Origin of the sequence: Nitratireductor aquibiodomus, from assembly GCF_900105565.1 — a bacterium.
Lineage (GTDB): Bacteria > Pseudomonadota > Alphaproteobacteria > Rhizobiales > Rhizobiaceae > Nitratireductor > Nitratireductor aquibiodomus.
The window spans coordinates 2,690,001-2,805,343 of record NZ_FNSL01000001.1 but is presented as its reverse complement, the minus strand read 5'-3'; the positions used below and the strand labels follow the sequence as shown (position 1 = coordinate 2,805,343).

The following is a 115,343-nucleotide window of genomic DNA, read 5'->3' as shown; positions in this document are numbered from 1 at the left end:
GGACTTCATCGTCCATGCGATCGGCTTTTCCGACCGCAACGAGCTGAAGGGCCTTTACGCCAACACCACGCGCGAGAATTTCGTGCGCACCATGGTGATCTCCTGCTACTCCTTCACGGAAGTCGCCCGCAAGGCGGCGGAGATGATGGACAATGGCGGGCAGATGCTGACGCTGACCTATGCCGGCTCCACACGCGTGATGCCCAATTACAACGTGATGGGCGTGGCCAAGGCCGGCCTTGAGGCGAGCGTGCGGTATCTGGCAAGCGATTACGGCCCGCGCAACATCCGCGTCAACGCGATCTCCGCCGGTCCCGTGCGCACGCTGGCCGGCGCCGGCATCTCGGACGCGCGCTATATGTTCTCCTACCAGCAGCGCAACGCGCCGCTCAGGCGGACCGTGGTGATCGACGAGATCGGCGGCTCGGCGCTCTATCTGCTTTCCGATCTTTCGTCCGGCGTGACGGGCGAAATCCACTATGTGGATTCCGGCTACAACACCGTTTCCATGCCCACCATGGAAGAGCTGAAGCGCATCAGCGCCGCCACCGGCGACGACTGAACCGGATCAGATCGGCCCGCTACTTGCGGGCCCACAAAACCTTGAACACCGTATCGCGGCGCAGCTCACCCTGTGCCGCGAAATGCTTTTGGAGGCTCTCTTCATAGGGTAGCTGCCTGTTGGCGACGAGGAAAAGCCGCCCGCGCGGCTTGAGCGCCTTTGCCGCCGCCGCGATCATCGCGTGGCCCATATCGGGCTCCGCAGCCCGGCTGCGATGGAATGGCGGGTTCATCAGGATCACGTCATAGCGCTCGTTCACCGGCTCTCCCAGAAGGTCCTGCCAGAAGAAGCGCGCCGGCATCTGCGGCGCTCTTGCCGCCATGTTGCGCCGGGCCGCCTCCAGCGAGGCGTGATGCGCCTCGTAAAGATCGATACTCTTCACGCCCGGTGCACGCTCGGAAGCTGCTACAGAAAGATAGCCCCAGCCGGCCGCGAAATCGGCAACTGCGCCTGACAGATTGTCCGGCAGGCACTCCACGAGAAGCGCCGAGCCCGGATCGATGCCGTCATCGGAGAAGCCACCGGCTGCAGTGATATAGCCGTCTGCCACACTTTCCGGTGCATCCAGCGCAGCCAAAACCGTTTCGATCGCATCCGGGCGACGCAGCCAGAAAACGACGCCGTGATGCTTGGAGGCATGATCTTCGAGGTCGAGAAGCTCGACCATGCGCCTGCGCACACTGCCACCGCCGTCCTTTTTGGCGCAGGCTGCTGCAATCCGGGCACCGGGCCGGGTTCGTTTCAACGCCTCAACGAGACGCTGCTCGTTCTCACGCCGGTGTCGGCCAAGCAGGACGAGCGCAAGGTCATAGCCCTCGCCTTCCGGTTCGGGGGTGACGGACAAGCCCGCCCGCTGGAGCGCAAGATAATCAGGCCGATAACCCTGCACGGCAGCCATGTCTCCGGCGAAGTCGGCTGGAAGATGAAGCGCTCCCGGTGCGCCAAGGAAAAGCACACGCTCCCCCCCGCCCGGCGGATCGATCAGCCCGCGCTCGAATGGAAACAGAAGGGTGGCAAGCGGCGTGTCGTTCATCTTGGGTTCCGGATGCGAAAACGGGCGCGGCCATGAAGGCGCGCGCCCGCTTGTCAGTCAGAAGGGAAGCGGGATCAGCCTTCGGCGTCCTCGGCCTCTTCCTTCTTCTTCTTTTCCTGCACGATCTCCTTGCCCGTCTCCTGGTCGACGACCTTCATGGAGAGGCGCACCTTGCCGCGCTCATCGAAGCCCATCAGCTTCACGAACACCTTGTCGCCTTCCTTGACGACGTCGGTGGTCTTGCCAACGCGCTCCTGCGCGAGCTGCGAGATGTGCACCAGACCGTCGCGCGGACCGAAGAAGTTCACGAATGCGCCGAAGTCGGCGGTCTTGACGACCGTGCCTTCGTAGATCTCGCCCACTTCCGGCTCTGCCGTGATGGAGTGGATCCACTTCTTCGCTGCCTCGATTTCCTTGGCGTTGGAAGAAGCGATTTTCACCGTGCCGTCGTCCTCGATGTTGATCTTAGCGCCGGTCTTCTCGACGATCTCGCGGATCACCTTGCCGCCGGAACCGATCACGTCGCGGATCTTGTCGGTCGGGATCTGCATGACCTCGATGCGCGGAGCGAACTCGCCCAGCTCACCACGGCTCTCGGAAAGGGCCTTGGCCATCTCGCCGAGAATGTGCAGACGGCCGTCCTTTGCCTGGTCGAGGGCAATCTGCATGATCTCCTCGGTGATGCCGTCGATCTTGATGTCCATCTGGAGCGAGGTGATGCCCTCATCCGTGCCGGCGACCTTGAAGTCCATGTCGCCGAGGTGATCTTCGTCACCCAGGATGTCGGAGAGAACGGCGAAGCGCTCGTCTTCCTTGATCAGGCCCATGGCGATGCCTGCAACCGGCTTTGCCAGCGGTACGCCGGCGTCCATGAGGGCCAGAGAGGTGCCGCAAACGGTCGCCATGGAGGACGAACCGTTGGACTCGGTGACTTCGGAGACAACGCGCAGCGTGTAGGGGAACTGGTCGGCGCCCGGCAGCATCGGGTGGATGGCGCGCCATGCGAGCTTGCCATGGCCGATTTCACGACGGCCGGGCGAACCCATGCGGCCCGTCTCGCCCACGGAGTAGGGCGGGAAGTTGTAGTGCAGAAGGAAGGCCTCCTTGTAGGTACCGGTGAGCGAGTCAATGAACTGCTCGTCCTCGCCGGTGCCCAGCGTGGCGACCACGAGAGCCTGCGTCTCACCACGGGTGAAGAGCGCGGAACCGTGCGTGCGGGGCAGAAGGCCTGCCTCGGCCACGATCGGGCGGACCGTCTTGAGGTCGCGTCCGTCGATGCGACCGCCGGTGTCGAGGATGTTCCAGCGAACGATCTTGCCCTGCAGGCTCTTGAAGACCGTGTTGACCTGCTCGGCCGACCACTTGGTCTCTTCTTCGCCTTCCGGCAGGAGCGTCTCTTTCACCTTCGCCTTGGCGGCGTCAACGGCGTCGTAACGCTTCTGCTTGTCGGTGATCTTGTAAGCTTCGCGCAGATCGTTCTCGACGATCTTGAGCATCTCGCCTTCGAGCTCGGAGAGGTCCGGCGGCGTGAAGTCGCGGGGTTCCTTGGCCGCAACTTCAGCGAGCTTGATGATCGCGTCGATGACCGGCTGGAAGCCCTTGTGGCCGAACATGACGGCGCCGAGCATGACGTCCTCGGGGAGCTGCTGGGCTTCCGATTCAACCATCAGGACGGCATCGCCTGTACCGGCGACGACGAGGTCGAGCTTTGTCTCTTCCATCTCGTCGACATGCGGGTTGAGGATGTACTCACCGCCGACATAGCCAACGCGTGCGGCACCGATGGGGCCCATGAAGGGAACACCGGAGAGGGTGAGCGCGGCGGAAACGGCAACCATGGCGACGATGTCCGGATCGTTCTCCAGATCGTGCTGCAGCACGGTGGCGATGACCTGGGTGTCGTTCTTGTAGCCATCGACGAAGAGCGGGCGGATCGGACGGTCGATCAGACGGGAGACCAGCGTCTCCTTCTCGCTCGGACGGCCTTCGCGCTTGAAGTAGCCGCCCGGGATTTTGCCGGCGGCAAAGGTCTTTTCCTGGTAGTTGACGGTCAGCGGGAAGAAGTCGAAGCCCGCCTTCGGCTCTTTCGCGGAAACGACGGTTGCGAGAACAACGGTCTCGCCATAGGTGGCGAGCACTGCGCCGTCTGCCTGACGGGCAATCTTGCCGGTTTCAAGGGTAAGCGGACGCCCACCCCATTCGATCTCAACTTTGTGGTCTTTAAACATATCTTGTCCTTTTGTGCCGAAGGGCGCGCCAGCATCTGGCGGCGTTTTCCCTTCGGGCTCGCTTCGTTTCTCGGACGAGCCACGGGCAAGACAACGGGAGGCTCGTTTCCCGGCCGTCGCGGCCGCAAGCATCCTGCAATCCTGCCCCATGACCTGTCCATTGGGGCCCCGGCTATCCGGCTTTTCAGACGCGGGACGGCGGCAAGACCGCTGTCGCAATCACTCCTGGCCGGAGCCGTCGGGCACACAGATATACCGCATACCCAAATAAGACCGGCGGACACCCGTTGGTATCCGCCGGCCAAATCAGCTTAGCGCCGCAGTCCGAGCTTCTCGATCAGCGTCTTGTAGCGGCCTTCGTCCTTCTTTTTCAGATAGTCCAGAAGACGGCGACGCTGGGAGACGAGCTTCAGGAGACCACGACGGGAGTGGTTGTCCTTCTTGTGGTCCTTGAAGTGCTCGGTGAGGTTCTTGATCCGCTCGGTCAGAATAGCGACCTGGACTTCCGGAGAACCGGTATCGCCCTGGGCGGTGGCAAATTCTTTCAGCAAATCCTGTTTACGCTCTGCAGTAACCGACATCGGTTTCCTTTCTCAAATTTAGGGAAAAGGGACGCCCTCAGCCGGGATGTCGTCCAGCCGGGGCCATGTAACAATGCGCATTCAAGGCGCAATGATGGCTGGCATATATGCGAAATCGCATAGGATTACCAGCCCAAACATTGACAGTGCCATTGTCCTCAATCGACTTCATCTGTCGGGGAAGGATTTTTCAGCGAGTCCGGCACCAGCCTGTCGACCGGAATCCTGAACACGCATTCCAGCCCGTCACGATGAAAAACACGCGATATCTCGGCATCAAGCGTGCCGCCGACCATCCGCTCGATGATCTCCGTTCCGAACCCGCGGCGGCGCACATTGCGGCGCCGCCCTTTCGAAACATGCTCCCGCCAGGTCAAGGTGAGAATGTCATCCTTGACCTTCCAGGAAATCTCGAGCCTGCCGGTGCTGGTGGAAAACGCGCCGTACTTGGAAGCATTGGTTGCAAGTTCATGGACCGCGAGGCCAACCGTCTGCGCAGGCTGGTTGGCGAGCCGGAATTTCGGACCGGTCATTTTAAGGCGTTCGGCGCTATCGGGCCGGAAAGGGTCGACCTGTGCCGCCAGCAATTCACGCAGCTCCACACCGGCAGCGCCACCCGCAATCAAAAGGTCGGTCGAGCGCGCCAGCCCGTGCAGGCGTTTCTGGAAAGCATCCTGAAATCCGGCGAATGTGCGGGAACTACGCGCGGTCTGCTTGGCCATGGAGGACACCACGGTCAACTGGTTCTTGGAACGGTGCGCAACCTCACGCATGAGAAGGCGGATTTCGTTTTCCGCCTGCTCCCGATCAAGCGCAGCCTCTGCCAAGGCCGAGGATACTGTGGCCACTTCCGCAATCGGATACTCAATCGCATGAACGGGTTCGCCGGCGCCGAGCCGCCGCGCATCGCGCGCCAGCCGGCGCACGGGGCCAGCGATCTGTCGCCCAAGCAACCAGGCCGCGAACGCCCCGATGGCGATGACGAGCAGTCCTCCGGCCAGCAGCATACGCAACGAATGGCGCATCGGCTCTTCTATGGTTTTGGTCGAAGCCCACACCACCGCCTTCCACCCGCTGACGCCGGATTCACCGATGATTGCCGTGTAGGTGCCTCCCTCACGCCCTTCCGCCGGTTCGGCTTCATGTTGAATGCCCGTTCCGTCCAAATTCAGAAAAAACATCTTTCCGACATCGGAGGACATGAAAGACGAGGCCACCACGATGTTGTTCTTGTCGACCACCGAGGCATTCCAGCCACCGCGAAGCATCTGCTGAGACAGCACATCCACAAGCGTGTCCGCGTTTCGTGTCATCACCAGGATGCGTGGGGGGCCGTTCTCGGGGAAGTACGGCTTCACAACCTTGAAGCTCCACTTGCCGTGCAGTTTTCCAAAGAACACACCCGAGGTGATGGTTACCCCTCCCTTCAACGCCGCCCGGGCCGTCTCCGGTTCATTTAGGGGCGTCAGGGGTTCACCAAAGGGCACGCCGGTATTGATCAGCAGCCTGTAGTTTTCATCCAGCACGCGCAGATACGAGCCGCTGCCGGCAAGAGCCAGCCTCGCACGGTCGTAAAAGTCCTTCAGGTCGCCACTGGCAAGGGAGGGGGTTGTCGAAAGCACGCGCAGCGTGGTCGACATGCCGCTCAGTTCGCGGTCGACGGCCTCGGCGATCGAGCCGGCCATAGCCTCGGCGAGCGTGCTTACGACCTCGCGCTGCGCCTCGTTGTTGCGCTGAAGCAGAACGACCGAAACGCCGATGGCGGGGATGATGGTCACCGCGATCAGCAGAAACAGAAAAAAGCCGATGGGTTTCGGGCCTGATGCGAAAGCCCTTATGCGCTCTGACCACGTTTCCGAAGGCGCACTGTCTTTCGCCTGCATTCAATGCCCGTCCCAATGATCGTTTCGGTACATAATGCACGAAACGCCCAAGGGTTGCCTCGTTGATCACATGAAATCAACCGGCAACGTATTTTACATGGCGAAAACACGCTTGGGCTTGAACATGCCCGCCTCAACCGCGCCAAGCGCCACCAGGCGGCCACGCGCGCTGGCCCAGGCCTCCGGCGCCTCGACCGGGGCGTCACGGCCGCGCACGATCACCGGGTTGCCCAGTCGAATCCGCGCCGCCGCATCGTCGGTAACGGCGACTTCCGGCAGACCCTCGAGAGCCGTGGCGATATCGAGAAGATATTCGTCGAGCGTAGCGAAGTCGCCGGCCTCGCGGTCCCCTTCCGTCGCCGCCTCCTCAAGCGCCGGCAGCTCCACGAGCTGATCGGGAAGGAAAGGATAGACCTCGGTGCGGCGCAGCTCTGCAATGTGGCCGTAGCACCCCAGGTCGCGGCCCAGGTCGCGGGCGATGCTGCGCACATAGGTGCCCTTGCCGCACTCGATCTCGAACACCGCATTATCGGGCGTGAAGGACACCAGATCGAGCCGGCCCACCTCAATCTCACGCGCCGCGATCTCGACCGTCTCGCCCTCGCGGGCAAGGTCATAAGCGCGCTCACCGTCAATCTTGACGGCGGAAAACTGCGGCGGGGTCTGCATAATGATGCCCGTGTAGTTCGGCAGCAGGGCGCGGACGGCTTCCTCGGTCGGGCGCTCGTCGGAGCTTTCCGTGACCGGCCCTTCCAGGTCGTCGGTGGCCCGCTCCTCACCCCAGGCGACCTTGAAGCGGTAGACCTTGGCGCCATCCATGACGAAGGGCACCGTCTTCGTCGCATCACCAAGCGCGATCGGCAGCATGCCGGATGCGAGCGGGTCGAGTGTGCCGGCATGACCGGCCTTCTCCGCGTTGAAAAGCCATTTGATCTTGGAAACGGCGCTGGTGGATCCCATGCCCGCCGGCTTGTCGAGGATCAGCCAGCCGTTGATACGGCGTCCCTTCCGCTTACCGCGCCGCGCCATCAAAGATCATCCTCATTCGCGTCGTCGTCCTTCAGGTCGCGGGCCACTTCCGGCGACTTCAAGAGGCGATCGATCTTGTTGAAATTCTCGAAACTGTCGTCCACGCGGAACCGCAGTTCCGGCATGTATTTCATCTGCCGCAACGCCGGTGTGATGCGTCCGCGGAGGAAGCGCGCATGGCGGTTCAGAGCTGCCGCGACCGCATCCTTGTCGGCCGCGCCGAGCGGCGAGACATAGGCGGTGGCGATTTTCAGGTCCGGTGACATACGCACTTCAGACACGGAAACCACGGTGTTTGCGAGCGCATCGTCGCTTACATCGCCGCGCTGGAGAGCCTGCGCGATTGCGTGACGCACCTGCTCGCCGACGCGAAGCTGGCGTTGAGAGGGAGCGGAAGACGGCATGGAGCACCTTCTTGCGGGGAAAGCCCTATTGTATCCGCATCGCGGATATCGGCAAATTATGAAAGCGGAAGCGTCTGACGCCGGAAAGCGAGATGGGGCATCAAGTGCCCCATCCTGGCTGTTCCAAACGTACGCGCATTAGAGCATCGGACCGAAAAGATGAAACCGGTTTTCGGGTCATTCCGATGCTCCATCAAAAACCTAGATCGTCCTTTGTGCGTCCGAATGGACGCACGGCGATCTAGAGCGTGCGCGTGACCATCTCGACGCGATAGGCCTCGATGACATCGCCGGGGCGAATGTCCTCGTAGTTCTCGAACGCCATGCCGCATTCCTGACCGGCAGGCACTTCGGAGACTTCGTCCTTGAAGCGCTTGAGCGTCTTCAGCTTGCCTTCGTGGATCACCACGCTGTCGCGGATGAGGCGCACGCCGGCACCACGCTCCACCTTGCCTTCGGTGACCCGGCAGCCGGCGACCTTGCCGACCTTGGACACGTTGAAGACCTCGAGGATCTCGGCATTGCCGAGGAAGGTCTCGCGGCGCTCCGGAGAAAGGAGGCCCGACATGGCCGCTTTGATGTCATCCACGAGATCGTAGATGATGTTGTAGTAGCGGATCTCGATCCCGGCAGCTTCAGCCGCATCGCGCGCCTGCTTGTTGGCGCGGACGTTGAAGCCGATGATCGCAGCCTCGGAAGTCTCGGCGAGCGACACGTCGCTCTCCGTGATCGCGCCGGCACCCGAATGGACGATGCGTGCGCGGACTTCGTCGGTGCCCAGCTTGTCGAGCGCACCGGCAATGGCCTCGATCGAGCCCTGTACGTCGCCCTTGACGATGAGCGGGAACTCTTTCAGGCCCGTGTCCTGAAGCTGCGACATCATCTGCTCGAGCGAGCCGCGCTGCCCCGCCTGGCGGGCAACGGACTTCTCGCGGGCCAGACGCTGGCGATACTCGGAAATCTCGCGGGCGCGTGCCTCGCTCTCGACAACCGCGATGCGGTCGCCGGCCAGCGGGGTTCCCTGCAGGCCGAGGATCTCGACCGGCATGGAGGGCGGAGCTTCTTTCAGCTGCTCGCCACGATCGTTGACGAGCGCGCGGACACGGCCCCACTCGTTACCGGCCACGATGATGTCGCCGGTGTGAAGCGTACCTGCCTGGACCAGGACCGTGGCAACCGAGCCGCGACCACGGTCGAGCTTGGCCTCGATGACCACGCCTTCGGCGGAGCGATCCGGGTTGGCCTTGAGCTCAAGAACCTCGGACTGGAGGAGAACCGCTTCCAGCAGCCTGTCGAGATTGGTGCCCTTGACGGCAGAAACCTCGACGTCGAGCACCTCGCCGCCCATGGACTCCACGAAGACCTCGTGCTGGAGGAGCTCCGTGCGCACCTTGTTGGCGTCGGCTTCCGGCTTGTCAATCTTGTTGATCGCAACAATGATCGGCACGCCCGCAGCCTTGGCGTGGTTGATGGACTCGATCGTCTGCGGCATCACGCTGTCGTCAGCCGCCACCACGAGAATGGCAATGTCGGTCGCTTCCGCACCGCGCGCGCGCATGGCCGTAAAGGCGGCGTGGCCGGGCGTATCGATGAAGGTGATCGTCTGACCACCCTGCTCAACCTGATAGGCGCCGATATGCTGGGTGATGCCGCCGGCCTCGCCGGACACCACATTCGCATGGCGGATTGCATCGAGCAGCGAGGTCTTACCGTGATCGACGTGGCCCATGATCGTAACGACGGGCGGACGCGGCTTCAGATCCTCGGCCTTGTCTTCAACATTGAAGAGGCCTTCTTCGACGTCGGACTCGGCAACGCGCTTCACGGTATGACCGAACTCTTCAGCCACCAGTTCGGCGGTATCCGCATCGATCACGTCGCCGGGCTTCAACATCTGGCCCTGCTTCATGAAGAACTTGATAACATCCACGGCGCGCTCGGCCATACGCTGGGCGAGCTCCTGAATGGTGATCGTCTCGGGAAGAACCACCTCGCGGGAAATCTTCTCACGCGGCTCCTGATGCTGGGCGCGCTTGAATTTTTCCTGGCGGCGGCGCATCGAAGAGAGCGAACGCCCGCGCGTCTCGCCATCGTCCGACAGCGCGCGATTGAGCGTCAGCTTGCCACGGCGGCGCTGGTCGTCGCCACGCGGCTTCGCCGCCGGGCGCGGCACTTCCGGTTTCGGCGCGGCGCGCTTGACCGGAGCGCCCTTGCTCTTCGAGCGGGCCTCGTCGTCAGAATCCACCTCGGGCTCGGGTTTCGCCTCGGCAGGCGGCGGCGCGCGGCGGCGCGCTTCTTCCTCAGCCTCGCGCCGGGCCTCGGCTTCCGCCTTCAGGCGAGCTTCTTCCTCAGCCTGGCGGCGTGCGGATTCCTCACGCTCGCGCTCGCGGCGTGCGTCTTCTTCCGCGCGGCGCTTGGCCTCCTCGGCGGCACGCTGGCGCTCTTCGGCCTCGCGCACCTTCGAATCCTGCAGGGCGCGACGGCGCGCCTCGATCTCATCCTTGGAGAGTTCATTGAGAACCACGCCGGAGCGGTTGCCGCCAGGAGCCGGGCGCGGACGTTCGCGCTGACGCTGCGGCGCAGGCTGGGGTGCCGCCGGCTTCGGTTTGGCCGCTGCGGGTGCCGGCGCAGGCGCGGGCGTTGTCTCGGGACGCTCGTCTGGCCGAGAGAACTTGCGCTTCTTCGTCTCGACAACGACAGACTTCGAGCGTCCATGCGAGAAGTTCTGGCGCACCGTGCCCTGCTCAACAGAGGGCCGCTTCAGCGTCAGCGTCTTCTTCTTTTCGACGCTCAGCGTCTTGTCGTCACCGGTTTTCGTATCCGTCATTCCACATCCTCTGCGGTGCCCATTGCAACCGCTGCCGGTTTGTCCGCGCATTCGCCTCGAAAAGTCTCGAGCGCACTAACGCGTTTCAGCGCCGCCTTGCCCGCGTCCCGCCCGAACACGGCAGCATGTATCACATTTGTAGCCCCCAATGCCAAACTCATTTCTTCTTCGGAAAAGAGTTTGTAAGCCGGGATAGCCGGTCCGCCCAGATGGGCCACTGCGTGACGAGCGGCCGTGATCTTGCGCACTCCGTCCTGCGAGGCTTCACGAGCATGCAGCACGCCATAGGCCTTGCCGCTGCGCACCGACGCCTCGACCTTCGCAGCACCCAATGCCACGGCTCCGGCCTTCCGCGCAAGCCCAAGAGCGCCCAGAGCGGCTTTTGAAAGCAATTCATCGACCAGCGCGCCCAGATTTTCGGGCGGGGTGACCGACGTTTTCAGAGCGCGGGCGAAAAGGTTTCTCTGGGCCGCCCTGTCAACATGCACCCGGTCAGCCGTGACCCAGCATCCGCGCCCGGGGAGCTTGCGCTTCAGATCGGGAACGACCATGCCGTCCGGCCCCGCGACGAACCGGATCAGGTCCTCCGCGGGCCGCGCCTTGCGCGAGACAATGCATGTGCGATCGTTCATATCGTCCACAACAACTCCAGAGCATCCTGCTGCCGCGTGCCATCACGCGGCTCCGCAGGAATGCGGCGAAACAAGGTCGGCGAAGCGCACCACAGGCGTCACGAGGACAGCCATGCGCTCCACAAGACCCATATCAGGCTTCAGCGCCTTCGGCGGCCTCAGGCGCCTGCGCACCCTCGGCAGCTTCCGCACCTTCCTCACCCTCATCTGCCTCGGCTTCAGCCTCGGCAGCGAGGTCTTCCTCGGTGATCCAGCCCATCCTGAGACGCGCGGCCACAACCATCTGCTCGGCTTCGGCGCGCGACACGTCGAACTTGGAGAAGACACCCGGCTCGAACGTCGTCTCGCCGTCCTTGCGCTCTTTCCAGCCGACCAGATCGTCGACGGCATAGCCGGCGAAATCCTCTATGGTCTTCACATCATCCTCACCGACCGCCACCATCATCGCGGTGGTAATGCCCGGAATCTCGCGCAGTTCGTCCTGAACGCCGAGTTCCTGACGCTTTGCATCGAATTCGGCCTCGATCCGCTCGAGATATTCGCGTGCGCGCATCTGGATCTCTTCGGCGGTTTCCTCGTCGAAGCCGTCGATGGATGCGATTTCGCCCGATTCCACATAGGCGACTTCCTCGACGCTGGTGAAACCCTCGGAGGCGAGCACCTGGCCGACCATCTCGTCAACGTTGAGCGCTTCCATGAACAGGGCGGAGCGTTCGGTGAACTCCTTCTGGCGGCGGCTCGACTCTTCTTCCTCGGTCAGGATGTCGATGTCCCAGCCCGTAAGCTGCGAGGCAAGGCGGACGTTCTGACCGCGGCGGCCGATGGCCAGTGAAAGCTGGTCGTCCGGCACCACAACCTCGATGCGCTCCGCATCTTCATCGAGCACCACCTTGGCAACTTCGGCCGGCTGCAATGCGTTGACGATGAAGGAAGCCGCGTTCTCGTTCCACGGAATGATGTCGATCTTCTCGCCCTGAAGCTCGCCGACAACCGCCTGAACGCGGCTGCCGCGCATACCGACACAGGCGCCGACCGGATCGATCGAGGAATCGTGGCTGATGACCGCGATCTTTGCGCGCGAGCCCGGATCGCGGGCCACCGAACGGATCTCGATGATGCCGTCGTAGATTTCCGGCACTTCCATGGTGAAGAGTTTCGCCATGAACTGCGGATGCGTGCGCGACAGGAAGATCTGCGGGCCGCGCTGCTCGCGCCGCACATCATAGACATAGGCGCGGACACGATCACCATACTTGAAGATTTCGCGGGGGATCAGTTCGTCGCGGCGGATGATCGCTTCGCCACGGCCGAGATCGACAATGACATTGCCGTATTCGACGCGCTTGACCGTGCCGTTGACAATCTCGCCGATGCGATCCTTGTACTCGTCATACTGACGGTCGCGCTCGGCCTCGCGCACCTTCTGCACGATGACCTGCTTGGCCGACTGGGCGGCGATGCGGCCGAAATCCATGGGCGGAAGCTGCTCGGCAAGGAAGTCGCCGGGCTGGGCGTCCGGATTGCGCGTGCGCGCATCCTTGACGGAGATTTCACGCGCCGGCTCCTCGACATTGTCGACGACTTCCATCAGGCGCTGCAGCTTCATCTCACCCGTCTGCGGGTTGATGTCGGCGCGAATATTGGTCTCCTGACCATAACGCGAACGCGCGGCCTTCTGAATTGCGTCGGCCATGGCGGCGATGACGATCTGCTTGTCGATGGACTTCTCGCGGGCCACCGCGTCGGCGATCTGGAGAAGCTCCAGCCTGTTCGCACTGACTGCCATGTCACTCTCCTTCGGCGTGGGATCCGGGGGGTTCGTCCCCGGCCGGCTCAGTTGCGTTTTGTTTGGCGGACCGCTGGGCGGCCCTTTCCGATGCGGAAGGGCGGCGATTACGCTTGCGTTCGCGGCGCTCTTCCTTGTCCTGCTTCAGGGCGTCGCGCACCAGCTCGTCCGTCAGGACCAGCCGTGCTTCGGCGATTGCCTCGAAGGGAATTCCAAAGAGGACATCCTCGTCCCCTTCTTCCTCGGCCGTTTCCGGCTCGATCGTCACGGTTTCTCCGTCGCTCTCGACGACAAAACCGCGGAAGCGTTTGCGCCCATCAAGCAACACGGCCGTTTCGATCTTGACCAGATGCCCCTCGGCGGCAGCGAAATCCGTGGTGCGCACCAGCGGTCGGTCGATGCCCGGCGAGGAAATTTCAAGCTGATAGGCCGTGTCGATCGGGTCTTCGACGTCGAGCACAGGCGAAAGCGCGCGACTGACTTCCTCGCAGTCTTCAACGGTCATGCTGCCGTCGGGCCGTTCAGCCATGATCTGCAGGGTGGCGCCTTCCTGCGCAGTCATGCGCACGCGAACCAGGCGATATCCGATCGCACCCAGAACAGGAATGATGATCGCAGCGACACGCGCCTCGATGCCGCTTTCGCGGATCAGGCGATCATCGCCATTCCTGTCTTCTGAAACTGCCGTCATCCAACCTCCGGACGGCCGCATCTAACAAAAAAGAGCGGGACCGGTGGGACCCACTCTCCGTCATAGCGACCAAGAATTTGAGCTGGATATAGCCGAGATGGCAGTTCTTTTCAAGAGCGGTGCATCAAAAGCCTGCAGTGATCCAGACCCAGAAAATTATCATGATGCACCGCACAAACGCATGGCTGCCCTGCCAGATCATCGCTTCTCGACGGTCCGGGGTCGCCTTAAGTTATGCTGCATCGCACAATGAAAGGAAAAACCATGTCTGCACGTAAATTCGTGACGGAAATCGGTGAGTTTTTTGGGGTGATCGAGAGTGCCGTGGCGGTTTCCGCCGCAGTGCGCAATCGCCGTCGCGCACAGGATGCGGATCTTCGCCGCCTCGGCATCGATCCTGAGCAGTTTTATGGAATGCGCGGCAGGTAAGACCGCCGCTTAGACCCGCAGGAAGGTCAGATAGGCGGGTGTCCGCCCCTCGCGGATCGCCTTTGCTTCATACCTTGTGCCCGGCCACCCGGCATAGGGCGTGTGCCAGTCGTCGGCGCTTTCCGCCTCCCAGCGAAATGCGGGATGTGCCTCACAGTGCAGGAGCGTCCAGTCGATATAGGTATCGATGTCCGACGCGAAGCGGAAACGCCCCCCCGGTTTTAGCACGCGGGAAAAGCGGTCGAGATTCGCCCGGTTCACGAACCGGCGTTTCCAGTGCTTTTTCTTGGGCCAGGGGTCCGGATAGAGCAGGTCTACCTCGGCGATCGACGCTTCTGGCAGCCAGTCCAGCAGTGCGGTCGCATCATCATTGTAGACCCGCAGGTTCGCCGGTGCGCCGCCCTGTTCATCGACAGCGGAGGCGAGCTTCGCCATACCGTTGACGAACGGTTCCACGCCGATGAAACCCGTGTGCGGATAGCGTGCCAGTTCGCTAAGCAGATGCTCGCCGCCACCGAAGCCGATCTCAAGTCTGATCCGCTCCACGGGTGATGGGAACAGCGCCGCCACATCGTGTGACGCCACATCTAGCTTTATCAGCGCCCTGTCGAGAAGCGCGGCAAGCGCCGCGTCCTGCCTGGGACGCAGACGCTTTCCATGACGACGGCCGAAGAAGGCTTCGGTAGCCCGTTTGCGCCGTTCTTCAGCCATCAGGTCTTTCCGCTACTGGCAAAGCCGCTCAGGCAGCTTTTGCGACTGCCTGTTTGAGAGTTTTCACCAGATCAGTCCGCTCCCAGGAGAACGAGCCGTCGCGGCTGGCCTTGCGACCAAAGTGACCGTAGGCGGCTGTCTTGGCATAGATCGGACGATTGAGGTCCAGATGACGGCGGATGCCGCTGGGCGACAGGTCCATCACCTCGCGGATAGCGATCTCGACCTCTTCCTCCGAAACGCGGCCCGTGCCGTGCAGGTTCACGTAGACCGACAACGGCTGCGCAACGCCAATGGCGTAAGAAAGCTGGATCGTGCAGCGCTCGGCGAGATTGGCCGCGACCACGTTCTTGGCGAGGTAGCGCGCGGCGTAGGCCGCAGACCGGTCGACCTTGGTCGTATCCTTGCCCGAGAAAGCACCGCCGCCGTGAGGGGCCGCGCCGCCATAAGTATCGACGATGATCTTGCGGCCGGTGAGACCTGCATCGCCATCGGGACCGCCAATGACGAATTTCCCGGTCGGGTTGATGTACCAGTTGCAGTTTGCTGCAACCGTAATGCCGCCGGAAGACAGCGCCTCGTGAATATAGGGCTCGACGACCTGCCGCACCTTCCCGCTGTCCCACGACGTGTCCAGATGCTGGGTCGACAGGACGATCTCGGTTACCTCGGACGGCTTTCCGTCAACGTAACGCACGGTGACCTGCGCCTTGGCGTCGGGGCCGAGCTTTGCGGCATCGCCTTCACCGGATTTACGGGCGTCGGCGAGAAGCTGCAGGATCTTGTGAGAATAATAGATCGGTGCGGGCATGAGGTCAGGCGTCTCACGGCAGGCATAGCCAAACATAATGCCCTGGTCGCCGGCACCTTCTTCACCCTGTCGGTCGGCTGCATTGTCGACGCCCTGGCCGATATCCGGCGACTGACCGTGCAGGAGAACGTCGATCTTCGCGGTCTTCCAGTGAAAACCGTCCTGTTCGTAGCCAATGGCACGGATGGCGCGGCGCGCAGCCGAGCGGAAGCGTGACGGGTTGATGAGCGGGTTGCCCTTCGAATCCGTGGCCACCTCACCGGTTTTCTTGTCCCGCTTGAGCAGCGTCTCGGGAACGCGCACTTCACCGGCGATCACGACGCGATTGGTCGTGGCCAGCGTTTCACACGCCACACGGACCTTCCACGGGTCCATGCCGGATTTCTTGGCTTCCCGATAGACCAGATCGACAATCTCATCGGAGATGCGATCACAGACCTTGTCCGGATGGCCTTCGGAAACGGATTCACTTGTAAAGAGATAGTTCTTGCGCGCCACGGGTATCCCCTCTGAGAAGAAGCCGATCGATCTGTCGGCAACAGGCGTTCCCCTGTTAGCCAAGCTGAACCTCTCAGGTCAAGCACAACGGTTGCGGCGCAAAACAAAACGGGGAATGGATTTTCCATTCCCCGCTATTCGACTGCGCCCTGAGAGCGCTTTCATCGCTGAACGAAGAGAATAATCCTCAATCCTGATTCTCGGTGGCCAGCACCTTGACCAGGTCGATGATCCGACGGCGCACCTTCGGATCGGAAATCTTTGCAAAGGCCCTGTTCAGTTGAACGCCTTCGCTGCTGTTGAGAAAATCGACGACAAAGTCCGCCCCGTCCTCCGCCATGCCCCTACCGGCTTCATTTTCCTCGCCCGGCGCGCCTTCAAAAAAGAACGACACCGGAGCGCTGAGAACCGAAGCGATTGCCTGCAGCCGGCTGGCGCCGACGCGATTCGTACCCTTCTCGTATTTCTGGATTTGCTGGAAAGTTATACCCAGGCTTTCGCCAAGCTTTTCCTGGCTCATGCCAAGCATGTTTCTTCTTAGCCTGATCCGACCTCCGACATGAATATCGATCGGATTCGGTTTTTTCTTATTCTTGTTCATATATTCCCTCGCCATCCGGCACGGGGTTGCCATTGACCGAACTACGTCCTCGACCTCCCAGAGCCCCAAGCCTGTCAAATCGAATTCCGATGTAGTCGGCTTACACACTATGCGTAGCCGAAAGGGGCGATGTCAATTCGCCCTCAGGCGCCGAGTAATACTTGAACCAAGAAGCACGGCCCCAAAACCAAACGCAATAAACGTTCCATTGGTTCCAGGATTCTCAAAATAAAATTTCCGTGCGCTGTGAACAGGCAATCGAACATCAAGATTGCCCACCGCATTGAGGTCGAAAGCGTCCAGAATGCGCCCCGAAGAGTCGATGACGGCGGAGATGCCCGAGTTTGCCGCACGCAGGAGGGGGAGGCCATTCTCCACGGCACGCAGCCGCGCCTGACGAAAGTGCTGATACGGTCCGGGGGACACACCGAACCATGCATCATTCGTGACGTTGAGAAGGAAATCCGAGCGGTCAGCAGCCCCGAAAACCAGCCGAGGGAAAATGATCTCATAGCACACGAACGGCAGGGCTTGCAGGCCAGGCGCCACTTCGATGGGGCGTCGTCCACTGCCTGCCGTGAACGGACCGGCAGACTGCACGATCTCTTCTATCCCAAAACTATTCAACAGGTTAGCGAATGGTACGTATTCACCGAAAGGGACCAGGTGAACCTTGTCCACGGCATCGACAATCGTGCCGTCCTGCGCAATTGCAACGACTGAATTGTAGTAGCGCGTCGCCCCGAGACCGTCGCCGGCTTCGGCCCGAACGGCGCCTGCCAGCAGCGTCTGACCTTCACCCAGCGCCTCGCCAAGCTCGACAAGGGCTTCCGGGCGGTCTGTGAACAAAAAGGGGACAGACGTCTCGGGCCAGACGATCAGCTCGGGCCTGTCTGCACCGTCGACGGGCGGTCGACGGGTAAGATCCAGCAGAATGTTGAAGATGCGCGTCTGCTCCGAAGCATCCCATTTCTCGGTCTGCTTGATCGACGGTTGGACGATGCGGACCGGCAGAAAGCGCTCCGGCGCGGCTTCAATCGAAAGACTTAGGTAACCATAAACAAACTGCGTTGTGACCAAACCAATCGCAATAATACTACCGACAATAAGATGCCGGCGTGTACCCAACAATGCCGGCATTGAAAACACCAGAACCGCCAGGAAATTCATACCCGTTAGGCCAAATATCTTAGCCGACTGCATGCTAAGTAAAGTGGGCATGGCGGCATAGCCGATTGCATTCCAGGGAAATCCCGTAAAGATTATGCTTCTAATCAATTCAGCAATGCCGAAAGCAAACGCAAGAGAAACGATCCTCAGCACACCGCCCGACCAAAGAAGACGCGCGAGAAGCGCCGCAGCGCCGTAGAATACGGCCAGGAATGCGGGCAGTCCGACAACCGCAAGAGGCACAGCCCAAGCAAAATTGTCAGCATCGATCAGCAATGCATTGCCGATCCACCACAACCCAAGCAGAAAATACCCGAAACCGAACCACCAGCCTGTCTTGAAGGCTGGTATGGCGCGTGCCCGAAGGCCGCGCCCTTCCCCCACCGCTCCGTCAAGAAGCCAGACGAGGATTGGAAATGCCACAAAACAGGCCGCAAAAAAGTCGAATGGAGGCTGCGCCAGCGCAGCCAGGCTACCCGCGAAAAAAGCAACGAGCGCCCGCCGCCACCCACTCAGCAATATAACCCGTCCGGCAAGGCTTTCCATTCACCCATCCGCAAAGCCCGAATCACACAACAAGCAGTATCAGCAGTTTGCCGAGCTTTGAAACCATCTCGCGGATTTGGGATGGGGGCGCTACAAATTGTCGCCGATGCGCGCCGACCTTCTGCGGCGTTCCGATGCCCGGTTGTGCACGATGCGCACGCGCTTCACACGGCGCGGATCGGCATCCAGCACCTGAAATTCGAAGCCCGGTATGGCCTGCACCACTTCGCCCCGCGCGGGAACACGCCCCAGGACGTTGAAGATCACGCCGCCAATCGTATCGACATCCTCGGAATGCTCTTCGGCGTGAAAATCCTCACCGATCACCTCGGCCACGTCCTCGATTTCCGCCTTGGCGTCCACCACGAAAGCATCCTCGCCGATCTGCTCTATGAGCGGCGCGTCGTCGTCGTGTTCGTCCTCAATGTCACCGACAACCATCTCGACGATGTCTTCCAGCGACACCAGCCCGTCCGTGCCGCCATACTCGTCGATGACGAGGGCCATCTGGGTGCGGGAGGCCTGCATTCGCGCCATCAGGTCCGATGCCAGCATGGATGGAGGCACGAACAGGATTGAGCGTGGAAGGTTGAGATCGCCGATTGTGCGGTCGAGTTCGACCTTGCCGAGATCGAAAGCGGGCGCTTCCGGCACTTTGCGTGCCCGGCCCTTCTTCGCCTTTGCCGTTTTGGTGATATGGCTCACAATGTCGCGGATGTGCACCATGCCGCGCGGATCATCCAGCGTTTCCCCGTAAACAGGCATACGCGAGTGACCGCATCTCTCGAAGGCATTCAGAAGATCGCCCAGCGTGGTGTTCAGGTCTACCGCCTCGATATCGGCGCGCGGGACCATCACATCCTCGACGCGCAGCTCGCGCAGCCGGAGAATGTTTTTCAGCATGGCCCGCTCGCCGGGGGAGAAGGCCGCCGTGTCGTGCGTGTGTTCGTCCAGCGCGTCCGCGAGATCGTCGCGCAGCGAGGAACCGTTTCGAATGCCAAGCGCTGCCATCATTCTCTCCCAGAGGGACAGGCGGCTGCCGGAGCTTCGTTGGGGAGGTCTACTAGACCCCTCTTCCCCCTCCTCGGAGGAGTTCGTCTCGCTTGCGGGCACATCTCCCGCCGCGATTATCGTGTTCTCTGTCATGGCCGTTTGTTCAATTGAGCCCTTCAGTTAGGCATACGGATCGCGAATGGCAAGTGTTTGCAGCGTTTTGCGCTCCAATTCTTCCATCTCTTCCGCCTCCTCCTCGGTTTCATGGTCATATCCCATGATATGCAAAAATCCGTGAACGATCAGATGCGTCAGATGATGATCGAATTGCTTGCCCTCTTCTGCCGCTTCCCGCGCAACCGTCTCATAGGCAACGATAACATCACCGAGAGGCTGCATCTCACCTCCCGGAGCGAGCATATCGGGTGCCGGGAAGGAAAGCACATTGGTGGGCTTGTCCTTGCCGCGCCATTCGCGATTCAGCACCTGGATTTCTGCATCGCCCGTAAAAAGCAGGCTGACTGCACCACCCTCGTCCGGCTCAAGCCCAATCACGGATGCGGCAGCGCCGATAGCGCGGTTGGCCAGAGCCTGAAGCGCGGCTTCAGACGCCCAGTCGCCCGCCTCGACGGCGACTTCGATCAGGATCTCCGGCATTTCACCGGCAGGGGGAGTATCGTCCATCAGCCTGCGCGGGTCAGCCCCGCGCCTTTTTGTCATAGGCCCGGACAATCGCAGCCACCAGCGGATGACGCACCACGTCCTTCTCGTCGAAGCGGACGGTGACGATGCCGGGCACATCGCCCAGAACCTCAAGCGCTTCGACCAGGCCCGACTTGGTATTGGGTGGCAAGTCGATCTGGCTCGGGTCACCGGTGACGATCATGCGCGCATTCTCGCCAAGCCGCGTCAAAAACATTTTCATCTGCATGGGCGTGGTGTTCTGCGCCTCATCGAGAATCACCACCGAATTGGCCAGCGTGCGGCCGCGCATGAAAGCGAGCGGCGCAATCTCGATCACGTCGGCTGCCAGAGCGCGCTCGACCTTCTCCGCCGGGATCATGTCGTAGAGTGCGTCATAGAGCGGGCGCAGATAGGGATCGACCTTCTCGCGCATGTCACCCGGCAGAAAGCCCAGCCGCTCGCCGGCCTCGACCGCCGGCCGCGACAAAATGATGCGGTCCACCGCGCCGCGCTCCAGAAGCATGGCTGCGTAGGCCACCGCGAGGAAGGTCTTGCCCGTGCCGGCGGGACCGATGCCAAACACCAGCTCCGAGCGCTCAAGCGCCCGCATATAGGCGTCCTGATTGGCCGAGCGCGCATGCACGGTGCGCTTGCGCGTGGAAATCTGCGCGGCGGCGAGCTTTCCCTTGCTTTCCATGGTCGGAAAGGTCAATTGCTCATCGGCGGCGATGGCCAGCCGCACCGCACCGTCTACATCCGATGGCGCAAGCTCCGTGCCCTTCTGCAGAAGGTCGTAGAGGTAATCCAGCGCCCTGCGCGCCTGTGCGGCGGCCACGCTCTCTCCCTTTACGGTAAGCTGGTTGCCTTTGGAGCGGATGTCGACACCGAGCCGCTGCTCGATCTGGGCCAGGTTCTCGTCGAAAGGCCCGTAGAGGGCACTGGCCAGCTTGTTGTCATCGAAGGTCAGCACGATGTGTGCCATGTCCGACGCCCCTGAGGGCAGGTTCTTCAACTCAGTGCTGGCGGTCAAGCGCCTCTCCTTTACGACACCGGCTCGGCAAACAGGCTGTTTGGACCTGATTCCGCGATTCGAACACGGATAATGTCGCCGATTTCGCCAGCTTTTTCATCAACAATCACAGGCTGGAGCCACGGCGAACGGCCAACACGCTGGCCCGGCTGGCGACCGGGCTTTTCGAGCAGAACGTCCATCTCACTGCCGACAAGGCTTTTCACGAAGCCGCGCTGCTGTTCCATAAGGAGCGCCTGAAGTGCCTGAAGCCGCTCGTTCTTGACCGCCTCCGGCACCTGATCGCCAAGATCCGCACCCGGCGTTCCCGGCCGCGGCGAATATTTGAACGAAAAGGCCTGCGCATAGGTCACGTCGCGCACGAGCTGCATCGTGTCCTCAAAATCCTGATCCGTCTCGCCGGGGAAGCCGACGATGAAATCGCCCGACATGGCGATGTCTGGTCGCGCCTCGCGTATGCGGTCGATCAGCCGACGGTAATCGTCGCCCGTATGCTTGCGGTTCATCGCCTTGAGGATGCGGTCAGAACCGGACTGCACCGGCAGGTGCAGATAGGGCATCAGCTTCGGCAGGTCGCGATGGGCCGCGATCAGCGCATCATCCATGTCCCGTGGATGGCTGGTCGTGTAACGCAGCCGGTCAAGACCGGGAATTTCGGCCAGCCGGAACAGGAGTTCGCCAAGGCCCCATTCGCGTCCGTCCGCGCCTTCACCATGCCAGGCGTTGACGTTCTGGCCGAGCAGCGTCACCTCGCGCACACCGCCTTCGGCCAGGCGCTCCGCCTCGGCGACGATCTGCGCCACGGGCCGCGACACCTCGGAACCGCGCGTATAGGGCACGACGCAGAAGGTGCAGAACTTGTCGCAGCCTTCCTGCACGGTCAGAAACGCCGTCACGCCGCGATTGCGCACCACACGCTTCTGCGGCTGCGGCAGATGCTCGAACTTGTCCTCGATGGCGTAATCGGTCTCGACGATTTTTTCGCCGCCGCGCGCGCGCTGCACCACCTTGGGCAGGCGATGATAGGTCTGCGGTCCGATCACCAGATCGACGGCAGGCGCACGGCGCAGGATTTCCTGCCCCTCGGCCTGTGCAACGCAACCGGCAACGCCGATCACCGTTTCACGACCGGCCTGGCTGCGCTCTTCCTTGAGTACGCGCAGACGACCAAGCTCCGAATACACCTTTTCCGCCGCCTTTTCGCGGATGTGGCAGGTGTTGAGGAGAACGAGGTCGGCCTCTTCGATCTGGTCCGTCGGCGCATAGCCATCTGCCGCCAGCGCATCGGACATGCGCTGCGAATCGTAGACATTCATCTGGCAGCCATAGGTTTTGACGAAAACCTTCTTGCCGGCGGGGCGCATCACGGATGCGCCGTCGGTGTTTTCGGAGCTGCCGGTTTCCGGCGGGATATTCTGTTCCATGCCGGTTTCCTAACGTTTTTGCGTGTCAAAAAACAGACGATTCTTCGCAGTGTGATGAATCCGTCAAATTTCGGTGCCGCGTAAGCCTGCTGTGAGCATGGCGCGCACCTGCGCCTCGGCTTCCCGCGTGACGGTCTTGCGGTCGCCTTTTGCCAGAAACGGGATCGGATCGCCATAGCGCACAACGATGTCGACAGGCCGCGCCTGAAGAACCGTTACGAGATTGGGCAGAAGGTCGGTATCGCCGATCCACGACAGCGCGGCGCGCTCGCGCCGATCGAGCCGGAGACCGCCCTTGCTGAGATACGTGATCGCCACGGGCTGCACCGTGACGCTTTCGGCCCGATCGCTCGCCAGCGCAAGCTGTGCCGCGCTGAACAGCGTGCTCTTGAATGGCAGAAGCCGGTTTCCATCGCCTGTCGTGCCTTCGGCGAAAAGCACCATCGGATCGCCATCGGCCAGCCGCTCGGCGATCTCGCGCGCCTGTTCCGGCGAAGTGCGGCGGCGTTCGCGTTCAACGAAAACGGACCGCTGCTGCCGGGCGAATGTGCCGAGGATCGGCCAACCCCGCATTTCCGACTTGGCGATGAAATGAACACCGTCGAGCGAACCGAGAACCAGAATGTCGAGCCATGAAACGTGATTGGCGACGATCATCTGCGGGCGCTGTGTCGAGGGGCGTCCTTCCATGCGCACCCGCACGCCGAGCACGCCAAGCGTGAGCCGATGCCAGAGCCGCGGCACGATGCGGTCGCTCAAAAGCCGCGTGCGCAACGCCAGCTCCTGCACCAGCATGAGCGGCAGTGTGTAAAACGCGACAATCAGTATTGCGATGACGAAACGTAACGTGCTGGACATCAGCCCTGGATCAGCCTTGAGGCCCGTTGCGAGGAGTGGACGCTTACAGCATTTTTTGCTGGCGGGAAACAGCTTCAGCGCAGGTCGCGGCGCATGACAATGGCGCTGGTACGCCTGCCGCTGGCGTCGCGGTAGTAATCCGGCCGACCACCGACCTGCCGGAATCCGAGCCTTCGGTAGAGCGCAATGGCAGCGGCGTTGGTCTCGTCCACTTCCAGGAACAGGGCGTCAGCACGGTCGCTGTGCATCCTGAAAAGCACCGCATCCATCAACTGGCGGCCAAGACCGTGGCGTCGCTGGCTTCGCGCCACCAGAATGGTGAGGATTTCGCCTTCATCCGCGGCCTGTCGCGCAAGCACGAACCCGGCAAGCTGCGGCGGCTTTCTGCCGATTTCAGAAACGGCGAAACCAAACACCCCATCCTGGGTGAGCAAAGCTTCAAACTCCGCATCGCTCCATGGGCGGGCAAAATCCTCTGCATGCAGATCAGCCAGAACGAGACTGTCTGCCACCTCCAGCGGTCGCACCACGAACTCGCGTTTTTTCGGAAAGAGGGCCATCAGCCTTCCTTTCGCGGGAGCGCGAAATTCTGCTGCGGGGCAGCGTCGGGTGCCCGCAGATAGAGCGGCTTCGGCGGCTCGCTACCCGCCCCCTTTGCAGCGGCAAGCCGGGCGAAGGTCAAAATGTCGGCCGTGGCGCCGGCTGGCTGGATGTCGAGCGCGCCGGAGCCCGCAGCGGCCACAAGCTCTGCGGCAACGCCATAGACGACTGCATTCTCGGCAAAGGCCCATTCCGCCAGCCGCTCCGCTGACTGGCTCTGAGGTTCGAGGAGAATGCGCCCTTCACTGTCGAAGCCCGCGGCGAAGAGATTTGGCGCGCGCTGCCCGAGCGCCACGAGAATGGTGCGCCCGGGAAAGGCCTCACGCGCCTCCGCGCCAAGTGCTTCCAACGTGGAAACGCCAATCGCCGGTACATTGAGCGCAAGCGCCAGACCGCGTGCGGCGGACACGCCGACCCGCACGCCGGTGAACGATCCCGGCCCCACCGAAACGGCCACGGCGCCGAGCGCGTCATAGCCGAGACCGGCAGTCTTCAGCGCACCTTCGGTGACCGACATGACATGCTCGGCATGTCCCTTGCCCAGATCGAGCACGTGCCGACTGAGCTCTTCATCCGTATCGGTTTCAAGAACGCAGGCGGCGCAGAGCGCCGCCGCGGTATCGATTGCAAGAATCTTCATTCAGGCACAGTCCGGCGACCTGTTGTTGTTCCGCCGGCGAATCCGATGCGCCATCAGCGGGTCATGATGCTCTACTTGCACTGTCTTGCGCCTTCAGTTCAAGGCGGCGTGCATGCAGAACCGGTTCAGTGTACCCATTAGGCTGTTCCCGCCCCTTGAACACGAGGTCACAGGCCGCCTGAAAGGCAATGGATTTGTCGAAATCCGGCGCCATCGGGCGATAGAGCGGATCGCCGGCGTTCTGCCGGTCCACCACCGCCGCCATGCGCTTCATCGTTTCCATCACCTGCTCTTTGCTTGCAACGCCATGATGCAGCCAGTTTGCCATGTGCTGAGCGGAAATGCGCAGTGTCGCGCGGTCTTCCATGAGCCCGACATCGTTGATGTCCGGCACCTTGGAGCAGCCGACGCCCTGATCGATCCAGCGCACCACATAGCCCAGAATGCCCTGCGCGTTGTTGTCGAGCTCCTTCTGTATTTCTTCCGGCGTCCAGTTGGGCCGCGTGGCGACCGGCACCGAGAGAATATCGGAGAGGGCTGCGCGCTTGCGGTTCTTCAGCTCGGCCTGCACCGCATGCACATCAACCGTGTGGTAATGCGTCGCGTGGAGCGTCGCTGCCGTTGGTGAGGGCACCCAGGCGGTGTTGGCACCGGCCTTGGGATGGCCGATCTTCTGCTCCAGCATTGCCTCCATCAGATCCGGCATGGCCCACATGCCCTTGCCGATCTGGGCGTGACCGGAAAGACCACACTCAAGGCCGATATCGACATTCCAGTTCTCATAGGCCGCAATCCAGGCTGCCTGTTTCATGTCGCCCTTGCGGATCATCGGGCCGGCTTCCATGGAGGTGTGTATCTCGTCGCCCGTGCGGTCGAGGAAGCCGGTGTTGATGAAGACCACCCGCTCGCGCGCGGCGCGGATGCACTCCTTCAGATTGATGGTGGTGCGGCGCTCTTCATCCATGATGCCCATCTTCATGGTGTTGGGCGCCATGCCGAGGGCTTTTTCGACGCGGTCGAACAGCTCCACCGCGAAGGCCACTTCTTCGGGCCCGTGCATCTTCGGTTTCACCACATACATGGAGCCCGCACGGCTGTTCATGCGGCGGCCATTCGGCCCGACATCGTGCAGCGCGATGGCGGCGGTGAAGAGCGCGTCCATGATGCCTTCCGGCACTTCATTGCCATCGGCGTCGAGAATGGCCGGATTGGTCATCAGGTGACCGACATTGCGCACCAGCATCAGCGAACGGCCGGGCAGCGAGAGCGTGCCGCCATCGGGCGCGGTGTATTCGCGGTCGGGGTTCAGGCGGCGGGTGAAGGTCTTGTCGCCCTTCGTCACCTGCTCTTCGAGGTCGCCCTTCATCAGGCCGAGCCAGTTGCGATAGACGACGACCTTGTCTTCCGCATCCACGGCGGCAACGGAATCCTCGCAATCCTGGATCGTGGTCAGCGCCGATTCCAGCACCACATCGGCAATGCCCGCCTTGTCGGTCTTGCCGATTGGGTGCGTGCGGTCGATCACGACTTCCGCATGCATGCCATTGGTGGCGAGTAGAACGGAGGACGGTTCCTCCGCCGCACCCCGATAGCCGACGAATTTCGAAGCATCCTTCAGGCGCGCTTCACCGCCCTCGGTCTTCGCCACGAGCTGACCGTCGATCACCGAAAGTGCGGTAATTTCCGTCCAGGAGGCATCATCAAGCGGCGCGCTGTCATCGAGGAAAGCACGCGCCCAGGCGATGACCTTTTCGCCGCGCTTCGGATTGTAGCCCTTGCCCTTTTCCGCGCCGTCCTCCTCGGAAATCGCGTCGGTGCCATAGAGAGCATCGTAGAGCGAACCCCAGCGCGCATTGGCCGCGTTGAGCGCATAGCGCGCATTCATCACCGGCACGACAAGCTGGGGACCGGCGACGCTGGCGATTTCCGGATCGACATTTTGTGTTGAGACCGAGAAGGCGTCGCCTTCCGGCAACAAATAGCCGATCTCGCGCAGGAAGGCCTGATAGGCTTCCTGATCCGCAGGTGCGCCGTTTTCTTTGTACCATGCGTCGATCTTTTCCTGCAGTGCATCGCGTTTTGCGAGCAAGGCGCGGTTTTTGGGCGCCAGATCGCGGACGATCTCCGATAGCGCCTTCCAGAACTGGTCTGGCTCCACGCCCGTACCGGGGAGCGCCTCTTTTACGGCGAAATCGCGCAGCTCTTCCGCAACCTTCAACCCATGAAGCTCAACGCGATTTTCCATTTGGCAGACACTCCTCTTCCCGATGTCAGAAATGATGCACTGCTTTCACCACGCCAGCGGCACGGGGTCAATTCGCCGGACGGAGAAGAAGTTTCAATCTCAATCGTGGTTGAGCGTCATACGCGGGCGTCCCGACGCCTGCGCCACGACCCGCGCTTCCAGAAAGCGGCGGCTGCCGTCGACATCGACAGCGCGAATGTCGCGCGTCACGTGGAGCTCGGCCTGATCGGCGCCGGCCTGGCGCGCCCTGTCGTGCAGGTCGCGCATCAACACGCTTTCGGCAAAGGCCAATGCCTCTTCTTCATCCGGAAAATCACGCAGTTCTTCTGCGACCTGCACCCGGTAGACGCCCTCTTGCGGCTGGCCGATATGGGCTTCGCTGCGCACACCCACCCGGCCGACAACGGCACCAATGGCGTTGGCGACATCCGCATCCTCTGGCAACACGCAATCTCCTCGAAGCAATGCGCCGAGCCCGGCATAGTGCAGGGGCGCAGATGCGCCCAGGCCGATGACCGGACGATCGAGCGAAACCCGCAGTCGCGTGACGCTCTGCTCCCCATCGAGCGCCCGGCGCATAAGCTCGTGCCCGGCGAGCGCCGCCCCGTCGAGCCCGTCCTCACACAATGCCGTTTCGAGAACGGCTTCGGCAGAGCGTCGGGCAAGACGCGCCATAACACGTTCGCAGAACGCTTCCGCATCCGTCGCTAGCTGTTGGCCGGCGCCGTCGCGGCGTCTGGCGAAAAGCGCAGCGCCAAGACGCGCGGCCTCCGCATCCCATCCCGTCTGCCGGCCAAGCACATGTGCGGCATCGGAAGGCGTAAAGCCAATCAGCGAAACGAGCCCGCGCGCGACGAGACGATCGAGCGGCGCAAGCTGCGCGCTGGACAGGATGAGCGCGTCAAGCGCCACCGGCTCCGGCCCCAGCCGCGCATAGAGCGCGGCCTCGCTCTTCGAGAGGCCGGTTGCGTGACGCGCCGGCATACCGCTCAGACACGCAAAACGCCCGTTGAGCCGGGATGGCACCGGCCTCGTCTCCTGCTTTTGCAGCGCCTCGACGATCCGGCCGCCATGAAGATGTGCGGCAAGGGACAGGGGCACGAGCCGGCGTGGCCCGAGCACAATGCGGCCGCTCAGTCCGCCCTCTTCAATCGTGACTTCAGAATCTCCGCCGAGCCCGAACGTGCGCATTGCCAACGCCTCGACCATGGTGCGGTGACCGCCCACACTCGCTCCCTGCGGATCGATACGCGGTTGACCGTTTTCCAGAACGGCGATGTCTGTGGTCGTGCCGCCGATATCGGAAACGATGGCGCGGTCTAGCCCTGTCAGGTACCGCGCGCCAACCAGACTGGCAGCCGGGCCGGACAGGATGGTCTCGATGGGCCTGCGGCGGGCAAACTCAGCCGAAACGAGCGCGCCATCGCCGCGGACCACCATGAGCGGAGCGCGGATGCCACGCGTTTCAAGAAATCGATCTGAGGCAAGCACGAGGCGATCTATCAACGCGATGAGCCGCGCATTGAGCAGGGTTGTCAGCGCCCGGCGCGGACCGCCGAGTTGGGCCGAAAGCTCATGGCTCATGGTGACCGGAAGGTCAGTGCGGGCGCGGATGAAATCCCTGACCGCGATCTCGTGAGCGGGGTTGCGCACCGCAAAATAGGCGCAGACGGCGAAAGCCGTCACGTCCTGCGCCAGCGCCGCGATCTCCGCTTCAAGCCGCTCCATCTCCAGCGGCGTTTCATTGCCGTGCACATCATGCCCGCCGGGGAGAAACAGGACCGGATCGGAGCGCAATGCGTTGCGCAGTCCCGCCTGTGTGAGATCGGTTTCCGAAAACCCGATCATGACCAGCGCGACGCGGCCGCCCTGACCTTCCACCAGCGCGTTGGTGGCAAGTGTCGTCGACATGGAGACGAGGCCAATGCGGCGCGCAGGCGCGGACGCCTTCGCCAGGACGGCATCGACGGCACCGGCAATGCCTTCTGCCAGATCATGCCGTGTTGTCAGCGCCTTGGCCTTGGCGACAACGCCCGAACGCTCGCAGAACAGGACAGCATCCGTGTAGGTACCGCCGGTATCTATGCCCAGCAGAAGCGGATCATCCGGTATCCCCGTTTCGTTCATTGCAAGCCCCCGACGCGCGACAAAGCCACACGCACCATAGCCGCATCCGACTGATTAAGCTGTACCTTTGCGCCGCGCACTGTTTCCACACCGACAGAATTTGCTTTACACTGCAACCATGGCGTTCGTGGACCTTCTGATCGAGATTTCGGGTTGGGTGCAGGCCAAACTCGTCAATCTCGCCAATCCCTGGACCTTGTACCAGCTCGCAATCATTGCGGTGTTGCTCTTTGTCGCAAAGCTGGCATCGCGCGGACTGGAAAGCCGGCTCGAAGCGCGCGCACGGCGCATCAAGGGCCATCAGGGTCTTCTGCGCGTCGTCGTGGCGCTGATGCGGCGCACGGACTGGATCCTCTTCGTCCTCATGCTTTTCGCGGTGCTGACGGTGTTGCGCGCGCTCACGTGGCCGAGCCGGACCCTGCTGCTTTCGCTCGCCCTCTCGCTCTCGCTCGCCTGGCTTTTTACCTCGGTGGTGTCGCGCATCATCCGGAATCGGCTGCTTGCCAGAACCATCGGCTGGATCGCGTGGACCTATGCGGCCATCGTCATTCTCGGCATTGACGACGAAGCCGCAGCGTTTCTCGACACGCTGGCCCTGCCGCTGGGGGCAACACGATTAAGCGCACTGGTGCTGCTGAAAGCCGCGGTGCTGCTCACCGGCACGGTCTGGCTTGCCGTCGTGCTTGGCAATTATTTCGAAGAGCGCGTCCAGCGCTCCGACGAACTCACGCCGTCGATCCGCGTGCTGCTCGGCAAGGTGGTGAAGATCGGGCTTGTCATCGCCGCAGGCGCGATCGCACTGTCCTCCGTTGGCGTCGACCTGACGGCGCTGACGGTGTTTTCCGGCGCTGTCGGCGTGGGGCTGGGCTTCGGCCTGCAGAAGGTCGTTTCCAACTTCATCTCGGGCATCATCATCCTGCTCGACAAATCCATCAAGCCGGGCGACACGATTACGCTCGGCGATACATTCGGCTGGATCCGCGAGCTCAGGGCGCGGTTCGTGTCCGTCATCACCCGCGACGGGCGCGAATATCTCATCCCCAACGAGGATTTCATCACCCAGCAGGTGATCAACTGGTCGTTCAGCGATGAGATGGTGCGTCTTGATGTGCCGTTTGGCGTTTCCTACGAGGCCGACCCGCATCAGGTTTCGGCCCTTGCCATCGAAGCGGCCATGAGCGTCGGCCGTGTGGACGCGGACCGGAGGCCAGTCTGCTGGCTGACGGGGTTCGGTGAATCCTCGCTCGATTTCGTGCTGCGCTTCTGGATTCGCGATCCGCAGCAGGGGCTCACCAATGTGCGCGGCAAAGTGTTGCTCGCGCTTTGGGACACGCTGAAGGAAAGCGGGATCGAGATCCCCTATCCACACCGCGAAGTGATCATGAAACGGCCGGCAAGCGGGCAGATCGCCGACTGAAGCTCGAAAGCAAAACGCCGGCACAAGGCCGGCGTCTGGCGGTTCATTGCGTTTCGGCTTCTTTTTTCTTCGCCGCGTCGTCCATCAGCTCGTACCACATCGCGTTGAGAACGGCGAAAGCCGCAGCGAGGGGAAGTCCGAGCAACCATGCGAAATACCACATGTCGTGATCTCCTTTTGTCTCACAGCAACGCTCAATAAGCGTGGCCCTTGCCCTTCTCGATTTCGTTTGCGTCGACCTTGCCCCACAGAACCCGATAGACCCAGCTCGTATAGGCGACGATCAGCGGCACGAAGAACGCCGTCACAACCAGCATGATGAACAGGGTCAGGTGGCTTGAAGATGCATCCCACACCGTCAGGCTCGCGCCGGGTGCGATGGAAGATGGCAGGATGAAGGGGAACATCGACAGGCCGACGGTCGAGATGATGCCGATGATCGACACCGCGCTGGCAAGCAGCGTCGGCACCTCACGCCGGGCACGGAACAGAACGAGCGCTAGGGCTGCACCGGCAAAACCGAGGCCCGGTGCGATCATCATCCATGGATGCGCCGCGTAATTGTCGAACCAGGCGCCGCCAGCCTGCTCCACGGTCTTGGCAAGCGGGTTGGACGGGCCGTCGGTGACGATGGCGCTTGTGATGCGGAACCCATCAATGCCGGCCCAAAGCCAGAGTCCACCGAGCGCAAAGATCACGATGGTGGCCATGGCGGCGACGCTGCCAAAGGCGCGGCTGCGCGCCGCAACCGCGCCCTCCGTCTTCACCATCAGCCAGGATGCGCCATGCATGATGAGCATCGCCACCGAGAGAAGACCGCACAGGAGTGCAAACGGGTTAAGCAGCTCGAACAATGTCGTGCCTTCGTAGAAAATCCGCAGGTCATTTTCGAGCCGAAACGGCACCCCCTGCAGGACATTGCCCACCGCAACGCCGAAGATCAGCGCCGGCACGAAACCGCCAATGAACAGCGCCCAGTCCCAGCTCGTGCGCCAGGCGGTGTTCTCGCGCTTCGACCGGTATTTGAACGCCACGGGACGCAGGATGAGCGCGAAGACCACGGCGAACATGGCAAGATAGAAGCCCGAGAAGGACACCGCATAAAGCGGAGGCCAGGCCGCAAAGATGGCGCCGCCACCAACGATCAGCCAGACCTGATTGCCTTCCCAGACGGGGCCGACGGCGTTGATCACGACGCGGCGCTCCGTGTCGGTCTTTGCCACGAAGGGCAGGAGCGTTCCGGTACCGAGATCGAAGCCGTCGGTGACCGCGAAACCGATCAGCAGCACGCCGAGCAGTCCCCACCAGATAACACGCAGCGTTTCATAGTCGATAAGAGTGTGCAGGATCATTGTTCTTACTCCGCCGGAACGAAAGCACGCGGACCGAACTCGGCCTCGGGCTCTTCGTCTGGTTCAGGCCCCTTGCGAATGGCGCGCAGCATCAGCGTCATTTCGACGATGAAGAGCACGGTGTAGATCAGCGAGAAGCCGACGATCGTCATCAGCACCGTGGAAGCGCCGAGGTTCGACACCGCCACAGCCGTGGGCAGAACGCCTTCGATAATCCATGGCTGGCGCCCGAACTCTGCGACGATCCAGCCGCATTCCGCAGCGATCCACGGAAGCGGAATGGCAAAGACCGCGATGCGCAGGAGGAAGGGATAGCGGTCCAGCCTGTGTCGCGCCGACAGGTAGAAGAACACCCCCATGAGCAGGATGAAGAAGAAGCCCAGTCCAACCATGATGCGGAAAGTCCAGAACAGCGTCGGCACGTTTGGAACCGTGTCGTTTGCCGCCTGCGTGATCTGCGCGTCCGTGGCTTCGCGCGGATCGTCGAGATAGGGCTTCAGAAGCAGTGCGTATCCGAGGTCCGCACCGCTTTCCTCGAACGCCGTCCTGACATCATCGGGAATGGCATCCGTGCTGCCGGCGGCGCGGATTTTCTGCAATGCGTCATAGGCGACAATGCCTTTTCTGATGCGCTCTTCCGCACGCTCGACCAGTTCCTCGATGCCAGGAATCTGCGTGTCGAGCGAGCGGGTGCTGATGATGCCCATGACCCACGGGATGTGAACCGCATAATGCGTTTCTCGCGCTTCCTGATCCGGGAACCCGAAAGCGGTGAAGGAAGCCGGTGCCGGTTCAGTTTCCCACATGGCCTCAATGGCGGCGAGCTTCATCTTCTGGTGCTCGGTGGCGAGATAACCGCTTTCATCGCCCAGCACCACGACCGAGAGCGCCGAGGCCAAGCCGAAAGAGGCGGCGACCGTCATGGAGCGCCTGGCGAGTTCCAGATGCCTGCCCTTGAGCACGTACCAGGCAGAGACGCCGAGGACGAATACAGAGGCCGTGACATAACCGGCCGACACGGTGTGAACGAACTTCGCCTGTGCCACCGGGTTCATGAGCACGGCGTAAAAGTCCGTTACCTCCATGCGCATGGTCTGGGGGTTGAAGGCGGAGCCTACGGGATTCTGCATCCAGCCATTGGCGATGAGAATCCAGAGGGCGGAAAAATTGGAGCCAATGGCGACCGCCCAGGCAGAGGCAAGGTGTCCGAGTTTGGAGAGCTTGTCCCAGCCAAAGAAGAACAGGCCGACAAAGGTCGCCTCCAGGAAGAAGGCCATGAGGCCCTCAATCGCCAGAGGTGCGCCAAAGATGTCGCCCACATAGTGGCTGTAGTAACTCCAGTTCATGCCGAACTGGAACTCCATGACGATGCCTGTGGCGACGCCGAGCACGAAATTAATGCCGAACAGCGTGCCCCAGAATTTCGTCATCTGCCGCCAGATGGTGCGGCCCGTCATCACATAGACCGTCTCCATGATGGCGACCAGCACCGACAGTCCGAGCGTCAGCGGGACGAACAGAAAGTGGTAGAGCGCGGTGATCGCGAATTGCAACCGCGAGAGATCGACGATGTTCAGTTCCATTGTACCATCCGGCTGTCCGGCTCCTTTGGTCGTCGGGGGGAAGCGCTCATTCCGGTCTCAGACCGTCGAGCAGAAAACTGTATTCAGCGGTGCCGCGACGCGCCTCGGCGAGGAGGCGGCCCTGCCCCATGCGCAGGATGCGGTCTGCGCCTTCGGCCTCACGGCGGATGTGTGTTGACACCACGAGCGTTCTGCCGGCCGCAAATCGTCCAACCCGCGTGATCACGTCGTTTGCGGTTTCACGGTCCAGCCCCTCGGTGGGCTCGTCGAGCAACCAGACCGGCGTGTCCCGCAGCAACAGCCGGGCCAGCGCAAGCCTCCGGGCCTGCCCGGTGGAAAGGCCCGTACCGCCCTCGCCCAGCATGGTGTCGAGCCCATCCGGCAAGCGTTGCAGCAAACGTGACAGGCCTGCCGCTTCCAGCGCGGCATGCATCTCGTCGTCGCTGGCCCCTGGGTTGGCCAGCGCGAGATTGCCACGCAGCGTGTCGCTGAACAGCTCCGTGCGCTGTGTAAACAGGATTGAGGGAAGGCTGGCGACCGCGCCATCGACGAGCGTCATCTCGCCGGCGAGAGCCGCCAGCAGCGATGACTTGCCGGCCCCGCTAGCACCAATCACCGCGATGCGTTCACCCTGTTCGATCTGCAGCGAAACACCGGCAAGAGCCGGATAGGCTGCACCCGGGTGCGCCGCGGTAGCATGCGTCAGATATGCCGCCGTCTGCGCGGCGTCCGCTTCATTGTTTGCCGGCGTATTATCTTGTGCTCTCAGCCGTGGGCCGACGCGGCGGACGGCTGTCAGTGTGCGACCAAGCTCGACAGCACCACGCCGCAGGGCAGCAAACGGTTCTGTTGCGGTCAGGCCGATGAGCAGTGCCAGTGCTGCGACGGGTGCGCTGATGTGCCCGGCTCTCGCGAGTTCCGCGCCGGCGACCAGAATAGCGGCGATCAGCACCGCGCCAGCGATGCCGAGCGTGATGCTGACGTCCGTTTCCGTCCTGTTCATCGCATCGTCGGCCTCGGCCAGGCGCCGGTCGGCCTTGGCAATTGCCTCACGCTGGGCCGTGATCCGCCCGGCCATGGCGAGCTCGCTTTGCCCGCGCACAAGGTCAATGCTGCGGGCACGCAGAACCTCAAGCGCGTGCGCGCGGCGGCGTGCCGGCTTTTGGGCGCGGCGCGCAGCGAGCGCCGGGACACCGAGCCCGACCGCCAGCAGGAACAGGGTAGAAGCGACGCCAAGCCGGATGTCGATGAACCCAAGCGCCAGCCCGGTGACAACGGCCGCACCGGCTGCCGAGAACAGTGGCACGAGCACGCGCAGGTAAAGCGAGTCCAGCGCGTCGATGTCGTTTGTTAGCCGGAAAAGTAAACGGGCAGGCCGCGCTGCCATGGCGCGCGCCGCACCTGCGACCGCCCAGCCGCGAAACAGCCTCTCGCGCAGCTCGGCCAGCACTTCCAGTGTTGCATCATGGGTGGCGATGCGTTCGCCATAGCGCGATGCCGTGCGAGCGAGCGCCAGAAAGCGAATGCCGGCGGATGGAGCAAACACGTCAAAGGCGAGGGCTGTCGCTAGCGAAAGCCCGGCAATGGCCGTGGCAGTGATGAACCAGCCCGAGAGCCCAAGAAGCGCGATGCCGCACAAAACGGTCGCGAGCGAGAGGAGTGCGCCGGCCAGAAGCCTGTTGCGGTTGCCGGACCAGAAGAGCGAAGCGACAGCGCGAAGATTGCGATTGCCGGTCATGACCTGGCTCCTGCCGTTTCGGGTGCGTTCAGTGTGATGACGCGATCCATGCGGGCGGCAAGCACGGGATCATGCGTGGCAACGACCAGCGTCTTGCCACGGCTGACGCGCAAAAGGCTTTCGGTGATCTCGCGCGCAGTTTCACGGTCGAGATGAGCGGTCGGTTCATCGGCGAGAACCAAACCGGCCTGCGGCGTCGCGCTAGCGCGCGCCAGCGCCAGCCGGAGTGCTTCGCCACCGGAGAGGCCAAAGCCGCCTTCGCCGATCATCGCCGGCCCGCGCCGAGCCGCAAGTTCCGACAGGCTTACCGCCTCGAGCGCCGCCGAAACGCGCGCCGGATCCACATCTGCGCGGCCCATTGTTACATTGCTCCTGATCGTGCCGGGGAAGATGTGCGGGTCCTGCCCGATCCAGGCGATGGAGGCTCGTAGATCTGCGGCATTTGCGCCATCCACGAGCGGTCCGCCGATGCGAATTGTCCCGCTCTCCGGCACAACCAGTCCCGCAATGAGCGCAAGCAGTGTGGATTTCCCCTCGCCGCTCGGCGCAACGAGCGCGATGCGCTCGCCGGGCTCCACCTCAAGATCGAAATCGTGGAAGACCGGGGCAGCACCTTCCGCGTGGTGGAAGACAAGCTTTTCGACGGACAGCGACAGCGCCCCGCCAGTCCCGATCCGACCGCCCTTCGCGGAAGACGCGACGAGGGTCTTTCGCCCCGACGCGGCCAGCTTCTTCAACGCGTCGAAAGCAGCCTCGCCCGATGCCCGGTCATGCCAGACAGCGGAGAGATCGCGCAGCGGCTCGAAGAAGGACGGCGCCAGAAGCAGAATGAACAGCCCCTCCGCCAGAGAGAGCCTGCCGCCCCATGCGCCGAAATTCAGTTCACCAAGCAGATGAAAGCCCACATAGACGGCGACCATGGCGACGCCGAGTGCGGCAAAAAGTTCCAGCACGGCGGAGGAAAGAAACGCAATGCGCAGCACGGCCATTGTGCGGCGTCGAAGGTCTTCGGCACTGGCACGCAGCTGCGTTGCCGTGCGATCCACGGCGTCGAAACTACGGATCGTTGTCAGTCCACGCAGCCTGTCCATGAGGAAGGCATTCATGCTGCCCATCTCGGCGAGTTGCTCTTCGCTTGCCTGCTTGGCCCGCCAACCGACCAGTGCCATGAAGATCGGGATCAGCGGTGCCGCGATGAGCAGCACCAGCGCCGCCGCCCACGAAAACACCAGCACGCAGGCAAGGATCGCCAAGGGTACGATCATCGCCCTGGACCGCGCCGGACGGAAGCGGGCGACATAGGGGACGACGGCCTCAGCCTGCTCGGCAAGCGTGCTCGCGGCGAACCCCGATGAGGGCCGCGTAACATCGAGCGGCGAGGTTTCGGCAAGGGCCGCGACCGCCTCGTTGCGCAGCACGCTCAAATGGCTCCGCGCCCGACGAAACGCCAGCCGAGTGCCCGCGCCATCCATCACCGCACGCGCAACACCGAGAACAAGAATGCCGAGGGCCGGAAGCCATGCCGCGGAAGCGTCGCTACCGGCGGCAATGCTGCCGACCGCCAGCGCCAGTAGACCCGCTTGGGGAAGCCAGAGCAGCGATGCCGTCGTTTGCAGTAGCACCGCGACCCTGCTGACCCCGTCGCGCGCAGACAGCGTGTCCGCAACCTCGTCTGGCTGCGCCTGCGGCACTGCCGCTGTGGTGCGCCCAGCGGCCCGGGGGCGGCGTCTTCCTATGCCAGCGTCGAGCGTTGTCATGGCGTCTTCGGCTCCGTGCGCCTGCGGCCGAGCGATACAATGCGATCCTTGGCGTCGAGCAGTCTTGTCACCTTTGCGCCGAGGTTCAGCAGGGTCGCCAGTTGCTCCGTTTCCAGATGCTTCACATCGTCATACCACTTCGTCAATTGCTCGATGAGGGTCTGCATCTCGGCGAGGCGGGCCTGTGCATGGCGCTCTTCCTCGCTGCCCGGTGTCTGCATCAGAAGCTCGCGGAGGACAGAAAGCGTGGGATCGACCTCGCGCTTCTTGCGCTCTTCTGCCAGCGTCCGCAGGATCTGCCAGACATCGTCCGGTGTCGTGAAGTAATCCCTCCTGTCATCGGGAATATGTTTCAGGATGACGAGATTCCAAGCCTGAAGCTCGCGCAGGCTCATGGAAACATTGGAACGCGAGATGGACAGCGCCTCGACAATGTCATCCGCGCAGAGCGGCTTGGAAGACGCATAAAGCAGCGCATAAATTTGCCCCACCGTGCGGTTGATGCCCCAACGGCTGCCCATTTCTCCAAAGTGCAACACGAAAGACTGCAGGAGTGGCGGGAGGTTCATGATGAGCGGTCCTGACACTGGAGCGCTTTTGCGTTTCACCGAACCGCAAAAGCGCTCTAACCTATTGTTTTTGCGCAACTCCGGACGGAAACTCGGCTTCCACTTTTCCTGGAATTGCTCTAATTTCAGAAATTACTGAAATTTATGTACGTCCATGCATCACGGAAGGCAAGTCTGTGGCCGGTGGTGCGCCGTTATGCAGCAGGCCTGCGATACGCAGCGCGGTGCACGCCCCGCAAGCAGAGCCTACGGCAGGCGCCATGACACCTGAATGTCGGCTTGCTTCGTCAGCGTAGCGCCTGGCCCGGCACCCTGAAGCGCGCGACGAGCCGCATGCCAAGCACGCCCATCACGAAAAACATCCAGACAGGGTCCGTCCGACGAAAGAAGAAGCTCTCGAGAAATGCGTTGAACACGCAGAATGTGACCACCATCATGAAGAAATCGGCCAGAAAGACATTTTCCCGATAGAGCGGCGTGCGCATGTAGTCGCGCAGCGGCACCAGCAGAAAGGTGGCGATGGCGACGGCAAGCGCCGGAAGCCCCATGCCGAGTGCGATGTCGATATATCCATTGTGGCCGTGCACAATGCCGCGAATGTCCCACGGACGGTCGAAGGGCTGGTCGGAGGTGAACACGAGCTCCGTCAGCCAGAAATTGTCGAAGCCATATCCGAGAAACGGTCTCTGGGCGATCATGTCTCCGGCAAAGTCCCAGACCGGTGTGCGCCCCGTATAGGTCAGATCGGGCGCAAGCGTCGCTGCCAGTTCCTTCACCGGCCCGATAAAGACGATGCCGAGGGTGGCAACGGCCAGCGCACTGACGGCGGCAATCACCAGCACCGGGACCAGAAACCGCAGACCGAAAATGCCAGGCAACGCGATCAGCATGCCGGCGAGCGGTACCGTGGCGGTGGTTGTCTTGGAGCCCGTATGGAAGACGAAGATCATCGCCAGAATGGCCATCGTTGCACCGGACCAGCGCCATCCCCGCCGCCACAGATAAAGGCCGGCGAAGGCCAGTCCGGCCATCACAGGTCCGGCGATGTTCTTGTGCGTGAAGACGCCGCGCCAGAGGCCGGCATGCTGGGACTCCACATCAAAAGCCTGGTGAACCGCGACATCGCGCATGGCAACCACGCCGAAATAGGACAGTCCGAGGATCACAAAGCCGGCACAGACCAGCACCCGCGAAAACGCGTCCGCATCGCGTGGCAGGGTCAGGATCGCGGCCACGGTGACGATGCCGATGACCGAGAAGGCCACCGTGCGCATCGTGTCGCTCGGTACCGGCGTGTTGAGTGTGGCGACTGCCACAAACCCCAGGAGAAGAATCCACCATGGGCTGAGCAGCGAGACGAGGACGCGCCGGTCAACCAGCATCAGGAGAGAAGCCACGGCAATCGCCCCAAGCGCACCGAAGCCGAGCTGGTTGACGATGTCGCCGCCGCTGCCGGTCACCTGTGGTCCGGCAGGCTGAAAGGGGCGGAAGGAAATCATCAGAACCGTGAACAGCGCCGCCGCAATGGCGGTGGAGGGCTGTCCGGTAGCAGCCATGCGGGCAACGAATGACGGCCCCGACCAGCGCTGTTGGGCAAGGCTGTTCATCGCATCACGCACACCCGGCCAGGCGGCAGCGCCTGCGCGCTACGTCCGTGAAATCCGGGAAAGTCCGCATTGCTCACCATTGGGGCCGAAACCTGTTGCTCTCAGTTTATAAAGCGCCCCCTCGCTTAAGACCGCGTTAATTATAACGGTGGACCGATGCCTGTTCTGCGGTCTCCGCTGCGCGCGCCGGCTGGCCAATGGGCGGCGCGGCCGATGGCATCACCCAGACGGTTCCTGTCTCAGGATGCCGGGCGATCGTTGCATCGATACGGTAGACACGCCGGAGCAGCTCTGGCGTCAGAACCGTTTCGGGGGTTCCCACAGCCACCAGACGGCCATGATCAAGCACACAAAGCCGGTCGCAGAACATGGCAGCGAGATTGAGGTCGTGAAGTGCGGCCACCACCGTGATTTCAAGGCCGCGCATGAAGCGCAGGAGCTGAAGCTGATGGTGGATGTCGAGGTGGTTCGTCGGCTCATCAAGCACCAGAAGACGCGGCTGCTGCACCAGCGCGCGCGCAACGAGAACGCGCTGCCGTTCCCCACCGGAAAGGGTGCGAAAAGCGCGACCCTGAAGCGGCTCCAGCCCAAGAAGCGCGATTGCGGCCGCAATCAGCGTGTGATCGTGTGACGTGTCAGGCTCGAGAAGCTTCTTGTGCGCCGAGCGGCCCATGGCGACCACATCACGCACCGTCAGGGGAAACTCCGCCGGCATATCCTGAAGCACCGCACCCACATTGCGCGCCACCCATTCAGTGGGCTGCCGCCACGCATCTTCACCGTTCACAAGCACCGTGCCCGATGCCGGCCGGTTTATGCGGTAGACGGTTCGCAACAGGCTCGATTTGCCTGCGCCGTTCGGCCCAAGAAGGCCGACCATCTCACCTTCTGAAACGCTGATCGACACATTGTCGACCAGCGTCTTTGCGCCGGTGCGCACGGTGACCGAGCGCAGATCGAGCGTACCGGGCCGAACACTCATCGCGCACCCCCAAATGCGCGCGCGTCGCGCCGCAGAAGCCAGATGAAGAACGGGCCGCCCACGAGCGCCGTGACGATGCCGACGGGCAGCTCTAGCGGCGCGATCACTGTGCGGGCGACAAGATCGGCGCCAATGGTGAAGCTCGCACCGAGAAGCGCCACCGCCGGCAGTGCGCGACGATGATCCGCTCCGACGAGAAACCGCACGATGTGCGGCATGATGAGACCGACAAATCCGATCACGCCGCTCACCGCCACGGTGATGCCGGTGAGCGCGGCTGCCAGCACAAACATGCTCTGACGGAAACGCTGGACGTTGAGCCCGAGCGCCACCGCGCTCTCGTCTCCCGCCATCAGGAGGTTCAGACGACGGGCCTGAACCAGCATCACGCCAAGCCCAAGCGCAAGGGCGACGAGCGGAATGGGAATGAGCTTCCACTGCGCGGTGCCGAAGCCGCCCAGTGTCCAGAACAGGACCCGTGAGGCGAGCTGCGGATCGGGTGATGTGAGCACAATCAGGCTTGTGAGCGCGCTCAGGATCGCGCTCATCGCCACACCGGCAAGCACAAGTCGCGTCGGTGTCATGTGCCCGCCCGTCCGCGCAACCCAGAACACTGCGAAGAGTGTTACCAGTCCGCCGAGAAAGGCCGAGATGTGCAACGTGAACACGCCGAGACCAAGAAGCCCCCAGCGCATCACCACCACGGCGCCCGTTGCCGCACCGGAGGAAACGCCGAGGATGCTCGGGCCGGCCAATGGATTGCGGACGATGGACTGGATCGTCATGCCGGTTACCCCCAGGCTCGCGCCCACAAGGGCGGCGAGCACGACACGCGGCATGCGCGTCTGGACGACAATGGTCTCATAGACCGCGCGCCAGTCAGGCTCGACCAGCCCGTCGCCGGCCACCAGATTGGCGAGAATGGCGACCGCCGTTCCACCGGGTATGTGCACCGAGCCGAACATCAGTCCCGCAATGGCCATACCCAGGAGCAGCCCCACCATCAGGAGAATGACCAGCGCATAGCCTGGCGACCCGCCGCTTGCCGCGCGGGCGAAAGCAACACGGCGAAGAGCCGCGCCTCGCGCAGGCGGTGCTGACTGGAGCACGGCAAGCAGCGCTTCATGGCTGTCTGGGTCGTCCCTCTTCGGGGCGGGAGCATGCATCCCGTGAGTCCCGCTCGCCTGCTATTCGCCCATCCGCTCGGGATGGAAAGCACGGGCCAGTTTCTCCACCGCATCGATGGAGCTCGGCCCCGGCTGGCCCCAGACGGAATCGATCGTGACAAATCTTTCACCGACAATGCCCGGCACGTCCCCGATGGTCGGGTTCGCCTTCAATATCTCGATCCGCCCCTGGCCCAGCTCACCGGCAGGGTCACCGACCACCTGGCCGCCGGCGGTGCCGGAGTAATAGACGACGACGTATTCAGGCATACGCTCGGCGATCTGCTCCCAGGACACCTGACCATAGCGGTTTGCAACATCGCCAAAGATGTTCTCGCCGCCGGCCCGCGACACCACATGCGACAGCATGGTGTTGCCAAGAACGGCGCGTGGGGCGGCCTCTCCGCCGTTGAAGATGAACACCGGTATGGCGTCCGCGCCTTTGAGATCCTCTTCCACTGCAGCGAGCCGTTTTTCAATGTCAGCGATCAGTGCTTCGCCGCGCTCGCGCACGCCAAAGATGGCAGATACGGAGCGGATTTCAGCGTAGAGTTCATCGAAACCGAATTTGCCGAGATTGCAGCCTTCGGTGTTGAGCCGCGTCTTCATGCCCAGATCATGCAACTGGTCGCGCGTGTGGCGGCTTTCGCTGAAGCCGTCAGGATAACCGGCATAGACAAAATCGGCCTCCACCTCGATAAGCTGCTCGGTCGTGGCGACAAGCGGCGAAAGCACGGGAACCTCGTTATACGCCTCTTCATATTGCGGGCTGATCTTGAGGTTCGCCATATAGGAGGTGCCCGCCATGCGGTCTTCCAGCCCAAGCGCCAGCATCATCTCCGTTGCGTTGTTGCTGAGCGTAACGGCCCTTGCCGGCGGTGCGTCATAGGTGGTGGTGACACCGCAGTTCTCATCCGTATAGGGAAAGCCCGCTCCATCTGCGAAAGCAGGCATCGAAGCCGCCAATAGACCCGCGACCGCAAAAGCGCGGAGACCGCCATAACGCATCATGAATTCACTCCTTGCAAAGCCGGCTCATTCCCGGCGTTTTCGAATGGGGATGGAGAAGAGGCCTGCCTGTCGAGAGCCGGGAGCACCTCGGCAGCGAAGAGCTCCATGCCCCTGAGAGCCACATCGTTGGCGATCAAGCCATTGGCGCTGAACAGGCAGCGTATGCTGCTGGAACCCGTGCGTGCCGAAAGCGCGTGCAATTGCGCATGGCATTCCTCGGGTGTCCCCGCGATGGTGAAATCAGCCATCATCAAAGCGCGGCTGCGCGGCTCTGGCGGTGTCATCCCGCGTGCCAGCGCGCGTTCGGCACGGCGCGTGTTCAGTCTATCGAGAAGCGTGTCGACCCGCTCATCAGCTTCAGCCCGGGTCGGAGCAATCACCACATAACGAGAGAGCGACGAGGCCGTGAGCGATGCCCGCGACGCGCCATGCCGTTCAAGTGCGGCGTGAAACACGGGCAATTGCCGCGCCTCGTTCGGTTCGAGACTGAGCAGCAGCGGAAACCCGTTTCGCGCGGCGATGTCGACGGTTTCTTCTGAGACGCCGGCCACGTAGACGGGCGGATGCGGTTTCTGAACCGGAGGCGGTCCGACGGCGACATTGGCGAATTTCCAGGGTCCGGCATCGGCAGAGCAGTGCGGCTTTGTCCACGCTTCGATCATGATCCTGAGCGCTTCGCAGAAGCGGCGGTGCGCATCGTCACGCGAAATCTCCAGCGCGGTGAAAGTCGCGGGCTCCGTGCCACGTCCGATGCCCAAATCGACCCTGCCGCCGCTCTGAAAATCAAGCTGCGCGATCTGCTCGGCCAGCATGAGCGGGTGATAGAGCGGCAGGACGAGGATCGACGTGCCGAAGCGCAGCCGCTCCGTACGCGCCAGGATCTCCGCGCCGAGCAACAGCGTCGACGGATAGGGCAGCGCTTCCCGGGCGAAGTGAAACTCGTTGAACCAGATGCCGCCAAAGCCAAGCGCATCAGCGCGTTCGACGAGGTACATGAGTGCAGCGTGATCGCCCAATGCCCCCTCCCGCGCGAATCCAGCCAGATCAACGCGCATTCGGGCCACCTGCAGCAACCGACGGAAAAAGGCGGAAACGACTCATTTGAAATGATATAACATATCGAAGACGATCGAGCCCGTTAAATCGTCTTGTCGCCGGCAAAGCCGCGCCTGCATGCATTCTGATCCTCCTGCCGGCGCACCTCGTCCGGCGTTCATGGTCAATGCATGAGGCAGGTCTCCTGGCTCGCGGCTCGGACGTTCGCTCCGCCTTCCCGGCTCTGGCCAGTGGCATTGGAAGAACTTGCCGCTTACAGTTGCGAGGGCAGCCCCGGAATTGATCCCGCCAGGAGATCGCACCGGGTTCCCTTTTCATCCGCAGGATGCGGAACCGCATGCGGGAGCGACCCTAGCGGCGAAGCGGTCGCCGCGCAACACACCGCAGCCCGGTTCCATGACAAAATCATCGGCTGGGCCGGGCGAGCCTGAACGCCCTGCCAGTCCTGTGGCCGCGTTCGCTCCGAAGTCCGCCATCCATAGGCGAAAATCCAGGCCTTCCGCTGCATCGCCCTGGCATATCCCGGCGGAAAGCAACCGATGGTGGAACTAAAGCATCGGACCGAAAAGTGGAATCCGGTTTTCGGATTATTCCGATGCTCCATCAAGAATTTAGATCGTCCTTTGTGCGTGCGGATGAACGCACGGCGATCTAGTGTTTGATTTATAAATGAATGTATGCTTCATATATAAACATTGAGCACGCCGGTTGGATGGCTGCTCACCTCGGGGGGTGCAGTCGGGTGGACACGTCTCGTTTAATGGGCAGCTCTGATCGAGCGACAATCTGCGGGCAGAATGCCGGACTTCCGTGCGCCCTGACCTGCTTTCAGCCTGCAACCACAGGCTCTGCGTCGAGGCGGTCGGTGCTTTGACCGGGCGACTTCAGACGCTTTGGAGCGCCATCACGAGCATCGCCGGCTCAAACCATGCCGGGCGCACCATGCCGGTGACGACAGTAAACTGCCCGCCATCGTGGCCTCACAGGAGGTGTGGGGCTTTGTGATGATATTCAACACATGCCGATCATCAGTTTTACCGCCGTGTCCAGCAAGGAGGGCTGCCGGCGTATTCGTACATGCCGATCATCTGCATGAGCATTTCGTCGATCTTCGCATCGCCGAAAACGGAGCTGTCATGGCTCCGTAAACGCCCTGGTTCTCCCCCGCAATGAGGGGAGGGAGGACGGGAGTGCTCCGCTTCCTTCAAACGGAGACAGCGGGGCAATAACAGGTGCCTGATGCAGCTACACCGGGAGAAGCTGCTCATTTCTTTTGGGAGGAACCATGTTGAAACTATCCAGACTTCGCGCGCTCTCCATCGGAGCCGCTGTGGCCATCGCCGCCAGTGCAACAGCCACCCTCGCCCAGGACGTCCTGAAGTTCGGTCACGTCTACGAGGCTTCCACGCCCTACCATGCTGCGGCGCTTCGCGCGGCCGAGCTTCTCGAAGAAGCAACCGGGGGCCGCTACAAAATGGAGGTCTTCCCCGCATCGCAACTCGGGAAGGAAGCAGCCCTCAACGAAGCGCTTTCACTTGGAACGGTGGATGTGATCTACACGGGCGTTGCCTTTCTCGGGCAATCCTACGGCCCCATAAGCATTTCCGACTACCCCTTCACCATGCGTTCCTATGAACACTGGAAGGCCTATGTGAACTCCGACCTCTTCGATGAGATGAGTGAGGCGTATAACAAGGTTTCCGGCAATACGGTCGCGGCCATGACCTATTACGGTGCGCGCCATGTGACCGCCAACAAGCCGATCCTATCGCCGAAGGATATGGAGGGTCTGAAAATTCGGACGCCCAACGCTCCGGCCTATCAGATGTTCCCACGCGCCACGGGCGCAAACCCCACCCCGATGGCCTTCGCCGAGGTGTATCTCGCCTTGCAGCAGGGTGTGGTCGACGCGCAGGAGAATCCACTCCCGACGATCCAGTTCAAGAAGTTCTACGAGGTCCAGTCGAACATCAATCTGACCGGGCACATCACAAACTCGCTGGCGACGGTCGTATCGCCTGTGACGATGAACAAGATGGGTGAGGACGGCGCCGCTCTACTGGAGGCGCTCGCCACCGTGGCAACGCAGACATCGGATGAGATCGTCGCCTCGGAGGGAGAGCTGGCTGACTGGTTCCGCGACCAGGGAGTGACCGTGAACGAAGTGGATCGCAAACCATTCATGGAAGCCGTCGCGCCGCATCTGACGGGCGAGGATGTGCCGTGGGATGCCGCGATCTTCGAACGCCTTCAAGCCATTCAGGAATGACATCGGCCTGTGGGTCCGGCATTTGCCGGGCCCATTTGCGCAACGGGAGGACGCGCTGATGGCGCAGAACACCATGGTGCCGGAAATCGACTTCGACGCGATTTCCGCAGAGGACGAAGCGCATTTCGCAGGCTTTAAGATAAGCCTGGCGGACTACGCGCTTCTCGCAATCTTTCTTGCTTTATTTCTTGTTGTTTTTGTTCAGTTTTTCACGCGATACGTCCTCAACGACTCCATAAGCTGGACCGAGGAGGCCGCGCGCTATCTGCTGGTCATACTGGCGTTTGCGGGGGCGGTTCGCTGCCAGATCACCGGAAGCCATATCGTGCTGGAATTCGTCGACAAATATTACGGGCGCAAACTCGGCCTCGTGCATGTATTTTCGCTGCTGTGCACCGTGGCGCTGTTCACGATTCTTCTCTGGTCCGCCTGGGAGCTGATCCAGCGGACATCGTTCCAGCGAATGGTGTCGCTTCCTTTCCCGAAATACTACCTCCACGCAGCCGTGATGGCTCTGGCCGGCCTCAACGCAGTTGTGGCGGCCATGCAGCTCATGCTGCGCGTGAAACAGATGATACGGAGCTGACGGCAGATGGGCCTGACTATTCTCTTCGTTTCCCTGTTCTTCCTGATGCTGCTCAGAGTTCCCATCGCGTTTTCTCTGGCGCTCTCATCCTTCGCGTACATCCTCTATTCGGGTCTTCCACCCGTGGTGTTGATGCACAACATGGTCAACGGAATGGACAGTTTTCCCCTGCTGGCCATACCCTTTTTCATATTCGCCGGCGCATTGATGAATTCCGCCGGGATCACCGCCCGCATATTCGGCTTCGCGCGTGCCATTGTCGGGTGGATGCATGGCGGTCTGGGACATGTGAACATCGGCGCAAGCATCATCTTTGCAGGCATGTCCGGTGCCGCCGTGGCCGATGCCGGCGGGCTGGGCGCGATCGAGATCAAGGCGATGCGCGAGGCCGGCTATGACGACGACTTCAGCGTCGGTGTCACGGCGGCATCGTCGACCATCGGGCCGATCATCCCGCCATCCCTGCCACTGGTGATTTTCGGCGTCATGGCGTCCGTTTCCATCGGGCAGCTTTTCGTCGCCGGCATTGTTCCGGGCCTGCTGATGGCAGTGTCCCTTTCCGCCATGGTCTGGTGGAAATCACGCAGGAGGAATTATCCGCGCGACGTGGCTTTCCGACTGGACACGATTGCGAGCCGGTTCAAGGCAGCGTTCCTCCCGCTCATGACGCCCGTCATCATTGTCGGTGGCATCGTATCGGGCGCGTTCACGCCCACCGAAGCGGCGATCGCCGCCGCCGCCTATGCGCTTTTTCTAGGCGTTATCGTCTATCGTACGCTGACACCCAGGAAGCTCGCCGTCATCTCTCTCGAAACCATCGAGACGACAGCGGCAATCATGATGATTGTCGGGGCGGCGTCGGTGTTTGCGTGGATCCTCACCGCAAATCAGGTGGCGACGCATTTCGCCGAGTTTGTGCTGTCTTTTACGGAGAGCAAGGCGATGGTTCTGCTCCTGATAATGGTCGTGGTCCTGATCGTCGGCCTGTTCATGGAGACGATCGCAGCGATTTCCATTCTGGTTCCGGTTCTCATGCCGGTTGCCGCGCAGTTTGGTATCGATCCCGTTCACCTCGGCATTATCGTGATCCTAAACCTCATGCTGGGCCTGCTTACGCCGCCCGTCGGGATGGTTCTGTTCGTCCTGTCACGCGTTTCCCGGGTGCCGTTCGAGCAATGCGTCAGGGCCACGCTGCCTTTCCTGGTGCCGCTCCTTGCCGTGCTGCTTTTGCTGACGTTTATCCCGCAGCTTGTGCTTTGGCTTCCGCGGCTTCTCTATGGAGGCTGAGGCGGTGAGATCGCTCGCTCACATTTCATTGGAAACACCTTAAGACGGTGCCCACGAAACCGACCGAAGCTCAATTCAAGGAAATCGATCTTGTGCAGACTATTTAAAGCGCCACTCTTCTCCAGAGGTGGTTTTTTACAACCGCTTGATCCAAAACGGCCCCCAATCCCGGGAGCGAGTTGAGGAGCATCCGACCACCCCTCACATTGTCTTCCCAAGGGTTCTCGAGGATTGGCCGATAATCCGGCTCCTTCGCATAATCGGGAAAGCACTCCAGAACCATGAAATTGGGGATGCATGCGGATAGCTGCGCTGAGATCGCCGTGGCGAGCGTGCTTCCGTAATTGTGCGGGGCAACCCGTGCGTTGTGAATCTCCGCCAGTGCAGCAATTTTCTTTCCCTCCATCAGCCCGCCCGTATTGCAGATGTCAGGCTGGACAATGGAGATCGCTTCCGTTTCCAGCAGCGAATGAAAGCCAAAGCGCGTATAGACACGCTCGCCCGCCGCGAGAGGAACTGACGTCGTGCGGCCCACCCTCGCCAATGCACCGGGGAGAGCAGGATCCACCGGCTCCTCCACGAAGCATAGATTGAAAGGTTCCAGACGTTTTAGAAGCGGCAGAAGCTGATCGCTGGAAAGCCCACCCCCAAAATCGAGCATGATCGCAACGTCATCGCCGACGGCGGCCCGCAACTTCTCGACACGCTCGATGACAAGCGCGCTCTCGCCCTCGCGCAGGCTGCGGCGTGCGGGATGCCGGATCACCGTGACAGGATCGGCCATGCCGAGCGGATAGAGCTTCAACCCGCGATAGCCACGTTCCACCGTGCGCAGACCCGCCTCCGCAAACTCGCTGCCGCTGTTACAGCCGAGCCACCAGCCATTGGCATAGACCTCGAGCTCGGTTTCGATCGGCCCGCCGAGCAGTGAATAGACCGGAGCGCCGAGCGCTTTGCCCTTGATATCCCAGAGCGCATGATCGATGGCGCTGAGACCGGCCATGGAGATTGCGCCGCCCCCCTTGGTCCAGAAGCCCTGATCGTAAATGTCGTTCCAGATCAGTTCGACGGGCGAAGGGTCGCGACCGATCACGAGGCGTTCCAGCATCGCTGCCAGCATTTCGGCTGCCGCTGTCGTGCCGAGGCCGTAGGCAATGCCGGCTTCGCCCAGTCCGGTTATGCCTTCGTCCGTTTCCAGCTCCAGAATGACGGCCCGGCGGAAGCCCGTTGGTACGACATAGATATTGGCGGCGGTGATTTTCATGACACTTCCAGACAGGTTGCTCGCACCCGACTGTCGGATGTGGCGGCCGGCATCACAATGGAATTGTGGTCAGAGGCCTGTGCCCGGGTGGAATAGGCTTCTGCGGGGATATCATCCGAGCATGCTGGCAAGTGCGCGCTCTTCCTGCTCCATCTCCGCGATCAGCCAGTCGCGCACAAGCTCGACCACCGGGCGGATCGCTCGCTGGCTGGATGAAACGAGGTGATAGCTGCGGTCGGTGAGAATGACCTTGTCGCTGGCGCTGACAAGCATGCCGTCGATGACAAGACGCGAAACCACCGAAGTCCAGCCGAGCGCCAGCCCCTGACCGCTGAGCGCGGCCTGAAGCACGACCGAATAATCGGAAAAGGAAAGCTGGTTCCATGTCGCTGGTACTCTTCGGCCCGCTTCCGATGCGAACTCCGGCCAGCCGAACCAATGGTCTGGCAGGTTGATCAGAGTGTGCGGCGATGCCGGCTCATCAAAGGATCCGCGCTCACGTACATAACCCGGTGCTCCGATGGCCAGAACCCGTTCGGGTGCAAACCAGCCACCGAGCTTGCGCGCATCGTCCCCCACAGCAACGCGCAGTCCCAGATCGCAATTGTGGAGCGGGCCGCCCACACTTCCCGGCAAAAGCTGAAACTGGAGATCGGTGTTGGGGAATTCTTCCCGGAAACTGCTGTAGCGCGGCATCAGCCAATGGGTGGCCATGCCCGAGGAGATCGACAGCATCACCACTTCGCGGGTGTCGTCGCGCCCCTCAATCTCATCCAGCACGTCTTCGATGGAGTGAAAGGCGCGGGTGGTGACGCGGCTGAGTTTTTTGCCGGCTTCCGTCAACGCGAGGTTTGGCCCGGACCGTATGAAAAGCTTTTCGCCGATGTGTTTCTCCAGCGATGCAACCGCGTGACTGACCGCCGGCTGCGTGATGTTCAATTCGTCCGCAGCCTTGGAGAAATTTGAATGCCGGGCGGCGACTTCAAAAACGAACAACGTGCTGGGTGAGGGAAGGTGACGACGCAATACCATGAGTCAAGTTTATACTGAGGATGAATCTTTTCAACCTGTTTGAACGTTACCTTCCGTGGCAACGTGATGCTCAACTGATCGCAAGAGCGACAAAAAACAATAAGCGGAACGCTATGCTTGCGCACGATGGGACCGTGGCCGGGCTTTTTCCGAGAACAGAATAGAAGGTCCGGCAATGGGTTTGGACACGCAACGGCTGCGGGCGGAGACGCCGGGCTGCAGAGCTGAACTGGTTCATTTCAACAATGCGGGCGCCAGCCTCATGCCGCAGCCGGTCATTGAGGCGGTGGAGCATCACTGGGCCGAGGAGATCATGTCGGGGGGCTATGAAGCTGCCGAAAGGCACGCCGGGCAATTGCAGGCAACCTACGGTGCCGTGGCACGGCTTGTCGGTGGTGCTTCCGACGAGGTTTCCTTTTTCGACAATGCCACCCGCGCCTGGCAGGCTGCCTTCTTTGCCATGGACTGGCAGTCGGGCGATCAGCTGATCACAGGCCAATCGGAATACAACTCCAACATGATCGCCTTTCGCCATGCCGAAAAGCGACTGGGGATCGAGGTTGTACTGGCGCCAGACACCCCCGACGGAATTGTCGATGTGGCGGCACTCGAAGGGCTGATCACCGCGCGTACGCGCTTGATCGCCATCTCGCACATGCCCACCAATGACGGTCTGATCAACCCCGCACGGGAAATAGGGCAGTTGGCCCGCAGGCACGGTGTTCCGTTTTTGCTGGATGCCTGCCAGTCTGTGGGGCAGATGCCGATTGACGTGAAGGCGCTGGGCTGCACGATGCTTTCGGCAACAGGGCGAAAATATCTCAGGGGTCCGCGCGGGACTGGATTCTTATGGGTCGACGGCAATGCGCTCGATGCGCTTCGGCCCCATGCGCTCGACATCCAGTCGGCGCAATGGACGGATGTGGATCGTTTCCAGATGGCAGCAGGCTCCCGGCGCTTTGAACTCTGGGAACGCAATGTCGCGACCCAGCTGGGCCTCGGCGCCGCATGCCAGTATGCGCTGGAGATCGGCCTTGAGAACATCTGGGACCATGTTCGGGGCCTTGCGGCCGGGATGCGCGGAATGCTGGCGGAACTGCCAGGCATGACCGTTCAGGACCGTGGTGTGGAGAAGAGCGGAATCGTGACGTTTTTTCACGAATCCGTGCCGGCCGAGGTTCTGGTGGCAGCATTGCGCGACGAGTTTGGCATCAACACCTCGGTTTCCAACACCCAGTTGACCCGCAGGGCGCTGCGCGCCCGGGGCGTGACGTCACTGGTGAGAGCCTCGGTACATGCCTACAACACGCCGGAAGAGATAGAGCGGCTTGGAGCATCGCTGATGGCTCTGGCCGACGGGAAACGGAATTACAGGGAATTGAACGCAGGTCAGCCGGTTTGATCCGACCTGCTTCGGGGAACGACAAAACAGAGAAAAAGAGGAGAACGGCCATGACTTTCAAGCCGACAAGACGAACAGTGCTTACCGGGATGGGGATTGCCGGTGTTGCCGGTCTGTGCGCACCCGGACTGATCCGCCCCGCCCGTGCGGCGAGCGGCGAACTTAACATCTGGGCCTATGACGGCTTCATCACCGATGCGTTTCGCAAGCGGTTCGAGGACGAGACCGGCATTCGCCTGAACATCCGCACCGTCACCGATCAGGGTGAGCAGTTCAACCTGATGGCTGCGGAGGACGGCAAGTTCAGCGCCGATATCGTGACCTGCGCCGGGCATCGCTTCTACCAGTTCATCGATGCAGGCTTCCTTGCGCCCATCGACCGCGCAAAGCTCGGCAACTGGAACCGCATCGAAGACGAATATGCGAGCGCATCATGGGTCTCGCGCTCGGGCGAGCAGTGGGGTGTGCCGCTCGTGGTGGTCTCCACCGGTCTTCTCTATAACACCGAGGAGATCGAAGCGCCGGAAAGCTGGGACGTGATGTTCAACGAGGCCAATGCCGGGCGCACGGCCTATCAGATCCAGGATTTCTTCCAGATCGCCATGAACTATCTGGGGTATGACGGTTCGGCCGCTTCCTACATGAACACGCCGGATGTGGCGCAGCGTGCGGTCGACGCGACCCGGGATTTCCTGATCGAGCACAAGCATATGGTGCGGCGTTACTATGAAGCGGCGACCGAGATCCAGCAGATGATGGTGACGGGCGACGTGGCGCTGGCGCAGGCTGGTTCCGGCCCTTCCTCGCAGCTGATCATTGACGGTTTCCCGGCAGCCTACACGATCCCCAGGGAAGGCGGGCTGGCCTATGCCTATGGCTTCAACATCACCAAGGATGCGGCCAACATGGAGAACGCGTACACCTTCCTGAACGCACTTCTGGCAGATGCGGAAAATGGTGCGGAGATCGTGCGCTCCACGGGCCTTTCCTCCACCATCAAGGGCACCGAAGCGCTGTTGACGGATCAGGAGAAAGAGGCGCTGGCGCTGAGCGCCGAGGAGCGCAGCCGCCTTTCCTGGGTGGATGTGGAAACGGCGCCCTTCATCTTCGATCTGATCGACAAGGCAGCAGAAGAGATCCGCGCCGCCTGATCAGCGCCAAAGAACAGCCGGCTGCCTTTCTGGCGGCCGGCATCGAAGACGAAAACGAGTATCCATGACCCGCCTGCTCATTCATTTGCGACGGTATTCCGTCTATCGCGGCTTGACCGATCTCTATGCCCGTTCGCCGATGGCGCGGGTTTTGATCGTGTGCATTGTGCCGCTTCTGTGGATTATCGGCACGACGGTCGCGCCGCTGGCGCAGATGGTGCTGGTGAGCTTTTATGAAAGCTTCCCCGTGCGCGAGGGGGAGGCCGCACGCTGGACGTTGGCAAACTATGCAAGCTTCTTCGAGCGCCCGCTATACCTCACGGCGTTTATGCGCTCCTTCGTGTTTGCAACCGTGGTCACCTTGCTGACGCTGCTCGTTGTCTTTCCGATTGCCTATTACATCGCCAAGGTGGCACCGCGCGGCAGGCGCACAAGGCTGCTGCTTCTGGTGATCGCCCCCTTCTGGGTCAGCGAGATCATCCGCAGCTTTGCGTGGATCGTGATGCTGGCCAATCGCGGGGCGGTGAACTCGTTCTTCTCCTTCATCGGCATGCCTGGCACGCCGGTTGAGCTGCTGTACAACAATTTTTCACTGACCATCGGCGTCATCTACCTGACCTCGCTTTACATGCTCCTGCCGCTCTATGCGGCGCTTGAAAAGATCGATGACAATGTGCTCGAGGCGGCAGCCAATCTGGGCGCACCCGCCTGGCGGCGCTTTCTGCGCATCGTTCTGCCGCTGTCGCGCGACGGCGTGGTGGCCGGGTGCTCGCTGGTGTTCCTGCTGGTGATCGGCCTTTACGCCATGCCGCAGCTTCTGGGTGGACCGGGCAACACGCTGTTTGCCACCACGATCGGCCAGATCTTCGCCAAGGCCGGGGCTTCATGGCCGCAGGGCAGTGCCTTCAGCATCATCCTGACAGGGGCCGCGCTCGCCTATGTCGGCCTCTTCGTGGCGATCTTTCAGCGGCGCGGCCGCGGGAGGGCATGAGAATGAAAATGCGCAATCTTGCCCTGCCCGGTCTGTTCTGGCTGTTCGTCGCCTATCTCTTCCTGCCGCTGCTCGTGATGGCGGCGATGGGGTTCCGCGATTCCAACTTCGTTGCCTTTCCGATCCATAGCTGGACGACGAAATGGTACAGCGAAGTGCTGCTCGACCGCGATGTCATGGAGGCGTTGTGGCTTTCAGCCCGGGTCGCCGTTTTCTCCACGGTGATCTCGGTTGCGGTCGGCCTGCCGATTGCCTTCGCCGTTGCCCGCACGTCCGGTGTCATGCGTGGGCTGTTGATCGCGCTCATTCTTTTGCCGGCATTCCTGCCGGTGGTCGTCTCGGCGATCTCGCTGCGCATCTTTATTGGCCGCATCGGTCTTGAAACGGGAACGGCAGCGATAGCCTTCGGCCATGCGGTCGGCTCCGTGCCCTTCGTCGTGATCATGGTCCTGACCCGTCTGAACACGATGGGCCGCAACATGGCGGATGCGGCACGCAATCTTGGTGCGGATGATGTCATCATTCTCGTGCGCATCGTGCTGCCCTACCTTTCGCCGGCGCTTTTGGGCGCCTTCATGTTCTGCCTCTTGTTGTCGTTCGAGGATTTCGTGCGCTCGTTCTTCCTCGGCGGGTTCGAGCAGACCTTCCCGGTTCTCCTGTTTGCGAGGCTGCGCTTTGGCTTCGATCCGGGCCTTGCCGCCATCTCGACGCTCGTCCTCATCGCCACGACCGGCTTTGGCCTTTATGCCGAACGCTTTGTGCGCAAGCGCAGCCTGCGCAGCGAAACCTCCCTGACTTCCGGTGCCAAGAATGACTGATCCCGTACCCGCCATCGAACTGAAGAACATCTGCAAGGCCTATGGGGCGCTGCGGGTCATCGACGACGTTTCGCTCACCATCGACCGGGGCGTGTTCATCACCCTTCTGGGGCCATCCGGCTGCGGAAAGTCCACGTTGCTGCGCTCGATTGTCGGCCTGGCAGAGCCGGACAGTGGCACCATTCTGGTTGACGGAAAGGACATCACCAACGCGGCTGCACACAACCGCCCGGTGAAGATGGTGTTTCAGGACTACGCGCTCTTTCCCCACATGACCGTTGCCCAGAATATCGGTTTCGGCTGCGAGATGCAGGGCATGGAGAAGAGCGCCATCGCGCGCCGTTCTACCGAGCTTCTGGAACTGATCCGCCTGCCCGACATCGCCAATCGCTACCCCGACGCGCTGTCGGGCGGCCAGCGGCAGCGTGTGGCGCTCGCCCGTGCGCTGGCACCCGATCCGGCAGCGCTGTTGCTCGACGAGCCGCTCGGCGCGCTTGATCTGAAACTGCGGCAGGACATGCAGCGTGAGCTGAAGGCCATCCAGCGACGCACGGGCAAGACCTTCGTTTTCGTGACCCATGACCAGCAGGAAGCCATGTCCATGTCGGATTTGGTGGCGGTGATGAACAAGGGCAAGATCGAACAGCTCGACACTCCGGAGAACATCTATGCCAATCCGGCAACGCTGTTCATCGCCGATTTCGTCGGCGCCACCAACCTGTTTGAAGCGAAGGTCGAAGCGAAGGACGGGGATCACCTGACACTTTCCGTCGGCGATGCGCGCTGGCGCGTGCCGGTTGCCCGCGTGACTTCGCACAGAAAGCCGGATGCGGGCGAAGCGGTCTCGGTGGTGATCCGCCCGGAGGCGTTCGATATCGGAAGAAGCCGTCGCAAGGACGACATCGAGCTATCGGGTCGCCTGACCGACCAGACCTATCTCGGCGACCGCGTGCATCTCAATGTCGAGACGGCGGACGGAAGATCATTGCTGGTCGATGCAAGGCCGCCGGTCTCCATCGGAGAAGGCGCGGAAATCAAACTGCATTGCCGAGCAGACAATCTCGCGATCATCGCCGGTCGATGAGCGCGCAACAAACAGACTGTGAAATGGAGACGTCCTGATGGAAATGATCGATGCCAAACGCGTGCATGAACTGCTGGATTATGAAGGCCTGTTCGCTGCACTTGAAGCTGCGCACAAGGGCGGCATGCCCAAACAGTCCGACCGCCTGATCTATCAGGAGCCGAACCCGCAGGGCCAGCCGGACATCTTCATCATCCTGCCGGCATGGGAACCGCAGGAAGGCATTCTGGCAAAGCTGGTGACCTCTTTCCCCAACAACAAGACGCGGCACAATCTTCCGACCGTGAACTCGATCTATGTTTTCATCAACGCCGACACGGGTGTCGCCGAGGCTGTGATTGACGGCGAGGCGGTGATCTTCCGCAAAACCTCGTCGGATTCGGCCTTCGGCTCGAAGCTTCTGTCGCGTGAGGATGCCGAAAACTTCCTGATGATCGGCGCTGGCGGGCTGGCACCCTATCTCGTCAAGGCGCATCTTGCCGCCCGGCCCAACCTCAAGCGTGTCATGCTGTGGAACCGCACGGCGGCCAATGCCGAAGCGCTGGCAAAGACGCTCGCCGCAGAAGGGATCGAAGCGGAGGTGGTCTTCGACCTCGACAAGGCCGTGAGCGAAGCCGACATCATCTCAAGCGCCACCATGGCCAACGAACCGCATCTGAAGGGCAAGCTCCTGAAGCCCGGTGCCCATGTGGATCTCGTCGGCTCCTTCACGCCTGAAATGCGCGAGGCCGACGACGATGTTCTCAAGCGCGCTTCCATCTTCGTCGATCATCGCCAGACCACCACGCGTTCCGGCGAATTCCTCGGGCCGTATGAGCGCGGCATCATCACGCCGGACGATGTGCGCGGCGATCTCTTCGAGCTTTGCCAGGGCAAGGTGAAGGGGCGCCAGTCGGCCGACGAAATCACCATGATGAAAAATGGCGGCGGCAGCCATATCGATTACTACGTCGCCAAATATCTCATGGACCGGCACCACGGCCGGCCCTTCTCGACACGCTGCTCGAGCTGATCCTGTGGCGGCGGCCAATGCGCCGCCGCCGCATTCTGACTGATGATCGTGAGGTGAAGACAAGGGGAGTGTCATGGAACTGCCGCGACGTTTGATCCCTTCCGTTTCCGGCCTGATCGCCTTCGAGGCGACGGCCAGACATCTGAGCTTTTCACAGGCCGCCAAAGATCTCTCGCTTTCGCAAGGGGCCGTTTCCAAACGGGTGCGCCAGCTGGAACAGATGCTTGGTGTGGCACTTCTCGCCCGCAACAATCATCAGGTTCACCTGACGGAGATGGGACGGCGTTATCTCCCCCAGGTGCGAACGCTTCTCGGGCAACTGGAGAGTTCGACCCGGGCGCTGATGCAGGGCGCAGATGGCAAGGCCGTCATCACCATCGCGGCGCCGGTCGGGCTGGCGGCCTGCTGGCTTGTGTCGCGTCTTGGCGCTTTCCAGAACCGCAATCCCGGCCTCAGCATCAATCTCGTGACCTCGAAAACGCTGCTGGAAGCGGATGACGAAGCGGTGGACTGCGCCATCGTGCAGGGCATGCCGCAATGGGGTGGCGCGGCATGCGCGCCGCTTTTCGAGGAGGAGCTGCTGCCCGTGGCGAGCCCGCATTTCATGCGCACGAGGCGGCCCAACTCTCCCGAGGTTCTGCACGAGTGCACGCTCCTTCACCTGACGGACCAGCCGGACCTCTGGGCCGAGTGGTTCGAACGGGCCGGATGTGCCCGGCCGGGCCTTCCCCGTGGCCCTCAGTTCGATCAGTTCCCATTGCTGATCATGGCTGCGGTGCATGGGCAGGGCGCGGCGATGGTTCCCCGCTTCATGGTCGAGCGTGAGCTTGAGACCGGAGAGCTGGCGGTGCTGTTCGATGTGCCGCTGCGTGGCAGAAAAGCCTATCATTTTATCACGCCTGCGCGGTCGGCCAGCGACCGGAACGTGCTCGCCCTGCGCGGCTGGATCATGGATTGCGTGGTGAGGGATGCAGGCTGCAGCGAAGCAGCCTGAGAGCCCCCACCGGCCTTGCCTGCCCGCCTTGCCTGAACGGCACTGCCCTATTCCAAAAAGCGATTTGAGCCCGTTCAACCTCAAGGGCAGACTTTCTTTGGGAAGCGCGGCAATCTGGATACCTGTCCAGTGAAGACAGGGGTGGATGATCAGCCGGGCGACAACCAGAGGAGAACACACATGCCCGGTAAACTGAGGAAAATGCTTTATGCCAGCGCCCTTGCCGTCACCGCCTTTGCGGTGGGAGGGACAGGCGCGTCCGCAAAAGACGACATCAGCTTTCTGGTGGTCGATTACGATGCGCCCGGAATGGGCGACTGGTGGCAGCTTCTGGTGTCGACCTATGAAGAAAAGACCGGCAACAAGGTGGTGCCGCGCAACACGCCGGCAAGCGAGTATTACGAGCAATTGCTCATTCAGGCCGCCAGCGGCACCGGTGCGGACATCCTGACCGTCAATCCGAACAACATCGGCGAGCTTCTTGCCGCCGGCCAGCTCATGCCATTGACGGATTTTCTCGAAAACTCCGGCGTGAAGGACCAGATCGTCGATGGCGGTTTCGATGCGTTGACAGTGGATGGCGAAATCTATGCGCTGCCGATCACCGGTCGTACGCTCGAACTGATTTACAACGCCTGCTATCTGAAGGAAGCCGGGTTCGACCGCCCGCCCCAGACCCCGCAGGAGTTTCTCGACTACGCGAAGAAGCTGACGGTGAAGGACGATTCGGGGCGCGTCACGCGGTATGGCGCGAACATGGTCAATGCCAACGAAGACCCCACCTATGAGATGCTTCTCATGTGGAGCATCGCCAATGGCGGCTCGTTTGCCGATGCGGATGGCAATTTCACGCTTGATTCTGAACCTGTGATCGCGGGCCTCAAGCAGATGAAGGCACTCTATGATGCGGGCGTCGTTCCAAAGGGAATGACGGAGACAGACCAGCGCTCGCTGTTTGCCACCGGTGGGACCGCCATGACCATTGACGGGCAATGGCAGTTTCCCTTTATCGAGAAGAACAACTCCGACAATTTCGACTGCTACAAATCGGCGCTTCACCCTTGGGACGGGCCCGGGACCGGTGGCGTGAACATGGCGCTGGCGGTCAACGCAGCAACCAAAAATCCGGACGCCGCCAAAGCCTTCATCCAAACAGCGGCCAGCGCGGAGATGCAGTCCACCTTCTCCGATCACAGTCCATACATTCCCTATGGGGTGAACGCGCTGACCGATGCGCAGAAAGAGGCGCGCCCCTATCTGGAGCCCTGGATCAAAAGCAGCGGAAACGCGCATCCGGTGGCCATTCCCGGCCATGCCGACCAGTTCAACGAGATATGGCCGATTGTTGTCGACGCCGTGCTGCTGACCCTGCGTGACGACAGGCCTGCCGAAGAGAGCCTCGCCGAAGCACAGGCCAAACTGGAAGACTGCTGCGCCAAATAGGTGCGGCATCAGAAATCCGGGCGACATCAAGCATGAGTGGCTTCAACAACAAGAAGGGAAAGGGCGGGCGACTGGCCGGAGACGGCAGCAGCCTCTCCAATTTCCTCACAGAAGGAAGGGGCTTCCTTCTCATCATGCTGTTGCCCGCCCTGCTGGTTCTGGGGTTTGTGATCGGTCTGCCGATGCTGAAGGCACTCATACTCAGCTTCGACACGATCAACTTCCGCAGGCCGGCAGCGGCGGGCACTTTTGGCTGGCACAATTATGAGAAACTGGTCTTCGATGCGCAGGTCTGGAACGCGGTCTGGCGCTCCGCGCTCTATATGGGCGGTACGGTCATCGGCTCCATCGTCCTTGCCCTTTCGGCGGCGCTTCTGACACGGCGCATTGTCCGGTTCCGAGCGCTTGCGCGGCTTACCTTCCTGATACCCTGGACGGTGCCAGCCGTGGTCACCGCGCTGGTCTGGGGAGTGATGTATGAAGGCAATTTCGGCGTCATCAACCGCCTTCTCGACCCCCTGCCCTTTCTCGACCGAACCGACTGGCTTATCGACCGCGATACCGCCCTTCCCGCGCTGATCCTGGCGCAGGTGTGGAACGAATTCCCGGTCGCCTACATCTTCTTTCTGGCCGGGCTGCACTCCATTCCCGACGAACTCTACGAGGCTGCCAGGATCGACCGGGCCAGCGCCTTCAACCAGTTCCGCTACATCACCCTGCCGCAGCTCAGCTCCGTCACGGCCGTGATCGTCGTGCTCCTCATGATCATGGGCTTCAAATCCTTTCCCATCATCTTCATCCTCACCGGAGGCGGACCAGCCGGCGCGACCGAGACCATGACCGTGCTTACCTACAACACCGCCTTTCGCAAACTGGATTTCTCCTATGCGGCGACGCTCGGCATTCTCGCCGTTCTCATTTCGCTCGCCATGGTGCTTGTCTATCTGCGCGTGATGAAGCGTGCGGAACGCGGTGCGGGCGGAGCCGTCTGACCATGGCGCAACCTATAGGAAGCTCGACCGCATCGAACATCCTGCATACCGCCGCATTGGTGCTGCTGGGAATGGTGGTCCTTTTCCCGGTCTACTGGATGGTTGTGATCGCACTGACACCAACCGGCTTCAGCCGCAGCCTCGCCGGTATTGTCCCCGAGCAGATCACGTTCGAGAATTTCACCACGCTGTTTACCGAGCGCCCGATGCTGCGCTGGATCGGAAACAGCATTTTCGTCGCGGCGGCTTCTTCCTTCCTGTCGCTCGCTTTTGGCGCCTCCTGCGGCTACGCCCTCAGCCGCATAAAATTCCGCGGTTCAGGGCTCGTCCTCATCCTGGTTCTGGCCACGCAGATGATGCCAGCCACCAGCATCGTCGTGCCGCTTTACATATTGTTCCGCGACTTCGGCCTGCTCGACACCATGCAGGGCATGGTGCTTGGACACATCTCGCTCGTGGCACCGCTGGCGATCTGGATGAGCAAAGGATTCTTCGACAGCATCCCCGCAGACCTCGAAGGCGCGGCCCGCATTGATGGCTGTTCGCGCCTTTCTGCCTACTGGCATGTAACACTGCCGCTGGCACTGCCCGGCCTTGCCGCGATCTTCATCTACGGTTTCGTAACGAGCTGGCACGACTTTCTGTTCGCCAAGACCCTCATCAACTCGCAATCGCTCTGGACTGCAGCCACAGGCATCTCGTCCTTCCGCGGCGAATATTTCACCCTGCATGAACTGCAGATGGCGGCGGCCCTTGTCTTCGCACTTCCAGTGATCGTCGTTTTTCTCATCATGCAAAGGCGCATCGTCTCAGGTGCGCTTGCCGGCAGCGTGCGCTGAGCGCAAACAGGAATCGAAACACCCCATGGCAACCGTTTCATTCTCCAAAGTCGTCAAGAAATACGGGCTGGCAGAAGTCATCCACGGAGCAGACATAAACATCGAAGACGGCGAGTTCATTGTTTTTGTCGGCCCCTCCGGCTGTGGAAAGTCGACGCTCTTACGCATGCTGGCTGGACTGGAGAGCATTAGCGGCGGCGAGATCCGGATTGGAGACCGGGCGGTAAATCACCTTCCTCCGAAAGACCGTGATGTGGCCATGGTGTTCCAGAACTATGCGCTCTACCCGCATATGAGCGTGGCCGACAACATCGGCTTTCCACTTAAAATGACCGGCATTGCGCCAGCGAAACGCGCGCCGAAAGTGGCGGAAGTGGCGGGCCTGCTCGGGCTTGACGGCATGCTGGATCGCTACCCGCGCCAGCTTTCCGGTGGGCAGCGCCAGCGCGTCGCCATGGGCCGCGCTATCATACGCGAACCTTCCGTCTTCCTTTTCGATGAGCCACTCTCCAATCTGGACGCGGCACTGCGCGTACAGATGCGCCGAGAGATCAAACTCCTGCACCAACGCCTGGGTTCCACCATGATCTTCGTCACCCATGATCAGGTGGAGGCAATGACCATGGCCGATAGGATCGTGGTCTTGCGTGGCGGTCGCGTCGAGCAGATCGGCACACCGGATGAAATCTATCGAAAGCCGGAGAACACATTCGTGGCAAGCTTCATCGGCGCACCTCCCATGAATGTGATCGAAGGCACAGTCGCTCAACTGCAGAGAGGCCCCGTTTTCGTGCCGAAGGTCGAGCCCAAACTCGCAATTGATCTACCTGCAAGCACAAAAGCGCAACCGAATGCAGCCTTTCTGGGCATTCGACCAGAAGACTGCGTTCTGCAGCGCCGGACCGATCCATCCCAGCTGAACGGGTGTATCAAGTTCATCGAGCGAAGCGGGCCCGAAACTCAACTGACCATCGCAGTGGGTGCAACTGGCGGGCTTTCCATCACCACCCTCAGCTGGGACGGGAAAAGATATGCGATTGGTGACCCAGCGAATGTCGTTTTTCCCCCGGAGCGGCTGTGTCTCTTTGACCAGGAGGGCATGCTGTTACGTTAGTCATGAATTGCACCAACTGCCAGTTTCCGCCACGTGCTGGTTACGCAGTCACAACAAGACCCTGCACGTTGGTTGACTACTCGGGTTCTCCGTTTGCGCTATCGCACTGAGCGCGGTGCATCCTGTGTTCGTTTCTATACTCAACATCCAGAAAATGCGTCCGGTCATAAGCGGAGGCTGTTTGATGCTCCACTGTCTCGGGGAGGAGCTTTTTCAATGGAGCCTTCCGGCCTGGAGCTTGGCCCCGCCTGAGCGGCACAATTCAACTTCTGGGGCATAACTGGTCTTTGGACAGGTCGCGCCGGCGCGCCCTCGAACGGACCGTCCACAACAGCACATCGGAAAACCGCCGGCATCGCTCCCCGGTCCGCGCCTGCGCTCCGATCCAACCGCTTCATCCGGAGGAAGGAACTTAGCTCTGGGTAGGCGAGTGCGGCGGAAAGGACGGTACGCAAGAATTATAGAATCCGAGACGGCGCCAGGGTGTATGTGTTCGACTGCATCGAGCGCTTTACAACCCGAAGCGCCAGCATTCGACATTGGGCTAGCTCAGCCCGAGAGACCAGAAGGCGCCAAGTCACTCGACGCTCCTCGATAGACCGGCTTATCCCATCGCTCGAAGAAGGGTCGTGGAAGGCGGTTCTCCATAGATTGACCGATAAAAGCCCGCAAAGCGTCCCAGATGAAAGAAACCATTCTGCATCGCGATTTTAGTCACGGTTGCACCTGACTCCGCACGCAAAAGGCTTTCCCTTGCAAACGCCAGATAGCGACGCTGCAGATACTGCAGGGCCGTCATGCCGGTCCGGTTACGGATAATTGCTTCTGCCGTACGCAACGCCAACCCAGCGCCTTCACACAAATCCTGCAAGCCGATTGGGTCTTCGCGCCGTTCGTCGATCAGGCGCTCAATGCGCGCCATGCATGCAGTCTGCCTCTGGTGGGCGAGATGATCTCTCTTTACCTCACCACCAACAAGCGCTTCCAAAAGCGCGATTACGACACTTTCCCTCAGGCGCTTTATCAGCGTCTGCTCCAGCTGACTCAAGCGGGCATGAGAATACCCCTGCAAAATCCCGTTGGCGCGCAGATACGCGTGGCGGAGTGCGGCCATATGCTCTGTTCCAGAGGGACGAAATGATGCCGGATTTAGGAATATTTCGGGGAACTCCCGCCCAAAAACTGCCTCCGCGATTCGGCGCACGGCTTCCTGCCGCACCACGATACTGCCAATCTCCGTCGCCCCGTTCGTTCGCACAGATGGCGTTTGTCCGGGTATTCTTGAGACAATGCGATCCTCGGAGAAACTGCGACCGTCGAACAGGATGTCCCGACCGTTTCTCACTGGAAACAGGAAAGTCGCGGACGGATTGTTACCGCCTGTAAACTCCGATCTCAATGCGACTGGATGAGAAAGCGAAACACCGCGAACGGCAACGCCATCGGTCAAACTGCTGACACGAAGCGTTGCCTCGAAGCCACCATGCTCAACGGGAACCAGCCCGAAGCGCCCACCGGGTATGGTCTGAGCGAAGCTCTCCGGGTCATCGAAAGACCTGACGCATGAGTTGGCAAGTTGATAAGGGTCGTGTTCATGCCCGGCGGATTTCCTGTCCTGCAGCCCGCTTTCCTTCCCCACACGGCTCGTATCGTGGCTTGTCGCTCTGTGAAGCACCACGCCCTCCCCTGGCACCAGCGATCTCTGCAACTTTATTGTATCAGGAACAGAATTCAAAATCGCTTCAGACAACGCTGGAACTCAGGTGCTGAAACGGAATTCAGTGCGATAGGATTTTGGCCGGACTGGTCAGCCTCCCGCTGCCAGCGCAGCATCTTCTCCAGGCACCACGCAAATGTACCGGGCCTCGTTCTGGCGAAAGACGGAGCCCGGTTCAGATTCATCAGAAGGGTGCGTCGCTCTTCTTAAAGGAACCCGTAACATCACCCGCAAGAGAGATATCGTCGGGATCCAGAGTCATCACCGGAGCGCCTTCGGAAAGATCGAATTTGGCCAGTTCCGTCCAGATCACATTCGGGCTGGTGGTCAGCTCGAAGAAGTAACGGCCCTCACTCAGATTGATGGCCGTCCGGTATTCGGTGTTGTAGATGCCAAAACCGCCATAAGGAGCGCCAAAGGGCACCGAGACATTGCGGGCGATCGCCAGGACGCCGGCAATGGCCTGCTGCTCGTTTTCAGGCTTGGGGAGCATGGAGGTATAATAGGCTGCCCGCTGGAAACGATCTTTCGCGCGGACATTGCCCGGAAGCGGCGTATCGCTGCTTGGGTTGCTGAAATCCATTTCTGCAAGCATCGCCAACTGTTCGTCATAGGCCGGATCATTGGTCACGATCCGGTAGTCCTTGCCGTGATGAACGGTCGCCTTTCCATCCAGATATTCGATCACGGCGGAATCACCGGTTGCGTCCTCCATCACCAGATGAAGCGTGCCTTTGTGACCGTTCACTTCAGCCATGACCAGCTGAACCTTCTCAAGCTCGGTCAGGGCTTCTGAAACCGTTGCCGCATTGTCCAGCACATACTGGCCCCACAGGGCAACCTGCAGGCCAGGTTTGCTGGGATCACGCTCTGGCAACTCTGTCGCGCTCAGATAAAGGAGGTGGACGGCGAGCCCCTTCTCATTGAAGCCGTCGACGGTGCCAACACCATAAACGGTGGTAACGATGGAGCCGTATCTGGATGTCCACCTAGCCGGGTTGTCGGAGATCAGGTGCTCATCGCCAACCATGCCGCCATCACGCTCCATGCCGCGAGGCATGACAGTGAGAACGGGCTCGGTGGATTCCGGCCAGTCCATCGTGCGGCTGACGAAAATTCCCAGCCCGTTGTCATTCGAAAGAATACGGGAACAGGCCTGGGCTGTCTGCAGCGGCGCCGATGCAATGGCGGTCGCGGCAAGAAGCAGGCTGACAGTGCGTCGAAGTTCCAGTTTCATGTTTCACTCCATGGGGTTCAGGATGTGTGAGAAGATTGCTGCGCTCGGGATTTGAGCCGCAGCTACTGTTTCCGCGCGCTGTAGATCGTCTTGCCTTCCTTGATGGTTTCGAGAACCGTCACTTCGCGCAGGGTGCCTGGATCGACCTTTAGGGGGTTGCGATCCAAAACAACGAAATCGGCAAGTTTTTCGGCCTTGAGGCTTCCCTTTCGGTTCTCCTGGTATCCCTGATAAGCGGCCCAGATGGTGAGCGCACGCAGCCCGTCATAGGCACTGACGCGCTGGTCGGGGCCGATGACATCGCCGGTGCGGCTGGTTCGATTGACCGCTGCGGACAGGACCGCCATGGCACTGGGAAGCGCCACCGGCGCATCATGGTGCTGGGAGAAGATCATGCCGCGCTTGAGCGCCGACTGGGCCGGCGAAATGCGATAAGCGCGTTCCTTGCCAAGCGTCACCTCGCGGTGCAGATCACCCCAGTAATAGGTGTGCATGGCGAAGAAGGACGGGAAAATGGCCAGTTCCTTCATGGCATCAAGTTGGTCCTCGCGCACGGTCTGTGCATGGATCATGACCGTCCGGCGATCATCCATGCCACGCTCTTGCGTCACCGCGCGTACGGCATTGATCAGCTGATCACTGGTCTGATCCCCATTGGTGTGGACCAGCAGCTGCCAGTTGTTCTTGTAGGCCGTGTCGACGATCTTCTGTACCTCGTCCACCTCTTCAATCGCCGGATAGCCATTATAGTCCTCAGGCTGGCCGGGGAGCGGTTCCTTGTAGGGTTCGCTGAGCCATGCCGTGAAATTCTGAATGGCGCCGTCGAGGCTGAGCTTCGCGCCGGCAATGCGGAAGCCATTGTTATAGATGTGGGATGTGCCGACGGCCTTCAGATAATCAAGGTCTCCGCGAATATCGGGATAGACATCGATGTCGAGGATGAGTTCGTCACTGTTGGCCAGACTGCGCCAGGTTTCCGCCACCGGCTTGGTTGCCCGTCCCTCCTGACCGGTGGTGAAGCCGTGGGCCGCATAGGCCTCCATGCCGGCCTTCGCGATGGTCAGATTGGCCGTCTCGTCGAGCTCGGCCAGAACAGCAAAGAGCGGCGTGAACAGTGCCATCTCCTCCAGCACGCCATTGGGCTGCTGGCTGCCTTCTATCCGCTGGATCACACCACCTGCAGGGTTCGGCGTTTCAGCCGTGTAGCCGGCCATTTCCAGCGCCTTGTCGTTCATCACGCCAAGATGCGTCGACTGATGCAGAAGAATGACGGGAATGTCCTCGGAGATCTTGTTAAGATCGGCAGCGGTCGGATGACGTTTTTCAGCCAGCTGCGCGTCATCATAGCCGAAGCCGACAATCCAGCCGACCTTGTCGATGGCCGCCTGGTTCTCGCTTACCCATTTATTCATGATCTCGATGATCGAGGCAATGTCATGCGCCTCGCCATCGGGGGGCGGCAAGAGATTGGCGGCGAGCGCCTGGAACCCAGTGTTCCAGATATGCCCATGGGCATCAAAGAAACCGGGCAACAGCGTCTTCCCCTCAAGGTCGATCTCCCGCGTCTCCTCCCCGATCAGAGCTTCGACGCCGGACTGGGGGCCTACATAGGCGATCTTGCCGTTCCGCACCGCGACAGCTTCGGCATATTCGGGAGCATCACCCTCCATGGTGATGATGTCGCCACCCGTATAAACGATGTCGGCGGGCTTGTCCGTCTCGTCCGCCCAGGCCACCATACCCGGCCCGAAGGCCGATGCCATGGTGATTGTGAGGGCTGCAACCAGTCCCTTGCGTCTGTTGATTATCATTTCAATACTCCTGGCATGCTGTCTGGGCTGTAGGCTTGGTCACTTTTTCGCTTTGGTAACTTTCAGGAGTGGGGACCCTTTGCCCAGAAGCTCCAGGGTGGCCACGGTTGCGACCTCTGTGCCGACCGGAATGGCCCGCAGATCAACGATGAAGTTTGGATTGTGCGCGGAGTAAGGGAACCCCTTGCCCGCTTCCATCGAAGCGCGGAACACCTCCGGATCTGCAACACCGACGATCAGATAGTTGAAGGCAACGTCTTCATTGGGGCCTTTGAGAAGGTGCACATCCTCCGAGCCCGTTGCAGCGGGAAGCTGGCTGACAACGCCTTCCTTGCCAACGAGCTTGGCGAGAGCCTCCGCGTGGCGTTCGGCCATTTCGTCATCGTTCACGAGCGGGGTGGAATAACCCTTCATCGTGTATTCCGGCAGCATGTCCTCGGGCATGCCATAAGTACGGGCGATGCCATCGCTGATGGATTTGATGCCGGCGATCATCCGCTCGCGCACCTTGGCGTCGTACCAGCGCAGATTGACCTTCACCAGCGCACTGGCCGGAATGACGTTGTTGTCGACACCGGCCTGGATCGAACCGACGGTGAGAACGGCGGTCTGCTGCGGCTCGATCGTGCGGGCCACAATCGCCTGATACTGGGTCACAGCATAGGCAGCCATGATAACCGGGTCCTTGGTCATCTGCGGCATTGACCCATGCCCGCCAACTCCCTTGAACAGGACGTCGATCTGATCGGTTCCAGCCATCTTCGGGCCACCGGAGCTGACCACCATGCCAACCGGGCCAGGGGCCGTGTGCAGGCCGATGAGGTAGTCCGGCGTGGGCAGGCCGTGATCGGTCCAGAGCCCGTCATCCACCATTGCCTGCGCTCCGAGGATAAGCTCCTCTGCCGGTTGGGCGATGAGGATCAGCGTGCCGCTCCAGCTGTCTTTCTTCTCGGCCATGATCTTGGCCATGCCGAGCATCCAGGTGACGTGGGCATCGTGCCCGCACATGTGGGCAACGGGAGAGACCGTTCCATCCTCGCGTTCCACGCGGACTTTACTGGCATAAGGGAGACCCGTTGCCTCCTCGACGGCGTTGGCATCCATGTCTGCACGATAGGCCAGAACCGGGCCATCGCCGTTTTTCATGATACCCACCACGCCGGTACCGCCAATGCCGGTCTTGACCTCAAAGCCAAGCCCCTCGAGTTCCTTGGCTATGATGTCGGCCGTGCGGGTTTCCATAAAGCCGAGTTCGGGGTGCTGGTGGATATCCTTGAAAATGGTCTCGAGCCGGGACGCATCCTCCTTCACGGACGCTCTTACCTGCTCAACCATTTCAGCCGAAATATGGCTTTGTTGCTGGGCGTTGGCGTGCCCTGTGCCCACAAACGATGAGCCCACAAGCAACATGGTCGCCGCAATGCCTGTCCGGTTCCAGATACCCATGTCATTCCTCCTGCAGCCCCGCCTCTTCGACGGCGTTTCACATGATGTGTTTCCGTTACCGCCAATAGACCAAGCCAATCAGGCGGCGATGTTCATCGATACAGCTTCAAGGCGACATCTCCGCGAGCCGTAAAATGGCCTTTCCTTCTTCATCCAGCAGCACGAGTTTTCGAAAGGTCTGATGGATCTCGAAGCGCCGCGCCCTCTCCAGTGCTTTCAGAAACGCCTGCTCCTGATTCATCGCCGCCGGCGAGCAAGCCATATTTGTCGAAGCCAACAGGGTGAAACGGATCGAGGCCCCCTCGACCTTCACATTGCCCCGGAAGCGATTGCAGCCCCCCGATCCGCTCACTGCGCCATCTTCTGACAAGGTCAGCGTGCTCCGCAGGCGATCCATCACGCCACCGCCGTCGATATCCTCGACTAGCCATTCGCCGAACAGAGACACGCTCTGAGCAACGCGTTGCACAAGAAGTTCAGTCTGATTGGGCCCCTCGCCAAAAACGGCGTGATTTTGGGTGGTCGTAAAGAGCAACCGGTCGCCTGCAGAAATCGTCGCACGCAACGCATAGCGATGCCCTTCCTTTACCTCCCGCGGATCGAAACCCAGCCGATACTCGATCGGACTGCCGACAGCCCCCGTGATCTTCTGCATGGCGATAATATCGGCGGGGGCATCAGCACGCGAAACGTCCAGCAACTGAACCTCCACGAGAGCCTCGGGTGGAAGCGCCATGCGTTCGCGATAAACAACCGTTCCATGAATCTCGCCCCCACGGCCGGACGCTCGTGCGAGATTAGCGGGAAGGAACAGCCCGGTCAGAGTCAGGGCAAGAAGCGCTGTCCGGCGATCAATCCTCAGGGCAGGTGCAAACTCAGCTTGCTGGCCCATCGCGCCCCTAAGCTTAACACCCAAACCCATTTCAGCTCCCGGCGATAATCAGACAAAGACCGGTAGAAAGCTACCCACGACGCCAGCAAGAGACTATCCAGATGGCGCTGGTTTTCTGAATTCATTCAAGTTTGCTAAAGATTTCCCTCTTGCGTCTGTCGCAAGTTTATCCAAGCTCAAGCTTGGGTTTTGTCTATGCGGGATGCTTGAAATCTCCGGTGGTTACGCGAACTTTCGAAAATCCGTTGTTCAATGAGGTTACTCGGATCGGGCCATAGAAATGGCTTCCTTGTCGATCCGCTTTTCAAACGTGTCCTGCGCCTCCGCCTCGATCTTCTTTTTGACCACACCATCGAGAGACGAATCGCGGGTGAGATAGACTGTCTGACTGGGGAAGGCAAAACCGGAACCGCCCCTGGCAATGATCTCCTGGAGCTCGAGAAGCAGTTCCTCCTGCACTTCGAGAAACTGCCCGAAGTCGGCCGTCAGAACGGTTGCACGCACCTCCAATTCAATCGAAGATGCCCCGAAACCGATCAGCCTGATGCGAGGCATGCCCGTTCCCGTTTCCACCATAGGATGGGCCGCGATCGACTTACGCATCTCCTCCAGGATCCACAAAAGCTGAAGGCGGGAGGTCTCGTAGCGCAAGCCAACCACGTGACGAAACAGGCATTTGTTGCGCAGCGAAAAATTCACAATGTGCATTTTGGCCAGGTCGGAATTTGGAACTGTGGCCAACGTTCCGTCCAGTCCGCGGATTCGCGACGAGCGAGGTCCTATCGCTTCGACCGTGCCGCTGCTGGCGCCGTACTGAATGTAATCGCCTATCCGAAAGGGGCGGTCCGCAAAGAGCGATACCCCGCCAAACAGGTTCTCCACCGTGGACTGCGCGGCAAGAGCAAGGGCAACGCCGCCCACACCCACACCGGCGATCAAACCAAGGGCAGGAATCCCGATCTTGTCGGCGCCATAGACCAGAACGGCACCAGCCGCAGCAAGGCCACCCACACGCGCCATCAGGCGCAGGAGATTGGCATCGTAACTCTGGTCCGGGATGGCTGGCAGCGCGATGACCAATTCGACCACCAGGTGGCAGACAATCAATACCAGCCACGCCAGAGCGAAATAGAGGAGCACGTTGGTGACCACGATCTCCATCGTTGCGAAGAACCCGGCCAGCCCTGTCTGGTAGCCCGCAAAATAGTGGGCACCCCATACCAATGCGCAGAGCAGCGACGGCACTGTCATTGATCGCACCAGGCCACCGATTGAGCGGTGTCCCGTCTCGGAGCCGCGCGTCAGGATACCCCAGCCAATGATGATAACCCCGATGCCGATCCAGACCGCTGCAGTAAGAAGTGCTTTCCAAAGCTGAGTGCCCAGAAAGGGCTTCATCAGAACATCCGGCAAAGCATTGATGAAACTGTAGGGGAAAAAGGGGCCGGTAAAGGAGCGCACTTCATCGGTCCAGTTGTCGTAAGCCGAGTGATGCAGTGGCGGTAATGCGATGATGCGCTCATGGAATTCCGGCAAGCGCTCAACCGTCGCGGCGGAGAACAGGAACTCCCCAGCGCGTGCGCCTTCTTCCTGCCTGATGATTTCCATTTCCGTACCCGGGATGGTCCAGCCCTCCGGCGCTTCCTCGGTATCGTCGGGAATCTGGTCCGGGGCGATCGCAGGCAAACGCATGAGGATGTCGACCAACTGCGCCACGCGCAGGCTGGCCACTTCGGCACGCTGTGCTTCAGGAATTGCGCTCATATCGAGAGCGCGCGCAGCCCGTGTAAAGCTGTCGAAGAGCTGACTGGCGCCGAGTGCGGTCTTGCGCGCCCTGTAATCCAGATAGGTCCGCTCTACCTCTCCAGCGATCTCCACGAAAGACCGATAGGTCGCCCTTGGCGACGAGGTATCGAGCGGAGCCAACGGAGAAACCGTCTGCTCCTGAGCGGTCGCTGACAAAGCGATGACGAGACTGATGAAAACGAGAACGAAGCGCAATGGATGTTCCTCCAGATTGACGCTGGATCGACCCGCCGGACCACGCGCGCCCTGGGGCGGCAGACCGCCATTTCAGCTTGCCATTCGCCTGCTTGGCGAAGGTGCCCCTGGCGGGCGTTAAGAGCGGTTTAACAATTGAATTGCATGGATCCCGGCCGTCTCATGGCAACACGGAGCGCGACACCTGCCGGACATGCCAGGCCAGGAGCGCCATTGAAAAACCAACGGAAACGAGTTTGACCCCCAGAAGAAGTCCGAGCAGCCAGACCGCGACTTGCGGCAGGCTCCACCACAGGATCAGTGAAAGGACAATTCCCAGCAATCCGCTTGCGAGTGCCCAATGCCAGTTCGGAAACGGCCGAATGGTGAGCGCAAAAATCAGCTTTGCAATTCCTTCGATCATGAAGAACACGATCAGAAGCAATGTGATTGCCACAAGTCCCTGGCCGCTGTCCCTGAGGAACAGGAGGCCGATCAGGGCCGCCAGAGCGACAGAGATGAGCTGAAGCCAGAAATGCGGCACCTTGCTGGCGCCAATCAGACTGACGGCCTGCGCCAACCCGCTGATGATGAGCAACCAGCCCAGAAGGCTGATGACCGCGACGGATGAAATCGCCGGATAGACGATCGCAAGCACGCCAGCGGCCATCAGCACGGCTCCCTGGAGGAAGTACCAGATCCAGTAGCGGCGCACCGTGTCTCTGACTGCGTCGTGAAAGACTTCAGATGCTTCTTCAAGCGACAGCGACATATGCGTTCCTTCCGCGATGCGCGATCTCAGGCGGTATAACGATTGTTACACATGGAGAGCCCCATCGACCTCGTCTCAGAACCGAGCTGTAATGCTCGCCATGGTCAGATGACCGTCAAAGCGGTTTTCGACACCAAATTCCCAGTAATGGCGTAGCGCGAAACTATATGGACGCCCATTGATCGCCGTGCTGTAGGACAGAGCCGGCCCAATGCCGAAATCCTGTCCCTTGAAGGCACCCAGCGAGGCGCCGCTTCCCGTGTCGTCGCTGACCTGCTTGTAGGCGAAACCTGCCACACCGAGCGTCAAGCCATTGTCAAACACCTTGCCGATGGCGGCGTCCAGGTTGAGGCCCACACCGTTGCGGTAATCCGAGGCTGAGTTTTTGAACTCGCCCGTCACGCCAAAGCTGGCCGAAAGCTCTATTCCCGGATCCTTCCAGATCTTGGTGAACCCCCAGGAGACGTTCACACCGAGATGATTCTTGCCTGCATTGGGCGCGAAGCCCGTGTCGTAGCGCCCGGTCGGCAGCCAAAGCGTGGTCGACAGCGTATGGGAGAAGCCATTCTCGTTGCTCCAGCCGAGCTGGCCTTTGAGGGAAATATCGCCCATGCCCCAGCCGCTGGTTTCGACGTTTTGACCAAGCGCGTTGGAGCCGGCCCTGAGGCGTGTATAGCTCGCATAGGGTACGGAAACCGTCAGTCCCAGGCGGGCATTTAAAATTTCCTGCTCGGGCACCCAGGTCAGATTGGCTATGAACGGCGAGGCCGTCTTGCGGGCGTTCAGATCGATGGTTCCGCCATCCACGGAGGCGGCTGCATACCCGTCGTAATGCATGAACGCCTGCGTGACATAGAGTCCGGGCGGTGGTGTCACCCCGGCCCCAAAAGCGCTTGTCCCGGGAACGTAAAGCCCCGAGCCGCTTTCTCCGGCCAAAGCAGGTGTACTTGCGAGGAGCGCTACAAAAAGCGCGCCCGATGAAGTGAGTTTCCGCGTGTTCATCAAAACGGTAGCCCCTCGTTTTAATTGCTGCGGCGTACCGTTCTTGAGCATTTGATACAGCCTTATCTCCTAAGGAAGGCTGCGTTCGCCCCGAGTCGGCACACAGTCGCCTTGGCGGATAAAGATATCCCCTAGCCGTGTCGTACAGGTGGCACTTTGTCGACCTGACGACTATCCATATCGCGCACCCTTTCGGCGAATTTCGCTTGGCATCGGGAACGTTTCAGTCGACCGCGCGGCCTGCGGCACCAGCGGGGCCATAGCGCAAAAGGAAGGCAACAAACACCACGAGAGTGGCTGCCATGACTGTGAAAAGCGCCATCACTCCATAACTGTGGAGGAGCGGCACCATAAACAGCGGCACCAGCGTGGCTCCAAAACCACGCACGCCCCACGACCAGGCGGTGGCGCGGGCGCGCTTGGCAGCCGGAACGGTCTCGGCCGCGTAAACGACAAGCACTGGCAGAAAAATGGCGATAGACAAATTGACCAGAAAGCCAGTAGCCATAAGCCATGTCGCCTCTTGCGCAAGGCCGAACAGCACCCCGAGCAGCCCCATGGCAAGACCGGTGCAAGCCAGCACGGTCCGTCGCTCGACATGATCGACAACCAATCCAGCCAGCATGGCTCCCACCACCGGACCAATGCTGGAAACGCCGACATAGAGAAGGGACTCACTGAGGCTCACCCCCTTTTTGATCAAAACAGCACCGGAAAGAAGTGGAAAACCGATGGTCGACCAGGGGGTCAAGAAATAAAGAAACAAGAGAAAACGTATTCTGGAATCCAGAAATCCCGCCCCGCCCGCCTGGGCAGGGCCCAGCGGGTTGCTGTCTACCTTCGCTGCATCGCCTCCCCCGTTTGGCCGAACGCCGTCTTTATCCTGGACGCGGCTTGCGAGCCAAGCCCCGGTTTCGGGGAGACGGACAAACATGGCAGCGCCCAGAATTGCGAGGACTCCACAAAGAACGAATGCCCACCGCCAGCCTTCGAGGCCGAGCGGGGCGACAGGTGTCAGCGACCGAACCATGAAGGTCAGCACAAGCGGGCCTGTGGCACCGAGCGCGACCGTGATCATCATCATCGCCCCCCTGCGGGCCGGCGGCAGGATATCGGTCAAATAGGCAGCCATGAGCGGAGGATAGGCGCCCAGCGCCAACCCCGAGAGTGCCCGCACCACTGTTAGAAAAGCAATATTCGGAGAAGCCGCGGCGAGTACGGAAGTGAAAGCAATCCAGATCATGAGAACAACAATGGTGGGGCGTCGCCCAAACCGGTCCCCTGCCCACCCGGCAATAAATGCTCCGGCTATGGCGCCCAGATAGACGGCGGAAAGTAATCGCGACAGCTCGTGCGCAGCGACGGTATGAGGAGGCGCGGAGAAAATCGCCGACAGGATGTTGCCCAATGCAAATTCTGCGAGGTCGAACCATAGCCCCAGAGCACAGACCCCCACGCTTGCAAGATGTATGGGCTGAAGCTTCTGGGGTTCAAGTTTGCTTGAGTCCGTCACATCCGCTCGCTATCAGATATGATCTTCCATTTATGAATTGCTCATAGGCCATACCTACCCTCGATACAATCGGACTCAGCATCATCGATCAAGTTGCGATGCAACAGCTGGCAGATTTGGCCAGCCCCGCCTGGAGTAGCTCCTCGTTCAAAATGAGCGCTCCTCCCTCGATATTCATGACTGACCTGCTCCCCTGAATGTACCCATTCATAGGCTAGCGCAGTTCACGTTGTGGTCCATTCGTGACCGGGTTGCAAACTCGTTCGGGGTGAGCCCGTCGAGGCTCGTGTGGGGTCGGTTCAGGTTGCAGTCGATCCTCCAGTCTTCGATGATCTCCCGAGCGTGGCGGTAGCTGCGGAACAGATGCTCGTTGAGGCACTCGTCCCTCAGCCTGCCGTTGAAGCTCTCCACAAAGCGTTTTGCATGGGTTGCCCGGCGCGATGTAATGCCATTCGACGCCGCGGTCCTGTTGCCAGGAGAGGATTGCATTCGAGGTGAGTTCGGTCCCCTTGTCCGATACCACCATGCAGGGATATCCGCGCCGTTCGGCGATCGCATCCAGTTCGCGGGCCACACGTTCACCCGAGAGTGAGCTATCGACGACGGTCGTCAGACATTCCCGGCTGAAGTCATCGATGACGTACAGAATGCGGAAGCGACGTCCGTCAACCAGCGTGTCCGACACGAAGTCGAAGCTCCAACGCTGGTTCGGATCCTGCGGGATCTTCATTGGCGCTCGAGTTCCCAAGGCCCGCTTGCGGCCGCCGCGCTTGCGAACGGTGAGCCGCTCCTCGCGATAGAGGCGGTAGAACTTCTTCCGGTTCACCTCGACACCTTCGCGCTTCAGCAGGATGTGCAGGCGTCGGTAACCGAAGCGCCAGCGTTGTGACGCCAGTTCCTTCAGTCGCCTGCGCAGCTCAGCATCGTTCGGCCGTGTCGATCGGTAGCGGTGAACACGTGGGTCAATGCCCACGAGCCCATAGGCGCGGCGTTGCGAGTAGCCCTTCTTTTCGATAGCCCAGCTTGCGGCGTTTCTCCTCGAGCCGGGCGTCAGAAGTTTTTTTTCCAAGCATCTCGCGCAGCGTGGCGACATCCATCATCTGCTCCGCCAGGAGCTTCTTCAGCTTCGCGTTCTCCTCCTCCAGAGCCCTCAGGCGTTTGGCCTCCGACACTTCCATGCCGCCGTAATTCGAGCGCCACTTATAGAAGATCGCATCGCTGATGCCGTATTTGCGGCACAGATCGGCGGTCGACATGCCCGCCTGATGCTCTTTCAAAATGCCCATTATCTGCTCGTCGGAATACCTGGATCGTCTCATTGCCTGACTCCTTATTCGGGATGCAGGCTAGCCTCAAAGCGAGGAAAATTCAGGGGAGCAGGTCAGGCGACCTGGCGGGTATTCTCAGCCTGGCCTCGGGCAAAAAAAGCCCGCTCATCCAGAGGATGAACGGGTGCTTTTATCGCTGGTTGCGGAGGCCTGCAATCATCATTACTTGCGACCGCCCTGTCCTATTCTCCTCATGCTGCTCCAGATGAACACCGCGCTCCTTGACGAGATGTTTCGCGCAGCCGCATAGGAAGCATACGAAATGAGAGTCGTGCGACGAAGGATTTTGGGTGGCGGCAGGGAATGGATCACTTCTCTGACTTAGGATCGCAAGAGCGCGCCGGTAGCTGCACAATCGCCATGAAGAAGTTTGGCACTATGCCGGCTACAGTTAAAGGTACCTCCAGAGCATCGCTTCCTCAGCTTCATGGGCCCAAACATGCCGCACTATCAAACCGCGCCGAGCCGGCGAATTTTATGCTGCACCATGGCCTGACTACGAGCTAGGCAAGGATTGATCGTTACAGGAAGCTCAGGATGTCGGCCTCGTTAGGTATCGTTGGCTGGAGAAAAAAGGAGTACCTGCCTAAGTACAATCAGCGTATTGCGCGGCTCTCTGCGCAGGAACAGGGCCCCTATTCACTCTCCCGATAAAGGGCCCAGATCACCCGCGCGGTCTTTGAACCTGCATTGAGATAGCGATGCGGGCGGTCGCTGGCGAAGCGGAAGCTGTCGCCTTCACCGAGAATGTAGCGCTTGCCGTCCACATAGAGCTCGATACCGCCCTCCAGCACGACACCGGCTTCCTCGCCCTGATGAACAAAAGGCTCATCGCTTGACGAGCCATCAGGCTCTATCGTCATCATGTAAAGGTCGAGCCGTGGCTGACGGGCAAAGGGTGTCAGAAGCTCCTTGTGGATGCCCGTCCTGTTCAGATCGATATGACGCCGTTCATGCACACGGGCCACGATCCGGTCACTCACCGCATCTTCAAGCGCCGGCTCGAAGAGGTCAGAGATCGCCACATCCAGCCCATCTGCAAGTTTGGCGAGAACGCGAACTGAGGCGGAGGATATGCCACGCTCGATCTGGCTGATCAGGGCGATGGACAAACCGGCGTCCGAAGCCAGTTCCTTGATGGACATGCTGCGCGCCTGGCGCAAATGGCGAATGCGCTCGCCGACAATATGATCGGTTGAGCGCGCGTCCCCGTTATTCTTGGCTTGTACTGGCGTCGAGCTATCCGTCGGCATCCATCGGTCCTTGCTGAATCATGATTTTCACAACTGCATATTCATGAAAAAAAGATTTGTAAATTCACCATTATGCCAATAGCGTCTTTAAATTATATAAAGGGGGAGAAGACAAATGTACAAGACCCTTGCTGCTTTTGCGATGGCTTTGGGCTGCTCCATCGCAATTCCGAATACAACCACTGCGCAAACCCTGACCATTGCGCAGGATTTCGATCCAAGTGATCTGTATGGCACGCGCTCGACCAACAATGCGATGTTTCCCATTCTGGAATCGCTCTATCTGGACGATCCGGCAACCGGAAAGATAAGGCCTCTTCTGGCTCTTGAGCACGAAATGGTTTCCGACACGGAACTGCTTATCAAGTTGCGGAAGGGCGTCAGTTTCTCCAATGGAGAACCCATGAATGCCGAGGCCGTCGCGCACAGCATCAAGCTCTTTGCCGACCCCAAAACGGTGCCCGCCTATGGGATCTATGCCAGCACCGTCGATACGGCCGAAGCTGTCGACGAGCACACGGTTCGCGTGACGCTGACAAAGCCGAGCCCCATTGTCGACCTTCTGCTTGCACAGATCCTCGTCGTGCCACCCAAATACTGGGAAGAAGTTGGCCCCAAGGGGTTTGGCCAAAAGCCCATCGGCACCGGCCAGTTCCTTCTCACCGAATGGTCGAAAGACGACCGCATCGTCATGGATCTCAATCCCGACTATTGGGGCGAACCACCAAAGGGCTTTGACAAGCTTGTCTGGAAAACGGTGCCCGAGGCCAATGCACGCGCCGCGGGACTGAAGACCGGTGAGTATGATCTCGCCATTGCGATTCCGGTCATCGATGCCATCGAGATTGAAAATCTCGATGGCGTAGACATTTACTCCGGCGATGTCTCCCGCGTTTTCCAACTGACCCTTTCCTCTCTGCCCCAGCATGAGGGACCGGTACAGGACAAGCGCGTGCGCCAGGCCCTGAACTACGCCATCGACAAGCAGGCAATCATCGATGCGCTCTATTACGGGAAGGCAAAGCTGCTGAATGGCCAGGTCATCCTGCCCTCACAACCCGGCTACGATCCGGAAATGCGCGACTATCCACATGATCCAGAAAAAGCCAAGGCTCTCCTGGCGGAAGCTGGATATCCCGATGGCATCGAGATCGAGTTCCGCTGCCCTTCAAATCGCTATCCGCAAGGGCAGGAAACCTGCGAGGCGATCTCCGGCATGCTGTCCAAGGTTGGCATCAAGACCAACATCACCCTTCTGGAATCGGGTGAATTCATCCGCCAGCTGGTGAACCGCGAATATGCGCCCATGGGCATATTGGGGCTGGGTGTGCCGGACGATCCAAGCTTCGGCCTGGCTGTCTATCGCTCCGACTGGCGCTATTCCTACTATCAGAACCCCGAGCTCGACGCTCTGATCGACGCCAGCGCCTCCACCGTCGATCCGAAAGAACGCGCCGAGATCATCCGCAAGGCGAGCAAGCTGATCTATGATGAAGCGGTGATCGTGTATCTGTTCGGCGGACGCGAGTTCTATGGCCATAGCGAGCGGCTGAAGAACTTCGCCACAAACACCGCCCAGCGCTATTTCTTTTATGATGTGGTGCTGGAGCCCAAATAGGCTTTGGCGCGAACAGCGACCTTGAGACAGCAAAAAACCCGGCGGCCCGAAACCGCCGGGTCAGTTTTTTCGACCGCGTTCTAACCGTGTTCACCCGGTTTCAGCGGCCCCTTGCGGTCGACCTGAAGCCGTCCACCGATAGACCAGTCTTCCCGCTCGATATCCTCAAACACGATGGTGACCCAGTCACGCTCGCCACCCAGCGTGTTGACGATGGCATCGGTCACGGCATCCGCGACGGCGCGCTTCTTGTCGGTCGAACGGCCCTTGTCGAGTGTTATGCGAATGAACGGCATGTGTTCTCCTTGCTTTGAAAATCGAATGATTCAGACGGGATCGGGCGGCGGCACCGGGCCATGCCGGTCAAGTTGAAGACGGCCACCAATGGCCCAGTCTTCCTGAGCGTAATCATCGAACACGACTGTCACCCAATCGCGCTCGCCCCCAAGCACGGACACGACCGCATCGGTGATGCCCGCAGCCACCTGACGCTTCTTGTCGGCCTGACGGCCCTTGTGAAACTTTACGGAGATGAAGGGGCGGCTACCCTCCACCGCCTCGCTGCCATGCTGCAAGGCTCCGCCCAATGACCAGCGACGGCGCGCATAGGTCTCAAAGACAATCGTCACCCATTGCGGTTGCGAGCCCAATGTCGCCATCACCGCATCTGTGACAGCCTTGGCCAATTCGCCGAAGGTCTCTTCACTGCGGTCATCATCGATCTTGAATGTAATGAAGGGCATTTGCGTAACATCTCCTGATGGCTGAGGCCGGGGATTGTCAAAGAATCTCTTCCAGCCGCGAACACCGCACGAAATGGCCGGGCTCGAACTCCCGCAGTTCCGGCGTGCTCTCCGAGCAGGCCGGCGTGGCGAAGGGGCAGCGCGTGCTGAAATGGCAGCCGGGCGGTGGATTGACCGGGCTCGGTACGCTGCCTTCAAGGATGATCTCCTCCGTCTCCACTGTGGGATCGGGGACAGGCAGCGCGGAAAGCAGCGCACGCGTATAGGGATGGAAGGTCTTTTCATAAAGCGCCTTCGCCGACGCGATCTCGACGATCCGTCCCAAATACATGACCGCCACCCGGTCACACATATGCTCAACCACGCTCAGATCATGAGAAATGAAGAGATAGGAAAGCTGGAACTCTTCCTGTAGATCACGCAGAAGATTGATGATCTGCGACTGAATCGAGACGTCCAACGCCGAGACAGGCTCATCGCAGACGACGAGCTTAGGCCTCAGCGCCAGCGCCCGGGCAATACCCAGCCTTTGTCGCTGTCCTCCGGAAAACTCATGCGGATAGCGGTCGAAATGATCCGCGCCAAGCCCCACCAGTTCAAGCAGTTCCAGGACTTTTTGCCGACGCTCCGCGCGGTTGCCTTCACCATGCAGCATCAGCGGCTCCATCAGCATGTTGCCGACGGTCAGACGCGGATTGAGCGAAGAAAACGGGTTCTGGAAGATGATCTGGATCTGCCGGCGATACGGTTTGAGTTCGCGGTCGCCCATTGGCGCGATATCCACGCCCTCAAAACAGATTTCACCGGCAGTGGGTTTATCGAGACGCACGATGTTGCGGCCGAGGGTCGATTTTCCGCAGCCAGACTCGCCAACGAGTCCCAGCGCCTCACCGGGCGCGATGGACAGATCCACACCATCGACAGCCTTCACTGACTTTTGGCTTTGCACGAAAAACCCATCATCGACAGGGAAGTGTCGTTTCAGATTCCGAACTTCGAGAAGCGGTTCTGCGTTTTGCATTTCAGTCATGGGCAGGCGGCCTCTTATGGAGCCAGCAGCGGACACGGCGGCTGCCGTCATCGGGTCCGTCCTCAGGCGAGGCAAGCGGAGGTTCCCATTTGCGGCAGGGCTCATGCACATCAGGACACCTGTCGGAAAAACGGCATCCACGCGGCAGTGAAAGAAGGTTGGGAACAACCCCCTTGATCGTATGCAGCCGGCGTTGGCGGCCCGCCGCCTTGTCGACCCGCGGGATCGAGCGCAGCAGGCCGGCCGTATAGGGGTGCAACGGCTTTGCGAACAGGTCACGCACCGGCGCTTCCTCGACAATTACACCGGCATACATGACGAGGACACGCTGAGTCATTTTGGCGATGACGCCAAGGTCATGGGTGATGAACAGGATCGAGGTTCCGATCTCCTCCTTGAGGCGGTTCATCAGTTTGAGGATTTGCGCCTGGATGGTCACATCGAGCGCGGTGGTCGGTTCGTCCGCAAGCATGATCTGCGGGCGGCACGCCAGCGCCATGGCGATCATTACCCGCTGCCGCATGCCACCCGACAATTGATGCGGATAGGAATCATAGCGCATTTCCGGAAGCGGAATGCCCACCAGATCCAGCATCTGGATGGCCCGCTTTCGCGCCGCTTCCTTGCTCACCGTCTCGTGGGTGCGGATGGCTTCGGAAATCTGAAAGCCGACCGTGAACACCGGGTTGAGCGATGTCATCGGTTCCTGAAAGATCATCGAGACCTGGTTGCCACGCACCTTCATGCGCTGGCGTTCGCTCATCGAAGCAACATCGCCAACGCCTTCAATGGCGATAGAACCCTGCGCGATGCGCCCGATCGGCTTGGGCAAAAGCCCCATGATCGAAAGCGCGGTCATGCTCTTTCCGCAGCCCGATTCCCCGACAATGCCGAGCGTTTCGCCCCGCTTCAGATTGAAGGAAATATCGTCAACGGCAGCCAGCACGCCTTTCTCGACACGCAGCTCCACCCGCAGGTCTTTGACGCGCAGAATATCGTCCTGCACCGGGTCAGGCTGTTCCGCGACTGTATTTGGGTCCGCAACGATCATTCGCCCCACACCTCTTCATAGACGCGCAGGAGATTGTCGCGCATGATCTTGTCGACGGCATCGTCCTTGTAGCCGCGCTTGCCAAGCGCAGCGCGCAGATTGCCCGCCTCAGCCATGGTCTCAAAGCCGGGCGTTGCCCTGTTCTCATAGGTGTACCAGTCGCCGAGAATTCCGGTGACTTCCGGCCAGACCGGCTTCGGGCCATAGAGGGAGAGCCATTTCTCCTCGGTCTTGGTACCTTCGGAAAGATCGCTGCCGAAAGCAACATGATCGATGCCGACAAGGTTCACATAGTGATCCACATGGTCGCAGAAATCCTCCAGCGTCGGTCGTTTCTCGATGCCCAGAAGTGGCGGCCAGAGCGTCACCCCGACGGTACCACCCGTCTCCGCCGCCTTGCGGGCAAGGTCGTCAGGAATGTTGCGCGGGCTCTCGCACAGCGCACGGGCATTGGAATGGCTGAAGATCACCGGCCTTTTGGATGCAGCCAGCACATCGCGCGCCGTGACATAGCCGCAATGGGACAGATCAATCTGCAGCCGCAGCGCGTTCATCAGCTCAACCCATTGATGCCCGGTTTGCGAAAGCCGCCCCTCCCGGTCGGCGAGCGCGCCATGGCCAAAACGGTTCTCCTCATTATAGACGGGCTGCATGATGCGCATGCCCAGCCGCTTCATGATGTGGAGCAGGTTCACATCATGATCGAGAAAGGTGGAATCCTGCGTACCGATGATGATACCCAGCACATTGTCTTTCGCCGCCTCGCGCATCTCCTTCACCGATGTGACGATGCGGGCGCGATCCGCATTCTTTTCGACAACCGCACACAAGCTGGCGAGGGTCGACATACAGGTCGCAAGGTCGGTGTTGGGCGTCGTGGCGGTCAGATTGACTGCGCGCACGCCGCCGGCGAGGGTTTTCTCGAACTGCTCGCGCGTCAGCGTTGCGCAATAGAGCCCGTCAACGATGGTCCCCGCTTCAAACGCTTGTTTGTTCGTGTCGTTCATCGTGATTTGCCCCTCATTCATGTGTCAATTGCGGGTCGAGCGCATCGCGCAGCTCATCGCCCAGAATATTGAAGGCGAGGATGATCGCGCCGATGGCGAGCCCCGGGAAAAGCGATACCCACCAGGAAATCGAAATGTAGTTCTTGCCATCGCTGATCATGCCACCCCATGTCGGCGTTGGCGGTTGCACGCCGAGACCCAGGAAGCTCAACGTGGCTTCCAGAAGGATCATGCGGGCGAGCTCGAAACTCGCATAGACGATGATCGCCGAAAGGATATTGGGCAGGATGTGGTGGGTCATGATGCGCAACTGCCCGGCGCCGATGGCGCGGGCCGCCTCCACATATTCGAGCCCCCGCACCGAAAGCACCGCACCACGCACGATGCGAGCAAAGCGCGGCCAACCCGAGAGGCCCATGATGATGATCAGATTGGTCAGGGAGGGGCCGACCACGGCAACCACCGCGATCACAAGCAGGATGACGGGAAAGGCAAGCTGCATATCGATCAGCCGCTGGATGACGGAATCGGTTCGCCCGCCGTAAAACCCCGCTGCAAGCCCGGCGGCCACGCCCACCAGCATGGAAACGGCCACCGCCAGCACGCTGACCACCAGCGTAATGCGTGCGCCGAAGATGATGCGCGAGAGCGTATCGCGGCCCAGATGATCGGTGCCGAGCAGATAGCCCGACACCCCGCCCTCGACGAAAGAAGGCGGTTTCAACCGCAACAGCAAGTCCTGCTCGAAAGGATCGTGCGGCGCGACAAGCCCCGGCAGAACCGCGCATAGTAGCGAGAGGATCAGAAAGGCCACGCTCACAATCACGACATTCTTGCCGAACAGCCGACGCAGAACGAGGCGGAACTGACTGTCCGAAGTCTTTTTGGTCACGGGGACGCTTTGGGTTTCGGCTGTCGCCATGATCACTGCCTCACCGGTAGCTGATGCGCGGATCGAGAACCGCGTAGAGAAGGTCGACGATCAGATTGACCACCACGAAGATCAGCGCAAACAGAAGCACGATCGCTTGAACCACGGGAAAGTCGCGCGCATAGATCGCCTGAATGGCCAGTCGCCCGACGCCCGGCCAGGAGAACACGGTCTCCGTGACCACCACGCCGCCCATCAAGAAACCCACTTGAAGGCCGATCACCGTCAGGACGGGAATGAAGGCGTTGCGCAGCCCGTGCAGCCACACCACCTTCATCTCACCAAGCCCCTTGGCACGGGCGGTTCGGATATAATCCTGCCCCAGAACATCGAGCATGCAGGACCGCGTCACGCGTGCCACCAGCGCAACAAGCTGGAAGGACAGCGTCGTCGCTGGCAGCACCAGATGCCACCAGGTGCCCCGACCACCCGTGGGCAGCCAGCGCAGCCAGACAGCGAAAATAATGATGGACAGGATTCCAAGATAAAAGGACGGCATGGCCTGCCCGACCAGAGTGGTGCCACGCACCGAAAGATCGATGGGCGTATTGCGCCGATAGGCGGCAATCACGCCGGCGGGAACACCGATCAGAATGGTCAGCGCCATGGCCGCCACGGCCAGTTCGGTGGTCGCCGCCATGCGGTCCATCACCAGCGTCAGGGCCGGTTCGTGAAAGCGCAGGGAATCGCCAAAATTGCCCTGCAATGCCTGCGTGCAGAACGAGACGAACTGAACCCAGATCGGCTGATCGAGCCCATGCCGCTTGCGGAACGCCTCCCGCGCTTCCTCAGTCACGTCAGGCGGCAGGATCAGATCGGTGGGATCGCCGCTCAAATGCGTCAGAAGAAAAGAGATGACCAGAATACCGAACAGGACCGGTATGGTCAGGATCACTCTTCTGGCGAGATACTTCAGCATGAAACCTTGCTCCGGGTCTCGTGTTCAGGACCTGGTCAGAACCTGCAACAAGGGCGGCAGCCGGGATGCCGCCACCCTTGTGGCATCACTCCCCGTAGGTCACCCCGTAGAAGAACATGCGCCCGTCGCCCCGCGGCAGGAAGTTCTTCAGCTTTGCGGCCGTGCCGTAGAGATCGAGCCCCTGATAGAGGAAGATGATCGGCGCTTCCTCATGCATCAGGGCCATCATGTCCTGATAGATCTTGCGTCGCTTCTCCAGATCCATCTCCTTGGCGCCTGCCTCGGCGAGCGCGTCGAGTTCTTCATTGGCGATGGTCGTGTAACGCCATGTAGAGACATATTGCGAAGCCTGGAATGCCGGATCGTCCTGCGGCGCAAGGCCGACGAAATACATCGGAGCCAGTTCCTTGTTCCGCAGCTGGCGAAGAAACTCACCGGGCTCCAGCGCGATCATCTCGGTCTTGACCCCGACCTTGCCAAGCATGCCGGCAACGGCTTCGGAAACCTCACGATCCTGCGCATAGCGGCCCGAGGGGAATTTGAAGGTGATATCGAAACCATCGGGATAGCCGGCCTCCGCCAAGAGCGCCTTGGCCTTTTCGGGATCGTAGGGGTAATCCTTGATCTCGGGATTGAAGCCAAGCTGCGGCTCGCGGAGAACCTGGCCGTTCAGAGCCTTGGCTTTTCCGAAGAACAGCGCATCGATGATGGCCTGCTGATCCACTGCATAATTCAGCGCCTGCCGGACGCGCTTGTCCTGGAGCGGGCTTTCATGCTGGGGCAGCGACGACAGGCCTATCTGATAGATGCGGTAGCTTGCCACCGGCACGAGCGTTACGCCCTCCTGCCCTTCCAGAGACGGGATGGCCGCAACCGGCAGGTCCTTCACAATATCATATTCACCCGTCGTAAGACCGGCGACACGCGCGGTATCATCCGGCACCGGACGCCAAACAAGGCCGTCAATGCCCTTCGGCAGGTCGCCCCAGTAATCCTCATTCAGATCCATCACCAGCTTGTCGTCGCGCACCCACTCGGAGAATTTGAACGGGCCGGTACCGACCGGCTTTTGGCCAAAGGCCTCCAGGCCCACCTCATTCCAGTGCTTGGGCGGCACCACATAGATCTGGCTGAGCGCAAGCGCGAGCGGCGGATACGGATTCTTGAGCGCGATCCGTACCGTCAGATCATCGACCTTCTCAGCCCCCTGAAAAGCCTGCGCCACCTGCGCATAGGCCGGGGTAAGTTCCTTGTCGATAAAGACCTCGATGGAATGCACCACGGCATCGGCGTTCATGGGTTCGCCATTGGTGAACATCACGCCTTCGCGCAGCTTGAGAAGAACCGATTTCGGCGTCTCCAGTTCAAAACCGGTTGCCAGCAGAGGCTCGATCTTGCCACTGCGCGGATCCTGCCAGAACAGCGATTCCACCATCGCCGAACCGGCGTTGAGATTGTCAGACGCCGTCGTGCCATTCGGCCAGAGCGTCTGCGGGTCGAAATTCTGGGCAATGGTCAAGGTTTCCGCCGCACCCGGCCCAGCAAGGACTGTTGCCAGCGCGACCGCAGCGAATGAGCGCTTGATATGTGAAAACATGCTTTCCTCCCCTGTCGCGCAGGCCCGGCAGGGCAGCGCGGTTGTACCAGCGGCGCTTTCATTTTTACCCCAGTAGGAGCGTGTGCGCATCACCAGACAATGAACGATTATCACTCTGTCATGGCAATAATGAATTTACAAGAACAAATTTCACATATATGTTTTCCAAACCGCAACAAATTCACAACCGGTCATCGTGTCCCGATCCCCACCCCCTGGAAATACGACCATTGCCCTTTCGGGCAAGACTGTCACGGACCAAAGCGTCGGCGCCCAGATCAGGCACCTTCGGCAGGTTCGCGGTCTTTCCTTGCGCCAGCTGGCAGCGAAAGTGGGGCTTTCCGTCGGGCATCTCAGCCAGATAGAGCGCGGCGTTTCCTCGGCATCGGTCCGCACGCTTGCAGTGACCGCAGACGCGTTGAAAGTCGGTGTATCGGACTTCTTTTCCGGCGACCGAACCGACAATGAGAACATCGTCACGCGTGTTGGAAAGCGCGACCGCGTCCAGTTCGGCACAGATGGTCTCACCAAGGATCTTCTGACCGCCAATGGCCAGAAGCGCGGGCTTGACCTTTTTCTGATCCGCATGGGGCCCGATGACACCAGCGGCGACAAACCCTACAGCCATTGCGGCCTGGAAGCCGGTTACGTGCTGAAAGGCGGCTTTGAATTGGAGGTGGAGGATCGCGTTCATATCCTCGGTGAAGGCGATGCCTGCGCCTTTGAGAGCACGCGTCCCCACCGTTTCCGGAATGCTGGGCAGCGCGAAACTGTAGTCCTGTGGGCCAATTTTCGCCACCAGTCTGCGCAGGACGAGAAACGTTTCAACACCCTGAAACGCCGTGATGAAATCAACAAGGAGAGGGAGAATTTGCCATGAGCAACAGCTGGGCAATCGATGGATTGAACTGTGCCGGTTTCAACCGGGAGCAGATGGAAAAGACCTTGAAGGGCGGCGTTCACGCCATCAACTACACCACCACACGCCCCTATGCCACGCTGACGGACAGCCTTCTGCAGATCGAGCATGTGCGCGACACAGTGGCCGAAATGAGCGATGTGGCTCTCATTGCCACCAGCACCGACGACATACGCAAGGCCGCCGAAACCAATCGCGTCGCCATCATCATCGGCACGCAGGATTCAACGATGATCGAGGCGGATGTCAAACTGCTCGCTACGCTCAAGCAGCTCGGTGTGCGCATTCTTCAGCCCAATTACAACAAGCCCAACCGTTTCGGTTGCGGTGCGCCGCAGGAGGGGCCTGAAGACACCGGCATGACGGAAGCCGGCCGGGAATGGCTGGAAGAAATGCACCGCCTCAAATTGGTGATCGACCTGTCCCATTGCGGCCATCGCACCACCAGCGAGTTCATCGCGGCCAGCAAGGGGCGTCCGCTGGTCATCAGCCACGCCAATTCCTATGTCGTATGCCCCAGCCTGCGCAACAAGACCGACGAGCACATTCGCGGTGTTGCAGAGACAGGCGGCCTGACCGGTGCCGTGATGTGGTCTCCCGCCGTGCGCCATGATGAACGCCCGACCATGGATGACTATCTCAACCACCTCGATCATCTCATCAATGTCGGCGGCATCGACCACGCGGCATTTGCCAGCGATGTGGTGGAATCGCCGCGGCCGTCCCCGGAAAAGTGGGATAAATCCTACGGCCCCAATGGCATGGACCAGAAGATCACCGGCGTTCTTGGCGATTGGTATGTCTATGAAACCCGCCTCAACGCGGATTTTCAGTCCATGACGGACACACCGGCGATCTGGGACGCCATGCGCAAGCGCGGTTACAGCGAGGATCAGGTGGAAAAGGTCATGCGTGGCAACTGGCTGCGAGTCTTGAAAGACATCTGGGGCAGTTGAAGACGTCCCGACCGCGCCGCCCCAATCGGCGCGATCGGGCGCTTGCACCGGCAGACCCTGCCGGTGCGGTTACGCCCAATGTCAGGCCTGCGCTTTTGCCGCATGGGCCCTGTCCTGTGCCTTGAGTTCCAGCCGCCGTGCATGCAGCACCGGCTCGGTATAACCATTGGGTTGCTCACGGCCCTTGAAGACGAGGTCGCAGGCAGCCTGGAAGGCGATGGATGTGCCGAAGTCGGGAGCCATGGGACGGTAGAGCGGATCGCCGGCATTCTACCGGTCCACAACTGCGGACCGGTAGAGGCATTGCGCCATGCAACGGTGAACAACGCCAAGATCGTGCGCATGGAAGGAAAGATCGGTCAGATTGCGGTTGGATCCCATGCGGACCTTCTGGTGCTCGAAGCCAATCCGCTGGAAGATCTGGCCCGCTTCGCCCAGTATGAGAACAAGCTGACCGCTGTTATCCAGGCTGACCGCGCCGTACGCGACGAAACAGCTTTGCTGCCGGTAAACTGAGTTCCAGAAACTTGGAAGAGACCGAAGGCCGCAGTAGTCTCTGCGGCCTTCGGTCTCTGAGAAAATTACAAAGGCGTTGGAAAGGAGAGTTGCTACTCCCACCAGAAAGCGCAGCGCAGGTCACCGGTGGTGAGAAGATCAAGCAGCATCACTCCATGGGATACCACGAAGAGGTTACGATTAGAGGCGCTCTATATGGAAACAGTGCGATTTCAGGAACGCTTTCACGCGCTCGCATAACAAAACCACGAGAGATTAGCGTGGCGCGATGGCTGCGCGCGAATTGATCTTTCAGCAATCACGTCTGCAGGAAAGCGGTTATCATGGCGACGTTGCCCCAGGCGACATTCATATCAAAATCTCCTGAATGAGAATGTGCATTTCAGGTCAATACACGTTTCAACCGCCGCATTCGACCCATCATCGGGCCGGACTTTGCTTTCAACGGATATCGCCTCAATGTGAATGTACAACCTATCTAGAACTCATACTGAGGGACGTTAAAACGCGGGACGCAAACTTACTCCATCACTCCGCCCGCACGCGCACATCGATCACCACCTGCCGCCGCTCTTCACGAACAACCGCAACTGCTTTGGAGAGGGCAGCAGGTAGTTCCCCTGCCTCCTCCACCACGCAGGTCCAGGCACGTGAACCAGCGGCAATGGCGCAGTAGTCGGGCACCGGTGATAAATCGGAAAGGGGAACATCATTGGCGCGCGAGGCATATCCCTCAGGATAGACCTCCAGTGTCGAGAGCCTCACAGCATCCCAGGCACTATTGTTGAGTATGACCGTTATCAGGGGCAAACCGTGGGCTTCCGCGACCTGATGGCACGCAACGGGATTGGCAAACATATACGATCCGTCGCCGACAACGCACACAACCAACCGTTCACGATCAGCAAGTTGCGCGCCCAGTGCAGCGGGCAGCGCCCAACCCAGACCGCCAGCTGGCGTGTTGCCGAAAAACCGGTTGCCGGCCTTGAGCGTGTAGAACGGGGAAGGCGCTCCCCGTTCGTTGAAGACGATGCCGTCATTGCCAAGAATCTCGGAAACGCAGTGCGCAACCCATGCTTTGCTGGCCACGCCACGGCTTCCCGCTTCGGTCGTTTTTGCCACCTTCGCGCGGTAGGCGCTATGTCCGGCGGCAATGGTATTGCGCCGCGCAGTCGTGGCTGGCGGATGCGCCTCCAGCGCGGCATCGAGCGCGGCAAGGGTGCGCGCGGTATTGCCGGCAATCGCAAGTGAAGCGCGGTAAGAGCGCACGGGCATGCGTGCGAACAGCGGATCAGGACCGACATGGATGACCTTGGCCGTTTCGGCAGGCTGCGCAGCGCTTTCGATCCAGGCGACCGGCGCATCCACGACGAGCACAACATCAGCGGCCGGCAAGAGCTCGGCCAGATTGGGCCCCACGAGCATCGGATGATCGCTCGGCATGACGTTGCGTGTCGCGAACACTTCGCTGACGGCGATGCCGTGCCGCTCGGCCAGGGCGCCCAGAAGAGCCGCCACCCTGCCCGCCGGGTCGCCGCGCTGGCAGACAATAAGCGGGTTCTTCGCCCCCGCAAGCCATGCAGTTGCCTGTTCGATGGCCTGCGGATCGGGAGCAGTCGGGCTCGCTGCCACTTGAAGGGGCGTCCCCTCCTCACGCGATTTCGGCGCGGGCTCACACAGCGGCTCGCGCGGAAGGCTGAGATAAACCGCGCCAACCGGCTCTGACATGGCGATAGCATAGCCCCGCGACACCAGGTTGGCCGCGTTCTCGGCGTAGCGCAGTTCGTAATCCCACTTCACCAACTCGCGCACCATGCCGCTTTGGTCGAACTGTTCCTGTCCGTATTGGATCGGCGTGCGACGCGCGCCCGGCCGATCATGCTCGGTCAGGGGTGTGCGGCCGGACATCATGATCACCGGCACGTCGTCGGCATGAGCATTGATCAGTCCCATGACGGCGTTTGCCAACCCGACATTGACATGCACCATGGCCGCCTGCGGCCGGCCGGTGACCAGATAGTAGCCGTGTGCCATGGCCACCAGCGCCGCCTCATGGGGAACGATGACCGGCTTTGGCGCGCGTTTTCCTTCTTCGCCGCGCCGGGCGTAGCTCTCGATTATCGGCGCGAAATCGCTGCCCGCATTGGCGAAAAGGTAGTCGACGCCGTTGGCTTTGAGGCTGAACAGCACCGCATCGGCGCCGCTTGGGTTGTCGCGTGCATTGGTCATGAAGGCAGTCTTTGCTTTGGCGGAAACCTGGTGGTGAACCGGCGAAATCGCGGTCACGCTAGTTTCCCATCATTGTTTGCGGAATGTAGAGCGCAATTGAGGGAAACAGGATCAGCAGAACCGTACAGACCGCCATGGCGATCCAGAACGGAATGATCCCGCGGAAGACGGTCGACAGCGGCACGTTGTCGGCAATGCTGGCGACGACAAACACATTGAGCCCGACCGGCGGCGAGATCAGCCCCATTTCCAGAACGATCACTGCAATGACGCCGAACCAGATCGGATCGAAGCCCGCGGCAATGATGGCTGGGAAGACGATGGGCAAGGTGATGACCAGTAGCGAGAGGCCCTCAAGAAAGGTCCCAAGGATAATGTATGCCGCCAGGATCAGGAACAGCACTCCATAGGGCCCGACATCAAGGGCTGTCAGCCCCTGGCTGATGAAATGCGGCAGGTCACTGAGCGCAAGAAAGGGCGCGAAGATATTGGCGCCCACCAAAATCAGGAAGACCATCGACGTGGTGCGGACCGTCTGCATCAGAACATTCTTCCACTGCGTCAGGCTCAGCCGCCCACGGAAGAACGAGACAAAGAGCGTCAGTATCGCGCCGATCCCTGCAGCCTCTGCGGGCGTAAAGAAACCGAGATAGATACCACCGATGGTGACGACGATAATACCACCAATCAAAGACGCACGCAGACCGGCTCGAAGGCTCTCCTTCAAAGTGAATGGTTCACCGGCGGGCCCGTCGGCAGGACGGATCAACGTGACAATATAGATCGCCACAACGAACAGCGTGGTGAGGAGGAGACCCGGCAGGATCCCGGCCATGAACAGGCGGCCTATCGATTGTTCTGTAAGCGTGGCATAGATGATGAAGCCGGTTGAAGGCGGGATGAGGATGCCGAGCGTGCCGCCGGCGGCCACCGATCCAGTGGCCAGCGCATCCGAATAGGCAAAGCGCTTCATCTGCGGCAGGGCAACACGGCCCATGGTCACCGCCGAGGCGATGGACGAGCCGCTCAGCGCCGAGAAACCGGCACAGCCGATGACCGTCGCTGAGGCAAGACCGCCACGCAGCCGGCCAATCCAGGCAAAGGCCGCATCGTAAAGGTCACGGCTAAGGCCGGACGCACTAGCGATGTTGCCCATAAGCACGAACAGAGGGATGACGACCAGTTCATACTGGGTCACGGTGGCGAAAGCCTCCGACGAGGCCATGTAAAACGCGGTGTTGACACCGCTCAGCGCAGTGATGCCGACAAAACCCACCATACCGATTGCCAGCGCCACCGGCACACGAAGGATCAGGAGCACCGCCAGGCCGACAATGCCCAGCAGACCATACATCTCATTCGGCATCATCGTTCCCCGGTTTGAATTGTTTGACAATATCGAACACGACCACCAGGGCATACAGACCAAGGCCGAGCGACAGGGCGAAATAGAATGGCGCGTGCGGCAGCGACAGGAGCATCGTCCGCTCGCCAAAATCGCTGGCTTCCGTACCGCCGACGAAACTGCGCCAGGAAAGAATGGCAAGGATCGTCAGACTGATCAGGTCCGCCAGCAGGAGCTGGCCCCGCCGCAACCAGGGCGGCAAGACGTGCTGCAGAGCATCGATGGCGATGTGAACACCCTGCGTCGCCCCGCTGGCAAAGCCGCTGGCAGCGATCACTGCCAGCGTCATCACCATGATATCGCGCGCGCCGAATATTGGCACCCCGAAGGTACGCCCCACCACATCGCAGAAGACCAGCCCGGCCAGGAACAGGATTGCTATCCCGCCCAGAAGACCGAACCCGTCGGCCAGACGGTCGGCGACCGTTGGCCTGGTTTCCTTCGCACGCATCATCGTCTTTGTATCCTAGTTCTTTCCACCAAGAGCCGATGCAATGTCGGCGGCGTTCTCCACACCCCGTCCGTTGGCATCAGCGACAAGCTTGTCTGCAACCGGTTTCGTCGCCTCGACAAACTCCGCCTGAGCCTCGGCATTCAGTGTGACAATGTCTTTGCCGGCACTCTTCAGGATATCCATGCCCCGCTCAGCCTCCTTTGCGTAAGAGGCTGCGGAATCGAGGCTGAGTTGCCGACCGCTCACGCCGTCAAGCAGTGCTTTCTGCGCATCGGTGAGGCCATTCCAGGCACTCTGGTTCATCACCAGGAAGAAGGCGGAGGACGGGGTCGGCAATCCGAGCGTCACATGGTTCACCACCTCGTCGAGGCGGAAGGACGGGACGCCGCTCGGATCGATGAACAGGCCATCGATCACTCCGGTATCCATGGCAGTGTAGATCTCACTTGCCGGCAAAGGAACGGGCGTCCCGCCCCATGCTTCAATGATCGATGCCGACACCTGATCAGCCGTACGGATCTTGAGGCCCTTCACATCGGCAAGCGATTTGACCGGTGTGTTGCGGGTCATCAGCACCGCCGGTTCACTGCCCCAGAGCGCGAGCAGCTTGGCGCGCTCATAGTCCGGCGCGATATCTTCGATATTGTCCCAGATAGCGTCGGTCGCCTCGGCTGCGGTCTCGAACAGACCCGGCGACACGGTGAGCATGGTGCGCGGGAAATTCTCGGTTGTATAGCCGGGCAATCCAAACGCGATGTCCGTCACACCCGTCAGCGCGGTTTTCCATTGCGCGACCGGGCTCTTGCTCAACTCGCCCGACGGAAAAATGCGGAACGTCAGGTCACCGGCAGCCTCGCTGGCGAGGTTCTGCGTCCATGGTTCCAGAACCCGGGCCTGCATGTGATGCATCGGGCTCATGAAGTGCGACACCTTTAGTTCGGTGGCGCTGGCGGTCCCTGCCGTGGCACCGAGTGCCAGACCGAGTAATCCTGCAAGTCCTGCTGCTGCACGTCTCATATTTTCCTCCCTGTTTTATGTTGGGCGCCCCATGCGCCACCGGCAGGCTCCCCCCCTGCCGGGCATGCTGATTCCGTCTACCGTGTTGCCGACGCACTGCTGCGGAACCCCTCCACGATCGCCTCTCCGTTTACGCCAGCTTCTTCTGCCGATTTCAGCATCAACTGCATCACGATGTCCGACTTGGCGTTGAAGTCCTCAAGCACCTCCGGTTTGACCTCGATGATCGTCTTGCCAGCCGCACGCACCATATCGAGCCCGCGCGAAGCCTCCGTAGCGTAGGAGCTTGCCGCCGCCATACTGAGATCGCGTCCTGTCAGCGCATTGAGCGCGGCTTGCTGGTCGGCAGTCAGCCCGTCAAAACTGCGGCGGTTCATGACCAGGAAATACGCCGATGTGCTGGATGGCAGACCGACTGTGAAATAATTGGCGACCTCTTGCAGCTTGAACGATTCGATTGTGCTGGCATCGCTCATGATCCCGTCAATGACGCCGGTATCGATGGCCGTATACATCTCGCTGGCCGGCAACGGCACCGGGGTTGCGCCAAGCGTCTGCACGATGGCCGCGCCCACTTGGTCAGCAGTGCGGATCTTCAGCCCCTTCATGTCGTTCAGAGTGCGGATCGGCACATCCTTGGTCATGATGATCGCCGGCTCGGCAGCCCACATGGCGAGCAGCCTGGCGCGCTCATAGTCAGGAGCCAATGCATCAATATTCTCCCACATCGCTGTTGTGGCTTCCGCCGATGAGTGAAACAGACCCGGCGCGACGGCGAACATGGTGCGCGGGAACGTCTCGCTGGTATAGCCTTGCAGGCCGAACGTGATATCTGCGACACCCGTCAGTGCCGTCCTCCACTGGGCCGCGCCGCTCTTGCTTAGTTCGCCCGAAGGAAAGATGCGGATCGTCACTTCACCGCCAGTCTCCAAAGCGAGCTTGTCTGCCAGGGGTTGCATCATGCGCTTGTGCATATGGTGCATGGGCGACATAAAATGGGCGAGCCGCAATTCCCTAGCCGACGCGGCTGCGACCAGCCCGAAACTGAGGGTACCCGCAAGGGCGAAATGGATGAGCGAAGAAAGGCGTTTGTTCATTTCTATCTCCTGACGGCAGCTCACTACCGTTAGTGTTCGCCCCAGTAGAGGCGCGAGGGATTGGTGACAAGCAGCTTGCGTTGCAATTCCGGGGTCGTGGCGATCGCGGGGATGAGGTCCACCAACAAACCGTCATCGGGAATGTGGCTCTTCATGTTCGGATGGGGCCAATCGGTTCCCCACAGCACCCGGTCGGAATAGGTATCGACCAAACGGCGGGCAAAAGGGATGACATCACGATAGGGCACGCCCTCAACCGTCAAACGCTCAGGGCAACCGACCTTAACCCAGAATTTCTCGTCCTCAAGCAGTTCGACAAATGTGCTGAACGCAGTAGCATCGGCGCCCAGACCGACATCTGGCCGACCCATATGATCGATGACCACCGTCGTCGGGAGACCGCGCAGGAAAGGCGCAAGATCGGCAAGGTCCGGCATCTCGAAATAGACGACCACATGCCAGCCGAGTTCGGCCACTCGTTCGGCGATACGCTGGAAGTGTTCGCGGGGCGTTGCATCCACGAGCCGCTTCAGAAAATTGAACCGCACGGCACGCACACCAGCACGATCCATCCTGTGCAATTCCTCATCGGTGATGGTCGGGTCAACCACCGCGACCCCGCGCGCCGTCTCTGGCTCCGCCTCCAGCGCATCGATCATCGCTGTGTTGTCCTTGCCGTGACAACTCGCCTGCACGATGACATTGCGCGCAAACCCCAGATGCCGGCGCAGGGAAAACAGCATCTCCTTGGACGCATCGGTGGGCGTGTATTTTCGCTCCGGCGCATAAGGAAAGCGCGTCGCTGGGCCGAAGACATGGCAATGGGCGTCGACCGCACCTGCGGGTGGCACGTAGAACGGCTTCGAGGGGTTGGGATGAAAGGTCGGCGGTTCGGCCGTCATGGTCGTCATTTCCGTTGTCATTGGGCGAAGACCTCGCCATCGAAGATCTTGCGTGCCGTCCTGAGCATGCCAGCCCCGGTTACAGCGCCTTCGGCGTCAACCGACAAAATTGCCGGTGTAGCACCCGAGGGATGTTCGATCTGAAGCACCTTGTCAAAGCCCTCCGGCACGTTGGCGATCGCCGCTGCCGGCGTGCCTGGCAGAATACATGCCGTTGCAACGCTCACCGCACCGAAGACGCCTATGGAGGCATGGCAGCGATGCGGAATGAACGTCCGCGTTGCGATCGCCCCGCCATCACGGGGCGGCGCGACCATGGTCATTTTCGGCACCGATTTTTCTGTCACATCGCCAAGATTCATCATCGGGCCTGCAATGAGGCGAATGGCCTCAAGCCGCGCCTTGAGCGCGGTATTGGCATCAAGTTCTTCACGTGTTTCGTAACCGGCAACACCCATATCGCTTGCAGCGAGAACCACGACGGGCATTCCGTTATCGATGCAGGTCACAATGACACCATCAATGGTGTCGAACGCACGCCCGGTTGGCAACAAAGCGCCACAAGTGGAGCCCGCGACATCAAGGAACTCAAGTGGTACTGCGGCGGCCGTACCGGGAACGCCGTCAATGCGCGCATCACCCCGGTAGGTTACCTGCCCTCCGGGCGTGGCAACGCGCGCGACCGCCAAAGTCTGCGTGTTCTCCATATAGATGCGGATGCGGGTCTCGCCGTCCGATGGTGGAACCAGCCCCCGTTCAATCGCGAACGGGCCAACGGCCGCAAGCATATTTCCGCATCCCTGCGCATCGGTCACCAGGGCCTGGTCGACAAAAACCTGCAGGAACAGATAGTCGACATCTGCATCATCACGCTTCGAAGGCGAAACGATCGCGACCTTCGAGGTCAGCGGATCGCCTCCACCAAGTCCGTCGATCTGACGCGGGTCCGGAGACCCCATCACACCCAACAGAAACGCGTCTCGCGCCGCCGTATCCGCTGGCAGATCGGCAGCGAGGAAGACCCCGCCCCGCGAAGTCCCGCCACGCATCCACATACAGGGCACGCCGTTAGACATATTTCAGCCCCTTCTGATCGAGGCGCGGGCGCATTGCATAGAGATCGAGCCCTAGTTCGCCGGCAGCCAGTCGGGCGCGCTTGGCTTCTTCATTAGCCTCGCGCTCGCGGGCCTTGGCGAGCACGTCAGCCGCTTCCGCATGCCGCACCACGCAAACTCCGTCATCATCAGCGACAATGACATCGCCCGGATGAACAAGCTCGCCGGCACAGACGACCGGAACATTGACCGACCCGAGCGTCTCCTTGACGGTCCCTTGAGCGCAGATCGCCTTGGACCAGACGGGGAAACCCATCTGTGTCAGGTCGCGCACATCGCGCACACCAGCGTCGATGATCAGTCCCACGCCACCGCGCGCCTGCATTGATGTGGCCAGAAGGTCGCCGAAGTAACCGGCATCGGACGGCGATGTAGTTGCGAGAACCAGAATGTCACCCGCCTGCACCTGTTCGATGGCGACATGCACCATCCAGTTATCGCAGGGCGGCGCCAGAATTGTAACGGCGGAAGCGGCCAGCCGCGCGCCAGGGTAGATTGGCCGCATATAGGAGGCCAGAAGCCCCTTGCGCCCCTGCGCTTCATGCACCGTGGACACACCGCATTTGCCGAGGCCCTCGATGATTTTTCGATCCACTCGTTCGATGTTCTGTACGACAACGTTCATCCGGAAAGCCCCCTATAGCTCGTCAACCGTGCGGGGATAGACCGACTGGAAACCCTCTGCATATTTGGCCGCACGGCCGCCCGACTGACCTCCCGAATTGCGACGGAAATGATTGCCGCGATTCTCGGCGGCATTGGTGTAGAAGTGCCAGAGATGCTCCTGACCTTCCATGCATTCGATCGCCTTCTTCTTCTGCTCCCACACCTCGGTGATGTCGAGAAACGTGTCAGGCTTCCAGCCCATCTGTTCGGTCTGATGCGGCTCGAACAGATAGAGCTGTGGCGCGCCCAGCACCTTCTCACCCGGATTATGCCCCCAGGCCTGAGCGATCATCCGGCATTCCATCGCAATCTTGGTCGCGAGTGAATGGTCCAGATTATAGGGATCATAATGCGAATGGCTCAGCATGAAGCGGGGCTGCACGGCGCGGATGACATCGACCAGACGGAACTTTGCATCCCGGTCGACCTCGAGCGGGTAGTCTCCGAGATCGAAGAATTGGATATCGTGAACGCCGATGGCCTGCGCAGCGTTCTCCGCCTCGCGTCGACGCTCCGCCTTGACCTTGTCGAGAGTCATGCCTTCCGACTTCCAAAGCTTCGCGGACTCGCCACGCTCGCCATAGGACAGGCAGACGACTGTCACCTCGTAGCCAAGCTTTGCATGCAGCGCAATTGCGCCTCCTGCCCTCCAGACAAAATCGGCGGAATGGGCGCTGATAACGAGAGCAGTCTTGTCGTGAACCATTGGGCGAACGCTACCTTGCTGTTGTGGTCTTTCAAGTTAGGAGGCTAGCGCCATTCACGTGGCAACCGCCAATTTGAATGTCGCCCCGGGCGTGGCCAACTATTCATTTTGCGCAATTATCATTTCAAGCTATTGCAAGGTTCGCAGCGTGCTGCGGACTCATCGACGGAGAGCAGAATTGGACCTTTACGCGGATATCCCCAACCTCAAGCACCTGCAGGCGCTGGAAGCGATCGGCGCGACCCACAGCATTACACGCGCCTGCGAGCAACTGAATCTCTCGCAACCGGCACTGACTCAAGGGATCGCCAAGATCGAAACGCAGCTTGGCGTGAAGCTGTTCAACCGGCGGCGCGGCATGGTCATGACGGAGCCAGGCGAGGTCTACCTGAAACGCATGTGCCGCGGCACGCACTACCTGCGACGAGCTGGTGACTATGCAGCACGCTTCGCCAGCAAAGCACCGCCGCACCTCCACCGCCGCTTCACGCTCAGCCAGTTGCGGGCATTGATTGCCGTGGTCGAGCACGAAAGCTTTCGCCTGGGGGCACAGCAACTTGCGGTACAACAATCGACCGTGCATCGTTCTTGTCGGGAACTTGAGGCGCAGCTCACCTGCCAGCTGTTCGAGCGTACCAGCGCGGGCATCAAACCGACCCGTCAGGCTGTCGAGTTTTCACGACTGGCAAAACTGGCTCTCGGGGAGTTTGCGCAAGCGCAGATCGATATTCAGGGTTGGAAAGGCAGCTTCGCAGGACGGTTCGCCATCGGCTGCCTTCCATTGGCAAAAACCAGTCTTCTGCCCGGTGCGCTGATGCAGCTGACCGAAGAGTACCCGATGCTCGACATCATTGTGGTGGACGCCCCTTATCTGGATCTCTCCAAGGCGCTAAGGCACGGCGATATCGACATCATTATCGGCGCGCTCCGGCGCGCTCGCTTGCCGCCTGAACTCGTACAGGAAGAGCTGTTTGTCGATCCCTTGATCATCGTGGGGCGGAGCGGACATCCGCTTCTTTCCGGCGAGCCCGTAACACCGCAACGCCTTGCAGAATATCCGTGGGTCGCACCCCGCGCCGGAGCCCCTGCCCGCGATTATTTCGACAATTTCTACGCCGCACTGCAACGCCCCGACGGGGACGCACATCCAATTGAAACAGGTTCCCTTACCGTCTTGCGGGGCCTCTTGATGAACAGCGACCGGCTAACCATCATTTCTGCTGGCCAGGTGGACTATGAAATCAAGCTCGGTCTTCTCTCCGAGATCGTCTATCCGCTCAAAAACAGCGAACGCTCCATCGGTGTCACCATGCGCGAAGGATGGCTGCCGGCTGTGCCGCAACAAAGATTGCTGGAGCATTTGAAGGCGTTGGTCGCCAAAATCTGATCAGTTTTCAGTCAGCTTTCTGCGAGCACTGTCTGATCTCCCCGATGAAGGTGATAGGCACCACCAAGGCCCTCGGCACAGTCTCGCAACGCTGGCAGATACTGCTCATGAAGCTGCCCTTGTGTGACTGCTCCTTTGAGAATGATCAGCACCAGCGCTCCGACAGGCCGCCCCTCTGAGAGGACCGCAATACCAACCGCCCGTGTGCCCTCCATCGGTGCGTTGTAGTCATGTATTGAGAAGCCCTGCTTGCCAACCTCGGCAACGTCCCGCAGCGTTTCATCAACACGCTTCCGGATATCGTCTTTCTCGGCCATTGTCGCACAGTGGCGTTTGACGATTGAAATCCGTTCGCTCTCCGGCAGCGCTGACAGATACGCAAGTCCGGCAGCCGAATCGAGGATTGGAAATCGACGCTGCTCGAAGCGGCGCAGGTGGATGGGGGCAGCGTCGCGGTTGGAGGCGACAGTCACCATTGCCTCCGGTTCGGCCATCAACAGATCGGATGGCCAGCCTACTTGCAGTCCAAAAGCGTTCAGCCTCTGCCGCGCCTCGGTAAGAAATGGATTCTCGACCATCATCGCGCTCGCCAATCGGCGCACCTGCGGCAGGGGCTCATAGGCACCGGAATCGCTGTTCTGGCGCACATAGCCTGCAGATTTGAGCGTCGCAAGGAGACGGATCACCGTTGCCTTCGGCAATCCCGTGAGCGTTACGAGCCGGGTAATTGTCGCGGGAGGATTTTCATTCACAGCGATAAGGATTTCGAGCCCACGCAACAGCGATCTTACGCCTGTCGGTGCGGCCTCTTCATCGGTTTCGCTCATAACAACTCCATGACTGCAGGATCGTGCCCAGATGAGGGGGACAGTTTTCCAAAACGGCGGTTCTGTCAATTCGCCGCGATCCCATACCACCATGTCAAAAAGCAACCCTACAAAGGTTCGCTATGCAGACCATAGTTCATTTTCTTGACAAGGCAGTTCCCTTCCCCTCTTATTGAAGCCCCTGCCATGGCCTGTCCGGGCAGATCATTGCGCTTGGCATGCTGGGCGCACCGACTGCAAACAAGAATCACCACACTGGTATTTCGAACAATGAAGAAAACGCGCATCGCGATTATCGGTGGAGGCCCAGCCGGGCTGCTGCTTTCCCATATCCTCGAACTGAAGGGCATCGACAGCATTGTCCTGGAACGGCAGAGCAAGGACTACGTGCTGAAACGCATCCGCGCAGGCGTGCTGGAGTATGGCACCATCAAGCTGCTGCGTGACGTTGACCTCGGCGACCGCATGGACCGGGAGGGCCATCTCCACGATGGCACACATATTGTTTGGCAAGAGCGCGACCCGTTCTTCATCGATACCGTGAAGTACACGGGCAAGCCGATGATGGCTTATGGTCAAACCGCCATCACTGAAGATCTGTATGCGGCGCGTGAGAAAGCCGGCGCCGAGATCATCGACGAAGCTGCCGACGTGAAACTGCACGATCTGACCGACGACAAACCCTTTGTGACCTACGTCAAGGACGGCAGGCAGGAACGGATCGACTGTGACTTCATAGCCGCCTGCGACGGTTTCCACGGCGTCGGGCGGCAGTCGATTCCCACGGATATTCTGAGAACCTACGAGCAGGTCTATCCGTTTGGTTGGCTCGGCATCATGTCCGAGACCCCGCCCCTGCCGGACATCATATACGCCCAGCACGACAATGGCTTCGCGCTGGCCTCCCAGCGCAACCCCATGCTCAGCCGCTACTACATCCAGTGTGATGTGAACGCCGACCTGAACGACTGGCCGGACGATCGATTCTGGGAAGAACTGAAGGTGCGTTTTCCTGACGAATTGTCCCGACAGATTGTCACTGGCCCATCCATCGAGAAATCCATCGCCCCGCTGCGCAGTTTCGTCGCCGAACCGATGCGGTATGGACGCATGTTTCTGGCAGGCGATGCCGCTCACATCGTGCCACCAACCGGCGCGAAGGGCCTGAATCTGGCCGTTTCGGATGTCTACTATCTGGCCCGCGCATTCGAAACACATTACGCCAAAGGCAACAGTGCCTATCTCGATGATTACTCGGCAACCGCACTACGACGCGTCTGGTCAGCGGAGCGCTTGTCCTGGTGGTTGACCAAGCTCCTGCATGTCTTCCCGCAGGAAACTCCGTTCGAAAAGAAGGTTCGCATCAACGACTACGATCATCTCTGTGCGTCGGAACGCGCCCAGGCGGCTCTCGCCGAACAATATATCGGACTGCCGTTTGAAGATTGATCTCACAGCTCCCATGCCGTTCACTGCTAATAAAAGCAATCTCATTGTGAAACAACAGCTTTTTGAGATCATGCGTCAAGGCTTGTGCAGAAAATGAATAATAGCGCGCGCAATTCCAATTTCAGTTGCCGCATCCCCGATGCTAGTGCGGAACGACAGTATCCGCTTCTGTGCGAACAAGGAGGCATTCATGTCATCATCCAATGAAGAAAACGGCAGCACACCGTCGATCACCGAACGCATCGAGGAGGACAAGCGGCTGGCCCGCTCACTCGAAGGCACCTACCTGTTTGATGGCCTGCGCAGCCAGAAGAACTATCCCCTCAACAAGATGTGCATGTCCCTGACAAAGCCTGAGAACCGCGAGGCCTTCGCCGCCGATGAGGCGGCTTATTGCGATCGGTTTGGCCTCAGCGAGGAATCGAAGAAGCTGGTTCTGGAGCGCGACTGGATCGGCATGATCCGCTCAGGCGGCAACATCTATTACGTGTTCAAGCTTGCATCGATCAATCATGTCTCGATGCAGCATGTTGGCGCCCAGCAGAACAGCATGACGCTTGAGGAATTCCGCGCCAAACTCAACGCCCACCGGGATCAGTAGGAGGTTTCCATGGCTGAAATCATCGCCGCCGTCACGACAAGCCACGTCCCCTCCATCGGTATCGCCATGGACACCGGGATAACCCAGGATCCATATTGGAAGCCGCTATTCGACGGCTATCTTCCGGCCAAGGAATTCGTCAAGAAACTCAAGCCTGATGTCACCATCGTGGTCTACAATGATCACGGCCTTGAAGTGTTTCTCGACCGGGTGCCAACCTTCGGCATCGGTGCTGCAGCACAGTATCTGTCAGGCGATGAAGGCTGGGGCCCTCGCCCGATCCCGCCATTCCAGGGTGACCCGGACCTGAGCTGGCACCTGATCGAGCATCTGGTTGCCCAGGAGTTCGATATGACCATGTTTCAGGAAATGAGTGTGGACCACGGTTTCACCGTTCCCATGAGCGTGTTCTTCGGCGGCCCGGCCGGCGAGGTGGAGGAATGGCCCACGCGTGTGATCCCCATCACCGTCAACACCATCCAGTTTCCTCTGCCAATGGCGGCCCGTTGTTTCAAGCTCGGGCAGGCAATCAGAAAAGCGGTCGACGCCTATCCGAAGGACACGCGTGTGTTGATCGTGGGCACGGGCGGCATGTCGCACCAGCTTCAAGGAGAGCGTTCCGGCTTCATGCAGCCGAATTTCGACCGCATGTTCCTCGACAAGATGGTCACCGATCCGATGGCTCTCACAAAAATCCCCAACGGCGTCTTCATGAAGGAAGCCGGCCATGAGGGTGCCGAGCTCATCATGTGGCTTGTTGCACGGGGTGCCATGAATCTGGAAGTGGAGGAAGTTTACCAGCACTACCATGTGTCTGCCTCGCTGACTGCGGCGGGCCTTGCCTGCTATCGCAACAAGTAGAGCCCAGAAGCGGGGAATAACATGGTGCGGATCGCTATCATTGGCGAGGGCGCGATTGCCGACACACATATGCAGTCACTATCGCGCATCGTCGGAGTGGAGGTCGCGGCTCTGATCTATGGCGAGGAGAAGACGGGGGCTGCCTTCGCTGCCAAATGGAACATTGCCGCGACCTCATCGCATCTCGACACTGTGCTGGAACACGACGGGATAGACGCGGTCATCGTGGCCAGCCCGTCGGCGCTACATCCCGAGCATACGATCAAGGCTCTGGAAACCGGGAAACACGTTCTCACCGAGATCCCCATCGGCCTTGATCTTCCCACATGCGAAGCATTGGCGGCCACCGCCGGCGCGCGGCCCCGGCAGCTGGCGATGGCAGCCCACACCCGACGCTTTTCACCCGCCCACAAACATCTGAAGGCACGGATCGAAGACGGCTCCTTTACGCTCCAGCATCTCGTGGCGGAAACATTCTTCTTCCGGCGCACCAATCTCAACATGCATGGTGAGCCGCGCAGTTGGGTCGACAATCTGCTGTGGCATCATGCCTGCCACACAATCGACCTGTTCCTCTGGCTGTCGGGAGATCCCAAGCCGCAAGCCTTCGGCCAGGCAGGGCCGCCGCATCCGGAGCTCAAAATTCCGATGGATATGAGCATCGCGCTCAAAGCCGCCAACGGAGCATTGCTGTCGCTTGCGCTGTCGTTCAACAATCGCGGTCCATTCGGCGGTTTCTATCGCTATATCGGCGACAGCGGCACGTTCCATGTATTCCGCGATGCACTGGAAGATCATGAACATCAGCCGATACCTCTGACCGGCGCTGCTTTCCTCGATCAGGACCAGGCCTTTATCGATGCCATAAACGGCGTCCAGCCGGCCCGGTCGACCATCCATGAGGTCATGCCGGCCATGCGTGTCATTCATCGCATCAACGCTCTTCTTCAAAACTGAGAAACGAAAGCGGACCTGCCATGCAAACCATAGCCTTTATCGGTTTCGGCGAAGCGGCAACCGCCTTCACCGAAGGATGGGGAGCAAGTCGCAATCAAGGCGTCAGGGCATTCGACATTAAGACCGACGATCCGATGGAATCTGTGGCACATGCCAAGCGCACGGATTACCTGCGCGCCGGCATTTCGGGTTGCGCCACCATGAAAGAAGCACTGAAAGGTGCAACTGTCATCTTCAGCACGGTAACCGCCGATCAGGCGGGAAAAGCCGCACGCGAGGCGGCCAAACACCTTGGCGCAGGCGCCCTTTATTGCGACATGAACTCCTGTGCGCCCTCCTCCAAGCGGGAAGCGGCAAAAGCAATTGAGGCCCGCGGAGGACGCTATGTTGACGTCGCGGTGATGTCGCCCGTTCTACCCCTGCGCCATCACGCGCCACTTCTGGTGAGTGGCCCGCATGCAGCCGAAGCACTGACTGTCCTGCAGGCAATGGACATGCGCCCGGCGCTGGCCGAAGGCCCTGTCGGAACCGCGTCGGCGATCAAGATGATCCGCAGCATCATGGTCAAGGGCATTGAGGCGCTGGTTCTCGAATGCGTCTTGTCGGCGACCCGCGAGGGTGTTGACAAAATCGTCCTGTCCTCCCTTGAAGAGACCTTTCCGGGCTTTGGATGGCCAGAACGCGTAGCCTATATGCTGGAGCGCGCCATGGTGCACGGCACCCGCCGCGCCGCCGAGATGGAGGAAGCGGCCAAGACGGCCGCCGATCTCGGTCTTTCTGGCCGCATGGCGCAGGCCACGGCCGAATGGGAGGGGATCATCGGAGCCCTGCAGCTCGGTGACCTGAGCGACGACGAAAAGGCAGATTACCGGCTCCTCGCGCAAAAGATCCTCACGCGCCTCGACTGATTTCCAGCTTTTAAGGGGCATACTGGCCCGGCTGAAACAAGCCGGGCCACTCCCGCACCTACAGATCGAGAACGATGCGCCCATCGGCGGTTGCTGCGCGCGAGCAACACAGGATCAAGCGCGTCTGGCGCTGTTCCTTGCTCAGCACGAAATCGCGATGCTCCACCTCGCCCGACAAATAGCCGGTCGAGCAAACACCACACAGGCCATCCGAGCATTTGACATCGACGCTATAGCCAGCCTCTTTCAGAGCCTCGGTCGCCCTTTGCTCGGCGGGCACCTCGATCACCGTTCCCGAACTGGCGAGTTCGAGCGTGAAGGGATGGTTCTCATACTCCATGCCGTCCGGCACGGAGAAATACTCCCGGTGCAGTGCGTCCTCCGCCCAGCCCTTGGCGAGCGCCGTATCGAAGATCGCGTCCATGAAGGGCGATGGGCCACAGGTATAAAGGTGATCACCGGGGCGGTAGTCGCCGAGCACGTCGGCGATGTCGAGCCGGTTCTCGTCGCTGAAATGGAAGCGCACGCGGTCGATCCACGGCACCTGTTCCAATTCTTCGATGAAGGCAGACTGAGCGCGTGTGCGCGCCTTGTAATAAAGAATGAAATCAGCTCCGGCCCGGTGCAGTTCGTGCCCGATGGCGATCAGCGGGGTGACACCGATACCGCCGGCGAGCAACAGATGCCGCTTGCCCTCGGCAATGACCGGGAAATGGTTGCGCGGCTGCGAGATGACCACCGGCGCGCCGGGCTTCAGCATCTGGTGAATCTTCTTCGACCCGCCGCGCCCCTCATCCTCGCGGAGAATACCGACCAGATAAGTGTCCAGTTTCTGGGGATCACCGGCCAGTGAAAACTGTCGGATGAACTGCGGCGTCACTGTGATATCGACATGGGCACCAGCAGTGAAGGCCGGCATCGGCGCGCCATCGCGCGTCTCGATCTCGAACAGGTCGATCTTGCCATCCGCCGAGCTTCTACGTCGGCTTTTGACCTGCGCGACAATGACGGGCGCGGGACCGGCAAGCTTCTTCAGGCCAGGCGTCAGCCCTTTGGTTTCACCGCGCTTCACTCGCGCCTGATAGTCCTGAGGATCAAGCAGGCCTTTGTAAGCGGCAATGCCTGCCTCGCGGTCGACCGGGTTGGGCATCGGCAGCGGCGGCGGGGCCAGCGGCGCGGGGTATGCGGCCAGCGTCTGGTCTTCATATTTCAGGTCGATATGGCGGTTGAGGTCGCGGCGGTTGGTCTCAGCTGCCTTTAGCACCTTGCCCGTGCCGTCATTCGCGATGTCCCACCACCATTTCTTGACCGGGTTGATCTTGCCGCGCCCCACCGCATCATCGAGGCGGGCGATCAGCTTTGCAGCAGAAGGAAAATTCATCGCCGCCCAGCGGAATGGCGCCTCGCGGACCAGACCCTCTAGGTTCCACGGGCAGGTCTTCATGCAGCGGCCGCACATCGATCCGCCGAGATTGGTGACACGATAGCGGGTGCATTTCTCCACATCCGCCTTCCAAATCTCATAGCCGTTGAACATTACCTTCGGACCGGAGGAGATAGCGCCGGAGGGGCACTCGCGGGCGCATTTGTTGCATGAGCCGCAGAATTTCTGCAGGCCGAAATCGATCGGCTGGTCCACTTCCATCGGGAAGTCAGTCGTCAGGATGCCGGTCTTGAGCCGCGGCCCGAGAAACGGGTTGAGGATGGTTTCACCGATGCGGCTCACCTCGCCCAGCCCCGCCAGAAGTACCAGCGGCGTCTGGATGACGTCGCTGTCAGCAGCCGAGTGCGCCGTTGCGGAGAAGCCGAGATAGCGCAGATGCTGAGCCACCACCCCGCAGACAAGGCCAGCGCGCATATAGGTGCGCATCGACTGGGCGCTGGAGATCCAGTCATCGCCGCTGGCGCCGTCCATGGTCTCATAGCCCTGATCGATCATCACCGAGACAGCCAGCTTATGCTGAACCTTCATTTCGCTGCCGTCCTGGCGGTGCGAATACCAGACCCAGTCGGGCGCACGCGAAATGCCGCAAATGTCCGCCCCGAGAAAGTGCATGGTCGCCTTGATCAGTTCGGCATTGCGCTTCGGGTCCTCATAACCCTTGGCCCGCTGCTGTGCTTCTTGTCCGCGTTGCAGAAGCGAATAGGTGTTGAGCGCCAGACGCAACGCCGCCGCCAACGGGGCCTTGGCGACCGAGTGTCCGTCTTTCGAAGCTTCCATCGGGCCTTTGCCCAGATCACCAAAGGCAGCGCGCAGAAAGAACTCGCTGCTTTTGGGCACACGCGGAATGCGCTCCTCGTCGATATAGGTGGTGGTCTTTTCGACCCGTTTCAGCTTCTCCACCGGGTACCGACTGTCCTTGAAGTTGCGCTTGGCGAAATCGGTCCGGTTGCGGGCATTTTTCGGGCTGCCGTAACCGATCCACCAGGCCGCACCTTTGGCGCGCAAGCGGTCGGCGAGCCCTTGTTCACGGATCGGCGCGTCGTGCTCCATCTCCAGCGTCGTCGTCACGGCGGCCAGACCGAAGCGCGGGCCGATGAACGGATTGGTTATTTCGCCATTGTCTCCAACATGGGCAAGGCCGGCCGAAACGGCCAGTCTGTTGAGATCAAAATTGGTTGTCGTGGCCGTGTGGCTGCGGGCTTCGTAGCCGAGTACACGCAGATAATTGGCCATCACCGCCGCGGTTTCGGCGCTGCGCAATGCGGCGCGCCACTCCTGCAGGTCGGTGATCCAGTCTGCGCCCGGCTCATCGATCCCCGGATCGCGTGGATACTCGGCCAGGAAAACAACCGCATGGGAATGATGATCTATCGACCTGTCGGCCAGCTCCAATGCCCGGCCCATCTGGCGTATCACCGCGCCAGGATTGAAGCGCAGACGCAGCTTTTCCTCCGAATGGGCGTAGGAAGTGCTGCGTAGCAACGGGTGCTCGATACGCTCGCTTAGGCGGTGCGCGTCATCGAGTCTGCAGATGCCGACCAGCGCGCTGTCGAGAAAATAGCCTGCCGCCTTCATATGCTGGGCGCGCTCTCGCGGACTGTCAGGAATTTCGGCACGCGAGGGGTTGTGGTCGCCGTCGCGCACGGCGTCGAGCGCGCACATATAGTCACTGACGGTCTTGCCCAGATGCAACGGGTCGTTGTCAAAGCTTTCGCGCAGCGTGCCGTTGCCCTTCACCCGCGACAGGTCCGGCGCCTCCCGCATGCGGCCCAGTTTTTCCGAGGGATATGGACCAAGATGAACCGGGCGTTGAGAGTGAGAAAAAAGGCGCATTAAAGTCTCCTCCGTCGATGCGCTGTGCTCCTTTGGTTTTCTGCCGCGCATCTGATTTAATAATGGACCATGGTCCATATAGAAAATTGTTCGAGCGAAACCCCATCCGGCCAGTCTCAGGCTGGCTGCAGCGTACGCGTCTTCAGCCGCCGTTCAACCAGCCTGCCGGCGCTGAGATCGAGTGGTAACCCTGGAATTCGAGCACACCCTCATAGCCGAGGTTGCGACCAATTCCCGACTGCTTGAACCCGCCAAAGGGGCCACGGCTGTCCTGCGCCGTAGGGCCATGCCCGTTAATATAGGTATAGCCGGCCTCCAACCGTCGGGCGATGGTCAGCGCGCGCTCCCGATCCTCTGTCCAGACAGAGGAACAGAGGCCAAAATCGCTGTCATTTGCGAGCCGCACGGCTTCCGCTTCATCGTCGAAGGGGATGATCGGCAGGACCGGGCCGAACTGCTCATCGCGCACGACGCTGAGGCTGGGTTCCGGTCCAAAGACCAGCGTCGGTTTCTGGAAATAGCCGTTCGCGTAGAGTTCCATATCAGGCACTTTGCCAAATTCCTTGACGTCAGCGCCCGAACCGCGCGCCTCAGCAATCATGCTTTGGACAATGCCGAGTTGCTTGCGGTTATTGAGTGGCCCCATCGTGGTGTCCGGCAGCAGACCATCGCCCACCACCTGCCGTGCGCAGACAGCAGAGAGGCCATCGACGAGCTCATCATAGCGCGAGCGATGCACATAGAGCCGTTTCAGCGCCATACAGATCTGGCCGGTCGACATGAAGGCGCCCAGATACATGCGCATGAACGCGGCCGCATCGAGGGTGGCATCGGAAAGGACAATGCCCGCGTCATTGCCGCCCAGCTCAAGTGTCACCGGGGTCAGGTGCTCAGCCGCCGTTCGCATGACATGTTTGCCAACCGCGATGGAACCCGTGAAGTTAACACGCCGAACGAGTTCATGCCCCACCAGAGCATCGCCGATCTCGCTCGAGTTTCCCGTCACCACATTGAGCACGCCGGGTGGCAGGAGTTCTGCCATCTTGTGCAATGTCAGCGTGGGTGCCAAGGCGGAATTCTGTGACGGTTTGACGACCACTGTGTTTCCGGCAATGAGCGCCTGTGGCAGCTTGGCACCCAGGATTGAGAGCGGCCAGTTCCAGGGCACGATCAAGGCGGCGACGCCGCGAGGCTGACGCGTGATGATCGTATCAAAAGGAGGTTCGGGAAGTGTCTCATCCTTCTGCAACCTGTCCGCATATGAGGCCGCAAGCAGGAAACGGTCACCGAGACGCGTCATCTCCAGCCGGGTTTCCTTCAGGATCTTGCCATGCTCGCGGCAAAAGAGATTTGAGCGGAAGGAAACATCCTCCTCATCGGCAACGAGAAGTTCGGCTATTTTTCCCAGCAGTTCTGCACGCTCTGAATAAGATCGTTCGGCCCAGGACGGAAATGCTCTGTGAGCAGCACGGACTGCAGCATCCACATCGGATACCGAACCTCTCGCGGCATGGCCAACACACTCATCAGGACGCGCTGGATTGTGGACCGCATAGGTTCGGTCATCTTGTGCGGACCGAGCCACACCATCGATGAATATCCGTGTTTCAACATCCGTCTCGTATCGCATTCCCGTTCCTCCCAGCATCAAGACCACACACCCGCCATCGCGGCCTCCGTGCGTTCATCATAGCCATACACGATTTTTGGACCAGGGTCCATAAAATCAGAAAGCAAACTCTGAAGCCTGTTTCAGACCGAGAAAGTGCTCGATCGGGATTGACGAGTCAGGAGTACCGGCCTTAGTTTAACGGACCATGGTTCAACAGACGGACTTCCATAACAATGAGACCTGCGAACATCATTGCTGAACAAAACCACCCGCTGGCGATCCCGCTGCGGGCTGCTCCCGGTACTCTTCTGGCTCCGTCTCCCCGACTGGGAAACTCAACTCGAACCGTAGTGCGTTCGTTGACAGTCATGCAGAAGGAAGCACTCATATCCGAAGCGAACAGCGACCGGACCTGGCGGCTTTTGTCAGATGAAGGGGCGTATTTGAACGGCCATGACGAAGCACCTCCCCCCCTCGCCTATCTGTCTGCGGGAATGGTGGCGTCCTATCTGAATGAAATCCATGCGCTGGCAGATATTCGACAGATAGAAATTGATGACATCGAGATCATACAAGACAATTTCTATTCGATGAACGGCTCATTCGCCAAAGGCACAATGACGGCATCTGCGCACGACATTGAACTGAAAGCCAAAATCAAATCCAGGTATGATTCCGACACACTTCGATCGCTGATCCTCGATTCGATAGCATCTTCACCGCTAAACGGATTGATGAGGGGCGCGAAGGAAAGCCTTTTCCGGCTTTGCCACAATGGTTCCGAGATCGGTATATCCAATGGCAAGGAGATAGCAGCTCCTTTGCTGCCTGCCTTCGATGAGGAGAAATTCGACATTATGGAGGGTGACTGGGATGCCGTGATTGAACACACGAGGCAGCCCTCCCCCATCATGGAGGACACCACCACATTTGCCGGCGGCGCGTTGACGGAAACGCAAAATCGAATGCTTCACCTGCGGGTGCATGCGAAGCGCCAGCCGGACGGCATCGTAAAAATCCGCCAGCACGTTTACAATCCGCACGGTTCTGCTTTTCACTTCACTTCGGATGAAGCTGGCAGAGCCCCATCGGCTGCAGCATTGATCAGTGCGGGTATCGGATTCTGCTTTATGACGCAGTTCGGTCGTTACGCAGCGATGATCAAGAAACCTCTCAAGAGCTACCAGATCATCCAGGATTTCCACTTTTCAAGAGGAGGTGCCACAGGCAAAACCGGCAAGGCCGGCGAAGCCGCACCACTCGAAACTCATGTTCACATTCAAAGTGATGAGTCAGACTCATTTGCGAAGACGATGCTCGAAGTCGCGGAGCAGACCTGCTTCCTCCACGCATTCTGCCGCACCCCTTTGAAAGCCAAGCTGAAGATTTCTTCGTTAGGCTCAGGACTCATTGATTAGAGCCAGAAGATCACGGTTGCAGCGAGAGCGATGGCGGAGAGTGCTCTGATCCCCGCAAATTGGATCGCTTATGGTTAGATTTCTCCGCTTAGGTTTCCCCGGCTGGAATGGAGCGGAGAGCGATGAAGTGACGTTCTCCCCTGGGATGTTCCCGATTTTGGGTTAGCCTGTTCCTCAATGAAGGAGACAGGCAATGAAGCGATCCAGGTTTTCGGAAGAACAGATCATCGGCATTCTGAAGGAGCATCAGGCTGGCATGACGGCCAGTGAGCTGTGCCGCAAACACGGGATATCCGACGCTACCTTTTACACCTGGCGCAAGAAGTATGGCGGCATGGAGCTGTCGGAGGCCAAGCAGCTGAAGGTGCTGGAGGAGGAGAATGCGCGCTTGAAGAAGCTTCTGGCGGAGTCGATGATGGATGTGTCGACGCTGCGTGAGATGCGGGCAATGGGAGCGGGCGAACGCCATGCGTTCGAGTGAGCCTGCGGACGCTTCTGACGCCCGGTTCGAGGAGGAATGCCGTGAACTGGGCCATTGAAGAGAGAGGATATTCCCAACGCCGCGGCTGCGATCTGGTGGGCATCGCGACGCGCGTCCACCGCTATCGCTCATCGCGGTCGGACGATGCCGGCCAGCGGCTGCGCGAGCTGGCGGCGGAGCGCCGGCGCTTCGGCTACCGCCGCCTGCACCTGCTCTTGAGGCGGGAGGGCATGACTGTGAACTGGAAGAGCCTCTATCGCCTCTACAAGGAGGAGCGGCTGACCGTGCGCAAACGCGGCGGCCGCAAGCGAGCCTTGGGGACACGGGGACCGACGGCGATCCCGCAGGACGCCAACCAGCGCTGGAGCCTCGACTTCGTCTCCGACACCCTGATTGATGGCAGGCGCTTTCGCATCCTGTGCGTCATCGACGACTTCAGCCGGGAACGCCTGGCAACGGTCAATGCCATGCTCAAATGGCAGCAGGACAGGAGAGTGTCGAATGGCACTACATCGCGCCGGGCAAACCCATGCAAACGGCTTTGTGGAGAGCTTCAACGGCAGACTGAGGGACGAGTGCCTCAACGAGCACCTGTTCCGCAGCTACCGGCATGCCCGCGAGATCATCGAAGAATGGAGGATCGACTACAACCTGAACCGACCCCACACGAGCCTCGACGGGCTCACCCCGAACGAGTTTGCAACCCGGTCACGAATGGACCACAACGTGAACAGCGCTAGCCTATGAATGGGTACATTCAGGGGAGCAGGTCAGCAGGTCAAAGGTCAGCGGGTATTTTCAGCCTGGCCTCGGGCAAAAAAAAGCCCGCTCATCCAGAGGATGAACGGGTGCTTTTATCGCTGGTTGCGGGGGCAGGATTTGAACCTGCGACCTTCAGGTTATGAGCCTGACGAGCTACCGGGCTGCTCCACCCCGCGTCAAGATTTTTGCGTTTTCCTGCCTGTTTTCATGACAAAAGGCCGCTTGTTGCGGCCTTTGTCGTTTTTGGCTTTGTTCTGAGAAGATTTTCATGCGTTTTGCAGACCTGGCAGCGACCTACTCTCCCGTGTCTTAAGACAAAGTACCATCGGCGCTGGGGCGTTTCACGGCCGTGTTCGGAAAGGGAACGGGTGCAGCCGCCCCGCCATAACCACCAGGTCGGCGAAACGCATGTAATCGAGAAGCTGGTTTTTTTTGATGCCGACACGGGCGAAGCCCGCAAGGCCAAGCGGCCGTCGCGCATTTTTGCGCGTGCCGTCCGCAGGATAGCGGCTTTTGCCGCGCTCATCCGCAAGGACAATTGCGATGAGCATAAGCAATGAGAATGATTCAAGCCGATCGAGTTATTAGTACCGGTAAGCTCCATGCGTTGCCGCACTTCCACACCCGGCCTATCAACGTGGTGGTCTCCCACGACTCTCAGGGAATACTCGTTTTCAGGTCGGTTTCCCGCTTAGATGCCTTCAGCGGTTATCCGTTCCGTATATAGCTACCCTGCTATGCGGCTGGCGCCACAACAGGTCCACCAGAGATACGTCCATCCCGGTCCTCTCGTACTAGGGACAGATCCTGTCAATATTCCTACACCCACGGCAGATAGGGACCGAACTGTCTCACGACGTTCTGAACCCAACTCACGTACCGCTTTAAATGGCGAACAGCCATACCCTTGGGACCTGCTCCAGCCCCAGGATGCGATGAGTCGACATCGAGGTGCCAAACAACCCCGTCGATATGGACTCTTGGGGGTCATCAGCCTGTTATCCCCGGCGTACCTTTTATCCGTTGAGCGATGGCCCTTCCACGCGGGACCACCGGATCACTATGACCGACTTTCGTCTCTGCTCGACTTGTCAGTCTTGCAGTCAGGCAGGCTTATGCCATTGCACTCAGCGAACGATTTCCGACCGTTCTGAGCCCACCATCGCGCGCCTCCGTTACTCTTTAGGAGGCGACCGCCCCAGTCAAACTACCCACCATACACTGTCCCGGATCCGGATAACGGACCGCGGTTAGACATCCATGTAGATAAGGGTGGTATTTCAAGGATGGCTCCACGCGAGCTGGCGCCCACGCTTCAAAGCCTACCACCTATCCTACACATGCCGACACGAATGCCAGTGTAAAGCTATAGTAAAGGTGCACGGGGTCTTTCCGTCTAACCGCAGGAACCCCGCATCTTCACGGGGAATTCAATTTCACTGAGTCTCTGCTGGAGACAGCGGGGAAGTCGTTACGCCATTCGTGCAGGTCGGAACTTACCCGACAAGGAATTTCGCTACCTTAGGACCGTTATAGTTACGGCCGCCGTTTACCGGGGCTTCAATTCAGAGCTTGCACTCCTCCTCTTAACCTTCCGGCACCGGGCAGGCGTCAGACCCTATACGTCGTCTTGCGACTTCGCAGAGCCCTGTGTTTTTGATAAACAGTCGCTACCCCCTGGTCTGTGCCACCCCCCTCCGGTTGCCCGAAGAAGGGTCACGCTTATCCCGAAGTTACGCGTGCATTTTGCCGAGTTCCTTCAGCAGAGTTCTCTCAAGCGCCTTGGTATACTCTACCAGTCCACCTGTGTCGGTTTCGGGTACGGTCTATATGGAGGAGCTATTTCCTGGGACCACATGGCTGCCTCTCCAATCCAGTAAGGAAAGACAACGTCCGCAATCCGTCACTACCTCCAGGCCCACGAATATTAACGTGGTTCCCATCGACTACGCCTTTCGGCCTCGCCTTAGGGGCCGGCTAACCCTGCTCAGATTAACTTTAAGCAGGAACCCTTGGACTTTCGGCGAGGGGGTCTCTCACCCCCTTTATCGTTACTCATGTCAGCATTCGCACTTCCGATACCTCCAGGAGCCCTCACGGGTCTCCCTTCATCAGCCTACGGAACGCTCCGCTACCGCTTGCAAAGCAAGCCCAAAGCTTCGGTGTATGGCTTTAGCCCCGGTACATTTTCGGCGCAAAACCCCTTAATTAGACCAGTGAGCTGTTACGCTTTCTTTAAATGATGGCTGCTTCTAAGCCAACATCCTGGTTGTTTTGGGAGTCTCACATCCTTTCCCACTTAGCCATAACTTGGGGACCTTAGCTGTTGGTCAGGGTTGTTTCCCTCTCCACGACGGACGTTAGCACCCGCCGTGTGTCTGCCGACTAGTACTCCTCGGTATTCGGAGTTTGGTTAGGTTTGGTAATCCGGTGAGGACCCCTAGCCCATCCAGTGCTCTACCCCCGAGGGTATTCGGTCGACGCTCTACCTAAATAGATTTCGCGGAGAACCAGCTATTTCCGAGTTTGATTGGCCTTTCACCCCTAGCCACAAGTCATCCCGATCTATTGCAACAGATATGGGTTCGGTCCTCCAGTAAGTGTTACCTTACCTTCAACCTGCTCATGGCTAGATCACTCGGTTTCGGGTCTAATGCAACGTACTGAACGCCCTGTTAAGACTCGCTTTCGCTGCGCCTACACCTACCGGCTTAAGCTTGCACGTTACATTAAGTCGCTGACCCATTATACAAAAGGTACGTGGTCACACTTGCGTGCTCCCACTGTTTGTAGGCAACCGGTTTCAGGTACTCTTTCACTCCCCTCGTCGGGGTGCTTTTCACCTTTCCCTCACGGTACTAGTTCGCTATCGGTCATGCACGAGTACTTAGGCTTGGAGGGTGGTCCCCCCATGTTCAGACAGGATTTCACGTGTCCCGCCCTACTCGAGGACTATCGTTCACATTACGCATACGGGACTGTCACCCGCTCCGGTCCAACTTTCCAGAAGGTTCTGCTTGTTAAACGATAGCCACTGGCCTGGTCCGCGTTCGCTCGCCACTACTAGCGGAGTCTCGGTTGATGTCCTTTCCTACGGGTACTTAGATGTTTCAGTTCCCCGCGTTCGCTTCTTATCCCTATGTATTCAGAATAAGATACCTTGTAACGATACTTGGAAACCAAGAACGCTTCGCGTTCAGCGAATAGTGAGTGGCGAATAGCGAATAGACTTTCTATTCGCTAACCACTATTCGCTATTCGCTTGCGCGCAGCGCACTTGATTTCCCAAGTATCTAAGGTGGGTTTCCCCATTCGGATATCTACGGATCAAAGGGTATTCGCACCTCCCCGTAGCTTTTCGCAGCGTATCACGTCCTTCATCGCCTGTGCATGCCAAGGCATCCACCAATTGCCCTTAAGACACTTGATCATTCT

Annotated in this window: 94 protein-coding genes, 1 tRNA gene, 2 rRNA genes, 3 pseudogenes and 1 riboswitch (1 of these 101 only partly in view); of the genes and pseudogenes, 29 read left to right on the top strand and 71 right to left on the bottom strand. The window is 60.3% G+C overall.

Annotated features, from left to right (window positions below; genetic code table 11):
- Positions 1-562: the 3' portion of an enoyl-ACP reductase FabI gene (gene fabI / locus BLW55_RS13365; RefSeq protein ID WP_007010187.1), read on the top strand. The gene continues 257 nt to the left of window position 1, outside the view; 562 of the gene's 819 nt are visible here — the last part of the coding sequence; its start codon lies off the left edge, out of view; it ends in the stop codon at positions 560-562.
- Between the two features lie 19 nt (positions 563-581).
- On the opposite strand, the gene BLW55_RS13360 is transcribed toward fabI, so the two are convergent.
- The 10 genes from BLW55_RS13360 to rimP form a co-directional block, all read right to left on the bottom strand.
- Positions 582-1,595, bottom strand: a complete 1,014-nt coding sequence (locus BLW55_RS13360; protein ID WP_090329135.1) for a class I SAM-dependent methyltransferase — start codon at positions 1,593-1,595, stop codon at positions 582-584.
- Positions 1,596-1,669: 74 nt separating this feature from the next.
- Complete coding sequence (pnp, locus tag BLW55_RS13355; protein WP_090329134.1) at positions 1,670-3,823, bottom strand: polyribonucleotide nucleotidyltransferase; 2,154 nt, start codon at positions 3,821-3,823, stop codon at positions 1,670-1,672.
- 311 nt (positions 3,824-4,134) lie between these two features.
- Positions 4,135-4,404, bottom strand: a complete 270-nt coding sequence (gene rpsO, locus BLW55_RS13350; protein WP_007010185.1) for a 30S ribosomal protein S15 — start codon at positions 4,402-4,404, stop codon at positions 4,135-4,137.
- A 158-nt stretch (positions 4,405-4,562) separates the two neighbouring features.
- The gene (locus BLW55_RS13345) at positions 4,563-6,287 is read right to left on the bottom strand and encodes a sensor histidine kinase (RefSeq protein ID WP_090329133.1); all 1,725 of its coding nucleotides are present in this window, start codon (positions 6,285-6,287) and stop codon (positions 4,563-4,565) included.
- Between the two features lie 93 nt (positions 6,288-6,380).
- Entirely contained in the window at positions 6,381-7,316 is a 936-nt protein-coding gene (gene truB, locus BLW55_RS13340; RefSeq protein ID WP_090329132.1) for a tRNA pseudouridine(55) synthase TruB, read from the bottom strand.
- Positions 7,316-7,720, bottom strand: a complete 405-nt coding sequence (rbfA, locus tag BLW55_RS13335; protein ID WP_025031826.1) for a 30S ribosome-binding factor RbfA — start codon at positions 7,718-7,720, stop codon at positions 7,316-7,318. Before rbfA ends, truB begins: the two co-directional genes overlap by 1 nt.
- A gap of 241 nt (positions 7,721-7,961) precedes the next feature.
- Complete coding sequence (infB, locus tag BLW55_RS13330) at positions 7,962-10,547, bottom strand: translation initiation factor IF-2 (protein ID WP_007010182.1); 2,586 nt, start codon at positions 10,545-10,547, stop codon at positions 7,962-7,964.
- The gene (locus BLW55_RS13325; RefSeq protein ID WP_007010181.1) at positions 10,544-11,179 is read right to left on the bottom strand and encodes an RNA-binding protein; all 636 of its coding nucleotides are present in this window, start codon (positions 11,177-11,179) and stop codon (positions 10,544-10,546) included. The genes infB and BLW55_RS13325 overlap by 4 nt, the downstream gene beginning before the upstream one ends.
- A gap of 133 nt (positions 11,180-11,312) precedes the next feature.
- Positions 11,313-12,965, bottom strand: a complete 1,653-nt coding sequence (nusA, locus tag BLW55_RS13320; RefSeq protein WP_025031088.1) for a transcription termination factor NusA — start codon at positions 12,963-12,965, stop codon at positions 11,313-11,315.
- 1 nt (position 12,966) lies between these two features.
- Positions 12,967-13,656 carry a ribosome maturation factor RimP gene (gene rimP / locus BLW55_RS13315; protein ID WP_007010179.1) on the bottom strand — a complete coding sequence of 230 codons (690 nt, stop codon included), beginning with the start codon at positions 13,654-13,656 and terminating at the stop codon, positions 12,967-12,969.
- Positions 13,657-13,920: 264 nt separating this feature from the next.
- Here rimP and BLW55_RS20825 point away from each other — a divergent pair, with 264 nt between their 5' ends.
- A complete protein-coding gene (locus BLW55_RS20825) occupies positions 13,921-14,085 on the top strand; it encodes a hypothetical protein (protein WP_007010178.1) in 165 nt (54 codons plus the stop codon).
- 9 nt (positions 14,086-14,094) lie between these two features.
- Here BLW55_RS20825 and trmB read toward each other — a convergent pair whose 3' ends face one another.
- The 13 genes from trmB to BLW55_RS13250 form a co-directional block, all read right to left on the bottom strand.
- Positions 14,095-14,796: a tRNA (guanine(46)-N(7))-methyltransferase TrmB gene (gene trmB / locus BLW55_RS13310; RefSeq protein WP_090329131.1), complete on the bottom strand. Its 702-nt coding sequence runs from the start codon at positions 14,794-14,796 to the stop codon at positions 14,095-14,097.
- A gap of 28 nt (positions 14,797-14,824) precedes the next feature.
- Positions 14,825-16,105, bottom strand: a complete 1,281-nt coding sequence (gene metK, locus BLW55_RS13305; protein WP_007010176.1) for a methionine adenosyltransferase — start codon at positions 16,103-16,105, stop codon at positions 14,825-14,827.
- A gap of 187 nt (positions 16,106-16,292) precedes the next feature.
- The gene (locus tag BLW55_RS13300) at positions 16,293-16,706 is read right to left on the bottom strand and encodes a helix-turn-helix domain-containing protein (RefSeq protein ID WP_007010175.1); all 414 of its coding nucleotides are present in this window, start codon (positions 16,704-16,706) and stop codon (positions 16,293-16,295) included.
- A 132-nt stretch (positions 16,707-16,838) separates the two neighbouring features.
- Complete coding sequence (gene lnt, locus BLW55_RS13295; protein ID WP_090329130.1) at positions 16,839-18,422, bottom strand: apolipoprotein N-acyltransferase; 1,584 nt, start codon at positions 18,420-18,422, stop codon at positions 16,839-16,841.
- A gap of 90 nt (positions 18,423-18,512) precedes the next feature.
- Positions 18,513-19,568 carry a hemolysin family protein gene (locus tag BLW55_RS13290; RefSeq protein ID WP_090329129.1) on the bottom strand — a complete coding sequence of 352 codons (1,056 nt, stop codon included), beginning with the start codon at positions 19,566-19,568 and terminating at the stop codon, positions 18,513-18,515.
- 27 nt (positions 19,569-19,595) lie between these two features.
- Positions 19,596-20,099: an rRNA maturation RNase YbeY gene (gene ybeY / locus BLW55_RS13285; RefSeq protein WP_425286764.1), complete on the bottom strand. Its 504-nt coding sequence runs from the start codon at positions 20,097-20,099 to the stop codon at positions 19,596-19,598.
- A 13-nt stretch (positions 20,100-20,112) separates the two neighbouring features.
- Positions 20,113-21,081 (bottom strand): PhoH family protein, encoded by a 969-nt coding sequence (locus BLW55_RS13280; RefSeq protein WP_007010171.1) that lies wholly within the window; start codon positions 21,079-21,081, stop codon positions 20,113-20,115.
- A 59-nt stretch (positions 21,082-21,140) separates the two neighbouring features.
- Positions 21,141-22,493, bottom strand: a complete 1,353-nt coding sequence (gene miaB, locus BLW55_RS13275) for a tRNA (N6-isopentenyl adenosine(37)-C2)-methylthiotransferase MiaB (protein WP_244509171.1) — start codon at positions 22,491-22,493, stop codon at positions 21,141-21,143.
- Positions 22,494-22,616: 123 nt separating this feature from the next.
- On the bottom strand, positions 22,617-23,411 hold the full coding sequence (olsA, locus tag BLW55_RS13270; protein WP_090329126.1) for a lyso-ornithine lipid O-acyltransferase: 795 nt from the start codon (positions 23,409-23,411) through the stop codon (positions 22,617-22,619).
- A gap of 74 nt (positions 23,412-23,485) precedes the next feature.
- Positions 23,486-23,971, bottom strand: a complete 486-nt coding sequence (locus tag BLW55_RS13265; RefSeq protein WP_090329125.1) for a GNAT family N-acetyltransferase — start codon at positions 23,969-23,971, stop codon at positions 23,486-23,488.
- Positions 23,971-24,651, bottom strand: a complete 681-nt coding sequence (gene tsaB / locus BLW55_RS13260) for a tRNA (adenosine(37)-N6)-threonylcarbamoyltransferase complex dimerization subunit type 1 TsaB (protein ID WP_090329124.1) — start codon at positions 24,649-24,651, stop codon at positions 23,971-23,973. Before tsaB ends, BLW55_RS13265 begins: the two co-directional genes overlap by 1 nt.
- 61 nt (positions 24,652-24,712) lie before the next feature.
- On the bottom strand, positions 24,713-26,896 hold the full coding sequence (locus BLW55_RS13255) for a malate synthase G (RefSeq protein ID WP_090329123.1): 2,184 nt from the start codon (positions 26,894-26,896) through the stop codon (positions 24,713-24,715).
- Between the two features lie 99 nt (positions 26,897-26,995).
- Positions 26,996-29,023, bottom strand: coding sequence for a hydantoinase/oxoprolinase family protein (locus BLW55_RS13250; RefSeq protein WP_090329122.1), 2,028 nt, complete (start codon positions 29,021-29,023; stop codon positions 26,996-26,998).
- A 118-nt stretch (positions 29,024-29,141) separates the two neighbouring features.
- Here BLW55_RS13250 and BLW55_RS13245 point away from each other — a divergent pair, with 118 nt between their 5' ends.
- Entirely contained in the window at positions 29,142-30,440 is a 1,299-nt protein-coding gene (locus tag BLW55_RS13245) for a mechanosensitive ion channel family protein (protein ID WP_090329121.1), read from the top strand.
- A gap of 43 nt (positions 30,441-30,483) precedes the next feature.
- Here BLW55_RS13245 and cydX read toward each other — a convergent pair whose 3' ends face one another.
- The 11 genes from cydX to BLW55_RS13190 all read right to left on the bottom strand — a co-directional run bounded on the left by cydX (position 30,484) and on the right by BLW55_RS13190 (position 43,221).
- Positions 30,484-30,603, bottom strand: a complete 120-nt coding sequence (cydX, locus tag BLW55_RS13240) for a cytochrome bd-I oxidase subunit CydX (protein WP_007010164.1) — start codon at positions 30,601-30,603, stop codon at positions 30,484-30,486.
- 31 nt (positions 30,604-30,634) lie between these two features.
- The gene (cydB, locus tag BLW55_RS13235; RefSeq protein WP_007010163.1) at positions 30,635-31,792 is read right to left on the bottom strand and encodes a cytochrome d ubiquinol oxidase subunit II; all 1,158 of its coding nucleotides are present in this window, start codon (positions 31,790-31,792) and stop codon (positions 30,635-30,637) included.
- Positions 31,793-31,797: 5 nt separating this feature from the next.
- On the bottom strand, positions 31,798-33,375 hold the full coding sequence (locus tag BLW55_RS13230) for a cytochrome ubiquinol oxidase subunit I (RefSeq protein WP_090329120.1): 1,578 nt from the start codon (positions 33,373-33,375) through the stop codon (positions 31,798-31,800).
- Positions 33,376-33,421: 46 nt separating this feature from the next.
- On the bottom strand, positions 33,422-35,113 hold the full coding sequence (cydC, locus tag BLW55_RS13225) for a thiol reductant ABC exporter subunit CydC (protein WP_090329119.1): 1,692 nt from the start codon (positions 35,111-35,113) through the stop codon (positions 33,422-33,424).
- Entirely contained in the window at positions 35,110-36,870 is a 1,761-nt protein-coding gene (cydD, locus tag BLW55_RS13220) for a thiol reductant ABC exporter subunit CydD (RefSeq protein ID WP_090329118.1), read from the bottom strand. Before cydD ends, cydC begins: the two co-directional genes overlap by 4 nt.
- On the bottom strand, positions 36,867-37,439 hold the full coding sequence (locus BLW55_RS13215) for a GbsR/MarR family transcriptional regulator (RefSeq protein ID WP_007010159.1): 573 nt from the start codon (positions 37,437-37,439) through the stop codon (positions 36,867-36,869). The genes cydD and BLW55_RS13215 overlap by 4 nt, the downstream gene beginning before the upstream one ends.
- Positions 37,440-37,726: 287 nt before the next feature.
- Positions 37,727-39,046, bottom strand: a complete 1,320-nt coding sequence (locus BLW55_RS13210; RefSeq protein WP_090329117.1) for an O-antigen ligase family protein — start codon at positions 39,044-39,046, stop codon at positions 37,727-37,729.
- A gap of 136 nt (positions 39,047-39,182) precedes the next feature.
- Positions 39,183-40,028 (bottom strand): ABC transporter ATP-binding protein, encoded by an 846-nt coding sequence (locus BLW55_RS13205; RefSeq protein ID WP_090329116.1) that lies wholly within the window; start codon positions 40,026-40,028, stop codon positions 39,183-39,185.
- Entirely contained in the window at positions 40,025-41,194 is a 1,170-nt protein-coding gene (locus BLW55_RS13200) for a FecCD family ABC transporter permease (RefSeq protein WP_025030880.1), read from the bottom strand. The genes BLW55_RS13205 and BLW55_RS13200 overlap by 4 nt, the downstream gene beginning before the upstream one ends.
- Before the next feature lie 21 nt (positions 41,195-41,215).
- Positions 41,216-42,148: an ABC transporter substrate-binding protein gene (locus tag BLW55_RS13195; RefSeq protein ID WP_244439783.1), complete on the bottom strand. Its 933-nt coding sequence runs from the start codon at positions 42,146-42,148 to the stop codon at positions 41,216-41,218.
- Positions 42,149-42,201: 53 nt separating this feature from the next.
- Positions 42,202-43,221: an LLM class flavin-dependent oxidoreductase gene (locus BLW55_RS13190; protein WP_244509072.1), complete on the bottom strand. Its 1,020-nt coding sequence runs from the start codon at positions 43,219-43,221 to the stop codon at positions 42,202-42,204.
- Positions 43,222-43,418: 197 nt separating this feature from the next.
- A riboswitch (cobalamin riboswitch) is annotated at positions 43,419-43,614 on the bottom strand.
- Between the two features lie 932 nt (positions 43,615-44,546).
- On the opposite strand from BLW55_RS13190, the gene BLW55_RS13185 reads away from it, so the two are divergent.
- From BLW55_RS13185 to BLW55_RS13175, 3 genes are read left to right on the top strand one after another with little or no spacing between them, the layout of a single operon-like run.
- Positions 44,547-45,530 (top strand): sialic acid TRAP transporter substrate-binding protein SiaP, encoded by a 984-nt coding sequence (locus BLW55_RS13185; protein ID WP_007010155.1) that lies wholly within the window; start codon positions 44,547-44,549, stop codon positions 45,528-45,530.
- 58 nt (positions 45,531-45,588) lie between these two features.
- Positions 45,589-46,116: a TRAP transporter small permease gene (locus tag BLW55_RS13180; RefSeq protein WP_025030882.1), complete on the top strand. Its 528-nt coding sequence runs from the start codon at positions 45,589-45,591 to the stop codon at positions 46,114-46,116.
- Positions 46,117-46,128: 12 nt separating this feature from the next.
- A complete protein-coding gene (locus BLW55_RS13175; RefSeq protein WP_425286780.1) occupies positions 46,129-47,403 on the top strand; it encodes a TRAP transporter large permease in 1,275 nt (424 codons plus the stop codon).
- Positions 47,404-47,506: 103 nt separating this feature from the next.
- Here the strand turns inward: BLW55_RS13175 and BLW55_RS13170 are convergent, their stop codons facing one another.
- Together BLW55_RS13170 and BLW55_RS13165 are read right to left on the bottom strand one after the other, a co-directional pair.
- On the bottom strand, positions 47,507-48,667 hold the full coding sequence (locus tag BLW55_RS13170) for a mandelate racemase/muconate lactonizing enzyme family protein (protein WP_090329113.1): 1,161 nt from the start codon (positions 48,665-48,667) through the stop codon (positions 47,507-47,509).
- 111 nt (positions 48,668-48,778) lie between these two features.
- On the bottom strand, positions 48,779-49,699 hold the full coding sequence (locus BLW55_RS13165) for a LysR family transcriptional regulator (protein ID WP_090329112.1): 921 nt from the start codon (positions 49,697-49,699) through the stop codon (positions 48,779-48,781).
- A 175-nt stretch (positions 49,700-49,874) separates the two neighbouring features.
- On the opposite strand from BLW55_RS13165, the gene BLW55_RS13160 reads away from it, so the two are divergent.
- From BLW55_RS13160 to BLW55_RS13110, 11 genes are all read left to right on the top strand, one after another.
- Positions 49,875-51,101 (top strand): aminotransferase class V-fold PLP-dependent enzyme, encoded by a 1,227-nt coding sequence (locus BLW55_RS13160; protein WP_090329111.1) that lies wholly within the window; start codon positions 49,875-49,877, stop codon positions 51,099-51,101.
- A 50-nt stretch (positions 51,102-51,151) separates the two neighbouring features.
- Positions 51,152-52,252: an ABC transporter substrate-binding protein gene (locus BLW55_RS13155; protein WP_090329110.1), complete on the top strand. Its 1,101-nt coding sequence runs from the start codon at positions 51,152-51,154 to the stop codon at positions 52,250-52,252.
- A 64-nt stretch (positions 52,253-52,316) separates the two neighbouring features.
- Positions 52,317-53,243, top strand: a complete 927-nt coding sequence (locus BLW55_RS13150; RefSeq protein ID WP_090329109.1) for an ABC transporter permease — start codon at positions 52,317-52,319, stop codon at positions 53,241-53,243.
- A 2-nt stretch (positions 53,244-53,245) separates the two neighbouring features.
- Positions 53,246-54,061: an ABC transporter permease gene (locus tag BLW55_RS13145; protein WP_244509070.1), complete on the top strand. Its 816-nt coding sequence runs from the start codon at positions 53,246-53,248 to the stop codon at positions 54,059-54,061.
- Positions 54,054-55,145 (top strand): ABC transporter ATP-binding protein, encoded by a 1,092-nt coding sequence (locus BLW55_RS13140; RefSeq protein WP_090329107.1) that lies wholly within the window; start codon positions 54,054-54,056, stop codon positions 55,143-55,145. Before BLW55_RS13145 ends, BLW55_RS13140 begins: the two co-directional genes overlap by 8 nt.
- A gap of 37 nt (positions 55,146-55,182) precedes the next feature.
- Complete coding sequence (locus BLW55_RS13135; protein ID WP_025030887.1) at positions 55,183-56,157, top strand: ornithine cyclodeaminase family protein; 975 nt, start codon at positions 55,183-55,185, stop codon at positions 56,155-56,157.
- A 73-nt stretch (positions 56,158-56,230) separates the two neighbouring features.
- Positions 56,231-57,151, top strand: coding sequence for a LysR substrate-binding domain-containing protein (locus tag BLW55_RS13130; RefSeq protein ID WP_090329106.1), 921 nt, complete (start codon positions 56,231-56,233; stop codon positions 57,149-57,151).
- Positions 57,152-57,331: 180 nt separating this feature from the next.
- A complete protein-coding gene (locus BLW55_RS13125) occupies positions 57,332-58,594 on the top strand; it encodes an ABC transporter substrate-binding protein (RefSeq protein WP_036540502.1) in 1,263 nt (420 codons plus the stop codon).
- Positions 58,595-58,626: 32 nt separating this feature from the next.
- Complete coding sequence (locus BLW55_RS13120; RefSeq protein ID WP_025030890.1) at positions 58,627-59,586, top strand: carbohydrate ABC transporter permease; 960 nt, start codon at positions 58,627-58,629, stop codon at positions 59,584-59,586.
- 2 nt (positions 59,587-59,588) lie between these two features.
- The gene (locus BLW55_RS13115) at positions 59,589-60,425 is read left to right on the top strand and encodes a carbohydrate ABC transporter permease (RefSeq protein WP_090329105.1); all 837 of its coding nucleotides are present in this window, start codon (positions 59,589-59,591) and stop codon (positions 60,423-60,425) included.
- Positions 60,426-60,450: 25 nt separating this feature from the next.
- Positions 60,451-61,539 carry an ABC transporter ATP-binding protein gene (locus BLW55_RS13110; RefSeq protein WP_090329104.1) on the top strand — a complete coding sequence of 363 codons (1,089 nt, stop codon included), beginning with the start codon at positions 60,451-60,453 and terminating at the stop codon, positions 61,537-61,539.
- Positions 61,540-62,143: 604 nt separating this feature from the next.
- Here the strand turns inward: BLW55_RS13110 and BLW55_RS21045 are convergent.
- The 11 genes and pseudogenes from BLW55_RS21045 to BLW55_RS13055 form a co-directional block, all read right to left on the bottom strand.
- Positions 62,144-63,289, bottom strand: a complete 1,146-nt coding sequence (locus BLW55_RS21045; RefSeq protein WP_143038439.1) for an AraC family transcriptional regulator — start codon at positions 63,287-63,289, stop codon at positions 62,144-62,146.
- A 151-nt stretch (positions 63,290-63,440) separates the two neighbouring features.
- Complete coding sequence (locus tag BLW55_RS13100; protein ID WP_090329102.1) at positions 63,441-64,493, bottom strand: linear amide C-N hydrolase; 1,053 nt, start codon at positions 64,491-64,493, stop codon at positions 63,441-63,443.
- Positions 64,494-64,555: 62 nt separating this feature from the next.
- Positions 64,556-66,304, bottom strand: coding sequence for an amidohydrolase (locus tag BLW55_RS13095; RefSeq protein WP_090329101.1), 1,749 nt, complete (start codon positions 66,302-66,304; stop codon positions 64,556-64,558).
- A gap of 39 nt (positions 66,305-66,343) precedes the next feature.
- Positions 66,344-67,750 (bottom strand): amidohydrolase, encoded by a 1,407-nt coding sequence (locus tag BLW55_RS13090; protein ID WP_210184102.1) that lies wholly within the window; start codon positions 67,748-67,750, stop codon positions 66,344-66,346.
- A gap of 106 nt (positions 67,751-67,856) precedes the next feature.
- The gene (locus BLW55_RS13085) at positions 67,857-68,672 is read right to left on the bottom strand and encodes a YbaY family lipoprotein (RefSeq protein ID WP_090329100.1); all 816 of its coding nucleotides are present in this window, start codon (positions 68,670-68,672) and stop codon (positions 67,857-67,859) included.
- 228 nt (positions 68,673-68,900) lie between these two features.
- A complete protein-coding gene (locus BLW55_RS13080; protein WP_090329099.1) occupies positions 68,901-70,643 on the bottom strand; it encodes a mechanosensitive ion channel family protein in 1,743 nt (580 codons plus the stop codon).
- Positions 70,644-70,803: 160 nt separating this feature from the next.
- Positions 70,804-71,394, bottom strand: coding sequence for an HdeD family acid-resistance protein (locus BLW55_RS13075; RefSeq protein WP_090329098.1), 591 nt, complete (start codon positions 71,392-71,394; stop codon positions 70,804-70,806).
- A 75-nt stretch (positions 71,395-71,469) separates the two neighbouring features.
- Positions 71,470-72,396, bottom strand: a complete 927-nt coding sequence (locus tag BLW55_RS13070; protein ID WP_177175078.1) for a SphA family protein — start codon at positions 72,394-72,396, stop codon at positions 71,470-71,472.
- A 223-nt stretch (positions 72,397-72,619) separates the two neighbouring features.
- The gene (locus BLW55_RS13065) at positions 72,620-73,804 is read right to left on the bottom strand and encodes an MFS transporter (RefSeq protein WP_177175077.1); all 1,185 of its coding nucleotides are present in this window, start codon (positions 73,802-73,804) and stop codon (positions 72,620-72,622) included.
- A 312-nt stretch (positions 73,805-74,116) separates the two neighbouring features.
- A pseudogene (locus BLW55_RS13060) lies at positions 74,117-75,228 on the bottom strand (IS3 family transposase).
- Positions 75,229-75,872: 644 nt separating this feature from the next.
- Complete coding sequence (locus tag BLW55_RS13055) at positions 75,873-76,490, bottom strand: helix-turn-helix domain-containing protein (RefSeq protein ID WP_090329095.1); 618 nt, start codon at positions 76,488-76,490, stop codon at positions 75,873-75,875.
- Between the two features lie 115 nt (positions 76,491-76,605).
- Between BLW55_RS13055 and BLW55_RS13050 the strand changes: the two genes are divergently transcribed.
- Complete coding sequence (locus BLW55_RS13050) at positions 76,606-78,108, top strand: ABC transporter substrate-binding protein (RefSeq protein WP_090329094.1); 1,503 nt, start codon at positions 76,606-76,608, stop codon at positions 78,106-78,108.
- A gap of 80 nt (positions 78,109-78,188) precedes the next feature.
- Here the strand turns inward: BLW55_RS13050 and BLW55_RS13045 are convergent, their stop codons facing one another.
- The 8 genes from BLW55_RS13045 to BLW55_RS13010 form a co-directional block, all read right to left on the bottom strand.
- Positions 78,189-78,404: a tautomerase family protein gene (locus BLW55_RS13045; protein WP_090329093.1), complete on the bottom strand. Its 216-nt coding sequence runs from the start codon at positions 78,402-78,404 to the stop codon at positions 78,189-78,191.
- 30 nt (positions 78,405-78,434) lie between these two features.
- Positions 78,435-78,851, bottom strand: coding sequence for a tautomerase family protein (locus BLW55_RS20820; RefSeq protein WP_177175076.1), 417 nt, complete (start codon positions 78,849-78,851; stop codon positions 78,435-78,437).
- Between the two features lie 37 nt (positions 78,852-78,888).
- A complete protein-coding gene (locus BLW55_RS13035; RefSeq protein WP_143038438.1) occupies positions 78,889-79,881 on the bottom strand; it encodes an ABC transporter ATP-binding protein in 993 nt (330 codons plus the stop codon).
- Positions 79,874-80,932 (bottom strand): ABC transporter ATP-binding protein, encoded by a 1,059-nt coding sequence (locus tag BLW55_RS13030; protein WP_090329092.1) that lies wholly within the window; start codon positions 80,930-80,932, stop codon positions 79,874-79,876. Before BLW55_RS13030 ends, BLW55_RS13035 begins: the two co-directional genes overlap by 8 nt.
- On the bottom strand, positions 80,929-81,939 hold the full coding sequence (locus BLW55_RS13025) for a dipeptidase (RefSeq protein ID WP_177175075.1): 1,011 nt from the start codon (positions 81,937-81,939) through the stop codon (positions 80,929-80,931). Before BLW55_RS13025 ends, BLW55_RS13030 begins: the two co-directional genes overlap by 4 nt.
- Positions 81,940-81,952: 13 nt before the next feature.
- Positions 81,953-82,861 (bottom strand): ABC transporter permease, encoded by a 909-nt coding sequence (locus BLW55_RS13020; protein ID WP_090329090.1) that lies wholly within the window; start codon positions 82,859-82,861, stop codon positions 81,953-81,955.
- A 10-nt stretch (positions 82,862-82,871) separates the two neighbouring features.
- Positions 82,872-83,789, bottom strand: a complete 918-nt coding sequence (locus BLW55_RS13015) for an ABC transporter permease (protein WP_090329089.1) — start codon at positions 83,787-83,789, stop codon at positions 82,872-82,874.
- An 85-nt stretch (positions 83,790-83,874) separates the two neighbouring features.
- Entirely contained in the window at positions 83,875-85,386 is a 1,512-nt protein-coding gene (locus BLW55_RS13010; RefSeq protein ID WP_177175074.1) for an ABC transporter substrate-binding protein, read from the bottom strand.
- 196 nt (positions 85,387-85,582) lie between these two features.
- Here BLW55_RS13010 and BLW55_RS13005 point away from each other — a divergent pair, with 196 nt between their 5' ends.
- Entirely contained in the window at positions 85,583-86,266 is a 684-nt protein-coding gene (locus BLW55_RS13005; RefSeq protein ID WP_090329087.1) for a helix-turn-helix domain-containing protein, read from the top strand.
- A complete protein-coding gene (locus BLW55_RS13000) occupies positions 86,263-87,261 on the top strand; it encodes a dipeptidase (protein ID WP_090329086.1) in 999 nt (332 codons plus the stop codon). The genes BLW55_RS13005 and BLW55_RS13000 overlap by 4 nt, the downstream gene beginning before the upstream one ends.
- Positions 87,262-87,342: 81 nt before the next feature.
- Here BLW55_RS13000 and BLW55_RS21105 read toward each other — a convergent pair.
- Positions 87,343-87,531 (bottom strand): annotated as a pseudogene (locus BLW55_RS21105) (hypothetical protein); the annotation flags it as partial.
- On the opposite strand from BLW55_RS21105, the gene BLW55_RS12995 reads away from it, so the two are divergent.
- Positions 87,469-87,777: an amidohydrolase family protein gene (locus tag BLW55_RS12995; RefSeq protein WP_425286779.1), complete on the top strand. Its 309-nt coding sequence runs from the start codon at positions 87,469-87,471 to the stop codon at positions 87,775-87,777. The pseudogene BLW55_RS21105 and the gene BLW55_RS12995 overlap by 63 nt on opposite strands.
- 528 nt (positions 87,778-88,305) lie before the next feature.
- Here BLW55_RS12995 and BLW55_RS12990 read toward each other — a convergent pair.
- The 9 genes from BLW55_RS12990 to BLW55_RS12950 form a co-directional block, all read right to left on the bottom strand.
- The gene (locus tag BLW55_RS12990) at positions 88,306-90,063 is read right to left on the bottom strand and encodes a thiamine pyrophosphate-requiring protein (protein WP_244509068.1); all 1,758 of its coding nucleotides are present in this window, start codon (positions 90,061-90,063) and stop codon (positions 88,306-88,308) included.
- Position 90,064: 1 nt separating this feature from the next.
- Complete coding sequence (locus BLW55_RS12985; RefSeq protein WP_090329084.1) at positions 90,065-91,375, bottom strand: TRAP transporter large permease; 1,311 nt, start codon at positions 91,373-91,375, stop codon at positions 90,065-90,067.
- Positions 91,362-91,865, bottom strand: a complete 504-nt coding sequence (locus BLW55_RS12980; RefSeq protein ID WP_090329083.1) for a TRAP transporter small permease — start codon at positions 91,863-91,865, stop codon at positions 91,362-91,364. The genes BLW55_RS12985 and BLW55_RS12980 overlap by 14 nt, the downstream gene beginning before the upstream one ends.
- 12 nt (positions 91,866-91,877) lie before the next feature.
- Entirely contained in the window at positions 91,878-92,882 is a 1,005-nt protein-coding gene (locus BLW55_RS12975) for a TRAP transporter substrate-binding protein (RefSeq protein ID WP_090329082.1), read from the bottom strand.
- Positions 92,883-92,959: 77 nt separating this feature from the next.
- Positions 92,960-93,979, bottom strand: a complete 1,020-nt coding sequence (locus tag BLW55_RS12970) for a TRAP transporter substrate-binding protein (protein WP_090329081.1) — start codon at positions 93,977-93,979, stop codon at positions 92,960-92,962.
- Positions 93,980-94,008: 29 nt separating this feature from the next.
- Positions 94,009-94,881: an amidohydrolase family protein gene (locus BLW55_RS12965; protein WP_090329993.1), complete on the bottom strand. Its 873-nt coding sequence runs from the start codon at positions 94,879-94,881 to the stop codon at positions 94,009-94,011.
- A gap of 17 nt (positions 94,882-94,898) precedes the next feature.
- The gene (locus tag BLW55_RS12960) at positions 94,899-95,957 is read right to left on the bottom strand and encodes a 4-oxalomesaconate tautomerase (RefSeq protein WP_090329080.1); all 1,059 of its coding nucleotides are present in this window, start codon (positions 95,955-95,957) and stop codon (positions 94,899-94,901) included.
- Positions 95,950-96,621, bottom strand: coding sequence for a 4-carboxy-4-hydroxy-2-oxoadipate aldolase/oxaloacetate decarboxylase (locus BLW55_RS12955; protein WP_090329079.1), 672 nt, complete (start codon positions 96,619-96,621; stop codon positions 95,950-95,952). The genes BLW55_RS12960 and BLW55_RS12955 overlap by 8 nt, the downstream gene beginning before the upstream one ends.
- A 12-nt stretch (positions 96,622-96,633) precedes the next feature.
- On the bottom strand, positions 96,634-97,368 hold the full coding sequence (locus BLW55_RS12950; RefSeq protein ID WP_090329078.1) for a PIG-L deacetylase family protein: 735 nt from the start codon (positions 97,366-97,368) through the stop codon (positions 96,634-96,636).
- 178 nt (positions 97,369-97,546) lie between these two features.
- On the opposite strand from BLW55_RS12950, the gene BLW55_RS12945 reads away from it, so the two are divergent.
- Positions 97,547-98,755: a LysR family transcriptional regulator gene (locus BLW55_RS12945; protein ID WP_143038435.1), complete on the top strand. Its 1,209-nt coding sequence runs from the start codon at positions 97,547-97,549 to the stop codon at positions 98,753-98,755.
- 11 nt (positions 98,756-98,766) lie between these two features.
- Here BLW55_RS12945 and BLW55_RS12940 read toward each other — a convergent pair whose 3' ends face one another.
- Positions 98,767-99,582 carry an IclR family transcriptional regulator gene (locus BLW55_RS12940; protein WP_162742393.1) on the bottom strand — a complete coding sequence of 272 codons (816 nt, stop codon included), beginning with the start codon at positions 99,580-99,582 and terminating at the stop codon, positions 98,767-98,769.
- A 270-nt stretch (positions 99,583-99,852) separates the two neighbouring features.
- Here BLW55_RS12940 and pobA point away from each other — a divergent pair, with 270 nt between their 5' ends.
- From pobA to BLW55_RS12915, 5 genes are all read left to right on the top strand, one after another.
- Positions 99,853-101,031 carry a 4-hydroxybenzoate 3-monooxygenase gene (pobA, locus tag BLW55_RS12935; protein WP_090329075.1) on the top strand — a complete coding sequence of 393 codons (1,179 nt, stop codon included), beginning with the start codon at positions 99,853-99,855 and terminating at the stop codon, positions 101,029-101,031.
- 190 nt (positions 101,032-101,221) lie between these two features.
- A complete protein-coding gene (locus tag BLW55_RS12930) occupies positions 101,222-101,632 on the top strand; it encodes a protocatechuate 3,4-dioxygenase (RefSeq protein WP_090329074.1) in 411 nt (136 codons plus the stop codon).
- A 9-nt stretch (positions 101,633-101,641) separates the two neighbouring features.
- The gene (locus BLW55_RS12925; protein WP_090329073.1) at positions 101,642-102,493 is read left to right on the top strand and encodes a class III extradiol dioxygenase family protein; all 852 of its coding nucleotides are present in this window, start codon (positions 101,642-101,644) and stop codon (positions 102,491-102,493) included.
- A gap of 21 nt (positions 102,494-102,514) precedes the next feature.
- Complete coding sequence (locus BLW55_RS12920; protein ID WP_090329072.1) at positions 102,515-103,450, top strand: Gfo/Idh/MocA family oxidoreductase; 936 nt, start codon at positions 102,515-102,517, stop codon at positions 103,448-103,450.
- Positions 103,451-103,470: 20 nt separating this feature from the next.
- Positions 103,471-104,358, top strand: a complete 888-nt coding sequence (locus BLW55_RS12915) for an NAD(P)-dependent oxidoreductase (protein ID WP_090329071.1) — start codon at positions 103,471-103,473, stop codon at positions 104,356-104,358.
- A 58-nt stretch (positions 104,359-104,416) separates the two neighbouring features.
- On the opposite strand, the gene BLW55_RS12910 is transcribed toward BLW55_RS12915, so the two are convergent.
- The gene (locus BLW55_RS12910; RefSeq protein WP_090329070.1) at positions 104,417-107,635 is read right to left on the bottom strand and encodes a 4Fe-4S double cluster binding domain-containing protein; all 3,219 of its coding nucleotides are present in this window, start codon (positions 107,633-107,635) and stop codon (positions 104,417-104,419) included.
- Between the two features lie 142 nt (positions 107,636-107,777).
- Entirely contained in the window at positions 107,778-109,265 is a 1,488-nt protein-coding gene (locus BLW55_RS12905; RefSeq protein ID WP_090329069.1) for an aldehyde dehydrogenase family protein, read from the bottom strand.
- A 215-nt stretch (positions 109,266-109,480) separates the two neighbouring features.
- On the opposite strand from BLW55_RS12905, the gene BLW55_RS12900 reads away from it, so the two are divergent.
- On the top strand, positions 109,481-110,665 hold the full coding sequence (locus tag BLW55_RS12900; RefSeq protein WP_090329068.1) for an OsmC family protein: 1,185 nt from the start codon (positions 109,481-109,483) through the stop codon (positions 110,663-110,665).
- A gap of 193 nt (positions 110,666-110,858) precedes the next feature.
- Positions 110,859-111,893: pseudogene (locus tag BLW55_RS12895) on the top strand (IS3 family transposase).
- A 114-nt stretch (positions 111,894-112,007) separates the two neighbouring features.
- Here BLW55_RS12895 and BLW55_RS12890 read toward each other — a convergent pair.
- The 3 genes from BLW55_RS12890 to BLW55_RS12880 form a co-directional block, all read right to left on the bottom strand.
- Positions 112,008-112,084 (bottom strand) — tRNA-Met (locus tag BLW55_RS12890).
- A 105-nt stretch (positions 112,085-112,189) separates the two neighbouring features.
- Positions 112,190-112,304 (bottom strand): 5S ribosomal RNA (rrf, locus tag BLW55_RS12885).
- A gap of 167 nt (positions 112,305-112,471) precedes the next feature.
- Positions 112,472-115,338, bottom strand: a 23S ribosomal RNA gene (locus tag BLW55_RS12880).
- Positions 115,339-115,343: the final 5 nt, after the last annotated feature.

What these genes read in the sequence shown, in the direction of transcription:
- BLW55_RS13360 (WP_090329135.1), bottom strand. Translation starts at nt 1,595, where the DNA reads ATGAACGACACGCCGCTTGCCACCCTTCTGTTTCCATTCGAGCGCGGG.
- pnp (WP_090329134.1), bottom strand. Translation starts at nt 3,823, where the DNA reads ATGTTTAAAGACCACAAAGTTGAGATCGAATGGGGTGGGCGTCCGCTT.
- rpsO (WP_007010185.1), bottom strand. Translation starts at nt 4,404, where the DNA reads ATGTCGGTTACTGCAGAGCGTAAACAGGATTTGCTGAAAGAATTTGCC.
- BLW55_RS13345 (WP_090329133.1), bottom strand. Translation starts at nt 6,287, where the DNA reads ATGCAGGCGAAAGACAGTGCGCCTTCGGAAACGTGGTCAGAGCGCATA.
- truB (WP_090329132.1), bottom strand. Translation starts at nt 7,316, where the DNA reads ATGGCGCGGCGCGGTAAGCGGAAGGGACGCCGTATCAACGGCTGGCTG.
- rbfA (WP_025031826.1), bottom strand. Translation starts at nt 7,720, where the DNA reads ATGCCGTCTTCCGCTCCCTCTCAACGCCAGCTTCGCGTCGGCGAGCAG.
- infB (WP_007010182.1), bottom strand. Translation starts at nt 10,547, where the DNA reads ATGACGGATACGAAAACCGGTGACGACAAGACGCTGAGCGTCGAAAAG.
- BLW55_RS13325 (WP_007010181.1), bottom strand. Translation starts at nt 11,179, where the DNA reads ATGAACGATCGCACATGCATTGTCTCGCGCAAGGCGCGGCCCGCGGAG.
- nusA (WP_025031088.1), bottom strand. Translation starts at nt 12,965, where the DNA reads ATGGCAGTCAGTGCGAACAGGCTGGAGCTTCTCCAGATCGCCGACGCG.
- rimP (WP_007010179.1), bottom strand. Translation starts at nt 13,656, where the DNA reads ATGACGGCAGTTTCAGAAGACAGGAATGGCGATGATCGCCTGATCCGC.
- BLW55_RS20825 (WP_007010178.1), top strand. Translation starts at nt 13,921, where the DNA reads ATGTCTGCACGTAAATTCGTGACGGAAATCGGTGAGTTTTTTGGGGTG.
- trmB (WP_090329131.1), bottom strand. Translation starts at nt 14,796, where the DNA reads ATGGCTGAAGAACGGCGCAAACGGGCTACCGAAGCCTTCTTCGGCCGT.
- BLW55_RS13300 (WP_007010175.1), bottom strand. Translation starts at nt 16,706, where the DNA reads ATGAACAAGAATAAGAAAAAACCGAATCCGATCGATATTCATGTCGGA.
- lnt (WP_090329130.1), bottom strand. Translation starts at nt 18,422, where the DNA reads ATGGAAAGCCTTGCCGGACGGGTTATATTGCTGAGTGGGTGGCGGCGG.
- BLW55_RS13290 (WP_090329129.1), bottom strand. Translation starts at nt 19,568, where the DNA reads ATGACAGAGAACACGATAATCGCGGCGGGAGATGTGCCCGCAAGCGAG.
- ybeY (WP_425286764.1), bottom strand. Translation starts at nt 20,099, where the DNA reads ATGGACGATACTCCCCCTGCCGGTGAAATGCCGGAGATCCTGATCGAA.
- BLW55_RS13280 (WP_007010171.1), bottom strand. Translation starts at nt 21,081, where the DNA reads ATGGCACACATCGTGCTGACCTTCGATGACAACAAGCTGGCCAGTGCC.
- miaB (WP_244509171.1), bottom strand. Translation starts at nt 22,493, where the DNA reads ATGCGCCCCGCCGGCAAGAAGGTTTTCGTCAAAACCTATGGCTGCCAG.
- olsA (WP_090329126.1), bottom strand. Translation starts at nt 23,411, where the DNA reads ATGTCCAGCACGTTACGTTTCGTCATCGCAATACTGATTGTCGCGTTT.
- BLW55_RS13265 (WP_090329125.1), bottom strand. Translation starts at nt 23,971, where the DNA reads ATGGCCCTCTTTCCGAAAAAACGCGAGTTCGTGGTGCGACCGCTGGAG.
- tsaB (WP_090329124.1), bottom strand. Translation starts at nt 24,651, where the DNA reads ATGAAGATTCTTGCAATCGATACCGCGGCGGCGCTCTGCGCCGCCTGC.
- BLW55_RS13255 (WP_090329123.1), bottom strand. Translation starts at nt 26,896, where the DNA reads ATGGAAAATCGCGTTGAGCTTCATGGGTTGAAGGTTGCGGAAGAGCTG.
- BLW55_RS13250 (WP_090329122.1), bottom strand. Translation starts at nt 29,023, where the DNA reads ATGAACGAAACGGGGATACCGGATGATCCGCTTCTGCTGGGCATAGAT.
- BLW55_RS13245 (WP_090329121.1), top strand. Translation starts at nt 29,142, where the DNA reads ATGGCGTTCGTGGACCTTCTGATCGAGATTTCGGGTTGGGTGCAGGCC.
- cydX (WP_007010164.1), bottom strand. Translation starts at nt 30,603, where the DNA reads ATGTGGTATTTCGCATGGTTGCTCGGACTTCCCCTCGCTGCGGCTTTC.
- cydB (WP_007010163.1), bottom strand. Translation starts at nt 31,792, where the DNA reads ATGATCCTGCACACTCTTATCGACTATGAAACGCTGCGTGTTATCTGG.
- BLW55_RS13230 (WP_090329120.1), bottom strand. Translation starts at nt 33,375, where the DNA reads ATGGAACTGAACATCGTCGATCTCTCGCGGTTGCAATTCGCGATCACC.
- cydC (WP_090329119.1), bottom strand. Translation starts at nt 35,113, where the DNA reads ATGACCGGCAATCGCAATCTTCGCGCTGTCGCTTCGCTCTTCTGGTCC.
- cydD (WP_090329118.1), bottom strand. Translation starts at nt 36,870, where the DNA reads ATGACAACGCTCGACGCTGGCATAGGAAGACGCCGCCCCCGGGCCGCT.
- BLW55_RS13215 (WP_007010159.1), bottom strand. Translation starts at nt 37,439, where the DNA reads ATGAACCTCCCGCCACTCCTGCAGTCTTTCGTGTTGCACTTTGGAGAA.
- BLW55_RS13210 (WP_090329117.1), bottom strand. Translation starts at nt 39,046, where the DNA reads ATGAACAGCCTTGCCCAACAGCGCTGGTCGGGGCCGTCATTCGTTGCC.
- BLW55_RS13205 (WP_090329116.1), bottom strand. Translation starts at nt 40,028, where the DNA reads ATGAGTGTTCGGCCCGGTACGCTCGATCTGCGCTCGGTCACCGTGCGC.
- BLW55_RS13200 (WP_025030880.1), bottom strand. Translation starts at nt 41,194, where the DNA reads ATGCATGCTCCCGCCCCGAAGAGGGACGACCCAGACAGCCATGAAGCG.
- BLW55_RS13195 (WP_244439783.1), bottom strand. Translation starts at nt 42,148, where the DNA reads ATGCCTGCTTTCGCAGATGGAGCGGGCTTTCCCTATACGGATGAGAAC.
- BLW55_RS13185 (WP_007010155.1), top strand. Translation starts at nt 44,547, where the DNA reads ATGTTGAAACTATCCAGACTTCGCGCGCTCTCCATCGGAGCCGCTGTG.
- BLW55_RS13180 (WP_025030882.1), top strand. Translation starts at nt 45,589, where the DNA reads ATGGCGCAGAACACCATGGTGCCGGAAATCGACTTCGACGCGATTTCC.
- BLW55_RS13170 (WP_090329113.1), bottom strand. Translation starts at nt 48,667, where the DNA reads ATGAAAATCACCGCCGCCAATATCTATGTCGTACCAACGGGCTTCCGC.
- BLW55_RS13165 (WP_090329112.1), bottom strand. Translation starts at nt 49,699, where the DNA reads ATGGTATTGCGTCGTCACCTTCCCTCACCCAGCACGTTGTTCGTTTTT.
- BLW55_RS13160 (WP_090329111.1), top strand. Translation starts at nt 49,875, where the DNA reads ATGGGTTTGGACACGCAACGGCTGCGGGCGGAGACGCCGGGCTGCAGA.
- BLW55_RS13155 (WP_090329110.1), top strand. Translation starts at nt 51,152, where the DNA reads ATGACTTTCAAGCCGACAAGACGAACAGTGCTTACCGGGATGGGGATT.
- BLW55_RS13150 (WP_090329109.1), top strand. Translation starts at nt 52,317, where the DNA reads ATGACCCGCCTGCTCATTCATTTGCGACGGTATTCCGTCTATCGCGGC.
- BLW55_RS13145 (WP_244509070.1), top strand. Translation starts at nt 53,246, where the DNA reads ATGAAAATGCGCAATCTTGCCCTGCCCGGTCTGTTCTGGCTGTTCGTC.
- BLW55_RS13140 (WP_090329107.1), top strand. Translation starts at nt 54,054, where the DNA reads ATGACTGATCCCGTACCCGCCATCGAACTGAAGAACATCTGCAAGGCC.
- BLW55_RS13135 (WP_025030887.1), top strand. Translation starts at nt 55,183, where the DNA reads ATGGAAATGATCGATGCCAAACGCGTGCATGAACTGCTGGATTATGAA.
- BLW55_RS13130 (WP_090329106.1), top strand. Translation starts at nt 56,231, where the DNA reads ATGGAACTGCCGCGACGTTTGATCCCTTCCGTTTCCGGCCTGATCGCC.
- BLW55_RS13125 (WP_036540502.1), top strand. Translation starts at nt 57,332, where the DNA reads ATGCCCGGTAAACTGAGGAAAATGCTTTATGCCAGCGCCCTTGCCGTC.
- BLW55_RS13120 (WP_025030890.1), top strand. Translation starts at nt 58,627, where the DNA reads ATGAGTGGCTTCAACAACAAGAAGGGAAAGGGCGGGCGACTGGCCGGA.
- BLW55_RS13115 (WP_090329105.1), top strand. Translation starts at nt 59,589, where the DNA reads ATGGCGCAACCTATAGGAAGCTCGACCGCATCGAACATCCTGCATACC.
- BLW55_RS13110 (WP_090329104.1), top strand. Translation starts at nt 60,451, where the DNA reads ATGGCAACCGTTTCATTCTCCAAAGTCGTCAAGAAATACGGGCTGGCA.
- BLW55_RS13100 (WP_090329102.1), bottom strand. Translation starts at nt 64,493, where the DNA reads ATGAAACTGGAACTTCGACGCACTGTCAGCCTGCTTCTTGCCGCGACC.
- BLW55_RS13095 (WP_090329101.1), bottom strand. Translation starts at nt 66,304, where the DNA reads ATGATAATCAACAGACGCAAGGGACTGGTTGCAGCCCTCACAATCACC.
- BLW55_RS13090 (WP_210184102.1), bottom strand. Translation starts at nt 67,750, where the DNA reads ATGGGTATCTGGAACCGGACAGGCATTGCGGCGACCATGTTGCTTGTG.
- BLW55_RS13085 (WP_090329100.1), bottom strand. Translation starts at nt 68,672, where the DNA reads ATGGGTTTGGGTGTTAAGCTTAGGGGCGCGATGGGCCAGCAAGCTGAG.
- BLW55_RS13075 (WP_090329098.1), bottom strand. Translation starts at nt 71,394, where the DNA reads ATGTCGCTGTCGCTTGAAGAAGCATCTGAAGTCTTTCACGACGCAGTC.
- BLW55_RS13070 (WP_177175078.1), bottom strand. Translation starts at nt 72,396, where the DNA reads ATGAACACGCGGAAACTCACTTCATCGGGCGCGCTTTTTGTAGCGCTC.
- BLW55_RS13055 (WP_090329095.1), bottom strand. Translation starts at nt 76,490, where the DNA reads ATGCCGACGGATAGCTCGACGCCAGTACAAGCCAAGAATAACGGGGAC.
- BLW55_RS13050 (WP_090329094.1), top strand. Translation starts at nt 76,606, where the DNA reads ATGTACAAGACCCTTGCTGCTTTTGCGATGGCTTTGGGCTGCTCCATC.
- BLW55_RS13045 (WP_090329093.1), bottom strand. Translation starts at nt 78,404, where the DNA reads ATGCCGTTCATTCGCATAACACTCGACAAGGGCCGTTCGACCGACAAG.
- BLW55_RS20820 (WP_177175076.1), bottom strand. Translation starts at nt 78,851, where the DNA reads ATGCCCTTCATTACATTCAAGATCGATGATGACCGCAGTGAAGAGACC.
- BLW55_RS13035 (WP_143038438.1), bottom strand. Translation starts at nt 79,881, where the DNA reads ATGACTGAAATGCAAAACGCAGAACCGCTTCTCGAAGTTCGGAATCTG.
- BLW55_RS13030 (WP_090329092.1), bottom strand. Translation starts at nt 80,932, where the DNA reads ATGATCGTTGCGGACCCAAATACAGTCGCGGAACAGCCTGACCCGGTG.
- BLW55_RS13025 (WP_177175075.1), bottom strand. Translation starts at nt 81,939, where the DNA reads ATGAACGACACGAACAAACAAGCGTTTGAAGCGGGGACCATCGTTGAC.
- BLW55_RS13020 (WP_090329090.1), bottom strand. Translation starts at nt 82,861, where the DNA reads ATGGCGACAGCCGAAACCCAAAGCGTCCCCGTGACCAAAAAGACTTCG.
- BLW55_RS13015 (WP_090329089.1), bottom strand. Translation starts at nt 83,789, where the DNA reads ATGCTGAAGTATCTCGCCAGAAGAGTGATCCTGACCATACCGGTCCTG.
- BLW55_RS13010 (WP_177175074.1), bottom strand. Translation starts at nt 85,386, where the DNA reads ATGTTTTCACATATCAAGCGCTCATTCGCTGCGGTCGCGCTGGCAACA.
- BLW55_RS13000 (WP_090329086.1), top strand. Translation starts at nt 86,263, where the DNA reads ATGAGCAACAGCTGGGCAATCGATGGATTGAACTGTGCCGGTTTCAAC.
- BLW55_RS12985 (WP_090329084.1), bottom strand. Translation starts at nt 91,375, where the DNA reads ATGATGCCGAATGAGATGTATGGTCTGCTGGGCATTGTCGGCCTGGCG.
- BLW55_RS12980 (WP_090329083.1), bottom strand. Translation starts at nt 91,865, where the DNA reads ATGATGCGTGCGAAGGAAACCAGGCCAACGGTCGCCGACCGTCTGGCC.
- BLW55_RS12975 (WP_090329082.1), bottom strand. Translation starts at nt 92,882, where the DNA reads ATGAGACGTGCAGCAGCAGGACTTGCAGGATTACTCGGTCTGGCACTC.
- BLW55_RS12970 (WP_090329081.1), bottom strand. Translation starts at nt 93,979, where the DNA reads ATGAACAAACGCCTTTCTTCGCTCATCCATTTCGCCCTTGCGGGTACC.
- BLW55_RS12965 (WP_090329993.1), bottom strand. Translation starts at nt 94,881, where the DNA reads ATGACGGCCGAACCGCCGACCTTTCATCCCAACCCCTCGAAGCCGTTC.
- BLW55_RS12960 (WP_090329080.1), bottom strand. Translation starts at nt 95,957, where the DNA reads ATGTCTAACGGCGTGCCCTGTATGTGGATGCGTGGCGGGACTTCGCGG.
- BLW55_RS12955 (WP_090329079.1), bottom strand. Translation starts at nt 96,621, where the DNA reads ATGAACGTTGTCGTACAGAACATCGAACGAGTGGATCGAAAAATCATC.
- BLW55_RS12950 (WP_090329078.1), bottom strand. Translation starts at nt 97,368, where the DNA reads ATGGTTCACGACAAGACTGCTCTCGTTATCAGCGCCCATTCCGCCGAT.
- BLW55_RS12940 (WP_162742393.1), bottom strand. Translation starts at nt 99,582, where the DNA reads ATGAGCGAAACCGATGAAGAGGCCGCACCGACAGGCGTAAGATCGCTG.
- pobA (WP_090329075.1), top strand. Translation starts at nt 99,853, where the DNA reads ATGAAGAAAACGCGCATCGCGATTATCGGTGGAGGCCCAGCCGGGCTG.
- BLW55_RS12930 (WP_090329074.1), top strand. Translation starts at nt 101,222, where the DNA reads ATGTCATCATCCAATGAAGAAAACGGCAGCACACCGTCGATCACCGAA.
- BLW55_RS12925 (WP_090329073.1), top strand. Translation starts at nt 101,642, where the DNA reads ATGGCTGAAATCATCGCCGCCGTCACGACAAGCCACGTCCCCTCCATC.
- BLW55_RS12920 (WP_090329072.1), top strand. Translation starts at nt 102,515, where the DNA reads ATGGTGCGGATCGCTATCATTGGCGAGGGCGCGATTGCCGACACACAT.
- BLW55_RS12915 (WP_090329071.1), top strand. Translation starts at nt 103,471, where the DNA reads ATGCAAACCATAGCCTTTATCGGTTTCGGCGAAGCGGCAACCGCCTTC.
- BLW55_RS12910 (WP_090329070.1), bottom strand. Translation starts at nt 107,635, where the DNA reads ATGCGCCTTTTTTCTCACTCTCAACGCCCGGTTCATCTTGGTCCATAT.
- BLW55_RS12905 (WP_090329069.1), bottom strand. Translation starts at nt 109,265, where the DNA reads ATGCGATACGAGACGGATGTTGAAACACGGATATTCATCGATGGTGTG.
- BLW55_RS12900 (WP_090329068.1), top strand. Translation starts at nt 109,481, where the DNA reads ATGAGACCTGCGAACATCATTGCTGAACAAAACCACCCGCTGGCGATC.